General features: G+C 40.6%; 107 protein-coding genes, 5 tRNA genes and 1 pseudogene (2 of these 113 running past the window's edge). 66 read left to right on the top strand and 47 right to left on the bottom strand.

Annotation, left to right across the window (positions count from 1 at the left end):
* Positions 1 to 1,493, bottom strand: partial view of a Lon protease family protein gene (locus tag AC0VYT_RS04815; protein WP_034429925.1) — the 5' portion only. It extends 1,141 nt beyond the left edge of the window; the window shows 1,493 of its 2,634 coding nt (coding positions 1-1,493); its start codon is at positions 1,491 to 1,493; the stop codon falls past the left edge of the window.
* A gap of 181 nt (positions 1,494 to 1,674) precedes the next feature.
* On the opposite strand from AC0VYT_RS04815, the gene AC0VYT_RS04820 reads away from it, so the two are divergent.
* From AC0VYT_RS04820 to rpmE, 4 genes are all read left to right on the top strand, one after another.
* Complete coding sequence (locus tag AC0VYT_RS04820) at positions 1,675 to 3,828, top strand: AmpG family muropeptide MFS transporter (protein ID WP_005404838.1); 2,154 nt, start codon at positions 1,675 to 1,677, stop codon at positions 3,826 to 3,828.
* Between the two features lie 2 nt (positions 3,829 to 3,830).
* Complete coding sequence (gene gloA, locus AC0VYT_RS04825; protein ID WP_005015008.1) at positions 3,831 to 4,232, top strand: lactoylglutathione lyase; 402 nt, start codon at positions 3,831 to 3,833, stop codon at positions 4,230 to 4,232.
* A gap of 159 nt (positions 4,233 to 4,391) precedes the next feature.
* Positions 4,392 to 5,393 (top strand): bile acid:sodium symporter family protein, encoded by a 1,002-nt coding sequence (locus AC0VYT_RS04830; protein WP_005015007.1) that lies wholly within the window; start codon positions 4,392 to 4,394, stop codon positions 5,391 to 5,393.
* Positions 5,394 to 5,597: 204 nt separating this feature from the next.
* Positions 5,598 to 5,822 carry a 50S ribosomal protein L31 gene (rpmE, locus tag AC0VYT_RS04835; RefSeq protein ID WP_005015004.1) on the top strand — a complete coding sequence of 75 codons (225 nt, stop codon included), beginning with the start codon at positions 5,598 to 5,600 and terminating at the stop codon, positions 5,820 to 5,822.
* 59 nt (positions 5,823 to 5,881) lie between these two features.
* Here the strand turns inward: rpmE and AC0VYT_RS04840 are convergent, their stop codons facing one another.
* Genes AC0VYT_RS04840 through epmB form a run of 3 tightly spaced genes read right to left on the bottom strand, consistent with a single transcriptional unit; the run spans position 5,882 to position 10,785 of the window.
* Entirely contained in the window at positions 5,882 to 8,017 is a 2,136-nt protein-coding gene (locus AC0VYT_RS04840; protein WP_005404230.1) for an EAL domain-containing protein, read from the bottom strand.
* Positions 7,999 to 9,753 (bottom strand): hypothetical protein, encoded by a 1,755-nt coding sequence (locus AC0VYT_RS04845; RefSeq protein ID WP_005015002.1) that lies wholly within the window; start codon positions 9,751 to 9,753, stop codon positions 7,999 to 8,001. Before AC0VYT_RS04845 ends, AC0VYT_RS04840 begins: the two co-directional genes overlap by 19 nt.
* A 15-nt stretch (positions 9,754 to 9,768) precedes the next feature.
* The gene (gene epmB, locus AC0VYT_RS04850) at positions 9,769 to 10,785 is read right to left on the bottom strand and encodes an EF-P beta-lysylation protein EpmB (RefSeq protein WP_005015001.1); all 1,017 of its coding nucleotides are present in this window, start codon (positions 10,783 to 10,785) and stop codon (positions 9,769 to 9,771) included.
* A gap of 70 nt (positions 10,786 to 10,855) precedes the next feature.
* Between epmB and efp the strand changes: the two genes are divergently transcribed.
* From efp to AC0VYT_RS04885, 7 genes are all read left to right on the top strand, one after another.
* Positions 10,856 to 11,425, top strand: a complete 570-nt coding sequence (gene efp / locus AC0VYT_RS04855; RefSeq protein WP_005015000.1) for an elongation factor P — start codon at positions 10,856 to 10,858, stop codon at positions 11,423 to 11,425.
* 180 nt (positions 11,426 to 11,605) lie between these two features.
* The gene (locus tag AC0VYT_RS04860) at positions 11,606 to 13,711 is read left to right on the top strand and encodes a carbon starvation CstA family protein (RefSeq protein WP_005014998.1); all 2,106 of its coding nucleotides are present in this window, start codon (positions 11,606 to 11,608) and stop codon (positions 13,709 to 13,711) included.
* Positions 13,711 to 14,013, top strand: coding sequence for a YbdD/YjiX family protein (locus tag AC0VYT_RS04865; RefSeq protein ID WP_005014997.1), 303 nt, complete (start codon positions 13,711 to 13,713; stop codon positions 14,011 to 14,013). The genes AC0VYT_RS04860 and AC0VYT_RS04865 overlap by 1 nt, the downstream gene beginning before the upstream one ends.
* Positions 14,014 to 14,092: 79 nt before the next feature.
* Positions 14,093 to 15,052 carry an AAA family ATPase gene (locus AC0VYT_RS04870; protein ID WP_005025356.1) on the top strand — a complete coding sequence of 320 codons (960 nt, stop codon included), beginning with the start codon at positions 14,093 to 14,095 and terminating at the stop codon, positions 15,050 to 15,052.
* Positions 15,053 to 15,063: 11 nt separating this feature from the next.
* Positions 15,064 to 15,972: a DUF58 domain-containing protein gene (locus tag AC0VYT_RS04875; protein ID WP_005025358.1), complete on the top strand. Its 909-nt coding sequence runs from the start codon at positions 15,064 to 15,066 to the stop codon at positions 15,970 to 15,972.
* Positions 15,973 to 15,974: 2 nt separating this feature from the next.
* On the top strand, positions 15,975 to 17,981 hold the full coding sequence (locus AC0VYT_RS04880) for a transglutaminase TgpA family protein (RefSeq protein WP_248130422.1): 2,007 nt from the start codon (positions 15,975 to 15,977) through the stop codon (positions 17,979 to 17,981).
* 25 nt (positions 17,982 to 18,006) lie between these two features.
* Positions 18,007 to 18,083 (top strand) — tRNA-Val (locus AC0VYT_RS04885).
* A 155-nt stretch (positions 18,084 to 18,238) separates the two neighbouring features.
* Here AC0VYT_RS04885 and AC0VYT_RS04890 read toward each other — a convergent pair.
* A complete protein-coding gene (locus AC0VYT_RS04890; protein WP_005014993.1) occupies positions 18,239 to 18,676 on the bottom strand; it encodes an META domain-containing protein in 438 nt (145 codons plus the stop codon).
* 551 nt (positions 18,677 to 19,227) lie between these two features.
* Here AC0VYT_RS04890 and AC0VYT_RS04895 point away from each other — a divergent pair.
* Both AC0VYT_RS04895 and AC0VYT_RS04900 read left to right on the top strand, forming a co-directional pair.
* Entirely contained in the window at positions 19,228 to 19,440 is a 213-nt protein-coding gene (locus AC0VYT_RS04895; RefSeq protein ID WP_005405128.1) for a hypothetical protein, read from the top strand.
* 938 nt (positions 19,441 to 20,378) lie between these two features.
* A pseudogene (locus AC0VYT_RS04900) lies at positions 20,379 to 20,516 on the top strand (KGG domain-containing protein); the annotation flags it as partial.
* 137 nt (positions 20,517 to 20,653) lie between these two features.
* Here the strand turns inward: AC0VYT_RS04900 and AC0VYT_RS04905 are convergent.
* The gene (locus tag AC0VYT_RS04905; RefSeq protein ID WP_005014988.1) at positions 20,654 to 22,108 is read right to left on the bottom strand and encodes a SulP family inorganic anion transporter; all 1,455 of its coding nucleotides are present in this window, start codon (positions 22,106 to 22,108) and stop codon (positions 20,654 to 20,656) included.
* Between the two features lie 328 nt (positions 22,109 to 22,436).
* Between AC0VYT_RS04905 and AC0VYT_RS04910 the strand changes: the two genes are divergently transcribed.
* From AC0VYT_RS04910 to rnhB, 7 genes are all read left to right on the top strand, one after another.
* The gene (locus tag AC0VYT_RS04910) at positions 22,437 to 22,658 is read left to right on the top strand and encodes a hypothetical protein (RefSeq protein WP_005014986.1); all 222 of its coding nucleotides are present in this window, start codon (positions 22,437 to 22,439) and stop codon (positions 22,656 to 22,658) included.
* Between the two features lie 481 nt (positions 22,659 to 23,139).
* Positions 23,140 to 24,459 (top strand): NCS2 family permease, encoded by a 1,320-nt coding sequence (locus tag AC0VYT_RS04915; RefSeq protein WP_005014984.1) that lies wholly within the window; start codon positions 23,140 to 23,142, stop codon positions 24,457 to 24,459.
* A 73-nt stretch (positions 24,460 to 24,532) separates the two neighbouring features.
* Entirely contained in the window at positions 24,533 to 25,531 is a 999-nt protein-coding gene (locus AC0VYT_RS04920) for an adenosine deaminase (RefSeq protein ID WP_005014983.1), read from the top strand.
* A gap of 142 nt (positions 25,532 to 25,673) precedes the next feature.
* The gene (locus tag AC0VYT_RS04925; RefSeq protein WP_005014981.1) at positions 25,674 to 26,429 is read left to right on the top strand and encodes an HAD-IIB family hydrolase; all 756 of its coding nucleotides are present in this window, start codon (positions 25,674 to 25,676) and stop codon (positions 26,427 to 26,429) included.
* Between the two features lie 14 nt (positions 26,430 to 26,443).
* Positions 26,444 to 27,655 carry a glycosyltransferase family protein gene (locus tag AC0VYT_RS04930; RefSeq protein WP_005014978.1) on the top strand — a complete coding sequence of 404 codons (1,212 nt, stop codon included), beginning with the start codon at positions 26,444 to 26,446 and terminating at the stop codon, positions 27,653 to 27,655.
* 103 nt (positions 27,656 to 27,758) lie between these two features.
* Entirely contained in the window at positions 27,759 to 28,139 is a 381-nt protein-coding gene (locus tag AC0VYT_RS04935) for a hypothetical protein (protein ID WP_005014977.1), read from the top strand.
* 61 nt (positions 28,140 to 28,200) lie between these two features.
* Positions 28,201 to 28,776, top strand: a complete 576-nt coding sequence (rnhB, locus tag AC0VYT_RS04940) for a ribonuclease HII (RefSeq protein ID WP_005014975.1) — start codon at positions 28,201 to 28,203, stop codon at positions 28,774 to 28,776.
* A gap of 81 nt (positions 28,777 to 28,857) precedes the next feature.
* Here the strand turns inward: rnhB and csrA are convergent, their stop codons facing one another.
* From csrA to alaS, 3 genes are all read right to left on the bottom strand, one after another.
* Positions 28,858 to 29,112: a carbon storage regulator CsrA gene (csrA, locus tag AC0VYT_RS04945; protein WP_005014972.1), complete on the bottom strand. Its 255-nt coding sequence runs from the start codon at positions 29,110 to 29,112 to the stop codon at positions 28,858 to 28,860.
* 254 nt (positions 29,113 to 29,366) lie between these two features.
* Positions 29,367 to 30,647, bottom strand: a complete 1,281-nt coding sequence (locus tag AC0VYT_RS04950) for an aspartate kinase (RefSeq protein ID WP_005014971.1) — start codon at positions 30,645 to 30,647, stop codon at positions 29,367 to 29,369.
* A 65-nt stretch (positions 30,648 to 30,712) separates the two neighbouring features.
* The gene (gene alaS / locus AC0VYT_RS04955; RefSeq protein WP_005404225.1) at positions 30,713 to 33,406 is read right to left on the bottom strand and encodes an alanine--tRNA ligase; all 2,694 of its coding nucleotides are present in this window, start codon (positions 33,404 to 33,406) and stop codon (positions 30,713 to 30,715) included.
* A 254-nt stretch (positions 33,407 to 33,660) separates the two neighbouring features.
* Between alaS and AC0VYT_RS04960 the strand changes: the two genes are divergently transcribed.
* From AC0VYT_RS04960 to AC0VYT_RS04985, 6 genes are all read left to right on the top strand, one after another.
* A complete protein-coding gene (locus tag AC0VYT_RS04960; protein ID WP_005014969.1) occupies positions 33,661 to 34,683 on the top strand; it encodes a type I glyceraldehyde-3-phosphate dehydrogenase in 1,023 nt (340 codons plus the stop codon).
* A gap of 81 nt (positions 34,684 to 34,764) precedes the next feature.
* Positions 34,765 to 35,085 (top strand): hypothetical protein, encoded by a 321-nt coding sequence (locus tag AC0VYT_RS04965; protein WP_005404224.1) that lies wholly within the window; start codon positions 34,765 to 34,767, stop codon positions 35,083 to 35,085.
* Positions 35,086 to 35,411: 326 nt separating this feature from the next.
* On the top strand, positions 35,412 to 36,578 hold the full coding sequence (locus AC0VYT_RS04970; RefSeq protein ID WP_005404223.1) for an ATP phosphoribosyltransferase regulatory subunit: 1,167 nt from the start codon (positions 35,412 to 35,414) through the stop codon (positions 36,576 to 36,578).
* Between the two features lie 70 nt (positions 36,579 to 36,648).
* Positions 36,649 to 37,968, top strand: coding sequence for an adenylosuccinate synthase (locus AC0VYT_RS04975; protein WP_005014964.1), 1,320 nt, complete (start codon positions 36,649 to 36,651; stop codon positions 37,966 to 37,968).
* A gap of 144 nt (positions 37,969 to 38,112) precedes the next feature.
* Positions 38,113 to 38,421, top strand: coding sequence for a phosphoethanolamine transferase domain-containing protein (locus AC0VYT_RS04980; protein WP_005014961.1), 309 nt, complete (start codon positions 38,113 to 38,115; stop codon positions 38,419 to 38,421).
* Positions 38,422 to 38,738: 317 nt separating this feature from the next.
* Positions 38,739 to 39,518 (top strand): M48 family metallopeptidase, encoded by a 780-nt coding sequence (locus AC0VYT_RS04985; RefSeq protein ID WP_005014959.1) that lies wholly within the window; start codon positions 38,739 to 38,741, stop codon positions 39,516 to 39,518.
* 51 nt (positions 39,519 to 39,569) lie between these two features.
* Here AC0VYT_RS04985 and AC0VYT_RS04990 read toward each other — a convergent pair whose 3' ends face one another.
* Positions 39,570 to 40,619, bottom strand: coding sequence for an NADP(H)-dependent aldo-keto reductase (locus tag AC0VYT_RS04990; RefSeq protein ID WP_005014958.1), 1,050 nt, complete (start codon positions 40,617 to 40,619; stop codon positions 39,570 to 39,572).
* A 239-nt stretch (positions 40,620 to 40,858) separates the two neighbouring features.
* Positions 40,859 to 41,575, bottom strand: a complete 717-nt coding sequence (crp, locus tag AC0VYT_RS04995; protein WP_005014956.1) for a cAMP-activated global transcriptional regulator CRP — start codon at positions 41,573 to 41,575, stop codon at positions 40,859 to 40,861.
* 146 nt (positions 41,576 to 41,721) lie between these two features.
* Between crp and AC0VYT_RS05000 the strand changes: the two genes are divergently transcribed.
* Positions 41,722 to 42,144, top strand: coding sequence for an OsmC family protein (locus AC0VYT_RS05000; protein ID WP_005014955.1), 423 nt, complete (start codon positions 41,722 to 41,724; stop codon positions 42,142 to 42,144).
* A 236-nt stretch (positions 42,145 to 42,380) separates the two neighbouring features.
* Positions 42,381 to 44,960 (top strand): ATP-dependent chaperone ClpB, encoded by a 2,580-nt coding sequence (gene clpB / locus AC0VYT_RS05005; protein ID WP_005014950.1) that lies wholly within the window; start codon positions 42,381 to 42,383, stop codon positions 44,958 to 44,960.
* A 69-nt stretch (positions 44,961 to 45,029) separates the two neighbouring features.
* Here clpB and rlmKL read toward each other — a convergent pair whose 3' ends face one another.
* Positions 45,030 to 47,234, bottom strand: coding sequence for a bifunctional 23S rRNA (guanine(2069)-N(7))-methyltransferase RlmK/23S rRNA (guanine(2445)-N(2))-methyltransferase RlmL (gene rlmKL, locus AC0VYT_RS05010; protein ID WP_005014949.1), 2,205 nt, complete (start codon positions 47,232 to 47,234; stop codon positions 45,030 to 45,032).
* 301 nt (positions 47,235 to 47,535) lie between these two features.
* Here rlmKL and AC0VYT_RS05015 point away from each other — a divergent pair, with 301 nt between their 5' ends.
* The 7 genes from AC0VYT_RS05015 (at position 47,536) to AC0VYT_RS05045 (ending at position 54,928) form a co-directional block, all read left to right on the top strand.
* On the top strand, positions 47,536 to 47,871 hold the full coding sequence (locus AC0VYT_RS05015; protein ID WP_005014948.1) for a hypothetical protein: 336 nt from the start codon (positions 47,536 to 47,538) through the stop codon (positions 47,869 to 47,871).
* A gap of 221 nt (positions 47,872 to 48,092) precedes the next feature.
* Complete coding sequence (locus AC0VYT_RS05020; RefSeq protein ID WP_005014947.1) at positions 48,093 to 49,109, top strand: aspartate carbamoyltransferase catalytic subunit; 1,017 nt, start codon at positions 48,093 to 48,095, stop codon at positions 49,107 to 49,109.
* Between the two features lie 10 nt (positions 49,110 to 49,119).
* The gene (locus AC0VYT_RS05025) at positions 49,120 to 50,355 is read left to right on the top strand and encodes a dihydroorotase (protein WP_005014946.1); all 1,236 of its coding nucleotides are present in this window, start codon (positions 49,120 to 49,122) and stop codon (positions 50,353 to 50,355) included.
* Between the two features lie 202 nt (positions 50,356 to 50,557).
* Positions 50,558 to 52,018 carry an OmpA family protein gene (locus AC0VYT_RS05030; RefSeq protein ID WP_005014945.1) on the top strand — a complete coding sequence of 487 codons (1,461 nt, stop codon included), beginning with the start codon at positions 50,558 to 50,560 and terminating at the stop codon, positions 52,016 to 52,018.
* Between the two features lie 293 nt (positions 52,019 to 52,311).
* Positions 52,312 to 53,334, top strand: coding sequence for a lysozyme inhibitor LprI family protein (locus AC0VYT_RS05035; protein WP_005014944.1), 1,023 nt, complete (start codon positions 52,312 to 52,314; stop codon positions 53,332 to 53,334).
* Between the two features lie 87 nt (positions 53,335 to 53,421).
* Positions 53,422 to 54,204, top strand: coding sequence for a Rossmann-like and DUF2520 domain-containing protein (locus AC0VYT_RS05040; protein WP_005404221.1), 783 nt, complete (start codon positions 53,422 to 53,424; stop codon positions 54,202 to 54,204).
* 49 nt (positions 54,205 to 54,253) lie between these two features.
* Complete coding sequence (locus AC0VYT_RS05045; protein WP_005014940.1) at positions 54,254 to 54,928, top strand: class I SAM-dependent methyltransferase; 675 nt, start codon at positions 54,254 to 54,256, stop codon at positions 54,926 to 54,928.
* A 37-nt stretch (positions 54,929 to 54,965) separates the two neighbouring features.
* Here the strand turns inward: AC0VYT_RS05045 and trmB are convergent, their stop codons facing one another.
* Positions 54,966 to 55,682 (bottom strand): tRNA (guanosine(46)-N7)-methyltransferase TrmB, encoded by a 717-nt coding sequence (gene trmB, locus AC0VYT_RS05050; protein ID WP_005014937.1) that lies wholly within the window; start codon positions 55,680 to 55,682, stop codon positions 54,966 to 54,968.
* Positions 55,683 to 55,944: 262 nt separating this feature from the next.
* Here trmB and AC0VYT_RS05055 point away from each other — a divergent pair, with 262 nt between their 5' ends.
* On the top strand, positions 55,945 to 56,556 hold the full coding sequence (locus tag AC0VYT_RS05055; protein WP_005014936.1) for a glutathione binding-like protein: 612 nt from the start codon (positions 55,945 to 55,947) through the stop codon (positions 56,554 to 56,556).
* A gap of 48 nt (positions 56,557 to 56,604) precedes the next feature.
* Here the strand turns inward: AC0VYT_RS05055 and AC0VYT_RS05060 are convergent, their stop codons facing one another.
* The 5 genes from AC0VYT_RS05060 to AC0VYT_RS05080 all read right to left on the bottom strand — a co-directional run bounded on the left by AC0VYT_RS05060 (position 56,605) and on the right by AC0VYT_RS05080 (position 59,361).
* Entirely contained in the window at positions 56,605 to 57,390 is a 786-nt protein-coding gene (locus AC0VYT_RS05060; RefSeq protein WP_005014934.1) for a thiazole synthase, read from the bottom strand.
* A 14-nt stretch (positions 57,391 to 57,404) separates the two neighbouring features.
* Complete coding sequence (gene thiS / locus AC0VYT_RS05065; RefSeq protein WP_005014927.1) at positions 57,405 to 57,602, bottom strand: sulfur carrier protein ThiS; 198 nt, start codon at positions 57,600 to 57,602, stop codon at positions 57,405 to 57,407.
* Between the two features lie 16 nt (positions 57,603 to 57,618).
* On the bottom strand, positions 57,619 to 57,984 hold the full coding sequence (locus AC0VYT_RS05070) for a DUF423 domain-containing protein (RefSeq protein ID WP_005014926.1): 366 nt from the start codon (positions 57,982 to 57,984) through the stop codon (positions 57,619 to 57,621).
* 133 nt (positions 57,985 to 58,117) lie between these two features.
* Positions 58,118 to 58,987 (bottom strand): RNA polymerase sigma factor RpoH, encoded by an 870-nt coding sequence (gene rpoH, locus AC0VYT_RS05075; RefSeq protein WP_005404220.1) that lies wholly within the window; start codon positions 58,985 to 58,987, stop codon positions 58,118 to 58,120.
* Between the two features lie 134 nt (positions 58,988 to 59,121).
* Entirely contained in the window at positions 59,122 to 59,361 is a 240-nt protein-coding gene (locus AC0VYT_RS05080; protein WP_005404219.1) for a sulfurtransferase TusA family protein, read from the bottom strand.
* Positions 59,362 to 59,748: 387 nt separating this feature from the next.
* On the opposite strand from AC0VYT_RS05080, the gene AC0VYT_RS05085 reads away from it, so the two are divergent.
* Positions 59,749 to 59,961, top strand: coding sequence for a cold-shock protein (locus tag AC0VYT_RS05085; RefSeq protein ID WP_005014923.1), 213 nt, complete (start codon positions 59,749 to 59,751; stop codon positions 59,959 to 59,961).
* Positions 59,962 to 60,062: 101 nt separating this feature from the next.
* Complete coding sequence (gene rhlB / locus AC0VYT_RS05090) at positions 60,063 to 61,214, top strand: ATP-dependent RNA helicase RhlB (protein WP_005014921.1); 1,152 nt, start codon at positions 60,063 to 60,065, stop codon at positions 61,212 to 61,214.
* Between the two features lie 58 nt (positions 61,215 to 61,272).
* On the opposite strand, the gene AC0VYT_RS05095 is transcribed toward rhlB, so the two are convergent.
* Positions 61,273 to 61,656 carry a hypothetical protein gene (locus AC0VYT_RS05095; RefSeq protein WP_005014919.1) on the bottom strand — a complete coding sequence of 128 codons (384 nt, stop codon included), beginning with the start codon at positions 61,654 to 61,656 and terminating at the stop codon, positions 61,273 to 61,275.
* A gap of 208 nt (positions 61,657 to 61,864) precedes the next feature.
* On the opposite strand from AC0VYT_RS05095, the gene AC0VYT_RS05100 reads away from it, so the two are divergent.
* From AC0VYT_RS05100 to AC0VYT_RS05155, 12 genes are all read left to right on the top strand, one after another.
* Positions 61,865 to 62,440 carry a nitroreductase family protein gene (locus AC0VYT_RS05100; RefSeq protein WP_005404218.1) on the top strand — a complete coding sequence of 192 codons (576 nt, stop codon included), beginning with the start codon at positions 61,865 to 61,867 and terminating at the stop codon, positions 62,438 to 62,440.
* 38 nt (positions 62,441 to 62,478) lie between these two features.
* Complete coding sequence (locus AC0VYT_RS05105) at positions 62,479 to 63,552, top strand: NAD(P)H-dependent glycerol-3-phosphate dehydrogenase (protein WP_005404217.1); 1,074 nt, start codon at positions 62,479 to 62,481, stop codon at positions 63,550 to 63,552.
* A gap of 67 nt (positions 63,553 to 63,619) precedes the next feature.
* Positions 63,620 to 64,075, top strand: coding sequence for a SixA phosphatase family protein (locus AC0VYT_RS05110; protein ID WP_005404216.1), 456 nt, complete (start codon positions 63,620 to 63,622; stop codon positions 64,073 to 64,075).
* Positions 64,076 to 64,106: 31 nt separating this feature from the next.
* Positions 64,107 to 65,249 (top strand): type II secretion system protein GspL, encoded by a 1,143-nt coding sequence (gene gspL / locus AC0VYT_RS05115; RefSeq protein ID WP_005405096.1) that lies wholly within the window; start codon positions 64,107 to 64,109, stop codon positions 65,247 to 65,249.
* On the top strand, positions 65,249 to 65,728 hold the full coding sequence (gene gspM, locus AC0VYT_RS05120) for a type II secretion system protein GspM (RefSeq protein ID WP_005404214.1): 480 nt from the start codon (positions 65,249 to 65,251) through the stop codon (positions 65,726 to 65,728). Before gspL ends, gspM begins: the two co-directional genes overlap by 1 nt.
* A 90-nt stretch (positions 65,729 to 65,818) precedes the next feature.
* A complete protein-coding gene (locus AC0VYT_RS05125; RefSeq protein ID WP_005404213.1) occupies positions 65,819 to 66,823 on the top strand; it encodes a quinone-dependent dihydroorotate dehydrogenase in 1,005 nt (334 codons plus the stop codon).
* A 3-nt stretch (positions 66,824 to 66,826) separates the two neighbouring features.
* Positions 66,827 to 67,414: a CvpA family protein gene (locus AC0VYT_RS05130; protein WP_005014905.1), complete on the top strand. Its 588-nt coding sequence runs from the start codon at positions 66,827 to 66,829 to the stop codon at positions 67,412 to 67,414.
* Between the two features lie 24 nt (positions 67,415 to 67,438).
* Positions 67,439 to 68,977, top strand: a complete 1,539-nt coding sequence (gene purF / locus AC0VYT_RS05135; RefSeq protein ID WP_005014903.1) for an amidophosphoribosyltransferase — start codon at positions 67,439 to 67,441, stop codon at positions 68,975 to 68,977.
* 80 nt (positions 68,978 to 69,057) lie between these two features.
* Entirely contained in the window at positions 69,058 to 70,947 is a 1,890-nt protein-coding gene (locus AC0VYT_RS05140) for a M48 family metalloprotease (protein WP_005404212.1), read from the top strand.
* Between the two features lie 131 nt (positions 70,948 to 71,078).
* Positions 71,079 to 71,753 (top strand): hypothetical protein, encoded by a 675-nt coding sequence (locus AC0VYT_RS05145; RefSeq protein ID WP_005404211.1) that lies wholly within the window; start codon positions 71,079 to 71,081, stop codon positions 71,751 to 71,753.
* A gap of 21 nt (positions 71,754 to 71,774) precedes the next feature.
* Positions 71,775 to 72,746 carry a 2-hydroxyacid dehydrogenase gene (locus AC0VYT_RS05150; protein WP_005404210.1) on the top strand — a complete coding sequence of 324 codons (972 nt, stop codon included), beginning with the start codon at positions 71,775 to 71,777 and terminating at the stop codon, positions 72,744 to 72,746.
* 69 nt (positions 72,747 to 72,815) lie between these two features.
* Positions 72,816 to 74,270, top strand: a complete 1,455-nt coding sequence (locus AC0VYT_RS05155; RefSeq protein ID WP_005405097.1) for a M48 family metalloprotease — start codon at positions 72,816 to 72,818, stop codon at positions 74,268 to 74,270.
* Between the two features lie 18 nt (positions 74,271 to 74,288).
* Here the strand turns inward: AC0VYT_RS05155 and AC0VYT_RS05160 are convergent, their stop codons facing one another.
* Positions 74,289 to 74,735: a GatB/YqeY domain-containing protein gene (locus tag AC0VYT_RS05160; protein ID WP_005014888.1), complete on the bottom strand. Its 447-nt coding sequence runs from the start codon at positions 74,733 to 74,735 to the stop codon at positions 74,289 to 74,291.
* A 34-nt stretch (positions 74,736 to 74,769) separates the two neighbouring features.
* Positions 74,770 to 74,985: a 30S ribosomal protein S21 gene (rpsU, locus tag AC0VYT_RS05165; RefSeq protein WP_001136722.1), complete on the bottom strand. Its 216-nt coding sequence runs from the start codon at positions 74,983 to 74,985 to the stop codon at positions 74,770 to 74,772.
* A 147-nt stretch (positions 74,986 to 75,132) separates the two neighbouring features.
* Between rpsU and tsaD the strand changes: the two genes are divergently transcribed.
* Positions 75,133 to 76,149, top strand: a complete 1,017-nt coding sequence (gene tsaD, locus AC0VYT_RS05170) for a tRNA (adenosine(37)-N6)-threonylcarbamoyltransferase complex transferase subunit TsaD (protein WP_005404207.1) — start codon at positions 75,133 to 75,135, stop codon at positions 76,147 to 76,149.
* A 64-nt stretch (positions 76,150 to 76,213) separates the two neighbouring features.
* Complete coding sequence (locus tag AC0VYT_RS05175; protein ID WP_005404206.1) at positions 76,214 to 77,035, top strand: OXA-23 family carbapenem-hydrolyzing class D beta-lactamase OXA-813; 822 nt, start codon at positions 76,214 to 76,216, stop codon at positions 77,033 to 77,035.
* Between the two features lie 104 nt (positions 77,036 to 77,139).
* On the opposite strand, the gene AC0VYT_RS05180 is transcribed toward AC0VYT_RS05175, so the two are convergent.
* Positions 77,140 to 78,012: an ATP-binding protein gene (locus AC0VYT_RS05180; RefSeq protein ID WP_005025424.1), complete on the bottom strand. Its 873-nt coding sequence runs from the start codon at positions 78,010 to 78,012 to the stop codon at positions 77,140 to 77,142.
* A gap of 172 nt (positions 78,013 to 78,184) precedes the next feature.
* Here AC0VYT_RS05180 and AC0VYT_RS05185 point away from each other — a divergent pair, with 172 nt between their 5' ends.
* The 6 genes from AC0VYT_RS05185 to AC0VYT_RS05210 all read left to right on the top strand — a co-directional run bounded on the left by AC0VYT_RS05185 (position 78,185) and on the right by AC0VYT_RS05210 (position 81,032).
* Positions 78,185 to 79,693, top strand: coding sequence for a DUF3336 domain-containing protein (locus AC0VYT_RS05185; protein ID WP_005014881.1), 1,509 nt, complete (start codon positions 78,185 to 78,187; stop codon positions 79,691 to 79,693).
* Positions 79,686 to 80,480 (top strand): protein kinase domain-containing protein, encoded by a 795-nt coding sequence (locus tag AC0VYT_RS05190; protein WP_171053869.1) that lies wholly within the window; start codon positions 79,686 to 79,688, stop codon positions 80,478 to 80,480. Before AC0VYT_RS05185 ends, AC0VYT_RS05190 begins: the two co-directional genes overlap by 8 nt.
* Before the next feature lie 117 nt (positions 80,481 to 80,597).
* Positions 80,598 to 80,682: transfer RNA gene (locus AC0VYT_RS05195), tRNA-Leu, on the top strand.
* Between the two features lie 62 nt (positions 80,683 to 80,744).
* A tRNA-Trp gene (locus AC0VYT_RS05200) sits at positions 80,745 to 80,818 on the top strand.
* Between the two features lie 29 nt (positions 80,819 to 80,847).
* Positions 80,848 to 80,932, top strand: a tRNA-Leu gene (locus tag AC0VYT_RS05205).
* Between the two features lie 15 nt (positions 80,933 to 80,947).
* Positions 80,948 to 81,032: transfer RNA gene (locus AC0VYT_RS05210), tRNA-Leu, on the top strand.
* A 144-nt stretch (positions 81,033 to 81,176) separates the two neighbouring features.
* Here AC0VYT_RS05210 and AC0VYT_RS05215 read toward each other — a convergent pair.
* The 9 genes from AC0VYT_RS05215 to AC0VYT_RS05255 form a co-directional block, all read right to left on the bottom strand.
* Positions 81,177 to 81,380, bottom strand: coding sequence for a hypothetical protein (locus tag AC0VYT_RS05215; RefSeq protein WP_005014876.1), 204 nt, complete (start codon positions 81,378 to 81,380; stop codon positions 81,177 to 81,179).
* Between the two features lie 347 nt (positions 81,381 to 81,727).
* Positions 81,728 to 82,459: a hydroxyacylglutathione hydrolase gene (gloB, locus tag AC0VYT_RS05220; protein WP_005014874.1), complete on the bottom strand. Its 732-nt coding sequence runs from the start codon at positions 82,457 to 82,459 to the stop codon at positions 81,728 to 81,730.
* A gap of 125 nt (positions 82,460 to 82,584) precedes the next feature.
* On the bottom strand, positions 82,585 to 83,868 hold the full coding sequence (gene purD, locus AC0VYT_RS05225; RefSeq protein ID WP_005014871.1) for a phosphoribosylamine--glycine ligase: 1,284 nt from the start codon (positions 83,866 to 83,868) through the stop codon (positions 82,585 to 82,587).
* Between the two features lie 145 nt (positions 83,869 to 84,013).
* The gene (gene purH / locus AC0VYT_RS05230; protein WP_005404205.1) at positions 84,014 to 85,588 is read right to left on the bottom strand and encodes a bifunctional phosphoribosylaminoimidazolecarboxamide formyltransferase/IMP cyclohydrolase; all 1,575 of its coding nucleotides are present in this window, start codon (positions 85,586 to 85,588) and stop codon (positions 84,014 to 84,016) included.
* Positions 85,589 to 85,657: 69 nt separating this feature from the next.
* Positions 85,658 to 85,927 (bottom strand): DNA-binding transcriptional regulator Fis, encoded by a 270-nt coding sequence (gene fis / locus AC0VYT_RS05235; RefSeq protein ID WP_005014868.1) that lies wholly within the window; start codon positions 85,925 to 85,927, stop codon positions 85,658 to 85,660.
* Positions 85,928 to 86,287: 360 nt separating this feature from the next.
* Positions 86,288 to 87,157, bottom strand: a complete 870-nt coding sequence (locus AC0VYT_RS05240; RefSeq protein ID WP_050762825.1) for a DUF3426 domain-containing protein — start codon at positions 87,155 to 87,157, stop codon at positions 86,288 to 86,290.
* 16 nt (positions 87,158 to 87,173) lie between these two features.
* Entirely contained in the window at positions 87,174 to 88,076 is a 903-nt protein-coding gene (gene prmA / locus AC0VYT_RS05245) for a 50S ribosomal protein L11 methyltransferase (protein WP_005404202.1), read from the bottom strand.
* Positions 88,077 to 88,197: 121 nt separating this feature from the next.
* On the bottom strand, positions 88,198 to 89,079 hold the full coding sequence (locus AC0VYT_RS05250; protein ID WP_005405103.1) for a bile acid:sodium symporter family protein: 882 nt from the start codon (positions 89,077 to 89,079) through the stop codon (positions 88,198 to 88,200).
* Between the two features lie 166 nt (positions 89,080 to 89,245).
* Positions 89,246 to 89,593 carry a hypothetical protein gene (locus AC0VYT_RS05255; protein ID WP_005014853.1) on the bottom strand — a complete coding sequence of 116 codons (348 nt, stop codon included), beginning with the start codon at positions 89,591 to 89,593 and terminating at the stop codon, positions 89,246 to 89,248.
* 252 nt (positions 89,594 to 89,845) lie between these two features.
* On the opposite strand from AC0VYT_RS05255, the gene mnmG reads away from it, so the two are divergent.
* Entirely contained in the window at positions 89,846 to 91,726 is a 1,881-nt protein-coding gene (mnmG, locus tag AC0VYT_RS05260; protein WP_005404200.1) for a tRNA uridine-5-carboxymethylaminomethyl(34) synthesis enzyme MnmG, read from the top strand.
* 379 nt (positions 91,727 to 92,105) lie between these two features.
* Here mnmG and AC0VYT_RS05265 read toward each other — a convergent pair whose 3' ends face one another.
* Complete coding sequence (locus AC0VYT_RS05265; RefSeq protein WP_005405104.1) at positions 92,106 to 93,104, bottom strand: helix-turn-helix transcriptional regulator; 999 nt, start codon at positions 93,102 to 93,104, stop codon at positions 92,106 to 92,108.
* Between the two features lie 250 nt (positions 93,105 to 93,354).
* Here AC0VYT_RS05265 and AC0VYT_RS05270 point away from each other — a divergent pair, with 250 nt between their 5' ends.
* The 4 genes from AC0VYT_RS05270 (at position 93,355) to AC0VYT_RS05285 (ending at position 97,087) form a co-directional block, all read left to right on the top strand.
* The gene (locus tag AC0VYT_RS05270) at positions 93,355 to 94,941 is read left to right on the top strand and encodes a circularly permuted type 2 ATP-grasp protein (protein ID WP_005014847.1); all 1,587 of its coding nucleotides are present in this window, start codon (positions 93,355 to 93,357) and stop codon (positions 94,939 to 94,941) included.
* A gap of 28 nt (positions 94,942 to 94,969) precedes the next feature.
* Positions 94,970 to 95,569 carry an alpha-E domain-containing protein gene (locus tag AC0VYT_RS05275; RefSeq protein WP_005014846.1) on the top strand — a complete coding sequence of 200 codons (600 nt, stop codon included), beginning with the start codon at positions 94,970 to 94,972 and terminating at the stop codon, positions 95,567 to 95,569.
* Positions 95,570 to 95,875: 306 nt separating this feature from the next.
* Positions 95,876 to 96,610, top strand: a complete 735-nt coding sequence (locus tag AC0VYT_RS05280) for a proteasome-type protease (RefSeq protein ID WP_005014845.1) — start codon at positions 95,876 to 95,878, stop codon at positions 96,608 to 96,610.
* Positions 96,611 to 96,664: 54 nt separating this feature from the next.
* Complete coding sequence (locus tag AC0VYT_RS05285) at positions 96,665 to 97,087, top strand: BLUF domain-containing protein (protein ID WP_005404197.1); 423 nt, start codon at positions 96,665 to 96,667, stop codon at positions 97,085 to 97,087.
* 15 nt (positions 97,088 to 97,102) lie between these two features.
* Here AC0VYT_RS05285 and alr read toward each other — a convergent pair whose 3' ends face one another.
* The 12 genes from alr to AC0VYT_RS05345 all read right to left on the bottom strand — a co-directional run bounded on the left by alr (position 97,103) and on the right by AC0VYT_RS05345 (position 108,860).
* Positions 97,103 to 98,173 (bottom strand): alanine racemase, encoded by a 1,071-nt coding sequence (gene alr / locus AC0VYT_RS05290; protein WP_005404196.1) that lies wholly within the window; start codon positions 98,171 to 98,173, stop codon positions 97,103 to 97,105.
* A 687-nt stretch (positions 98,174 to 98,860) separates the two neighbouring features.
* Complete coding sequence (gene dnaB / locus AC0VYT_RS05295; protein WP_005014838.1) at positions 98,861 to 100,306, bottom strand: replicative DNA helicase; 1,446 nt, start codon at positions 100,304 to 100,306, stop codon at positions 98,861 to 98,863.
* 190 nt (positions 100,307 to 100,496) lie between these two features.
* Positions 100,497 to 100,943, bottom strand: coding sequence for a 50S ribosomal protein L9 (gene rplI / locus AC0VYT_RS05300; RefSeq protein WP_005014836.1), 447 nt, complete (start codon positions 100,941 to 100,943; stop codon positions 100,497 to 100,499).
* An 8-nt stretch (positions 100,944 to 100,951) separates the two neighbouring features.
* Positions 100,952 to 101,179, bottom strand: coding sequence for a 30S ribosomal protein S18 (gene rpsR / locus AC0VYT_RS05305; RefSeq protein WP_004928375.1), 228 nt, complete (start codon positions 101,177 to 101,179; stop codon positions 100,952 to 100,954).
* Positions 101,180 to 101,190: 11 nt separating this feature from the next.
* Positions 101,191 to 101,577: a 30S ribosomal protein S6 gene (gene rpsF / locus AC0VYT_RS05310; RefSeq protein WP_005014834.1), complete on the bottom strand. Its 387-nt coding sequence runs from the start codon at positions 101,575 to 101,577 to the stop codon at positions 101,191 to 101,193.
* A gap of 210 nt (positions 101,578 to 101,787) precedes the next feature.
* Positions 101,788 to 102,666: a heme o synthase gene (gene cyoE, locus AC0VYT_RS05315; protein WP_005014832.1), complete on the bottom strand. Its 879-nt coding sequence runs from the start codon at positions 102,664 to 102,666 to the stop codon at positions 101,788 to 101,790.
* A gap of 10 nt (positions 102,667 to 102,676) precedes the next feature.
* Entirely contained in the window at positions 102,677 to 103,003 is a 327-nt protein-coding gene (gene cyoD / locus AC0VYT_RS05320; RefSeq protein ID WP_005014830.1) for a cytochrome o ubiquinol oxidase subunit IV, read from the bottom strand.
* Positions 103,003 to 103,623, bottom strand: a complete 621-nt coding sequence (gene cyoC / locus AC0VYT_RS05325; RefSeq protein WP_005014829.1) for a cytochrome o ubiquinol oxidase subunit III — start codon at positions 103,621 to 103,623, stop codon at positions 103,003 to 103,005. Before cyoC ends, cyoD begins: the two co-directional genes overlap by 1 nt.
* Positions 103,624 to 103,627: 4 nt before the next feature.
* On the bottom strand, positions 103,628 to 105,610 hold the full coding sequence (cyoB, locus tag AC0VYT_RS05330; RefSeq protein ID WP_005014828.1) for a cytochrome o ubiquinol oxidase subunit I: 1,983 nt from the start codon (positions 105,608 to 105,610) through the stop codon (positions 103,628 to 103,630).
* A gap of 3 nt (positions 105,611 to 105,613) precedes the next feature.
* Positions 105,614 to 106,681, bottom strand: coding sequence for a ubiquinol oxidase subunit II (gene cyoA / locus AC0VYT_RS05335; protein WP_005014817.1), 1,068 nt, complete (start codon positions 106,679 to 106,681; stop codon positions 105,614 to 105,616).
* A 292-nt stretch (positions 106,682 to 106,973) separates the two neighbouring features.
* Positions 106,974 to 107,741, bottom strand: a complete 768-nt coding sequence (locus AC0VYT_RS05340; RefSeq protein ID WP_005014816.1) for an RDD family protein — start codon at positions 107,739 to 107,741, stop codon at positions 106,974 to 106,976.
* A gap of 630 nt (positions 107,742 to 108,371) precedes the next feature.
* Positions 108,372 to 108,860 (bottom strand): hypothetical protein, encoded by a 489-nt coding sequence (locus AC0VYT_RS05345; protein WP_005014815.1) that lies wholly within the window; start codon positions 108,858 to 108,860, stop codon positions 108,372 to 108,374.
* A 462-nt stretch (positions 108,861 to 109,322) separates the two neighbouring features.
* On the opposite strand from AC0VYT_RS05345, the gene AC0VYT_RS05350 reads away from it, so the two are divergent.
* A complete protein-coding gene (locus tag AC0VYT_RS05350) occupies positions 109,323 to 109,580 on the top strand; it encodes a hypothetical protein (RefSeq protein ID WP_005014813.1) in 258 nt (85 codons plus the stop codon).
* A 216-nt stretch (positions 109,581 to 109,796) separates the two neighbouring features.
* Here AC0VYT_RS05350 and ppsA read toward each other — a convergent pair whose 3' ends face one another.
* Complete coding sequence (gene ppsA, locus AC0VYT_RS05355; protein ID WP_005014811.1) at positions 109,797 to 112,175, bottom strand: phosphoenolpyruvate synthase; 2,379 nt, start codon at positions 112,173 to 112,175, stop codon at positions 109,797 to 109,799.
* Positions 112,176 to 112,329: 154 nt separating this feature from the next.
* On the opposite strand from ppsA, the gene ppsR reads away from it, so the two are divergent.
* Positions 112,330 to 113,166 (top strand): posphoenolpyruvate synthetase regulatory kinase/phosphorylase PpsR, encoded by an 837-nt coding sequence (ppsR, locus tag AC0VYT_RS05360; protein WP_005014809.1) that lies wholly within the window; start codon positions 112,330 to 112,332, stop codon positions 113,164 to 113,166.
* Positions 113,167 to 113,258: 92 nt separating this feature from the next.
* Positions 113,259 to 114,020 (top strand): hypothetical protein, encoded by a 762-nt coding sequence (locus tag AC0VYT_RS05365; RefSeq protein WP_005014807.1) that lies wholly within the window; start codon positions 113,259 to 113,261, stop codon positions 114,018 to 114,020.
* Between the two features lie 57 nt (positions 114,021 to 114,077).
* On the opposite strand, the gene AC0VYT_RS05370 is transcribed toward AC0VYT_RS05365, so the two are convergent.
* A complete protein-coding gene (locus AC0VYT_RS05370; protein WP_005014805.1) occupies positions 114,078 to 114,638 on the bottom strand; it encodes an NAD(P)/FAD-dependent oxidoreductase in 561 nt (186 codons plus the stop codon).
* A 21-nt stretch (positions 114,639 to 114,659) separates the two neighbouring features.
* Positions 114,660 to 115,343: the 3' portion of a hypothetical protein gene (locus AC0VYT_RS05375; RefSeq protein WP_005014804.1), read on the bottom strand. The gene runs 246 nt beyond the window's last position; only the last 684 of its 930 coding nucleotides appear in the window; the start codon falls outside the window, past its right edge; the stop codon is at positions 114,660 to 114,662.

The raw sequence follows: 115,343 nt of genomic DNA on the forward strand, positions 1-115,343 counted from the left end.
TGTTCGTTAGTGTCATTACGTTGTAATGTATCAGTAAAATCTGCACGGATTTTAAAAATACTGTCGAGTTCTGGTTCAACCTCCAGAATCTCATAATAAATTTCAGGTTCAGCTAGTAGAACCACCTTTAAGTTTAAAGGTACAGGTGCAGGTTCGATTGAAATACTGCCAGTCAAAGTTAGCATATGTTCAAGCGATGATAATTTAAGCTGCCCAGACTTTAAGGCACGTTTTAAACCCTGCCATGCATAAGGCTGTTCTAAAAGCTGTTCTGCTTCTAAAATTAAGAATCCGCCGTTGGCTTTATGCAGTGCACCAGGGCGGATCAGACTAAAATCTGTACTGATCGTACCATTTTGAGTTAGCTGCTCAACATGGCCTAAAAGATTGTAGTGGGTCGGGAAGTCTTCAAAAATAACAGGGGCGCCACTGTTTGGCTTATTACTGACTATAGTATTGACCTGATAGCGGGAAGGGACACGACTGAATAAAGCCGGTGAGAATTCGTCTTCTTCCTGATCCAGAATCATCTCGACATTTTCAATAATGTTTTCTGCATATTGCTTCAGGTATTTCTCTAAGCCGGCAACTTCAGCATATTTATTGAGAATACTCTCAATTCGTGGCATTACCACCTGTTTAGCAATTTCGCGGTTCAGGTCTGACACCTGATCTCTGGCTTCATCTTCAAGATCACCCAAATGTAAGCCCAATCGCTCCAGTTTTTTATCCATATAACGCATATTGGATGCGATTTCAGCACGTTCTTTGCTGCTCAGTGCATTAATTTCAGTCTGGCTCAGTTCTTCAAGTTTGCCATCTTTAATCTGTACAGGAACAAAGCAATGCTGTTCTTGATGGGAGACCAGTTTAAGGTCAAGGCCTTCGCCCTCTCTGGTTAATTCTACCAGTGCCTGCTGCTGTTCATTGCCGGTTTGCTGACGAATTAACTCGATCTGGTTATGATAGGTCTCGGCACTAAAGCGCCGTTCTAACTGTTTGAGTGCAACCTGCCAGGTTTGATGCAGGGCTTTTTGAAACTTGGGTCCATGTCCGGCCGGAAAACGTAGTAGTATGGGCTGGCGGGCATTTTCAAAATTATTGACATACACCCAGTCGTCTGGCGTAGGCATGGCTTTGGCATGCTGCTGTAACAGGCGCCGGATCATAGTACGTTTACCCAGACCTGCTGTACCTACAGCAAAGATATTATAGCCTGAATAAGGTAGCGTAATTCCGGCCTCGACAGAGGCTTTGGCCCGGTCTTGACCTAAAAAATTATTAAGGGGCTTGATCCGTTTTGTTGAGGAAGGAATTTTCTCCAGATCAGGAATATGAGTAAGCTGTTCTGGCTTGAGCGTAGTTAAGTTTAAAGTATTTTGAATTTCAGTCCGGTCCAATGCTGATGGATAGGCATGATCAAGTTGTTTCTCAAGATTAATTGTAGTAGTGGTAGATAAAGAAGATGTCATTTGATCGAGTCTTTGGGTCACTGTAAAATCCAAAACTTAGTATTCGCTAGAGTTTTAAAGGTATACAGGTTTAAGGGAAAATATCAAGCAGGCGAATCAGCTTTCATTATAAAAGACAGCGGATTTCATAAAAAGCATTGAAACCTGATCAATTAAACGTTTGAATAGCAAAATTTAAGATTCACTGGAAAATAATTATTCAATGTCCACACAAAGTTCAGGATGGAAAGCCGCTTTCTTAGCCTTTCTTGACCGCCGAGCCCTTATTATGCTGTTTTTGGGTTTTTCTGCCGGTATCCCTATTTTATTGATTTTTTCAAGCCTGTCACTGTGGCTGGGCGAGGCAGGTATAGATAAAAGTGCAGTGACTTTTTTTAGCTGGGCAGCATTGGGCTATTCTTTTAAATTTGTATGGGCTCCTTTAATTGATGAGCTGCCTGTCCCGTATCTGACCAGAACTCTAGGGCGTCGCCGAGCGTGGTTGCTCATTGCACAGTGTTTGATCATTACTGCAATTTGTATTATGGCTTTTTCTGATCCGGCGCTCGGGCAGAGTCATCTGATCCAGATGGCAGCAGGTGCGGTATTACTAGGTTTCTCGGCAGCAACACAAGATATTGTAATTGATGCCTACCGAATCGAGCTTGCTGAAACAGAAATGCAGACAGTCCTTGCATCTACTTATAATGCCGGTTACCGGATTGGTATGATTGTTGCCGGTGCAGGTGCTTTATTCCTGGCAGCATATTTAGGAACTGCTAAAGGTAATTATATCTATACTGCATGGCAGACTACTTATCTGGTTATGGCAGCCGTCATGTTAGTTGGTGTATTGACTACACTTATTATTCGCGAGCCACAAGTAAACCGTATCTATAAAGAATATAAACGTAGTGATTACTACCGGCTGGTGGCAGTATTTTTTGTTGCGGTCATCAGCTTCGTTACTGCCTATATTTACTCAGGTACTGCTGTTGAAGCACTTGTTTATAATATGGGTATTGAAGATAGTTTTCTTTTGTTCCTGTTTGAAGCTTTGCGCTTTTTAGGCTCAGGCGCAGTATCAATACTGGTGGGTGCTACGCTGGTAAAACTGGGCGCTGTAAACCGGCAGATGGCTTTTGAAACCTGGGTAAATCCAATATTAGATTTTTTTAAACGCTATGGACTAAAACTGGCGCTGGTATTATTGCTGTTAATTGGTTTTTACCGGATTTCCGATATTATTGCTGGTGTCATATCTAATGTGTTTTATCAGGATCTCAATTTTAGTAAAGAACAGATTGCCGAAGCGGTTAAAGTGTATGGCGTAATTTTTAGCCTGATCGGTGGTTTCTTGGGCGGTTTGCTGGCGCAGCGCATTAATATTATGAAATTAATGTTTGTAGGGGCAGTATTGGCCAGTTCTACCAACTTAATCTTTATTGGCTTGGTTAAATCTGGTCAGCCATTAGGTGATATTGAAATTTCAGTGGGTCATCAAACTTATCAGACTACTACAGATGAAGTAGGAACTTGGAGTGTAGCAATACCCAACAGCCAGCTTGCACAGCAAAGCCAGATTTCAGTAAAAACTCAGTATGCAGATAGTCCTGAGCAGGTTAATGCCTATATACCTTATTTAACTCAGGATCATAACCGTTCTCAACTGCTGTTGTTACCCATTACCAGTGATAACCAGCTGGATCAGCAGGAGCAGAAAAATAGTCTGGTGGTAAGAGGGCAGTATGCTGGTCCTGCTTTTAATCCAGAGCAAAAAATAGTTTTACATCTGGATGGTCATAATTTCGATGCCAAACTTGATGACAACGGTATATTTAGCGCAGCAATAGATGCTCATCTGCTAGTCAATTCTCCAAGTAAAACAGTGATTGCGGAGTTGATAGAAAACAAGCAGGTAAAATTACAAACCACACACTCTTATAAAGTGAATAATTTAAAAACAGCCAAACAGCTTGATATCGATATTCAGCCACTTTCTGTTGTTGACCCCCAAAAAGACACAACAGTTGTAAGTGGTAAAGTCATTAAACCTTATAGCTCGCTCTGGTTATATTTTGCCATTATTGTTGATAATCTGGCGTCCGGTCTGGCAGGTGCGGCATTTATTGCCTTTTTATCTAGCTTGACCAGCGTTTCTTTTACCGCTGTTCAATATGCTATTTTTAGTTCACTTATGACATTAACTCCTAAGATTTTAGGAGGGTATTCAGGTACTATTGTTTCCAATATCGGTTATCCAAAGTTTTTCCTTATGACTACACTAATCGGTATCCCGATTTTGGTATTAGTCGTATGGGTAGCAAAATTACTGCGAGAACATCAATCTCTAGAATCTGAACATAAAGGTGATTAATCATGCGCATGCTGCATACCATGTTACGAGTAGGCAATTTAGAACAGTCTCTCAAGTTCTATACTGAAGTGCTCGGTATGACTTTACTTCGTAAACGTGATTATGAAGAGGGCCGCTTTACTCTGGCATTTGTAGGATATGGTGATGAAGCAAACCATACAGTACTTGAGTTAACCCACAATTGGGATACAGAAAGTTATGAATTGGGCAATGCTTACGGTCATATCGCCATTGCAGTAGAAGATGCCTACAAGGCATGTGAGGAAATTAAAGCACGTGGTGGTAATGTGGTTCGTGAAGCTGGACCGATGAAAGGCGGAGTTACCGTAATTGCCTTTGTTGAAGACCCAGATGGTTATAAGATTGAGCTAATTCAACAGGACGACAATGCCAGAAACAATTAAGTAAAAGACTAAGTGTTCAAAGAAAATACCGAACATTTTAGCTAAACACTAGCTTAAATAATTACGCTCAGTAAGATGAAACTTTACCTAAGGGTAAAATCATCTGACTGGGCTTTTCTATTATTAATTTTCAGCCTATAAAAAAACAGGATGTTGATTATGAATATATTAAAATTACTGGCATTGGACCGCTTTACTATATTGCTGATTGTAATGGTTATACTGGCAACTTTTTTACCAGTAAGTGGTGAGCCAGCTAAAGTCTTCGGGGTTATTACCAATATAGCGATTGCCATTTTATTTTTTCTGCATGGAGCAAAATTATCACGCCAGGCAATTGTTGAAGGTATATTGCACTGGAAATTGCATGTAGTGGTTTTTGCTTTTACGTTTGCTCTATTTCCTATCATTGGCCTATTAGCCAAACCTGTGCTACTTCCGATGCTTGGTGAGCAACTATACTTGGGTTTTCTGTTTATGTGCTTTTTGCCATCTACAGTTCAATCTTCAATCGCTTTTACTTCAGTTGCCAAAGGCAATGTTGCGGCGGCAGTATGTAGTGCTTCATTTTCAAATCTAGTGGGTATGTTTATTACTCCGGTTCTTGTCAGTCTTTTTATTTTTGGACAATCCAAACATGATTATGATCCGACTTCATCCATTATAGAAATTACTTTATTACTCCTTGTTCCATTTATTGCGGGACAGTTATTAAGGCCTTATGTTTTTCCCCTTATGCAGAAAGCGCCAAGCATTGTAAAAACTTTTGATCAGGGCACTATTTTAATGGTGGTCTATGGCGCATTTAGTGGTGCTGTTGTAACAGGTCTCTGGCAACAGGTAAGCTGGCTGACTCTATTTAACCTGACTTTAATATGTTCAGTGTTTCTGACAGTGATTATGTTGTTGGCTTGGTATATTCCTAAATGGCTGGGATTCAACAGACCAGACCAGATTGCAGTATTTTTTTGCGGTTCAAAGAAGACCTTGGCTAGTGGTGTACCCATGGCACAGATTCTGTTTGCAGGGCAGCCACTTGGCATGATTGTTCTACCGATTATGATTTTTCATCAGATTCAACTTATGGTCTGCGGCGTAATTGCTAATTATTGGTCTAAACAGGACACTGAGGAATATATGGGTGAAGAGGCGGCAGAATAATTCGCTATAAATTAATTTTTAATTTATAATACTGGCCACTTGTTGTGCTTAGCCCTGACGGAAACCGTCTCGGTGGGCCAAGAGAATGGTCTGTTGTGGTGTTGATCTGCTGTGGTTTTTATTAAGCCCGGCCTTCCTCAAATGATTTGAGAGTGGTCAATTGCGATGACAGCAAAACCTTTCTTTACTTAGGAGTAATCGACGATGCGCGCCGATATTCACCCAAAATATGAAAAACTTGTTGCTACCTGTTCTTGTGGTAACGTAATCGAAACTCGTTCTGCTTTAGGTAAAGAAACTCTTTATCTGGACGTTTGCTCAGCTTGTCATCCATTTTATACTGGTAAGCAGAAGAATGTTGACACTGGCGGTCGTATTGACAAGTTCAAACAACGTTTCGCTGGTATGTCACGTTCTATCAAACGTTAATACTAGAAAAAAAACGGGCATTAAGCCCGTTTTTTTACGCTTGAAAACAACAGCCTGAATTACTGATCCTGTACATCAGTTAAGAATTCCAGTTTTTTCTGGAAATAATTACCTTCCAAATAACGTGCTTCAATATTCCATGCATTGGCAAACAGGTTCATGTCATCAAGTTCACGCAAAATAATTTCAATGGGCTTAATTGCCAGGAAATTGATAATTTTTTCTTGCAGGTTGCCTAGTTCTTTATCATTAGAAATCAATTGTGTTAACTGTTGAGCTAAGGTGACATACTGTAGCTCTATCTGATTTAGTAATGATTCACTATAAATAGAATTTCCAAAATTCCGGATTGAGATCTCTGCACCATATTGATGTAATAGCGCAATCTGCTTTTGTGCTGCCGGTAAATTGTAAAGAATTTCTTCCTCAGCAAATTGCAAAATAAGTGGATGGGACTGTTTACTACCAATAATGGTAATAAGTTTAGCCACCAATTCAGGAAGCTGTGAGTCATTAAATAAAATATGCTGATTCAAGTTAACAATCAGTCTGGCGTCAGGGTATTGGCGAATAAAATTATGTAATTGTTTACAGGCTTCTACCAGTACCCAGCGATCAAGTTTGATTGAAAGCTCATTGTTTCCTTGTAGGTCAGCTAAACCGGAAAATTCTTGCCAGCGATTTTCATAAATAATACCGCTGGTAACTTCATAAGTATAAAGATTGATATCTTGCTTATCATAAAGCTGTTGATATCTTAAATGAATATCTGCCTGCTGGAGTTTCTGGGCCAATACTTGTACCAGTGAAGGGGTAGAAATGGCTGCGCTCAGAGCGGTTTCTGGAACTTCAGGTACCGGAGCCGGCTCAACTTCAAGCGGAGCAGTTAATTCTAGTTCAGGCTCATGTTCCAGCTCAGGCAGGTGATGATTAAATGCATACTCCAGAAGCTCTTCGAAATGATCATTGTCCCGAATTTCATCTGGAATGAGTGTATAACCAATTTGTAGTTGCAAAGAGAAATTCACATCATTAACTGTCAGAAGCTGGGCTTTTTCGAGGGCGCGCAGACTCATTAACTGAGATTCTAATATTTCTTCAGATTCTGCTTGGAACAGGGCACCATATAATATGGTATGAACTTTAAAGACCAGCGTATGAGTTTGCTCTCTAATAAAGTCTTCAATATTCAAAAAGTAAGTTTTTAAAGTATTCCAGTCACTCTTGAAAATCTGATCAGAACAGGTGGCCAGACTAAATACCACCAGAGCATTAAATTTTGCAGGTTGGCTAATTAAATAACGGTTGACCAGCTGGAAAGGGTTAACTGAACTTGAGTTTTTCTCTGATATCTGGGGTGAGCTATTATTAGAGAGCACGGTATTAGAATTACTTGAGTCACAATTAATTCTAATTTGTAGAGCGTCTTCCTCTGCAGCAGATACAAATTCAAGTTCAAGTGCGGATGAACAGGCAACCTGACTGTTTAGAGTGCGTATTTCGAAATGCCCCTGATCAAACTGCCCCTGACTGATTTTTTTAAAACGCTGTTTAAAATCATTCAGATCTTCAGGCTGTAATATATCTAAAAGAGGTAATCCAATAACTTCATCTTCTTTTTCCAAGCCGAATAAATTCAGGTATTCATTATTTGCCTGAATATGAATTCCTTCCTGAATAATGGCAACAGCTTTATGACTTTCCTGAACCAGGGTCTGGGCCTGATTCTGGGCCATCTCAAGTTCAATACTTAAACGCTGTTGAGCCTGTACCAGTCGGTAATATGAAAGTGCCCGTACCAGCCCTATATAAAAACGTTCTGGAAAATCTAAGTTAATGACATCATAGATACCTTTATATATATAGTGATTATATTGTGCCGGTTCATATTGATCAGGCTTTATAAGGAGCACCGGTAAACTTGGCTGGGTTGATGCCTGTACGATTGAAAGAGCCTGTTCAACTTTAAGATCATAGGCCCGGCCGAAAATAATCAGATCCCAATCCAGATGAAGCTGCTTTTCAAAACTTTTTAAGTCATCCAACAGCACCGCCTGTACAAGATGATCTTGCTGAGCAAAAATCTCTATAATCTGGTTATAACGGATCTGATTATCATCAATAATGAGTAGACGCGTTTCAGTACGTTTAAATTTTTTGGAGAGTAGCGGGTTTCTCACTTCAATGCTTCCCATAAATCTTGTTTATTTAATTCTTGCGCCTGTTTATCCATAAACTGATCGAGTAACCCCTGTTGCTGCTCGTTAATCAACTCAAAATTGAACTGGATAAAGCTTTGGGTAATCAACAATGCCTTGGTAAGACAAATTTTGATTTCTTCCTGGCCCAAGCGCAAGTAAATAGTTTGGTGTTCTTTAAAGGTTTGTGAACCTGGTAAAATAAGGGTGACCTGCTGCTGAAAGACGGCCTTTTGAATAAGTAAAGCAGGATGATAATTAATTGTATGAAGATCAATCTGCATTCGAACTGCGCACGGATACATCTCTTGTGCCAAAATTTCCAGTCCAAGTTCCAGGCTTTTATTGGTAGACTGCTTAATCCAGCGAATGACTCCACCTCGCCATTTCTCTTGGGTTTCTTCCTTAACCAGTATAAATTCGCCTGTGCGTAAATTTTTTGGGGTTTCACCTTTCCATTTAATTCGGTAACCATTTAAGCTGACATCAAGCACGCTGGTCTGATAAAGCTGTTTGGCTTCTCGATCCAATAGCCGGCTAGAATTGACCTGGGGAAGAGTATCAGGCGTATCTTTATCCCAGTTTAATAATAATTTTGATTCACTTTGAAAGCCATAATTATTTTCCAGCATTAATGTTTCATTAAAAGTCTTGGCTTTTGAAAGATAGAAATGTGCGGACAATAAACTAAAACAGATATCTAGCTGTGCAGAATATTGATAGCGGTCATGACGGCGTTCTGTCGTGCTGCCTAAAATGGTTTGTACATGGAATTTGAGTGCCAAACTTAAATTTTTCTGTTCATGTTTTGATAAAAATTCTGGCGTTCTTCCAAAAGTCGCATTGATGTGTTCCAGCAATTCCTGAGTAGTAATAAAAAAACTGGGTTCAAAATCCGGATTCTGTTTTTTCTGGTGAATTGGTGGGTAGTCTTTATTGCAATCTACAACATATTTGGTAAGAGTCGTTGCTCTAGGTAGAATTTGGATCAGCTTGGCCCAGTCAAAACTGCATTGATAAAGTGACTGAATTTCAGAGGGCCGAATTTGATGGGCATTAAAAATGTCCAGTAAGATCAGCTGGGCATAGGTCTGATTAATATTGGCTAAAATATTTTGAGTGCCCTGTATCTGGTTAATATTGTTCATATGAAAATCATTTTTTAAAGCAATATCATACAGTTGATGAGCAATGAGCCATTGACCGGTAAAATAGTGACTATAAAGTATTTGCTGTTGATACAGTAGGCTAACAAGTTGTTGCAGGGCATAATAAATTGCCAATGTTCGAGCTATAGATAAGTTTTTTTTCTGGTTAAAAGCAAAAAGAGAAAATTTTTGGTGAGCGAGCTGCTCGTGCGCAGAACGCGCAATATTAATATAAACTCCTGCAAAGTGACAGCGTAGTAGCATAGCCAGTTCAATAATATGCTCATTACGGTCAGTACTGATAGGGCCCTGATTAAAAAAATGTTTTTCTAAGCTGGTCAGTACTTTATCTATGGTAGGATGCAAACTATGAATCAGGTCAAATCTGAGTGTTTCACTACATTTTAAGTGAGAGATTTCGAGTACGGCATGAAATAGGGACTTAGAGGTGTCACCAAGCTGCATGAAAGACAGATTACCTGCCCACATTTCCAGATCTTTCACTGTAGCAGGTGCAAAGCTAAGTTTTTCCCTATCAAGAACATTGGGGGAATGAAATATTTCTGAAAATGTACTATTCATCATACTTATTATAGAAACTCAAATTGTTATAGTCCCAAACAGCGGTGTCTTATTCTTCTCACCTGCAATCTCCCTAACCAGTTTAGGTACTAAATAACCTGGCAGACTTGCTAGGACCTCTTTATAAACTTCATCAATCTTTGAAGAAGGCAAGTCAAAGTGATGGGCCCCCTTAACTTTATCCAGCACATGTAAATAATAAGGCATAACCCGTGCCTCGAACAGTCTATAACTTAAATTGATTAATACTTCCGCAGAATCATTAATACCCTTAAGTAAAACGGCCTGATTGAGCACAGTGACCTGACGACGTGCCAGTTCATGCAATTTTGAACAGGTGAAGTCATCGAGTTCTGAAGCATGGTTAGAGTGTACCACCAGTATAATACGTAGCCTACTGTTTTCCAAAAGAGAAATTAACTCATGATCAATACGGTCTGGAATCACAATCGGCACACGTGAATGTATTCTAAGCGTATCAATCTGGGGAATAGACTCAAGCCTTTCCAGCCATAAGCCGAGTTTACGGTTGGATAAAGTCAGTGGATCACCACCACTTAAAATAATTTCATGAACCTCAGGTTGACTTAAAATATAATTTTTAATTGCTGGCCAGTCTTCATTTTTAGGTAAATTTTCCTGATAGGGGAAGTGACGTCGAAAGCAGTAGCGGCAATGAACTGCACAGGCACCTGTTAAAGTAAGCAGGAAACGTGTTTTATATTTATGCAAAACACCAGGTAAGAGATTGGCTGCCTCTTCACCTAAAGGATCAGTAACAAATCCTGGAAAATCCTCTAGTTCAAGATGATGTGGCAAGACTTGCAGCAAAAGAGGATCAAGAGGGTCACCAATGCACATTTTTGCAACAAATGCGCGCGGTACGCGTAATTTAAACTTTTCAGAAGCCAGAACTGCCCCTGATAATAACTGTTCGGGTGAAAGCTGAAGCGCGTGTAACAATTCTAGCGGGTCAGTAATTAGGTCACTGAGTTGTGATTGCCAGTTTTGCTCTTGATATAAATAGTTTATCATGCCACACGTTAAAAATAATGCTAGTCTAGCATTAATAGATTTAAGTTAGTAAGTTTGGAGCGTGCCAGTCATGGCCAATTATTCTACAAATGATTTCAAATCAGGCCTCAAGGTTATGCTTGATGGCAACCCATGTTCAATCATGGAAAACGAATACGTAAAACCGGGTAAGGGGCAGGCGTTTAACCGCGTTAAACTGCGTAACCTGAAAACGGGCAAAGTATTAGAAAAAACATTCAAGTCAGGTGATTCACTCGAAGGCGCCGATATTGTAGAAGTAGAAATGAACTACTTGTACAACGATGGTGAAATGTGGCATTTCATGGACCCTGAATCTTTTGAACAGATTGCTGCTGATAAAAACGCTATGGGCGATGCAGCAAAATGGTTAAAAGATGATTCAAATGAAACCTGTACAATTATGCTGTTTAATGGTGTACCTTTAAACGTAAGTGCACCAAACTTCGTAACCTTAAAGATTATTGAAACTGATCCGGGTGTACGTGGTGATACCTCTGGTGGTGGCGGTAAGCCGGCAAAACTGGAAACTGGTGCAGTAGTACGTGTTCCATTATTTGTACAGCAAGAAGAAAGTGTTCGTGTAGATACCCGTACTGGTGAATACTTAGAACGTGCATAATGGTTTAAAAATAGACTATTATCAAAAGGGATGATCATGATCATCCCTTTTTTAATGCCAAAGTATTAGATGAAAACAAAAAGATGAGGAGTAGAGTCAAAAAAGGAAATTTGCAAAGGGAAAGTAGCACGATGAATAACAATAACTAACCTGCTTAAATAATTGAAATACGAGGTCAAGATGGAATCAATTCAAACTAAGTCATCCCCCTTTTCAAAATTGATCTGGGTGATTGTAGCAATTATCGGGGCAATATCTTTCGGGATACTTGCTGTCAGTCGTGGTGAACATGTTAATGCAGTCTGGTTAGTGCTTGCTGCTGCCTGTGTCTATAGTATAGCTTATCGTTTTTATAGCCTGTTTATAGCCAACAAGGTGTTTGAGCTTAATGCCAGACGGCTCACTCCAGCTTATCGGATGACCGATGGCCTGGATTATGTCCCAACCAATAAATATGTACTTTTTGGCCATCATTTTGCTGCAATTGCCGGTGCGGGACCTTTGGTAGGACCGATTCTGGCAGCCCAGATGGGGTACTTGCCCGGAACGATCTGGTTGCTGGCTGGTGTAGTACTGGCTGGTGCTGTACAGGATTTTCTGGTCCTGTTTATTTCTACCCGGCGTGATGGACGCTCACTGGGGGAAATGGCAAAACAGGAGCTTGGATCTTTTGCCGGTGTGATTGTAATGCTGGGCGCACTTGGGGTGATGATTATCATTTTGGCAGTACTGGCGCTGGTCGTAGTCAAGGCTTTAACGAATAGTCCTTGGGGGGTATTCAGTATTGCGGCTACTATTCCTATTGCAATTTTCATGGGCATTTACATGCGCTATATACGCCCGGGCAAGATTGCAGAAGTCTCAGTGATTGGTTTCATTCTGATGATGCTAGCCATTGTGTATGGAGGAAATATTGCTGCACATCCATACTGGGGGCCATTTTTTACACTTTCAGGTACTCAGTTGACCTGGTGTCTGATTATTTATGGTTTTGTGGCTTCAGTACTGCCAGTATGGCTGTTGCTTGCACCACGTGACTATCTATCGACCTTCTTGAAAATTGGGGTAATTGTCGGGCTGGCTGTTGGTATTATTTTTGCCTTGCCAGAACTAAAAATGCCTGCTGTAACTCACTTTATTGATGGTACTGGGCCTGTATTTGCCGGTTCGCTCTTTCCATTTCTGTTTATTACTATTGCCTGTGGTGCAATTTCAGGTTTTCACGCGCTCGTTTCTTCAGGTACCACACCAAAGCTGGTTGAAAATGAAGTTCATATCCGCATGATCGGTTATGGCGGTATGTTGATGGAATCTTTTGTTGCGATCATGGCCATGATCTGTGCAACGGTACTAGAACCAGGAGTATATTTTGCAATTAATGCTCCTGCTGCTGTTTTGGGTACAACAGTTGAAAGTGCAGCAGAAGCTGTACGTAATCTGGGCTTTGTTGTGACACCCGAAGCATTAGCACTGCTCGCAAAAGAGGTAGGAGAAACTACGATCTTGTCCCGTACAGGGGGAGCGCCAACATTCGCAATTGGTATGGCTCATATTATTTCCGAAATCTTTAACAGCCGTGCCATGATGTCATTCTGGTATCATTTTGCTATTCTGTTTGAGGCTTTATTCATCCTGACAGCAGTCGATGCCGGTACACGTGCCTGCCGTTTTATGGTACAGGATACAGTAGGTATTGTAATTCCGGCTGTAAAACAGTCTCATAATTTCTTTGGAAACCTGCTGGGGACTGCGGTAGCTGTAGCCGGTTGGGGCTTCTTTGTATATCAGGGCGTTGTCGATCCGCTAGGCGGTATTAACAGCTTGTGGCCATTATTTGGTATTGGTAACCAGATTCTGGCAGCAATGGCACTGATCTTAGGTACAGTCATCCTTTTCAAAATGAAGAAAGAAAAATATGTTTGGGTCACGATTTTGCCTACTATTTTTCTTTTCATTACTGCAATGACAGCAGGCTGGCAAAAAATCTTCCACGAAAATCCGAAAATTGGTTTCTTGGCGCAGGCTAATCGCTTCTCTGATGCAATTGCTCGTAATGAGATTCTGGCTCCGGCAAAAAGTATTGCTGAGATGCAGATGATTGTCATGTCGAATCAGATTAATGCGGTCCTCTGCGGTTTCTTTATGATTGTGGCAATCGTGATGGTCATTGCATCTATCCGTGTAGTACGTCGTGCTTTGGCTAGCCCAACACCGACAGTAAATGAAGCACCCGCGGTATATCGTGATGAGACAGCGCCTGTAACTTCGGTCAGAGGAGAGTCTTAATGAAATTGAAGCTTGCAAAAAATAGTACGACTGTTCTGGCAAAGATAATCAAGTTTACACTTTTGTCGCAAAAGCATCTGATTTTCTCTCCAAAGAACTGGTCACGTATCGCGACTTTATGGCAACGTTTGCAACAAAGTTTTCGCCTGATGGTAGGGGTGCCTGATTATCAGACTTATTTAGAACACATGAAACAGCACCATCCAGATCTTGAAGCAATGGACGCTAAAACATTTTATCGCCACTGTGTAGATTCACGTTATCCATCGGCAGGTGGAGATTTAAAAAAATGTCCATGTTAGTAATAATTTAGTAACTTAGAAAAACATAAAAACGGTGTATGTTAAATATACACCGTTTTTTTATTCAGGAAGGAAGGGGATGTGGGGAACCAACAGGCTTCAAAAGAATGAAAAAGATCAACAGAATAAAAAACTAGCCAGGCAGATAGGAGAGTATGCCTCACAAATAGACAGCTTTTTACAGCAGATCAATACCATTATTCTGGATAAACCGCAGCAAACCAAATTGGCCTTAAGTTGTTTGCTAGCAGGTGGGCATGTCCTGTTTGAAGACTTGCCCGGATTAGGTAAAACTACTTTATCGAGTGCATTAGCGCATATTGCCGGTTTAAGATTTCAGCGTATACAGTTTACCAATGACATGTTGGCCAGTGATGTAATTGGAATTAATATATTTAATCAGGCTGAACATATTTTTGAGTTTAAACCAGGCCCGGTTTTTACCCAGATTTTACTGGCTGATGAGATTAACCGTTGTAGTCCGAAAACACAGAGTGCCTTGCTGGAGGCTATGGAGGAAGGTTGTGTCACGGTAGACGGTGTCCGACATGCTTTACCTCAGCCATTTTGGGTGATTGCTACACAAAACCCTTTATTCCAGAGTGGAACTTATGCCTTGCCAGAGTCCCAGCTGGACCGTTTTTTAATGCGATTATCCTTGGGCTATCCATCGCGCCAGGCAGAAAGGATTCTGTTACAACAGGACTCGCGTCAGGCATTAATATCAACAATTGAGCATGTCTTTAGCCAGCAGGATATTCTGAATCTTCAACAACTGGCACGTAATATTTATTTAAGTGATGTAGTGCTGGATTATATTCTGGATTTGGCTGAAATGACCCGTAAAGGCCGACATGGGTTATCTACCCGCGGAATATTGGCCTTAAAAAAAGCTACGCAGGCCTATGCTCTATTAGAAAAGCGCAGTTATGCGACTACAGATGATGTACAGGCCGTATTTAATGCTGTGGTTTCTCATCGTCTCGGAACAACTGATGCAGAAAGCTATAAGCTTCTGCAAAGTGTGGCGGTTAGTTAGGAGCACACCATTTGCAGAAACATATCCAAGGCTGGCTTGCCAAGCGTTTCCGGATTGATGGGCAAAGAACCCTCAAGCAGCGGGATATACTGGTCTTTATGTATCAGCAGGGTTACCTGTATTTGGTTCTCATACTGATTACTTTTATTGCCGGCGTTAACTATGCCAATAACCTGATACTGGGTTTCTGCTTTTTAATCAGTGCTGTACTTTGTATCAGTTTTTATCTTGCTTTTAAACAGTTGCATCAACTCAAAATAGAAGTGATCGTGCCTGAAGTCGGCCGGGTAGGCCAAGCCATGCAAATAGAGATTATTTTTTATCAGGAGCGAGAGATTGTACGTTATTTAAACCTGTATTATGCAAAGCAAATCATTCCAGTTCTAGTACAGCATAAACAGCAGCGTTTTCATTTACTGGTGTGGCCAGAAGAACGCGGACCATTACATTTACAGCGCCTACAGATATATTCTACTTATCCTTTCGGATTGGTTCGTGCCTGGACCTATCTTTATCTGGAGCAAATGAGCTGGATTGCTCCCCAGGCTTTAGATTTTAAAGCTGAGAATGCTGCACAAAATGCATTAAAACAGGCACAGGATATGGATGAATTTCAAGAACTACGTGATTTTAAAACGGGTAACTCTTACCATGCGGTGTCATGGAAGCAGGCTGCTCGAGGTCAGGGCCTCTATATCAAGGTATTTGAAAGCTATCCCGAGCAGAATAAGATAGAAATTTGCTATGAGCATATGCCAAGTTCAGAGCATGAGGAAAAACTGAGTTTAATGATGGGGCTGGTAGATCAATGCGAACAGCAACAATGCCCTTATCGTTTGGTTTTACCACAGGACGAGCTGGCCACCGGATCAGGTGAGGCTCAATTTCAGAAAGCACAAAAATTACTGGCGCAGGCTTAACCATGTTAAATCGACCTGTTCATGGCGCCATGCTGCTGGCTCTCGGGCTGATCTGGCTGGCACAACTGGCTTTCACTCCTATAATGAACAGCCTTCTATTTGCTTGTGTAATAATAAGCTTGGCATGGCAATATCATAAAAATCTCCATAAAAAACAATCTAAAATTTTTCAGGTCATTTTTGTTCTATTCAGCTTTGCTGCGATTTACTGGCAGTATCGGAGTTTCATCGGTGTAGAAGCAGGGGTAACACTATTAGCAGTTGGCCTGTATGGTAAAGCTTTAGAGACTCGAACTCGGCGTGATTATCTAATTATTTTTAACTTTGCACTATTTGTAAGCGCCAGCCTGTTCCTTTACAGCCAAAACATCGGGATGGCTATCCTGATCTTATGTTCACTCATCAGCTGCTTGATCGGGCTGTACCGGATTCAGATAAGTGATTTTCAACAAGAGCAGGTTAAAGGCCGTTTAAGAAAGGACTTTCAGCATGTAACTAAGCTGATTCTGTATGCCATACCATTTTTTATAGTACTATTTATTTTTTTCCCACGGTTGCCTCCACTCTGGTCAGTACCATTACAGACCGATCGTGCCACCACCGGCATAAGTGACCGGATGTCACCAGGAGATATCGCCCAGATTTCTCAATCCAGTGCGCTGGCATTCCGGATTTTAGGCAATATACAGAAACTACCTGAGCGTGAGCAGCTGTACTGGCGCGCGATGGTGCTGGATGAATTTGATGGACAGACTTGGACTAGCCATTTTATTAATCAGCAACCTAAGACATTGCCATCTCTTCATATAACTGACGGGCTAGATTACCAGTATCTGCCTGCTGACTCACAACAGCAATGGGTAGTATCGCTTGAAAAGTCTATTCCTTTACAGGCGAACTTCCAGTTACATCAAGACTGGAGTATTACTCCAACCCGTCCAAATCAGGGTGCACAGCCCATTCGACTGCAATGGTTGGGACAGTCAGCCCAGACGGTAGCACCCCAGTATTCGGATACAGTTCAGGCTATAAACCTGAAAGTACCCAGTAGCACTGACCCCCGGACCCGGCAGTTAGCCAGCAATTTATTTAAACAGAGTGATCAGCAACCTGTTCGGTATGTAGAGAATGTATTGAACTGGTATCGTCGCAATGGCTTTGTCTATACTTTAAGTCCAGGCCGTCTTGGGCAAGACAGAGTGGATGAATTCCTGTTTAAGTCCCGGCAGGGTTTCTGTGAGCATTATGCAGGTAGTTTTACAATGTTGATGCGCTATGCCGGTATTCCTGCCCGGGTAGTAGTCGGGTATCAGGGAGGACAGCCGGCTCCAGATGGACAAAGCTGGGAGGTGCGGCAGATGGATGCTCATGCGTGGTCGGAAGTCTATTTAAATGGCCAGTGGCATCGAGTTGATGCAACAGCTGCGGTAGCACCAGAACGGGTAGGGTCGGGCATGCAAGACTATCTGGAACAGGAGCCTTCTACACTAGGCAATAATCACCGTTCTGGCTTGCAATATCAACAGTTTGCCTTGCTTAAAAATATTCGGGTATGGAGTGATTATGCTTCCTATCAATGGCAAAGCAAGGTCGTAGGATATGATACTGATAAACAAAAAAACTGGCTTGCACGTTTAGGTTTAAAATCTATTTATAGCTATATTCTGATTTTATTTATTAGTATTGTGATGCTGGTTCTAATCTACTTGTTGATACAGTATCGTCAAAATCTACAAAAAATGACCCCTTATGAACGTTCTATAAGAAAATTTACTAAAAATCTTCCCGTTGAACTGCATAAGTACTCTTATGAGACTTTTCAACAGTGGATGATAAGATTGGCTCAATACAGTAATGACACAAGTTCTTTTTATGAACTAGCTCAACTTGACCAGAAAATTCGGTTCATGCAACAGGACACGCCAGAGAATCTTAAAATGTTTAAGAAATTGCTTAAAGACTGTGCATTTGCTTTAAAGCTGAATAAAAAAAACTTGTCAGAAAAATAAAAAATGCATATGATGCAAAACACTTAGGCGTATAGCTCAGTTGGTTAGAGCGCTACGTTGACATCGTAGAGGTCTCCAGTTCGAGTCTGGATATGCCTACCAAATATGACACCTTATGGTGTAAAGGTTTCAAGGAAATACAAGTACTTGAAGCCTTTTTTAATATCTGGCCTTCATAAAATAAAATATTTTTAATTTTATATGCGCTGTCATAGATATAGAACGTAAAAAAGTCCTCATAGTGAGGACTTTTTATATTAACGCTGAGTTTTAAATTCAAGCACTGTATTCTTGTTGCTGTTCATCAGTTTTAGCTCAGTTTCACTCACCTTATATTCAGTAACCTGATTCAAAGCATTAGTAAATTTATCTGGTAAATTTGTAGGGCTTAAACACGCTCTTCGTGTTTTGGCTATTTCTGAGAAAGTAATTTGTGTACCTTTCACTGCATAGCCTCCCATAAGACGGTTACAGCCATCAGTTCCGCTAAGTTGAGTATTATCAAAAGTTAAACTTGGAACATCAGATTGCTGAGGATCAGCCTTATATTTTACATCATTGATCTGAGTTACTATCCAAGTCTTGTTTTGTAATAAAGCCAAGTTGCGGTCAGTAGATGGGTTGTTCATAGTAGCACAACCGGCAAAAGCTAAAGTGGATGCAATGCTAGAGGCTATAAAAAGTTGTTTTATCAATTTTTTCTCCTATAAAACTTTAAATTATATTCTTAGGTTAACTATTATAGCATAGAACAAATTTAACTAAGTACAGAGGTAAATTACTTTTTATCAATACTTTATTAATAAAAATAACATAGATAATATTTTTTATATAAGAAGTTAATAAAATTATATTATTAAATTTGAAAGATTTATAATTTTAAAAAATTAAAAGATAAATAATAAGGTTTTTTTAAAAAATATTAAAAATAAATTTTAATTAAAAAATGGAAAAATTATTTAACTATGAATATAAATTATATAGTTATTATATTCTTTATTACCAAATTAAAAAAATTTTTTGATCATAAAAACCTATAATTATTTTTAATAAGTTTGTTATTTCAGAAAGCTGTGCTAAGATATAAAACTTAATGAAGGCAAACCTCATACGATGCCACTCCCATTTTTCAAGATTTTCTTGAGATTTTGTAGTTATTAAAATTAAAACAATTTTATTTTAATCAAATAATTGTTCGAAAAATGCTCTAAAGAGTTTACTAAAGTTTATTGTATTGGTGTATATATTGAAATATCCAAATTTTCGTACCGCGAAATCTATCGACGGTGATATTATTCATGTTCAGATTATAGCTTCAGAGAGAAAACAAAATATTTCTGGTGGCTTTAAATGGGTAAAAGTAGGTGAAAAAGTTCTACTTGATTCCGGAAGAGAGATTAATTTTAATCTGGATGGCCAAAGCTTTTACGTTGCGCCTAATCAGATGTACCGGTTATAAATATCAAGCTCACTTTAGTGGGCTTTTTTATTTGCTAAGAATTGATAATTTCAATAAATTATAAATTTTTAGAAGAGGAATAATAAGAATTAATGTAAAGAATTTAAAATTAGAAAAATTCAGTTTCTAGAAAGCAGAAGCATAAAAGAGTAGATTAATTAAATTAGTAAGATAAATTTAAAATTAGACTTAGACTTTATTTGAAAAATTAACCAGTTAAGCAAATTCAGTTTTTTTAAATTTTTACTATTGGGCTAATTGCTTATTTTATATGCGAATATTAATTAAATTATACTAACTATAACATGTATTAACACTTATTCTTAAAGATGTAACTCTATTTGAGTTTAATTTTGGTTAAAATTATTTCCACTATATTAACAATTGTACAAAATAATAAAGCTACTCTAGAGGCCTGTTTTCAACCCCAGAAAACAGGCCTTTTTTTATAAAAAATATTCTGGATTTATAATTTCATATGATGTTTAAAATAAGGTAAAAAATTATTTAAATGTAAACTTATAATAATTAAAAGTAGGTAAAATTTACATTAAAATAAATGAAGCATTGATATTAAAGTAGTTATAAGTATGTCTAAATTTATATCCCAGAAGAATGATTATATAAGTATATTGAAGTCACACTTATGAATACCTAACTCAAATGCTTTAAATAAAACTCATCCTTAGTTATAACAAAACTTATTACTAGCTCCCTTATAGTGAAGATGTTCGTTTGATAACGACCAACCTGAAACCAACTCAATATTTGTTATGAGGTGTGAAATGGCTAATCAAGATAATAAACGCGACAATAACCAGCGCCAGCAACAGGGCAGCAATAATCAGCAACAGCAAAGTGGCAGTAATAATCAGAAACAGCAAGGTGGTGGCGGCCAAAATAGTCGTCAGCAAAGTCAACAAAGTGGCAATAACAGCTCAGGACGCGGCTTTGCTAGTATGGATGCAGATAAACAGCGCGAAATCGCTAGTAAAGGTGGTAAAGCAGCCCATGAAAGTGGTAATGCACATGAGTTTACCTCAGAGGAAGCTCGTGAAGCAGGCTCACAAAGCCACAAAAATGATAGATAATTATCAAGGACTTTAATTTTATTAAGAAGTCTTTAGATAATTTTCTAAAAGGAAAGGGTTGCTTGGAGCAACCCTTTCCTTGTACTTCTGATATATAATTTGATATGAATCGGATGAGGGTGTCAGATCTTGGCGTGAGTTCCATATTTATCGATCATGATTGAACTTGCTTCATTTAAGCCAATTACTTCACAGGAAGTACCGCGCTCGGTAAATTTTTTGATAACGGAATCCAGCATAGCTACAGAGGTTACATCCCAAATATGGGAATGGGTAAGATCAATAATTACTTTTTCCACCTGTTCATTAAAATTAAAACTCTGGTAAAAACGTTCGGATGAACTGAAAAAGATCTGTCCCACCAAGCTGTAAATTCGGACACCTTCCTTCAAAGCAGATTCAACTCGAATATCATTTTCCAGTTTGTTGGCTAAAAACAGTGCAGAGAGCAACACACCAGTCAGTACGCCCAAAGCCAAGTTATGAGTGGCAACTACGACCACCACAGTTGCGATCATTACACTGTTGCTACTCTTCGGGTTTTTATGAAACTGTATGACTGATTGCCAGTTAAATGTGCTAATTGAAACCATAATCATGACTGCCACTAAAGCTGCCATTGGTATCAACTTAAGCCAGTCACTGATAAATACCACCAGAATTAAAAGAAATATCCCTGCACAGAAAGTCGATAAACGTTGTCGACCGCCAGATTTCACATTAATCATTGACTGTCCAATCATGGCACAGCCAGCCATACCCCCCATAAAGCCGGTAACAATATTTGCAATACCTTGTCCTTTACATTCTTGATGCTTATCACTTGAAGTATCAGTCATTTCATCCACAATACTGGCGGTCATCATTGACTCTAAAAGGCCTACTGCAGCCAGAGCAATAGAATAAGGCAAAATAATTCTGAGCGTTTCAAAGTTAAGCGGAATGTCTGGTATAAGAAATACGGGCAGACTATCAGGTAAAGTACCCATATCGCCTACAGTACGTATATCACTATTCAACCAGATTGAAAGCAGGCTAATCACGACAATACACACCAACGGGGAAGGTAACCAGCTGCCAAGTCTTGGAACATAGGGAAATAGATAGATAATACTAAGGCCTACAGCAACAAATAGATAAACCTGCCAGCTGACATTGATGAGTTCAGGTAATTGAGCCATAAAAATTAAAATGGCGAGGGCATTTACAAATCCAATCACCACAGATTTAGATACAAAACGCATCAGCTTGGCCAGTTTGAGGTAACCAGCCAGTATCTGGATGATGCCAGTCAGTATGGTAGCCGCAAGTAGATACTGTAATCCATGCTCTTTAACCAGAGTAACCATAACTAAAGCCATAGCTCCAGTTGCAGCTGAAATCATGGCAGGTCTGCCCCCTACAATGGCAATTACTACTGCCATAGAAAATGAAGCATATAAACCGACTTGCGGATCGACTCCGGCAATAATTGAAAAGGCAATTGCCTCGGGAATAAGTGCCAGACCTACTACCAGTCCAGCCAGCACATCAGCACGAATGTTTGAAAACCACTGTTCACGGAAAGAAGACAACATAAAGAAAGCCCGTATTTTTATTGGAACAGGCGAGTGAGGTGACAATATTGTGAAAAAGACATAATTACGCCACACCACTAACCTTTAATATAGCAATGAGAAATTACTTCTAGGAAATGAGTAATCAGGGTGGCGTAAGAAACATAGAAAATAGTAAGAAGGTTTAGATTATAGGGCACCGAGAATAACACGTTTCAAGTTCTTAGAAAATTGGTGCTGATCTTATCGGCCATAGTGTTAAAAGAAATTCAGTTTTAAAATGCATGAAGCATTACGCTTTTGATAAAATTACATCAAGATTTTTTGATAACAACTAAAGATAAGAGATATGAAAACAGTTATAACGGTAATCGCAGCAGTTACAGTCGTCTCGGTAGGCTATATAACCTATCATAGTATCCAGCAAAAACGTCAGCAGGAGATCAAGCAGGTCATCCAGGAAGCACAGAGCTCTTTAGAGCAGGCTCAGCACAACCCGCATCATCTCGAACGGAGTACTTTCCCGGCGCTTGATACTGCAGGGAAATCCGTTCAGACTGAAAAAATGTAGAGATTTTTATACTTTTTTGGGGTTAACGGGAGAGAAAATAAAAAACTTGCAAGTTTATTTAAAATTAAGCGCCTGATTTTAAATATTTTAAAAATAGTAAGTGTTCCAAATTAATCTAAGAAGATTAAACCTGATAATCAAAAATAAAATCAGTGTGTTATAATCTGGCCGAAAAAATTTAGCGGGTGGATTTAAGTTCACACTTTTTTCTACAGGTTAGATGAAAAAGCTGCATAAGATGATGCAGCTTTTTTGTTTGCCTCGCCTATTAGTGGCACTCATCAAGTGTTTAGTAAGTTTGGGCTCAGGTGCAGCTTGAAGATGGGAAGTAATTAGGATGGCATAGGTCTTGCTGTTTTATCCAGAATTACTTGCACAATATCTGATTTTGATGCATTTAAATTTTATAGCAGTGTGGTGATTTGAGGCTTTTCAGGCCGAGGATTCAATCGCAAAGATCTTAATTCTCAGGGGCGATGTAATGACAACTCCCAATACCTCAGCCGGTATGCTTGAGCGCTTGTTCAAGCTCAGCGAAAATAAAACCAGTTTTAGAACAGAAGTTCTAGCAGGTGTAACCACATTCTTGACAATGTGTTACATCATTATTGTTAATCCAATGATTTTATCCGAAACCGGAATGGATCATGGAGCTGTCTTTGTCGCAACCTGTCTTGCAGCCGCAATTGGCTGTCTGGTTATGGGAATTGTGGCCAATTATCCAATTGCCCTTGCACCAGGTATGGGACTAAATGCCTATTTTACTTATTCAGTGTGTTTAGGGATGGGGGTGCCTTGGCAAACGGCACTAGCTGCGGTATTTGTTTCAGGTCTGGTATTTATTGCTATCAGTATGTTCAAAATCCGTGAGGCAATCGTTAATGCCATTCCCATGTCATTAAAACTGGCGATTGGCGGCGGTATTGGGCTGTTTTTAGCCTTGGTCGCGCTCAAGAATGCCGGCATTATTGTAGATAATCCGGCTACTTTGGTAGGGCTGGGCGATATCAAACAGCCAACAGTTTTACTGGCCCTGTTAGGTTTCTTTCTTATTGTCATCATGCATCATTTTAAGGTCCGTGGTGCAATCATTCTCAGTATTCTGGTCGTAACTGCAATTGCAACTGCTTTAGGCCTGAATGAATTTAAAGGCATAGTAGGTGCTGTGCCATCATTGGCTCCAACATTGTTACAAATGGACTTTGAGGGCCTCTTTACGGCCAGTCTGGTAGGGGTGATTTTTGTATTCTTCCTGGTTGACCTGTTTGACTCTACCGGTACTCTTGTAGGGGTTTCTCATCGTGCTGGCCTGCTTAAAGATGGCAAGTTACCACGCTTGAAGAAAGCATTATTTGCTGACTCTACTGCCATTGTAGCTGGGGCCGCACTAGGCACTTCATCTACTACGCCTTATATTGAATCTGCATCGGGTGTGGCTGCAGGCGGCCGTACTGGCTTAACTGCTGTTGTCGTCGGTTTCATGTTTCTGGCGTGTTTGTTCCTGGCACCGTTAGCCCAGTCTGTACCGGGTTTCGCGACAGCACCGGCTTTACTGTTTGTTGGGGTATTAATGATCCAGGGTATTACCCATATTGAATGGGATGATATTACTGAAGCGGTTCCTGCTTTCCTGACTATCGTTTTCATGCCTTTTACCTATTCAATTGCTGATGGTATTGCTATGGGCTTTATCAGCTATGCACTGGTGAAGCTTTTTACAGGCAAAGCAAGTACGGTTCCTTACATGGTATGGATCATTGCCGTGTTATGGGTAATCAAATTTGTTGCTTTTGGTGGCTAATTTTTATACATCATTCAGGGTGTAAACGGAAGTTTGCACCCTTTTTATTTATTGCGAATTCCAAGGAGAGACCATGAGTCATACTGAACTCATTCGTGCTTTACCTAAAGCTGAACTGCATGTACATATTGAAGGGACGTTTGAGCCTGAACTCATGTTTGAAATTGCACAGCGTAATCAGATTGATATTCCTTATAAGTCTGTAGAAGAGGTAAGACAGGCATATAATTTTCATAACCTGCAGTCATTTCTTGATATTTATTATGCAGGGGCAAATGTACTCATTCATGAAGAAGATTTCTATGACCTGGCTTGGGCATATTTTAAAAAATGTGCTGAAGATCATGTAGTACACACTGAAATATTCTTTGACCCGCAAACTCATACAGATCGTGGCATAGCATTTGAAACAGTTCTGAATGGTTTGCAACGTGCCTGTAATGATGCAAAAACAAAATTGGGTATCAGCTCATACCTTATTATGTGCTTTTTACGCCATTTAAGTGAAGAAGCAGCATTGAAAACTCTGGAGCAGGCACTTCCTTATAAGAATCAGATTATTGCAGTAGGCCTGGATTCAAGTGAAGTCGGCCATCCACCAGCCAAATTTACCCGGGTTTTTGCCAAAGCCCGCGAAGCAGGCTTTTTGGTGGTTGCACATGCGGGTGAAGAAGGTCCACCAGAATATGTTTGGGAGGCTTTAGACCTGTTAAAGGTTAACCGGATTGATCATGGTGTGCGTTCTGAGGAAGATCCGGTACTCATGCAGCGGCTGATTCAGGAAAAAATGCCTCTTACAGTTTGTCCGCTGAGTAATCTGAAACTTTGTGTAGTGGATGATATGCAGCAGCATAATATCCACCGACTGTTACAGCAGGGCGTTAAAGTAACAGTAAATTCAGATGATCCATCTTATTTTGGTGGTTATATGAATGATAATTTCTTTGCTATTCAAAAAGCGCTAAATTTGTCTGAAGCTGAACTTAAACAGTTAGCGATTAATTCTTTTGAGGCAGCTTTTATAGACAATACTGAAAAGCAATCATGGATTAAGAAAATTCAAGCTCTGTAATCAATTAAAATGAAATCAATAGGTTTACTCTATGTAGGCCTGTTGATTTATTGTTATAAAAAGTAAGCTGAAAAAAATAGTGATAAAAGCCTTATATGATCAGGAAACAAATGTGCAATTTAACTGATCAATATTATTTATTATGCCTGATTATCTTATTTTTACAGATTTAGATGGAACACTATTAGGCCACGATACTTATACTTATACGGAAAATCTGGAGCTAATCAGACAGCTTAAAAGACGTTACCCTATTATTTTATGCAGCAGTAAAACCGCATTAGAAATTAAAAATTTACAAAAAAAATTAGGTCTAGTAGATATGCCGTTTGTTGCAGAAAACGGGGCATATATATTTTTTAATTCTTTCTATCAGTTTCAGAGTCCGGTCAGGCAGGCAGCCATTACTGAAGCATTACAACAACTCCGTATACAGTACCATTTGAATTTTCAGCTTTTTAGTGAACATACATCCCAGCAGATTGCTGAGTTAACCGGATTAAGCTTAGCTAAATCATGTCAAGCCCTACAACGGTTTTATAGTGAAGTGATTATCTGGGGTAGCAATCCACAATATGAACAGCAAATTATTGCCCGGCACTTGGCCAAAAACTTGCATATAGTACATGGCGGGCGCTTCAGTCATGTATTGAGTACAGCATGTGATAAATCTATAGCAGTACGCTGGCTACAGCAATTTTATCCAGCTGAAGCTGTCCGGATTGGCTTGGGAGACAGTGAGAATGATATTGATATGCTAAAAGCCTGTGAGCATGCTGTGGTTGTAAAGCGTCCTTATAAACCGGTCCTTCAATTTGCGCATAATTCTGTCTACTACTCTCAGAAAATGGCTCCAGCAGGCTGGAAAGAAGGTCTTGAATACTTTTTAGAACAATAAATGGAGAGAAAATAATGGTCGATTTTGCACAAGAAGGTATGATTACGACGATTCATGATCTAAAGCAGCGCCAGCTGGAAGATTATGAAAATGAATTGCGTGAATTTACTAAATATAGACCGGTTACCTTAGTTTTACCTTCACTTTATTCTGAGCTGGAAAGGCCTGCACTTACTAAAATTGTGCAGGAATTGAAAGAAGCTGATTATATCCAGCAGATTATCATTGGACTGGATCAAGCTAATCCTGAACAATTTAAGCATGCCAAGGAGTTTTTTTCCGAGCTACCTCAGCCGCATACTATTTTATGGAACGACGGACCGCGTTTACAGAAAATCCATCAGCATCTTGAAGAATTAAAAGTTGCACCTTCGCAACGTGGAAAAGGCCGTAACGTCTGGTACTGTGCTGGCTATGCACTAGCTGAAAGTAACAGTAAGGTCGTGGCACTCCATGACTGTGATATCAGTACATATCAGCGTGATATGCTGGTGCGGTTAATTTATCCTATGGTTCATCCACAGTTTAATTTCCAGTTCTCTAAAGGATATTATGCCCGCGTAGCTGAGCATAAAATGAATGGCAGGGTATCCCGCCTGCTGGTTTCTCCACTCTTACTTGCACTCAAGAAAGTCTTTGGCCCACTGGATTATCTGCTTTATCTTTCAGCCTTCCGTTATCCACTTTCAGGCGAAATGGCAATTCATCTGGATGCATTACGTGATTTAAAAGTTTCAGGTGACTGGGGGCTGGAAATTGGAGTTCTTTCTGAAATCTATCGTAATTATTCTACCAAACGGATCTGTCAGGTAGATATTGCTGACCGCTATGAACATAAGCATCAAAATGTAGTGAATTCAAATGGAGAGGGTGGCTTGAAGCGTATGAGCCGTGATATTGCTCTAGCACTTTTTCGTAAACTTGCCACGCTGGGCGTTCCAGTTAGCCTAGATAATATCCGGATTCTTCGTGCAACTTATTATCGAAATGCTTTAGATATGATTGATCACTATTATTATGATGCAATAACCAATGGTTTACATTATGACCGGCATAGTGAAGAAAATACGGTTGAACTTTTTGCCCAGAGTATTGTTGAGGCGGGAGAGCAGTTTATGAATTTTCCGAATCAGCAGTCGTTTATTCCAAGCTGGAACCGTGTACATTCAGCTTGTCCAAGTATTTATAAGGATATTAAACAGGCAGTAGCGCTCGATAATATGTGATTTGAAGATTCTTTAGGCAGTTATTTACATTTAACAGTGTTGAGATACTTCATAATCTTTAAAATTGGTCCAAAATTTATATATACACTGATAAAGGATAAACATGAAGAAATCTATATATGTACTGGCACCTTTAGCCTTAATTTTATCGGCGTGTACAACTTCAGGAATAGAGCAATCGGCCAATACCATCACAACTACACAGCAATTAGGAGCAGCTGCCATTAAAGTGGCAGTAAATGCAAAATGTAATACTGAACTAAACAACCAGCCCGCTTGGCAAAATATAACTAAGGTAATGACAGCTGAGCAGAAACAGGCAGTTCAGGCCGATATTTGTGGTTGTGTGAGTGATAAAGCTCCACAAAATATAACAACTGTGGATCTGGCTACAGCAGCGATTGATCCGGCTGCACGTACCACCATCATAACCAATGCAGTCACTAAAACAATTAATGCATGTGTAGCAGAAGTTTTAAATTAAGTTTTTTCAGTATTGAGCAGGATGATACAATCAGCCTGCTTTTTTATGAGTAAATAGTTTGATGAAAATCGCAGGTGTAGATGAAGCAGGGCGTGGACCATTGGTAGGTGCTGTCGTGGCAGCTGCAGTCATTCTCGATCCAGCTCGTCCAATCGAAGGTTTGAATGATTCCAAAAAACTGACAGAAAAAAAACGTGAAAAGCTTTTTGTCGAAATTCAGGAAAAAGCTTTGGCTTGGTACATTGCAGAAGCAAGTGCTACTGAAATTGATGAAATAAATATCTTGCAGGCTTCATTACTGGCAATGCGCCGTGCTGTGGAAGGCTTATCAATTCAACCGGATAAAGTGCTGGTCGATGGTAATAAGGAACCTGCTGGCCTACAGATGAGCTGTGAAGCTGTAGTAGGAGGGGATGCTTTATACCAGGAAATTTCGGCCGCAAGTATTCTGGCTAAAGTAGCACGTGACCGGCAAATGGTCTTACTAGATCAACGTTACCCACATTACGGTTTTGCCAAACATAAAGGTTATCCGACCAAAGCTCATTTTGAGGCAATTGGTATACATGGTGTAATTGATGAGCATCGGCGTAGCTATGCGCCGGTTAAGAAGGTCTTGGCTTTGTTAAATGAGTAATAATTTTATCTAATTTCTTAATCACCTTAAAATATTAAAGCGGCCAATAAAGCCGCTTTACTAATCAAGAATGGCCATCTGCTATCGATTAAAATCATTTTGTGAATAATTCTCATCTTCGAAAGAAGGCTGATAGTCTTGGTCGAGGTGTTGAAGATGTTCATGCATCGCACGTTCATGCTGAATACGTTGGTAAATCTCTTCCCGGTGAACAGATACTTCTTTTGGAGCATTGACACCAATACGGACCTGGTTGCCCTTTACTCCAAGTACAGTAACACTGACTTGGTCCCCAATCATTAATGTTTCTCCGACGCGACGGGTCAGAATCAGCATGTTTATCTCCTTGCTAAACGCTAAACCTGCAAAAGCTCTAATCAAAAAAGCGAAAAGTCACAACCTTGGTATCAGAGAAAATTTTAACAGGATTATATGACAAATTAGGTAGCTGAATAAATTCTACTAAAATTTTCCAATAACCTTAATCGGTAATATAACAGAGCCACTATAGAAAAAACTATAGTGGCTTTGATTTTTTATTCTTATTCTCTGAAAGAACAGTATAACTATTGTTCTTTCAGAAAAGGCACTTAAGCGCGAACGCTGGATTCACCATGCTCGCGGTCTAGACCAAACGTAGTGTGTAAAGAGCGTACAGCCAGCTCCAGATAATTCTCTTCAATGATGACAGAGATCTTAATTTCAGATGTAGAAATCATCAGAATATTGATGCCTTCTTCAGCCAGACCAGTAAACATTTTGCTTGCTACGCCTGCGTGGGAACGCATGCCAACACCGACAATAGAAACTTTGACGATATCATCACGAGTTGCAACTTCACGCGCACCAATCGCTTTAGCTGTTTCTTCAAGAATAGCTTTTGCTTTAGCCAGCTCACCACGGTTAACAGTGAAGGTGAAATCCGTAGTTCCATCTTCTTCAACATTCTGGATAATCATGTCGACTTCGATATTGGCTGCACCAATCGGAGACAGAATTTTAGATGCAATACCCGGCTCGTCAGGAACTCCTAAAATAGTCAGTTTTGCTTCGTCACGGTTAAACGCGATACCTGAGATGATTGGCTGTTCCATGTTATCTTCCGCTTCTGTAGTGATGAGTGTGCCCACGTTCTTTTTGAATTCTTCGTCAAATGCGCCGTCTTCGTCATTGTCAAAACTTGATAATACGCGCAAAGGAACCTGATATTTACCTGCAAATTCTACAGAGCGGATTTGCAGTACTTTTGAACCAAGAGAGGCCATTTCCAGCATTTCTTCAAAAGAAATACGATCAATTTTTTTAGCTTTTGGAGCAACACGGGGATCAGTGGTATAGACACCATCAACATCGGTGTAAATCTGGCATTCATCTGCTTTTAGTGCTGCAGCAAGTGCTACACCAGTTGTATCTGAGCCGCCACGACCAAGCGTTGTGGTATTGCCCAGTTCGTCTACACCCTGAAAGCCGGCAACTACGATCACACGACCTGCATCGAGGTGTTGGGTCATAACGTCAGTGTCAATTGATTCGATACGTGCCTTGGTGAATGCGCTATCGGTTTTAATGCCAACCTGGCGTCCGGTCAATGATTTAGCGTCAACGCCAATAGAGTTCAGCGCCATTGCTAACATGGAAATCGTTACCTGTTCACCCGTAGAAACCATCTGGTCAAGTTCGCGTGGGTCAGGATTTTCGGTAATGGCTTTCGCGAGAGCAAGTAAGCGGTTGGTTTCACCACTCATTGCTGACACTACTACCACTACCTTGTGGCCGTGCTCATGCCAGCGCTTCACACGACGAGCAACATTTAAAATGCGCTCGGGGGTACCCATAGAAGTACCGCCATATTTTTGAACGATTAATGCCATAGTTGTTCCATATAAGCCATGACCCCGATTTCACCGATCAGGGTCAGTTACACAAAAAGTGAAGTTTATTTTGCTTCAAGCCAAGCAGTTAAATCTGCCATGACCTGTTCAAACTTCTCGTTAAGTGGCGCGCCACCTTGTGCCAAGTCAGGTTTACCTCCACCTTTGCCACCGAGTTCAGTTGCAAGATGTTTAATGATGTCACCTGCCTTGATAGATGAAGTGAAGTCTTTTGCTACAGATGCAATCAGGCTGACTTTGTCGCCGTCTACACCTGCAAGTACAATCACTGCATGGTCTAGTTTAGACTTGGTACTGTCGTGCAGGTTACGAAGAGATTTCGCATCCATACCCTGAACAGTGGTGATCAGTGTAGAACGACCCGCCACAGTCTGAACTTGGCTTAAAAGTTCAGCTGCCTGGAAGTTTGCCAACTTTTGGTTGAGCTGTTCAATCTGCTTCTGTAATGCGGATACATTTTCAACCGCAGTTTGAACACGCTCTACAGTTTGATCTTTTTGTGCTTTTAACAAGCTGTTAATCTGATTAATATCAGAATCTGCCTTTTGAACCAGCTCAAGCGCTTTCGTACCTGTCACTGCTTCAATACGTCGAATACCTGCGGCCACACCACTTTCAGAAGTGATTTTAAATAGACCAATATCACCTGTACGTTTAACATGAATACCACCACAGAGCTCAACTGAGAAGTTTTTCTCTTCAATAATCGAACCCATAGATAACACACGTACTTCACTGCCATATTTCTCGCCAAACAGCATCATTGCACCTTTGGTTTTGGCAGTTTCAATATCCAGCAGTTCGGTAGTCACAGCAGTATTTGCAATAACCTCAGCATTAACAAGACGTTCGATTTGTTGAAGCTGCTCGAAAGTGACAGGCTGGTCATTGGCAAAGTCAAAACGCAAAATGTCGGAAGCAACCAGAGAGCCTTTTTGCTGTACATGCGAACCCAGAATCTGGCGAAGCGCAGCATGCAACAAATGTGTTGCTGAGTGATTACGCGCAGTTGCTGCACGAAGTTCTGCTTTCACGGTTGCTTCTACATTTTGAGTAACTTTTAGGTTACCCATCGTCACGATGCCCTGGTGAACAAAAGCATTGCCAGATTTTTTAGTGTCCTGAACTTCAAAAATACCTGTTTCATTTTTGAAGATACCTGTATCACCAATCTGGCCGCCACTTTCTGCATAAAATGGCGTCTGGTTTAATACGATTAAAGCTTCGTCACCTTCAGTGACTTCATCGACTAGAGTCCCATCTTTATAGATGGCAATAATCTGACCCTGACCTTCAATAGCATCATAGCCACTGAACTCGGTTTCATCTTCAACTTTAACAATGCTGTTATAGTCCACTGCAAACTTGCCTGCTTCACGCGCACGTTGACGCTGGGCAGCCATTTCTTTTTCAAAACCTGCCTCATCAATACTCAAGTCACGTTCACGTGCGATATCCGCTGTCAAGTCAACCGGGAAGCCATAAGTATCGTAAAGTTTAAATACAATTTCACCTGGAATTATTGAGCCTTTTAGCTGAGTCAATTCACCTTCAAGAAGTTTTAAACCTTGCTCGAGTGTTTTTGCAAATTGCTCTTCTTCTTTGATCAGTGCAGCTTCGATACGTGCTTTATTGGCTTCAAGTTCCGGATAAGCTGTACCCATTACTTCAATTAGCGGCTGTAGCATTTTATAGAAGAATGTACCTGTTGCGCCGAGTTTGTTTCCATGACGTACAGCACGACGGATAATACGGCGAAGAACATAACCACGGCCTTCATTAGACGGGTTAACACCGTCAGCAATCAGGAAACAGCAAGAGCGGGCATGATCTGCAACTACTTTTAAAGAAGCCGGGTAATGAACAGGCGTATTTTTTTCTTTAGCTTCGGCTTCAAGTGAAGCGGTATCTACACCAATAATTTCGGCAGCAGCTTTAAGTAAGTGCTGAAACAGGTCAATTTCATAGTTTGAATTAACATGCTGTAAAACTGCGGAAATACGTTCGAGTCCCATACCGGTATCCACAGAAGGTGCCGGAAGTGCATGTAAAACTCCGTCAGCAGTACGGTTAAACTGCATGAAAACGTTGTTCCATATTTCAATAAAGCGATCACCATCTTCTTCAGGAGTGCCTGGCAGTCCGCCCCAAATATGGTCACCGTGGTCATAGAAAATTTCAGAACATGGACCACATGGACCTGTATCACCCATTGCCCAGAAATTATCCGAAGCGTATTTTTCACCTTTGTTATCACCAATACGGATAATGCGCTCGGCATCCAGACCAATTTCCTTGTTCCAGATATCAAAAGCTTCATCATCAGTATGATAAACCGTTGCATATAAACGGTCTTTAGGAAGTGCCAGCCATTGCTCGCTGGTTAAGAATTCCCAGGCAAACTTGATGGCATCACGCTTAAAATAATCACCAAAAGAAAAGTTACCCAGCATTTCAAAGAAAGTATGGTGGCGGGCTGTGTAGCCTACATTGTCGAGGTCATTATGTTTGCCGCCAGCACGTACACATTTCTGGCTAGAGACTGCTCGTACATAATCGCGTTTTTCCGCACCTAAAAAGCAGTCTTTAAACTGGTTCATGCCTGCGTTGGTGAAAAGCAGGGTAGGATCATTGGCGGGTACTAGTGAACTTGACGCGACACGTGTATGCCCTTGCGATTCAAAGTAACGCAAAAATGCTTCACGAATTTCAGCTGATGTCATAAAACGAGTACTCACAACCAAGTCACTCCTTAGTCTTAATTTGGTTAGGTACATCTAATTCTAAGGTCAAAAGGTGACAGCTTAGCGATTGATGTAAAGGTAAAACTTTAAAAAAACGCCAAATTATACCGGAAAATATAAGGGGCACCAACGCTTTTACCATCAAAATAGCGATAAAACCAGGATTATTCAAAAATGCTGTGTCCAAGTACAAGCTGGATGTTTTAACATAGGCATCGTTCTTTTACTGGGTAAAACAAGGATCTGTCATGCAGCGAGTGGCCATCAATGGTTTTGGACGTATCGGTCGAAATGTACTGCGTGCCTGGTTTGAAAACCCGAAAGCCTTTAATTTTGATATTGTAGCCATTAACGATATTGCTGATGTAGAAACTCTGGTTCATCTGTTCAGGTATGATACTACTCACGGCCGTTTTGCTGGGAATGTAGAAATATCACAGAAAAATGAACAGATTGTGCTAAATATTTCTGCCGGTACAAAAACACTTAATGTGCGTGTATTAAATATCGCGGAACCGGCAGCGCTTCCATGGCAGCAGCTTAATGTTGATGTTGTACTGGAATGTACCGGACTATTCCGTTCACGTGAGGCGGCTACCCGACATATTAAGGCTGGTGCGAAACGCGTTATTATAGGTGCTGCACCTTTTGACACGGTGGATGCTGCAATTGTATATGGGGTGAATCATCATGAAATCAAAGCCAGTGACCAGATTATCTCTAGCGTGTCTTGTACCACGCAGGCTTTAGTACCACTCGTCAAGATTATTGATGACGCATTTGGCATAGATACGGCCATGATGACCGAGATTCATGCCGTCACTGCAGACCAGACCGTACTGGATAAAGCTCATCGCGATCTGCGTCGTGCCCGGGCATCAGGTCAGAATATTATTCCTACTACATCTAGTGCATTGGGGGCCTTAAAACGGGTTATGCCCAAAATGGAAAACCGGATTGAAGGTTATTCGATTCGTGTACCTACAATTAATGTCGCGGCTATTGATCTGACCTTTATTTCGCATACGCCTATTACAGTACATAAAATTAATGAAGTATTAATCAAATCCGCGCAATATGATTATGCCCAGATTATGGCGGTGACCGATGAGCCTCTGGTGTCAAGTGATTTTAACCATTCACCTTATTCATTAATTGTCGATCTATCACAAACTCTGGTGGTCGGGCACCAGGCTAAAGTGTTTGCTTGGTATGATAACGAGTGGGGATATGCCAACCGTTTGCTGGATTTATGCCAGTCTTTTGAATAACAGATATATAGAATGAATTGAGAAGGACAACCCGCAAAATATTTACAACACGGTCTTTAACTTTTTCTTGGGGATAATACGATGTTTTTACTGATGTGGGCTTTTATTGCTGTATTAATAATTGCGGTCATTTTTCTGTTCTGGCTAAACTTTCGTAAAGAACAGAATATGGAAACGGACTTGGATCAACAACACCATCTGGAAGAAAAAATTGTTCTTCTGGAAGGGAATCTGAAACGTACGCTAGAAATCATGCAGGAACTGGTTAAAAGTGTACATACTGATCGTGAAATTCTTAGCCAGACCGTAACTAAACTAAATGCGCTCGAACAACAAAATGCAGAGTTGGTGATTTTGCTTAAAAAATACCAAGCTTTGCTTGGAAAGACTGAACTAAAATAAAAGAGTAAAATTGATAATTTATATTTAAAACTGGCTTTATAATTTTGAATTTTCAAAAATTCATTTTATGCTTTGAAGTCTGATACAAAATATAAAGTGTAGCTGCTCTCTGTATGAAAAGTTTAGACAGTAGAGTAAAAGCTCGGTAAAAGTCTCTGTTTTATTTCATTAAACATAAAAATTAGGTCAAGCTTAGAAAGCTTTTATAAAACTGAAAAACTCTGGTGCATGACTGAAATGATCGTGCTAAGATAGGAGAAATCGGGTGTGTTCCCGATTTTTTTATGCGGATCATTTCCGCGCTGACAAGAATTTAGGTTTACCGCATGCCCATTTCAGAGACATGGTTATTACCTGATGGTGTAGCTGATGTATTGCCAGAACAAGCGCAAATAATTGAAAAACTGCGCCGTAAAGCTTTAGATTTCCTCGTCTCACGAGGTTATCAGTTAGTCTATACACCTTTTATAGAATATATCGAATCTCTATCTTCTCTTTCAGAAGCAAATCAAGACCTGGACCTTGCCACTTTCAAGGTAATTGACCAGTTAACAGGCCGGTTACTGGGTATACGTGCAGACATGACTCCGCAAGTAGCCCGTATTGATGCACATGTGCGTCCGGTAGAAGGTGTAGCTCGCTATTGCTACGCAGGTACTGTCTTGCATACTAAACCTCAGGGTTTTAGTGCCACCCGTGCACCGCTGCAACTGGGTGCTGAGCTTTTTGGTTCAGAAAGTATAGATGCTGATGTTGAAATGGTTGACCTGATGATCAGCCTGATTCAGAAAGCTGGCCTGACTGATGGTATTCACCTGGATCTGGGCCATGTAGGACTGTTCCGTAGTCTGGTAAAACAAGCGGCCTTAAATAAAGCTACTGAACACCAACTTTCGGATTTATACCAGCGTAAAGCTCTACCGGAGCTGGCAGAATTTACCCAAACACTTCATTTCGGTTCAGATTTCTATGTACTTGGACGCTATGCCAGTGATCTGGGTGCTTTAGAAGCAAATTTAAGTGCTGAAATTTTAAAGAATGCAGCTTTTAAACAGGCATTTGATGCAGTGAAAACGACGCAGTCTGAAATTCAGGCACGCTGGCCGAACCTGCATATCGGTATCGACGTAGTCGAACTGCGTTCTTACCATTATCATACTGGTCTGATGTATGCCGTGTATGCGCCAAACCGTGCAGCACCACTGGCACAGGGTGGCCGTTATGATGGTATTGGTGAGCATTTCGGACGGGCGCGCCCTGCAACTGGTTTTAGCTGTGACTTATATGCTTTAAGTGCAGGCCAGTTTAATGAGTTAAGTATTGTTGTTGCCCCTAAAGGTACCGATACCGACTTGTTAAAGATGATTGAGCGGTTACGTACAGAAGGGCTGAGTGTAGTTCAGCTGCTTGGACAAGATGACTTGAGTTCTGTGCCAAATGCAACACACCAGTTAGTGCAAGTTGCAGGTCACTGGAATCTCGAAAAAATTTAATCGCCTGTTTGAATGTTCATGTCATTCGAACTGGTTTTCAATTTTAACAGCATGATGTAATGAGGCTATTATGGGCAAGAATGTTGTGGTACTTGGTACCCAATGGGGCGACGAAGGTAAAGGTAAAATCGTCGATCTGCTCACTGATCAGGCGGCTGCAGTTGTTCGCTATCAGGGTGGACACAATGCGGGCCATACACTAGTGGTCGGTGGTAAAAAGACTGTTTTACACCTCATTCCATCAGGAATCTTGCGTGAAAATGTTCTGTGCCTGATTGGCAATGGTGTTGTGCTTTCTCCAGCAGCACTAATTGAAGAAATGAGTATTCTGGAAAAAGAAGGTGTACCGGTAAAAGAGCGCCTGCGTATTTCTCCTAACTGCCCACTTATTTTGCCTAACCATATTGCACTTGACCAGGCACGTGAGAAAAAACGTGGTAATGCTAAAATTGGCACGACTGGTCGCGGTATTGGACCTGCGTATGAAGACAAGGTTGCACGTCGTGCCATCCGCGTTGCTGACCTAGTACGTAGTGGTGAACATCTTACAGCTCAGCTGACTGAACTTCTGGACTACCATAACTTCCAGTTGACTCAATACTACGGTGTTGAAGCAGTTAAACTGGAAGATGTGCTGGCACTGTGTGATGAATGGCGTAAGGTTGTTGCTCCACTGGTTGTGGACGTAACTACTGAATTGCATAACTACCGTAAAAACGGTGACAACATCATGTTCGAAGGCGCGCAAGGTTCACTTCTTGACGTTGATCACGGTACATACCCGTATGTAACTTCTTCGAATACAACTGCTGGTGGTGTAAGCTCTGGTTCAGGTCTAGGTCCATTGCATCTTGATTATGTACTGGGTATTACCAAAGCGTACACAACGCGTGTAGGTGCAGGCCCATTCCCAACTGAGCTGGTGTATGACGCTGCAAATGACACAGGTGATGTAATTGGTAAACACCTAGGTACGATTGGTAATGAATTTGGTGCCTCTACTGGTCGTCAACGTCGTTGTGGCTGGTTCGATGCTGAAATTCTGCGCCGTTCAGTTGATGTAAACTCACTTTCTGGTATTTGCCTGACTAAACTTGACGTTCTTGACGGTTTGGAAGAAGTGAAAATCTGTGTAGGCTATGAAGCTACAGATTCTGGTTGTGTTGGTTCTTCTGATGCGCTTGCATTCGAAACTTTAAAACCGATTTACGAAACTATGCCAGGCTGGTCTGAGTCAACTTTTGGTGCGAAATCACTGGATCAGTTGCCACAAGCTGCATTGAACTATATAAAACGTCTTGAGCAATTGATTGAATGTCCAATCGACATCATTTCAACTGGTCCGGACCGTGCAGAAACTATTGTATTGCGCCATCCGTTTGATGCCTAAATAATAAACGGTTAAAAGCCTCGCTTCAGCGGGGCTTTTTTATGCACACCAAGCTACTCACCGACTAAAGTCGTGCTGTAAAAAATGTAAAGGCTAATTAATCTGCCTTTTAAAATTTTTAGTTGAATATGTTCAGGAAAGAAAATGCAAAGTAACACGTCTAAAACCATGTTTTACTCATTGCTTTTTGCCATTGGAGGCGCACCCACATTAGCGATGTGGATGATTTACATACAGACTAATGGTGCTCTTGAACAACACTGGACAACTTTACTGGCTTTATCTTTTGTACTGGCTGCGATCATTGCGCCTCTCATCCTGATTCAGAATTTTTATATATTATGGAAACGAAAAAAAGTTGATATTGAGGACAAGATTGAGCCAATTGCCCACTTTTATTTTGTACTGGATCTGGTGTGTTTAGTATCATGGATTCTTATCAGTTTTCTCTAATAATTCTATCCGGTTAAGATGAACTGGTTTATTTGAGATAGATCTTGAGAATAATAGGGAATAATGGAAAAAAAGCAATAAGCTCATTTTGTAAACCAAGACATGAGTGATATTAACGAAAACATCATGCCTTAAGCAGTTTAAACACTGATGCGCTTAGCCATTGGCTCTAAAGAATACCTTTATAATCAAAAAATACTAATTACATAAATCCTATGATTATGAAGCGTTTATATATTTTAAGGTGATGACGCTTTCAATATAATGCATCTGTTTATATTGAGGATGACCGTGTCATCCATGTGGAGAGCATTATAATGAACAACAAAATTCTACTCAGCTTTTTTGCTGCTGGTGCAGTGACATTATCAGGATGTAGCACACTTGCTGATTTTGCCGGCGCAGATACCGCGACCCTAAATGCAACAGCCGCACAAAGCTATAACCAAATGGTGCAGGAAGCACGTGCTAAGAATCAGCTAGATACGTCTTCAAGTACTTACCGTCGTGTAAATACTGTATTTAACCGTTTGCGTCCGTATGCTGACCAGATGAACCAGACTGGTGTGAAATTTGATTGGCAGCTAACTGTTTTGAAATCTGACCAGATTAATGCCTATGTTGCACCAGGCGGTAAGGTGGTGGTCTATACCGGTATTGTCAACAAGCTTAACCTGACTGATGCAGAAATTGCTGCAGTTATGGGGCATGAAATGGTCCATGCCCTTGAAGAGCATGCTAAAAGCAAGATTGGTGCACAGGCTTTAACTGGTTTGGCATTAAATGTAGGCAAGGCTTATGCTGGTGATGCTATTGGAAGCCTAGGTTCTGCAGCGCTTGACTTGGGTGCTCAGGTAGGCGTGGGTTTACCCTATTCACGTAGTCTGGAAAGCCGTGCCGATCAGGGTGGTTTAATATTAATGGCACGTGCTGGTTATAATCCGCAAGCTGCAATTACCTTATGGGAAAAAATGAACAAGCTGGAAGGGGCAGGTGGCTCTTCATGGTTATCGACGCACCCATCAAATGGTGAGCGTATTGCTGCAATGCGTAAGAATCTGCCAGCAGCACAGGCAATTTATAATCAGCGTAAATAAAATTGATTTTATAAAAAGGATGCCACGGCATCCTTTTTTTATTGGGCTGCGTTAAGGTGCCGGATTAGGTTGCTGCTTATGAATTTCTTCTATACCTTTCAGAATTTCTGGACTCAAATCTATTTTAAAGGCATCTATATTTTCTTTAAGCTGGTCTAGATTGGTTGCGCCAATAATTGTTGAGGTGACAAAGAACTGCTGCTTAATAAATGCCAGCGCTAGCTGGGTTAATGTTAACCCATGCTTTTCTGCAAGCAAAGCATACTGTTCGGTGGCCCATTCGGATTGCGGGTTAGAGTAGCGTGAAAAACGCGAGTAGAGTGTTACCCGTGCATTTGCAGGTCGTGCGCCATTGCGGAATTTGCCAGTCAGATAACCGAATGCCAGTGGGGAGTAAGCCAGTAAGCCGACACCTTCATATTGGGCAATCTCTGCCATGCCAATTTCATAAGTGCGATTTAATAAATTATAGGGATTCTGAACACTTAAAAATTTTTCTAGTCCCATTTTTTCCGCTAATTGTAAAAATTTCATGGTCCCCCATGGGGTTTCATTGGAAAGGCCAATATAGCGGATACGACCTTTCTTAATTTCATCATTTAAGGCAGTAAGTGTCTCTTCTAGTGGAGTAACCTGGTTAGATAGTTCTATATGCTGGTTACCATAACCAAGTTGACCAAAAAAATTGGTCGGACGCTGTGGCCAATGTAATTGGTACAGATCAATATAATCAGTTTGTAATCTTTGTAGGGATTGGTCTAGTGCAGTAGAAATGTCTGAAGCAATAAAACGGGTATTACCATCACGAATATGGCTACCGCCTTGAGAGGGGCCTGCAATTTTAGAAGCCAAGAATAATTTATCACGGCCACCATGCTGGGAAATCCAGTTACCAATAATACGTTCAGTGGCGCCTTGGGTTTCTGGTTTAGGCGGGACCGGATACATTTCTGCAGTATCCCAGAAGTACAGACCTTGTTCTAAAGCATATGCCAACTGTTGGAAAGCTTCGGACTGGGTATTCTGCTCACCAAAAGTCATGGTACCTAGGCAGATTTCTGGTAATTTAATCCCTGTCTGGGCAAGTGGATGAAATTTCATAATGGTCCCTTTAAAAGTCTGTTATTAGCATAATACAGGGTATAGAGATAGCCAACTTGGTCTTAAGGTGAGTTAAACGTTGCCTGATCTATAAATTCTGGATGAAAAAATAGTACTCGACACAATAATGAGAAATAGATAACTAACTGGTCGATAGTATGAGAATACCTCATGCAATATTACCAAGAAAAAGGCAAATCCGAAGATTTGCCTTTAATTCAATAGATAAAAACTAGAGTTTATTCTTCATCTTCAGTATCAAAATCTGAGGCAGATGATTCATTATTCTGTTCAAGTGAACTATCAAAGATCAGTATCGCTTTACCTTCTGTTTCAATCATACCTTGCTCCTCAAGAGTTTTGAGGACACGGCCAACCATTTCACGTGAGCAGCCTACAATACGGCCGATTTCCTGACGGGTAATACGGATCTGGCGGCCATTAGGTAAAATCATGGCCTCAGGCTGAGATGCCAGATCAATCAGGCAGCGCGCAATTCGTCCAGACACATCAATAAAAGCCAGATCAGTTACTTTACGTGTAGTGTTTTTCAGGCGGCGTACGAGCTGGGCAAATACTGCATAGCTTAAATCGGGAAATTGTTTACTCAGTTCATGAAAATTCTCATAACTAATTTCTGCAATTTCACACATCTCCCGGGTACGAACTTCAGCTGTACGTTGTGGATTGGCTTCAAAAAGCCCCATTTCTCCGAAAAAGTCACCTGGATTTAAATAGGCTACCACAATTTCACGGTCATCATCTTCGCGCAGTACAATAGAGACAGAACCTTTAAGGATGAGATATAAAGATTTGGATTCTGTACCGGCATCAATAATGGTAGTACGTTTTGGAAATCTGTTAATTTTTGCTCGTTTTAGTAGTGCTTTCACCGATTCAGGTAGTTGACCTGGAGAAAGGGCGTCAGTACTGAGTTGTGAAAAATTAGAATTCATGCCTAGAGTTCCGAAGGGGATAATAAGAAGATCGCACAAGACCTAAGATGAACTTGTCACACAGCAGAGATGAAATTCCTTATCAACTCGTTTTATGTTAGTGTACAGGTACTTGGTAAATTTATAGCTTTTTTTAGGTAGTTGCAATGCAAACAAGTGTTCATTGGCTAGAGAATGTTGCTTTCGAAGCTAAATCTGAAAGTGGTCATAGTGTCATCATGGATGGGTCAGCGGAATATGGTGGAGAGAACCGTGGACCGCGCCCGATGGAACTTATCCTGATGGGATTGGGTGGATGTGCTTCATTTGATATTGTGACGATTCTGAAAAAATCTCGCCAAGATATTCAGGACGTGGTGTGTCAGCTTAAAGCTGAACGTGCTGATACCATTCCTGCTGTATTTACCAAAATTCATCTGCACTTTGTTGTAACGGGTAAAGATATAAAAGAAAAACAGGTTGCCAAGGCAGTTGAGCTTTCTGCTGAAAAATACTGTTCTGCCAGTAAAATGCTTTCCGATGGCGGCGTAGAAATTACTCACGATTATGAAATTATTGAAACGGTTTAAGCAGTCTAGACTGCCTGAATCAGCATGCCGGTTTTTACCGGCATTTTTTATTGTTTATTTTTATAAAAAAGAACTCCCTATACTTGAAACCTTCATGATGTGAGCTCATATTATAACTGAAATCTAATGTTTTTGTTTTAATAAGATTTTGAAAAATATATATAATTCTGTTTGAATTTTACAAAAGTGTTCCCATCTATTACTCAAGTACAGAATTGTTGTGAGGAATAACAAGAATGCGATTCGAAAAATTTACTAACCGGTTACAACAGGCTCTATCTGATGCCCAGTCTCTAGCAATGGGTAAAGATCATACTGCAATTGACAGTATCCATATTTTGGCAACTTTAATTGAGGAACCTTCCAACTTAAGTTTGCTACAACAGGCAGGTGCCAATCTTCGTGAACTACAGCAACGGCTTGAAAAAGCCTTCAATGATGCGCCAGTGTTATCTAACCCTACTGGAGATATTAATTTAAATCCTGATGCTGTAAAAATATTAAATCTGGCTGACCGTTATGCACAAAAGGCAGGAGATGAATTTATATCTACCGATTGGGTCATGCTGGCACTAGCAGAGTCAGGAAATAGTAAAACTATTTTAAACGGCGTGGGCGTAACTGCAGAGACGCTACGCCCTGTAATTGAAAAAATTCGAGGTAGTGAGAAAGTCATGAGTAATAATCATGAAGAACAACGCGACTCATTAAATAAATATACCATTAACCTCACTGAACGTGCACTGGCCGGAAAACTTGATCCGGTTATTGGCCGTGATGATGAGATTCGTCGTACGATTCAGGTCTTGTCACGACGTACCAAAAATAACCCGGTACTGATCGGTGAACCCGGAGTAGGTAAGACAGCCATTGTAGAGGGCTTGGCTCAGCGTATTGTAAACGGTGAAGTCCCAGAAAGCTTGAAAGATAAACAGGTACTGTCTTTAGACTTGGGTTCACTTCTGGCTGGTGCAAAATATCGTGGTGAATTTGAAGAGCGTCTAAAAGCGGTTTTAAATGACCTGGCTAAACAAGAAGGCAGGGTGATCCTGTTTATTGACGAGTTACATACACTGGTAGGTGCAGGTAAAACCGATGGCGCCATGGATGCAGGTAATATGCTCAAACCTGCTCTAGCCCGTGGTGAACTGCGTTGTGTGGGTGCTACTACACTCGATGAATACCGTCAGTATATTGAGAAAGATGCCGCACTTGAACGTCGCTTTCAGAAAGTTCTTGTAGATGAACCAAGTGTAGAAGATACCATCGCAATTTTGCGTGGTTTAAAAGAACGTTATGAAGTGCATCACGGTGTCAAAATTTTAGACTCGGCAATTATTGCTGCAGCGAAAATGTCGCATCGTTATATTACTGATCGGCAGCTGCCGGATAAAGCCATTGACCTGATTGATGAGGCAGCTTCACGAATTAAAATGGAGCTGGACTCTAAGCCTGAAGCTTTGGATAAACTGGACCGTCGTCTGATTCAACTGAAAATGCAGCTTGAAGCCGTTAAGAAAGATGAAGATGCCGGAAGCAAGTCTGAAGTCAACTATCTGGAAAAACAGATTGAGGAAGTTCAGAAAGAATATAATGATCTTGAAGAAGTATGGAAGGCTGAAAAAACGCTGGTAGAGGGAACCAAAAAAGCACAGGTGGAGCTGGATCAGGCTCGGGTTGCTTTAGAAAAAGCCCAACGTGAAGGAGACTGGGCTGAAGCCAGCCGTTTGCAATATGGTGTTATTCCGGAATTGCAAAAACAGCTTGAGCAGGACGAAGTGATTGAAGACCACGAAGAGCCTAAATTGCTGCGTAATAAAGTGACTGATAATGAGATTGCAGAAGTCGTCAGTGCTGCCACAGGTATTCCTGTCGCGAAAATGCTGCAAGGTGAGCGTGAAAAACTGCTGCATATGGAAGAGTTTCTGCATAATCGCGTAGTTGGGCAGGATGAAGCTGTAATTGCGGTATCCAATGCTGTTCGTCGTTCACGTGCCGGATTGTCAGATCCAAACCGCCCAAGTGGATCATTCCTGTTCCTTGGCCCAACGGGTGTAGGTAAAACAGAATTAACTAAAGCTTTAGCGAATTTCCTGTTTGATAGTGACGATGCCATGATCCGGATTGATATGTCTGAGTTTATGGAAAAACATTCAGTCAGCCGCTTGGTAGGCGCACCTCCAGGTTACGTAGGTTATGAAGAAGGGGGGGTATTGACTGAAGCAGTACGCCGTAAACCTTATAGTGTTATTCTGTTTGATGAAGTCGAGAAGGCTCATCCAGATGTCTTTAATATTTTATTACAGGTACTGGACGATGGCCGACTGACTGACTCGCAAGGACGAGTGATTGACTTTAAAAATACTGTCATTGTAATGACTTCGAATCTGGGTTCACAAGATGTTCGTGAACTGGGTGAAGGGGCCAGTGATGAAGAAATGCGTTCTGTGGTTATGAGTGCAGTAAGCCATCATTTCCGTCCGGAGTTTATTAACCGGATCGATGAGCTGGTGATTTTCCATTCACTGAAAAAATCACAGATTCGTGGTATTGCTGACATTCAACTGGAACGTTTACGTTCACGTCTGGCTGAACGCGATATGAGCTTGACAATAGATGATACAGCCTTTGATCTGTTAATTGATGCAGGTTTCGACCCGGTGTATGGCGCGCGTCCATTGAAACGTGCTATCCAGTCACAGGTAGAAAATACTTTGGCACAAAAAATTCTTTCTGGTGAATTCCAGGCTGGAGATAATATTTTGATCAAAGGGGAACATGGTCATCTTGAGTTTGATAAGCTCAAACTTAACTAAATTTGTATAAAAAAGCCCACATTCAATGTGGGCTTTTTTATTTTATACATAACTTTATCTAGATAAAATTTAATTTACTGGATAATGCTGGATTTTCCAGGCACGGTGGATTTTCTGATTGCGTTTGAAATCCGGCCCGATAGTCTCCTGAGTGATTTCTTCAATATCAAACATGGCTTCAATTTCTTCATCCATCTCGAAACCGCGGTAATTATTTGAAAAATAAAGCGTACCTTCGGTTGTGAGACGGTTCATGGCACGTTTAAGTAATGAAACATGGTCACGTTGTACATCAAAGGTTCCGTAGAACTTTTTCGAGTTTGAGAAAGTGGGCGGATCAATAAAAATCATATCATACTGTTCATGGCCTTCTTTAAGCCACTCAAAACAGTCACTGGCAAAGAACTGGTGCTGCTGGTCAGGATGGTCAACAGTTAAGCCGTTTAAAACAAAATTTTCTTTAGACCAGTTTAAGTAGGTATTTGACAGGTCTACACTGGTTGTACTGGCTGCCCCGCCGAGTGCAGCATGCAGGCTGGCTGTAGAAGTATAACTGTACAGATTCAGGAAGTGTTTACCTTTAGCCTCACGTGCAATACGTAGGCGCATTTGACGGTGGTCGAGAAACAGTCCGGTATCTAGATAATCTGTCAGGTTCACTAAAATTCTGGCTTGTCCTTCCTGAACAATAAACCGTTTGGACGCCGTACTCTGCTTTTCATACTGTGCTTTACCTGCTTGACGGGCACGGGTTTTAATAAATATCGCATCACGCCCCAGGCCCGTCACTGTCCGGATAGCGGCAAGTGCCAAATTAAAACGTTTCTTGGCTTTTTCCGGATCAATCGTTTTTGGTGGAGCATATTCCTGCACATGCAAACGGTCACCGTACAAGTCAACTGCAACGTTAAAATCAGGCAGATCTGCATCATAAAGACGCAGGCAGAACACACGATCCTTGGTTGCCCATTTTTTCAAGGTTTGCATATTTTTTTGCAATCGATTAGCAAAATCTTGAGCCCCTTCAATTTCTACATTTTGAGGCTGCCATTTTTCTAGGAAAGGTATGTTATCGGATGCAGGTTTGATAGTTCCAAAACGAATATAAATTGGCAGCTTACCATTCATTAGGCGTAGAGTTTCAGGATGCTCAAATGCCAGAACATCTGCCTGTTCTACTTGTGCCGCAATTATTGCTGCATATTGGTTAGGAAAGTGTTTCTGTAACTGGCCAGATAAACCGAGATAAAGTGCCCGGTTAGAAGCTTTCTCGCCTAAACGTTCGCCATATGGGGGATTGGTGACAATAAATGCAGTTTTTTCAGTAGCATCGAATTCAGGCCAGTCAGCAAGTGTACGTTCTTCTACCTGAATCTGTTCCAGCTGTTTCTCGAATCCGGCGGCGGCAATATTCTGGCGGGTAGCTTTAACCGCTTCCCAGTCCGCATCAAAAGCATAAAATTTAGGTAAAGGCTGTTCAAGTGCCTGCTCGTGGCGTTCTACTGCTTCGGCTTTAAGTGACATCCATAATTCACGGTCATGACCATGCCAGCCATTAAAGCCAAAACGGCGTACCAGGCCCGGAGCCCGGTCAGTCAGAATCATGAGAGACTCAATAATAAATGTACCTGAACCGCACATTGGATCTAAAATAATATCCGGCTTTCTTTTTTCAATACCAGCCTTATGTAATATTGCTGCTGCTAGATTCTCTTTAATCGGTGCATCGGTCATATAGCGACGATAGCCGCGTTTATGCAGGGAATCTCCGGATAAATCCAGACAATAAGTATGTTCAGTTTTACCAGCCAATACGTATAAGGTAATTTCTGGTTGCTTTGTATCAATACTAGGACGGCGGCCCACTGCTTCCATAAAGGCATCGACTACACCATCCTTAACACGTAAGGTGGCAAACTGGGTATTGACCTTAATATCACGCTCTACGTGCAGACGGATAGCAAAAGTACTTTGAGGTGCAAAAATAAGTGACCAGTCAAAGCTAAGCGCACCATCATACAGTTCTTCAGCCACATCGCGGGCGTCATGACTAAACTCGATTTCCTGGGTATGAATGGGTAACAATACGCGTGAGGCCAGACGTGACCACATACAGATACGGTAAGCAGTCTCCAGAGAACCTTGAAAAACTAACCGGCCTGGTTTGCGTTCTACATTTGACGCACCGAGTTGTGCGATTTCCTCTTCAAGCAAGAGCTCCAAACCATCAGCACAGGTGACCCAATAAGTAGATAAACGTTGCGATGCATTCATGCAAATTTCCAAACCAGACAAGCAAACGACAATTTTAACGTATTTTCGTTGTTTTAGGCGGATGATCTTAAGAAGTTATTTCAGAAATTGTTTATCTTCATTATCCCGTGCATTATTAAAGAGAATGATTTCTCTTGATGAAACTAAACAGGTTTAAACGTAATTCCTTTCATATTTTAAATTTCTGGTATGTATCTTGCTAAATTCTTGAACATATTAGTGTTTATTTGCCATACAAGCAGATGTACTAACCATGTACAAAACTGACTTAATATTTTTTAAAATAAAACAAGGGGATTTTATGAATATTTTATCTTCAAATCACAGTGATATTTTTTCTATCGCAACTTTAATTTATACACGCTTACGCCGTGTATCTGGACGCGTAATTGATGTGATGTATATGGTGGAAAGTGAAAGCTACACTCAGTATGTCATGGAGTTGGCCAAAAAAACGCAGGATGCAGAACTCATCCGTTTGGTAACACGTCTCTCTGCTCTAGTTTGTCCACCAATCATGGCAGAGGTGGAAGCACAAAATAATGAAGAGAGCACTGAGTTGTTTGATAGAGAGGTGACGAAAGAGCCAGATTATCAGGCGCAGGTAGCTCATCATTATATTGGTGCACTCAGATAATAATGCTCTAAACAGGGAAGTTTTAAGACTTAATCTGGATTTAAATTTAAATAAAGAAAAATAATTTCTTAATATGAAGAACTGATTTAATTTATCTTTTTGAAATAGATGGTTAATAGTTCATAAAATAAATAATTCTACTAAAAATTTTGAAAAATCTGGCTGCCCAAACTGAGGGAGAATCTATATAATGCATTAACTTAACGTCTAAGGAATCTCTCATGCATTTGGCTGCACTGCATACGCCGAGTCAGATTCAGCTCAATCAATACGGTCATCTTAAACATTTTCTGACCATTGAAGGCCTTTCCCAGCAAACCCTCATAAAAATTCTCGATACTGCTTCTTCCTTTTTTAATGATCAAAACCAACTCATAACCTCACCTTTACTCGAAGGCCGTACGGTCATGAACCTGTTTTTCGAGAACTCGACCCGCACCCGCACAACTTTTGAAGCTGCTGCTAAACGTTTATCAGCCAATGTACTGAATATTGATATCGCCCGTTCCAGTACATCTAAAGGTGAAACCCTGCGTGATACGCTGTGGAATCTTGAAGCAATGGCGGCCGATCTTTTTGTTGTACGCCATTCATCTTCAGGTGCTGCACATTTTATTGCAAAAGATGTGTGCCCGAATATCGGGATCATTAACGCGGGAGATGGACGTCACGCCCATCCCACCCAGGCTATGCTGGATATGCTTACGATCCGTCGTGAAACTGCCCGGCCATTTGAAGAGTTAAGTGTTGCCATTATTGGTGATATCAAACATTCACGGGTAGCACGTTCGGATGTAGCCGCGCTACAGACCTTAGGCTGTAAAGATATCCGCGTCATTGCGCCGAATACCTTATTACCTTTTGGCTTTAAGGAATTTGGTCCGGAAGTCCGACTTTTTAATAACATGGATGAAGGCGTAAAAGATTGCGATGTCATTATTGCACTTCGCATCCAAAATGAACGTATTGATTCACCTGCACTTTCTTCACAGTCTGAATTTTATAAAATGTATGGACTGAATGAAGACCGGCTGGCATTAGCAAAACCGGATTGTATTGTCATGCATCCAGGCCCAATGAACCGTGGCGTAGAAATCGACTCCAGCATCGCTGATGGTCCGCAGTCAGTAATCTTGCGTCAGGTGACCAACGGTATAGCAGTACGTATGGCTGTGCTGGCACTAACAATGCAAGGGCAGTTAGAAGAGAAAGGTTTGATTGAAGCGCTGGCGATATAAGGGTAAAGAAATGAGTATTGTCAAAATTGAAAATGTACGCGTTCTTGACCCGATCGCCAAAACTGACAGGATTGAAACAATCTTTTTGCAAAATGGTACGCGTGTCGATGCCAGTGATGATGTCGAAAGAACTATTAATGGACAAGGTAAATGGCTTATGCCAACTATGGTTGACCTGTGTGCACGGTTGCGCGAACCGGGTCAGCAGCAGCATGGGACATTAAAATCTGAAGGCCGGGCTGCACGTCATAATGGTATTTTGCATGTGATTACACCGCCAGACTCCAAGCCGATTGTTCAGGATAATGGCTCGCTGATTCATGGCTTACAAGAGAAAGCTATGTTGGATGGTGGTATTTATCTGCATATTATCGGTGCACAGACTCAAGGTCTAAATGGTAAGCAGCCTGCCAATATGGCTGGTCTGAGAAAAGGTGGATGTACTGCAGTTTCTAATGCTCATGCACCTTTTGAGAATGATGATGTAGTTATCCGTACCTTGGAATATGCAGCGGGTCTGGATATGACCGTTGTGTTTTATGCTGAAGAGCCGCAAATTGCCAAAGATGGCTGTGCCCATGAAGGTTTTGTCGCTTCACGCCAAGGCTTGCCTATGATTCCGGTTATGGCAGAGACCGTCGCTATTGCTAAATATCTGCTTATGATAGAGGCAACCGGAGTACGTGCCCATTTTGGTCTGCTATCTTGTGGCGCATCTGTTGAACTGATCCAGATTGCTAAGGCCAAAGGCTTACCTGTAACTGCTGATGTTGCCATGCACCAGTTGCACTTAACTGACCAGTTGACAGATGGATTCAATTCACTGGCGCATGTACGTCCTCCTCTACGCTCAGCACAGGACAAAGAACTATTACGCCAAGGCTTGAAAACGGGAATAATTGATGCCATTTGTACGCATCATGAACCCTTATCCGGTTCTGCTAAAATGGCGCCGTTTGCAGAAACCTTGCCGGGAATCAGTGCATTTGATACTTATATTCCGTTTGGTATCCAGCTGGTTAAAGAAGGCCTGTTCAGCCCGTTAGAATGGGTAGAAAAAGTAACATTGGAGCCGGCACGAGTAGCCAATATGGTAAAACGCTGGCAGTCAGAATCAGGCTGGGTACTGGTTGATCCTGAGCTGGAATGGACAGTCAGTAAGGAAAATATGCTGTCTAAAGGTAAAAATACACCACTGATTCAGCAAAAGGTGCAAGGTAAGGTCGTAGAAATATTCCTGCCTTGAACAGAATGATATGGAAGAAATAGAAAAGCCAGCATAAGCTGGCTTTCTTATTGAGTTTTTCAGTGATTTATTAAAATTTCTATAACATTTTGTTATTTCTAAAGAGTTTCGCTAGTAACCATATTAATATTCAGCATAGTATAAAAAACAGCTTATTTTAAATGCATTAATTCCAATAATAATGCCAATAAAAGAGAGAATGATGATGAGTATAAATTTTATTGAATTATTGAGGCAAAAGGTTTCAGCTATTGTTCTAGAAGGTGAGACCACTTATCTGGTAGAAAAGTCTGATGCACTGGCACAATTTTATCCAGTTTTACTGGCCATTTTAAAAGCTCGGCCTGAGCTGATACCTTCTTTAGAAAACCAGTTAAATCCGACTCTAAATGAATTATTCGGACATCATGTCGCTCTTAAAGAACAATTTTTAAATCAGGTAAGTGGTAGTATTCCTCATCTCGAAACCGAGCGCATATTAAACCAGTCTATTACACCGACAATGGCTGTTTTAATCGAAGAGGCGGGTAGTCCAGACCCGGAAGCGATCAGACATCTGCTTTATACTCATCAGGATATTATTCTGGCTGTATTACCACACTGGGCGATGGCACTATTAGCCGGCTTAGGTATTAATCCTGCAGCAGGGGAAACTCTTTATCAGGCCCCACGAGAACCAGATCCGGTCATTATAGAGGATCGAAGAACCAATCTTTTATGGCCATTGATTGGTATTGTTGTTTTAGCAATTCTGGCAGCACTGATGCTCAGGGCGTGTGATGATGATCAAGAGACTGATCAGCAGGCTGTAGTCAATGGAACCCAGCCAGCATACTTTCAGTTAACCACTGGAGATGAAGGTGAGTTGATTACCTGCCAGATAAGAATCAGTGATTTAAAATATGTAGATATTTTACAAGGCGAGGTTAAGTATACTTTTAGTCATCCTTCTGGTTGTGGTGTAGATACCCAGTCTATCTATCATGCAAGTTTTATGAATCAGGATGCTTTACCAAGTGTATTGAAAATCGTACAGGGTGTACCAAATTCTTCAATTACCTGGACAGGTAAAGAAATTAATATCCAGTCTTCCCGTAATAGTGATGCACAGAGTCTGGTTAGTCAGATTCGCTTGCTAGTACCAGATATGACTATCACCACCCAGCAACCCGTTGCCAACAATCCTCCGCCAACCCATGCTGGAATTACAGATGCTGAACGTACCTTATCACAAATTAATCCTGATAATATTAAACCACTAGATATAGCTACCGCACTGAATCTTGAAGTAATTCATTTTGCCAGCGGTTCTGCACAAGTACCGGATGTTAATAAACCGATTCTTGATCAGGCGGCTGCCCTGTTGCAACGCGTGCCAAATGTAGTCGTCACTGTAAAAGGTCACACCGATGCTGAAGGCAGTGAAGCTGTCAATAACAATCTGTCTGTACAGCGTGCTCAGGCTGTGGTGAATTATCTGGTAAGCCGAGGAGTGAGCCCAAGTAAGCTGCAAGCTTTAGGATATGGTCAGGACCAGCCGGTTACTGATAATGCAACCAGTCAAGGCAAATTTCAGAATCGCCGGATTGAGTTTGAAATTTTGAATACAGATACGGGTGTAGTTCGTGAAGTAAATGAACAAGGCGTTAAACCTGCTTCATGATTTTAATATTAGATAAAATAAATATTTTTAAAAAGGTCAGTTAAACTGGCCTTTTTATATCATTTGAATTTTCATATTTTAATGAAGATAAAAATTTAAAATAACGATTGATAGATTAAAGCAGATTTATGCTTGGTGTTTTATAAAGCGCTTTAATAATAAAATATAAAAAAGGTTTATATTATTTTATTAGTTTGAACTGTAGATAAAAATAAGCATGAGAAATCTGGTCAGTTACCTCAAAACCTGATTAAAATACGCCCCATAAAATTACAATACACTCTGGATTAAAGATGAAAAAATTATTAGCCCTATCAATGCTTTCATGTATTGCTGTATTAGGGGGATGTGATGGCTTTAAAAATAAAGATAAACAGGATCAGGCGGCTGTTCAGGATATGGCAGACTGGAGCTGTACCAATCAGGATAATCTGAACCAGATTCAAAAATACCTTAAAAGTGAATATTTAAAAGAAGTTGAAAAGAACCTCAGGCAGTCTGACTATTATGAAGCAGACCGGGAGCTTCTGGCTAAAATCAACCAGAGCTTAAGGTTTGAGGTTAAAAATGTGCGTACCGTGACCGAAGATCCTAAGAATGCGAATCAGTTAAACTGTGAAAGTCAGCTGGTTGTACATTTTCCAAAAGGCTTATTGCAACGTGCAGAAAATGCCTATCAGAAATACTTGGAAAACTGTGAAGAATGTGAGGGCGGAACGACTATAGCTGACTATCTGGAAGAAGGTGAATCAGGTTTATCCCTAAATAATAACCAGTTGCGCGGTACATTTTCTTATGACATTAGCAAGACTGACAAAGAAGGCTTGAGTCTGGATATTCCTAATCAGAACGCAGTCATCGATGGTGTGGTTTTTGTTACGGTAAAAGCAGTGCAATATGCAGCTTACGTCAAAGAAAATCAGGAAATTCAAAATTCTATCAAAGAATCTGTTCATGAGAATACTGTCCAGACTGAACTTGCACAAAAAGCAATGGATATCCGCAAAAAAGAACTGGATGCTGAAAAACAGAAGCAAGTAGAACGTTTGAACCAGATTTGGGACAGTCTGACAGAAGAGCAGCGTACTCAGTTAAAGCAAGACCAGTCTGACTGGTTTGAAAAACGTGATGTAGATTGTAAGGTAATCTCGCAGAGAAGTGTTTATCAGATTCCTGAAGCAGAACGCGAGGTTTATCAAAAGCAGTCAAATTACTGGGATAAAGCCATGGAGCAGCAAAATCAGGATATGCAGTACACCAAATGCTTTAATCAGAAAACTGCTGAACGTAGTGTCTATCTCAATAACCTGTTTTAATGGATGACTGTTGAAAAGAAAAAGGGCGGATTGATTCGCTCTTTTTTTATTGGCATGCTAGAGCATTATTTTCACTATCAGTCTTTTATGCGTATTAGTTTTATCGGTTCAGGCAAGGTAGCGACTCATCTGGCACGGGGACTTGCAAAACAGCATCAAATTGTTCAGGTGTTCAGCCGTAATCTGGTTCATGCCAGACAACTTGCAGAGCAATTCAATGCTGAACCAATTGACCACTATCATGATATCAATTCACAGATTGACCTGATAATTATTGCAGTAAGTGATCAGGCAATTACAGAAACAATTGTTCAGTTAGCTCCGTATTTATCAAGCAGTCTCGTCGTACATACATCCGGAAGTACTGCTTTAAATATCCTATCGCAACATTATTCTCATGCGGGTGTTCTATATCCGTTGCAGACTTTCAGTTTTGAACGTGAGATTGACTGGCAGGCTACTCCAATATTTATTGAGGCAACTGAAGCTAAAAATCTGGAAATTCTTAAATATTTGGCAAATAGCCTAAGTCAAAGGATATATAACTATTCTTCAGCCCAGCGTTTAAGCCTGCATCTCGCTGCCGTATTTGCCTGTAATTTTACTAACTATTGTTATGATCTGGCCAAACAGATAGTAGACCAGCAACAGGTAGATTTTTCGCTGCTTTATCCCTTGATCAGTGAAACTGCCCAGAAGGCACTGCAACATGATCCACATTTAATGCAAACTGGTCCTGCAGTGCGTGGAGACCAGAATATCCTTAATATGCATATGCAGCTACTTAATCACGCTGAGCGTGAAGATTTAAGGGAAATATACCAATTGATGAGTCAAAGTATTTTAAAATCACATCAATGTATTAAATAAAAATATTGGACTCGCTCAAACTTGAAGCAGTAAAAAACAGGACCGAAGTATGGCAAAGGATTTTAATAGCTCCAAGGTTGTGAACACTTATAATGAGCACATCCGTAAACTGATTCCAGGTTATGAGTTGGTACATCAGCAAATTCAGGCTTTATTGAAAGCCTATATTGCCGGTAACCAAGTACACCTATTAATTATAGGTTGCGGTACTGGCTATGAGCTGGGTTATCTGCTTCAGCAATTTCCAGAGTGGAAATTTACTGCAATTGATATATCTGCCACCATGCTTGATAAGGCCAAACAATATGTTCAACAATTTGATGGCAATAATCGAGTAAATTTTATTCTGGGTGATATGAGTCAGCTAGATACTGATCAGAATTTTGATGCAGCCTTATCTATATTAGTCACACATTTTATTAGTTATGCTGAGAAATCTAAATTTTTAAAACAGATCTATGAGACCTTAAAACCAGGCGGAATGTTTATAACTTTTGATCTGGTAAAAATGGTATCACTGCAGGAAAAACTCAGCTTAAAGTATATATGTGAAAATAATGGTCTCAGTGAAAAGCAGACTGGAGCCATGCTTCAACGTTTAGAAGATGACTTTTTCGCTTTGTCTCAACAGGAGACTTTCCAATTTTTAAAACAGGCTGGCTTTAGCCAAGTCAAAAGATTTACCCAGCTTTTATGTTATGAGGGGTTTATTGCACAGCGTTAAGCTGGCGAATATCTTAATTCACCAGCTTGTTTTTTAATCACTGAATCTTTTTAAAAATAAAGTCATTAATTTTGTGGCCCGCTTCAATACCACGGCGCTCAAATTTGGTTTGTGGACGCCAGTCCGGACGTGGATAACTATGACCTTTTCCTGCAAGGTTTTCCAGTCTAGGACGATTGTCTAGAACCTCAAGCATCCATTCTGCATAAGGTTCCCAGTCAGTAGCCGAGTGGAAGGTACCACCGAGTTCAAGCTTTTGTTCAACCAGTTCCATACGTTCATGAGCTACAAAACGGCGTTTGAAGTGGCGTTTTTTCTGCCAGGGATCTGGGAAATACAGCTGAATGCAGTTGATACTGTTATCTGGCATTTCACGCAGTACCTGAATAGCATCGGCATCCAGTAAACGCAGATTTTTTAGTCCTGCCATACCTGCCTCATAGACACATTGTGCTATACCGGGCACATGTACTTCAATCCCTATAAAATTACGCTCAGGATTGGCTTTGGCCATAAGCACTAGCGAACGGCCCATACCAAAACCAATTTCTACAGTCAGCGGGCGTTCAGGGTATTCAAAGTGTTGACGTAAGTCACCTACCGGATACTCTAAAATCAAATTACGATACTGTTCCAGAGCTGTGCGCTGTGAAGTATTTAGCGGTGAGGAGCGACGCATAAATGTCACAATTTCACGATGTTCAGGCAAATTGTCCAGTTCGGTAATTTGCGTTTCTAACTGATCGGTTGACATAATCTTGGCAGTACTAAAATCTGAAAACGCTATTTTAAAGACTGAAAAGGGCAAGTCAAATTTTTTGCACTCACTTAAGCTTAAAACATGCAGGTACTAAAAATAGCACTTTAAAACTTGAAAAATTATTGAATCTTCTCAATATTGTATAAAGTAAATTTTATTTCAATATTTACGCTTTTTTGCAATTTATAACTTTGTTGACTTGAAAGTCTTTATGAAGCGTTTTAAAACATTATGAGTTAAATAACAAGGATCATATATGAAGCTTTATTATTCTCCAGGTGCATGTTCACTCGCAGCGCATATTATTTTAAATGAAATTAATGTGGATTTTGATTTAGAGCGAGTGAATTTAAAAACTCATAAAACAGAAAAAGGTACTGATTATTACGAAATCAATCCAAAGGGTTATGTGCCTGCGCTTGAGATCAATCCGGGTCTAATTTTAACTGAAAATGTAGCCATTCTTCCTTTTCTTGCCCAGCATGACCCAAAACAGGATCTAATTCCGCCATCAGGCATGGGACGTGCCAAAGTGCTTGAATGGCTGGGATATCTGAATTCTGAACTGCATGACGCTTACGCTGTATTTTTTACAGGTAAACTGGGGGATGATGAAAAAGAAAAGGCCTATGCTGAGGTTGACCGACTACTAACGTATATTGACAATTATCTAGAAAACTGGGAATGCGATTATCTGGTTGATGATAATTTTGGTCCGGCTGATGCTTATCTATTTGTGCTCACCAACTGGTCAAATCATATTGAACATGACCTGAGCCCATATAAGAATATTGTGGCTTTACGCAACAAAATTGCAGAACGTCAATCTGTTCAGATTGCAATGCGTGATGAAGGCTTGATTCCTTAAGCTGGTTGCTTTAAAAAGGACTCATATTGAGTCCTTTTTTTATTAATACTATTTAAAGAAGTAGCCCGTCTCTGGGGAGCTAGCATTTGCCATACGTTTACGTGGCATACGACCAGCCAGATATGCTTCACGGCCAGCTTCAACTGCTTTTTTCATAGCAGAGGCCATTACTACCGGTTGCTGTGCAGCAGCAATTGCAGTGTTCATGAGTACACCATCACAACCAAGCTCCATAGCAATTGCAGCGTCACTTGCTGTACCTACTCCTGCATCAACCAGTACCGGGACTTTGGCATTTTCTTTAATAATCGAAATAGTATGAGGATTCAGAATTCCCAAACCTGAGCCAATCAGGCTACCAAGTGGCATAATCGCTACACAGCCCATACTTTCGAGTTCTTGGGCTACGATTGGGTCATCCGAGGTATAAACCATAATCTCGAAACCATCGTCAATCAGGGTACGTGCAGCTTTTAGTGTAGCTGTAACATTCGGATATAATGTTTTTTCATCACCTAGTACTTCAAGCTTGACCAGATTATGGCCATCAAGTAATTCACGTGCCAGCATACAGGTACGAATGGCACTATCAGCATCAAAGCAGCCTGCTGTATTCGGTAAGATCGTATATTTTTCTGGAGGAATAACAGAGAGCAGGTTAGGCTGATCTGGATGCTGTCCAATATTCACGCGCCGGATGGCAACAGTTACTATTTCAGCACCACTTGCCTGAATAGCCAAATCAGTTTCATTTAAGTCTTTATATTTTCCGGTGCCAACCAGCAAACGTGAACTGAATTGACGGGAACCAATAATTAAACGGGTATCTTGCATGGAAGAGCTCCAGATTAGCCGCCACCGACAGCGTGAATAATTTCAATACGATCTTGATCCGAAATAGGGGTATGTTCCAGTTTGCTTTTAGGAATGATCATTTCATTCATTTCTACTGCAAAACGCTTACCCTCTAGTGCAAGTGACTGGACCAATTCTAAAAGGTTCTGGCAGGGCGTATGCATAAGTTCGCCATTTAAATAGATCTGCATACCATTATTTCCATTCTTATCTTAAATATTTAAATGCATTCCAGGCCAGCAATAACCATCCACCAATCATCAGCGCCCCCCCAATAGGTGTAATCGCGCCAAGACCACGCGGAAGCCCTAAAGCCATAATATACAGTGAGCCACAAAACAGAAAAATACCAAACTGGATGAGCAGGAAACTGCCTTTAATTGGGAGCTGAGGCAAAGTCTTACTTATCACACCTAAAATCAATAAGCCTAAAGCATGATAGAAAAAGTATTCTGTTGCTGTGTGCCACCAAGCCAGTTGAGCTTCACTGGCGCGAGTCTTTAAACCGTGTGCACCAAAAGCACCTACCATGACCGCCAAGGCAAGGTTGAGTGCGGAGATTGCAATCCACATAAGCCATAACCACCTGAAAAACTAGATGAACATTAACATAGATTTACATAGAGAATAAGGTTAATAAATAACAAAAATGAGAAACTAAAAAATAAGAAAGGGCAATAAATGCCCTTGGATTTCGAGAAAATAATCAGGTTGTAGACATGGCAACCTTGATTTTTTCCATTGCATTTTTTTCTAACTGACGAATACGTTCTGCTGAAACATTATATTCTGCTGCCAGTTCATGTAGGGTTGACTTGTCATCATCGAGCCAGCGGCGTTGCAGGATATTCCGTGATCGGTCATCTAACTGATCCATAGCATTATGTAATGCCGAGTTGCTCTGTTCTTCCCAGTCCTCGTCTTCTACCAGACGGGCAGGATCATAGCGGCTGTCTTCCAGATAAAGTACCGGCGCCACATGACTAGATGAATCATCATCGTCATCACCTTGTGCCTCAAAAGCAGCATCATAGGCAGTAAGACGGCCTTCCATTTCCAGAACCTGCTCTGGTGTTACATTTAAATCATTTGCAATTGAGCGCGCTTCTTCGAGCGTTAACTTTTTACTGGACTTTTTTAAGCTACGCAGATTAAAAAATAATTTACGCTGTGCTTTCGTAGTGGCAATTTTTACAATACGCCAGTTACGAATAACGTATTCATGTATTTCGGCTTTAATCCAGTGAACTGCAAAAGACACCAAGCGCACACCCATGCTTGGATCAAAGCGTTTGACTGCTTTCATTAGTCCCAGATTACCTTCTTGAATCAGGTCACCCTGAGGCAAGCCGTAACCTGCATAACTGCGTGCAATGTGAACAACGAAACGCAGGTGCGACATGACCAGCATTTTCGCTGCATCTAGATCCTGATCATAATAATAACGTTCAGCAAGTTCTTTTTCCTGCTCGGCTGTTAAAATGGGGATCTGGTTAACGGTGCTAATATATGCACCGAGATTGACCCCTGGCGCAGATAATGACAGGGGCATCAATTGATTGCTGCTGTCACTCATGAGTTCTCCTTATAGGACGATAATCGTACCAATGCATTTATCTTAATCGGAAAGATTTCCATAATTAAGGAATATTGGGTAGAAAAATGTAAAGTTTTATACCTTTAACACTGTTTTATCTTAAAGGAAAATAATTAAGATTCAATTAAATAGTGGTATTCTTGAGCACGATTCTGAGTCAGGGTACATTTAATCTGATGGAGCCGGCAGTAACGTACAATATCTATCTCGCTATTTGGATCGGAAGCTTTTAAAATAAAGATAAATGGCGCCTTGGTTTGCTTTAAGGCCCGTTTTAACATTAGTAGTGGCATTGGGCAGGGCTGACCCAATGCATCGATTTCTACAGGGGTTGCCCCAAGAGTTTCGTTCATAATGTGAACTCAGGAAAAATTAGCTTTCATGAAAGGTATTTTAGCAAATAAAATCAGCTGACTGAATTTGTATTAGGAATCAATAGTAAAATATTTAAAAATAGAATTCAGTTCAATTATCATACAAAAACATAAACGAACGTAAAGAAGAATTCATTAAAAAAACTATTAATTGTCATAAACCCATGCTAAGCTCGTTGCGTACTTAGGGATTACCACTACCTAAATTGTGGTGAAACTTAAATATTTATGGATGTAACCGGGAATTTGTTAATAGTTTTACAGAATGATTACAAGCTTAGAAATAATAACTATTTTTAAATCTTGTTTGCTCTGCTGTTTGCAACACCGGAAGGTCCTTTAATTGAAGCAACTGAGGATTGACTTATGACAGCTCGTGAACAAGGCGTAGTAAAGTGGTTTAACGACACTAAAGGTTTTGGTTTTATTCAGCGTAACGGTGGTGATGACGTATTTGTTCATTTCCGTGCGATTATGGGTGAAGGCCATCGCTCACTACGTGACGGTCAACGCGTTGAATTCAGCGTAGTAAAAGGTCAAAAAGGTTTTCAGGCTGAAGAAGTGCAGCCTTTAGACTAATTCATCAATTTTGATTGATGAGAGGCGCTCCAATTTTCGTATTGGGGCGTTTTTGTTTATAATGAACGCCAATTTGGGTGATTAATAGTTAGAGCACGTATATGGCATCTGGTTTTGAAACCTTGAATTTACATCCGAAACTGAAAAAAGCGATTGATGCTTTAGGGTTCAAGGAAATGACTCCTATCCAGCAGAAGGTGTTAAATTACACCTTGGCTGGACACGATGCAATTGGTCGTGCGCAAACTGGTACGGGTAAAACCGCAGCCTTCCTGATCAGTGTAATCAATGATCTGCTTAATAATCCGATTAAAGAACAGCGTTATCGTGGTGAGGCAAGAGCCCTAATCCTGGCTCCTACACGTGAACTGGCTCTACAAATTGAAAGTGATGCTAAAGAGTTAACCAAATTCACAGATCTGCATCTGGTTACATTACTGGGTGGTGTAGATTTTGATAAGCAGAAAAAGCAGCTTGATCAGAATTTTGTCGACATTATTGTGGCAACTCCAGGACGTTTGATAGATTTTGTAGAACAAAAAGAGGTTTGGCTGGACCAGATCGAATTTTTAGTGATTGATGAAGCTGACCGTCTGTTGGATATGGGATTCATTCCTTCAGTGAAAAGGATTGTACGGTTTTCACCTCGTAAAGAACAACGTCAGACTCTAATGTTCTCAGCTACGTTCAGTTATGATGTACTGAACTTGGCTCAGCAATGGTTATTCGAGCCTGTTACAGTAGAAATTGAACCTGAAAAGAAAACCAATGCCGACGTTGAACAACGTGTGTATATGGTAGCGAACCGGGACAAATATAAGCTGCTACAAGAAATTTTACGTGATGAACCAATTGAAAAGGTTATGATCTTTGCAAATCGTCGTGATCAGGTGCGCCGTCTCTATGACCACTTGAAAAAGGATGGTTACAAAGTCGTTATGCTTTCAGGTGAAATTGCTCAGGATAAACGGCTGAAAATGCTGGATCAGTTCAAAAATGGCAAGCATAACATCATGATTGCTACTGATGTGGCCGGACGCGGTATTCATGTTGATAATGTTTCACATGTTATTAATTTTACTTTACCTGAACAGTCAGATGATTATGTTCATCGTATTGGTCGTACTGGTCGTGCTGGTGCACAGGGTGTCAGTATCAGCTTTTTATCAGAAGACGATGCGTTTTATCTGCCAGCCATTGAAAAAGCAATTGGACAGAAACTGCCACTTACTCGTTTAGATGGTTATTGTTAATTAAAGTGTTTAGATGAATTATCCCGGTCAATATGCCGGGATTTTTTATGAAGCTTATTTATGAATTAGTGCGACAGTAAAACGTTAATACAGTCTGATAATCGTCGTCGCGGGAGATATCTGTACGGTTACCGGTAATCGCACCAAGAACACCAGCAGCAGCTTGTACCATTTGGCCAGTCTGCTCATCCACCACACCTTTGAGTACACCGTTATAACTGGTTTTTTCATCTACAACTACAGCAGTTGCTTTACTGCCACAAGTGCTGTTAGCTGCACTAATAGCATTATTTTTAGAAATAATATTGGTTTTACCAATTCCAGTCACTTCATACTGATTATTTTCCTTCTGAATTGCTAGACTGTTTTTTGGGGTGGTAGCACAGGCGGTCAGCATGAGCGAAGCAGCGAATAGGGAACCCAAACTTAGAATTTTTTTCATCATACACCCTAAAACTATTATTAAAAGATTGGAACTATTTGAGCATATTTACTCTGAATCATATTGAACGGGTTGTATGGAAATTGAGGTTTTATAGATATTATTTGTGAAAGCTGTTAAAAGCGCTACTGGCAAATTGTCTGTAACTCAATAAAATGAAAAGATTGTGCTAATCTAGTTTAATCTTGAATTTTATATTTAAAAATTAATGGAAGACAATACTGTAGAGCTGATTCATCACAATATTCATCAGCGGCAATCAATTGGACATTTGATTGAACCTGCTCCAAATGCAGAGCAGCTGGAACTCGCCTTTCAGGCAGCATTAACAGCACCAGACCATCACCGCTTAAAACCGACTCATTTTGTGGTTATTGCACCTGAGCAGCGCGAAACATTTGGGGAACTATTATCACAGGCAGTGGCTGATATGGGTACAATGGAAGCAGCACAGATTGAACGGGTAAAGAATCATCCTTTGCGTGCTCCGTTACTGGTCTTGGCGTTAACCCGTTTTCAAGATCACCCAAAAGTTCCTTATTTTGAACAAACATTAAGTTCAGGTGCGGCTATCCAGAACTTTTTGCTTTCCCTGCAAGCGCAAGGGTTTTCAACAATGTGGCGTTCAGGTGCTGTGGTAGAGTCCAGCTTGCTAAAAAAAGCTTTGAATTTGCGTGAACATGATTTAATTTCAGGCATTATCTATATTGGTACAGCAGCTAAAGCAATTGCACCGCGTACAGAGATAGATACACAGAATTTTGTAAGTTACTGGTCTGAATGATTTTGTTTCCATAGTATGGAACATGAAGGATAAAAATAATGTCAGAGTTGAAGTTTAGCGATCTGGTTGAACCTGTTGAAATTGACCGTAAAACTGCATTAAGAATCACTGTACTGGGTGGTGGAAGTTTTGGTACAGCTATGGCCAATATTTCTGTACGCAATGGTTGTGATACCAAGATCTGGATTCGCGATGAAGAAATTGCCCGGGAAATTAACCGGACACATATCAACCAACGCTACTTGCCAGATTATCCTTTAGAGAAAGAATTGCAGGCAGTATCTGATCTTGAAGAGGCAGTACGCGACCGTGATATTATTCTGGTAGCCATTCCAAGCCATTCTTTTCGGGATGTTATACAAAAAATTAAACCTTTTATCAGTGCGCAGGCAGTGGTTTCGCTTACGAAAGGAATTGAAGCTAAAACCTTTAGCTTTATGAGTGACATTATTCGTGATGAGTTGCCAGAAGTTCCTTATGGAGTGCTTTCGGGCCCGAACCTGGCAAAAGAAATTATGGCAGGTATGCCGGCGGGTACAGTAATCGCCAGCCATTCGGAATTGGTGCGTTATGCGGTGCAACAGGCTTTGCATAGCGCTTTATTTCGTGTATTTGGTAGTGATGACGTACATGGAGTAGAACTTGGTGGTGCTTTAAAAAATATTTATGCAGTCGCGATGGGAATGGCGGCGGCCTATAATGTAGGTGAAAACACCAAAAGTATGATTATTACACGTGCCTTGGCTGAGATGAGCCGTTTTGCTGTCAAACTGGGTGCTAATCCTTTAACATTTTTAGGTTTGTCTGGCGTTGGTGACCTGTTTGCTACCTGTAACAGTCCACTCAGCCGTAACTATCAAGTGGGTTTTGCTCTGGGTAAAGGTAAAACTTTAGAACAGGCTACGCAGGAATTAGGACAAACTGCGGAGGGGATCAATACTATCGTTCAGGTACGTACACGAGCACAAGAGCTTGAGGTATATATGCCAATCACTAATGCTTTATATGAAGTTATTTTTGAAAATGCACCGCCACTAACAATAGCCTTATCTTTGATGAAAAATGGTCATCGCAGTGATGTAGAATTTGTGTTGCCACATAATCAGGTCTAATCATCCAGACGTATCATAAATGTCATGAAAAAACGTTATGATAGGTCTGAAGTAATGGGGATAATATATGCAATTAGTTCTGATTCGACATGGTGAGGCAGCCCATCCGCCGGAAGTAACTGACAGTAAGCGACCTTTAACTGAGCGGGGTCATACACAGGCTGAGGAAACTGGAAAATATTTGAAAGATTTAATAAAGCCAGAGGTTCTTGTTGTGAGTCCGTTATTACGGGCACAAGAAACCTTGGTCCATATTCAAAAGAATTTCCCTGATGTTCCGGTACTGGTCTGTGATAAAATTAAACCAGATGATCAGGCAAAAGATGCGATTGACTGGCTAGCACAACTGCCTTACCAGTCGATTACTGTCGTGTGTCATATGAATGTTATTGCACATATTGCCGAGCAGCTTGTTCATGAGTCATTCCATCCTTTTGCACTGGCTGAAGCGCGAATTTATGAACTTCCCGTAATTGCAAATGGTCTGGCAGTCCAGCAGCAGAACTTTATTCCAGTACATTAAAATAAATTAGAAAAATGGTAGATCAGACTTAATGTTGTATTTATGGATGCCAGAAGCCAATGGAGTTTGGCAATGGTCAAATGGGGATGCCTGGAGTGAAAGCTCGAGTCTTGAACAGCTGATTCAGGAAATTAAAATATATCAAGGTGAAGAAACAGTTGTTTTTTTTCCAAGTCGCGGGCTACAACTGCTTCAGCAGCAGATGAGTAAATCTCAATATAAGCAGCTTGGTACAGAAGGGGTACGCTATCTGCTGGAAGAGTACGTAATACAGCCGATTGATCAGCTAAAAGTACTGCACTATTTTCAGGCTGCTGAAGAACGATTAACAGTCATGGGAATCGCACAGAATTCAGTAGAAACATTACTGCATTCACTGAATTTACTTCCTTTAAAAGTTGCTGCACTTTTGCCAGATTTCCTGGTTTTACCCCAGCCTGATCCCGGTGAAACTATACTTGCAAATATTCATCAGCGGTTACTTGCACGTGAAAATGAGTTTAGTGGCAATTCAATAGATGAGCTTGGAGTTTATCTGGAATTTATTCATCCGGAGACCCGTTTCCGTTGTAGCGGGCTGAGACCAGATCAGCAAATAGTACTAGATGCAGTAACTACTCAAGAGCAGAGACAGTACTTTAGTTATCAGTTCGAGCCTATTAAAAAGCCTAAACAGCATCCCTTCAATATTTTGCCTAAAGCACAAAAAAGTGAACAGTTTTCTGGTTATTGGAAAGCTTGTGCAGCAGTATTTTGTGCCATTCTTATAGTACAGTTGAGTTATGATGTATTACGCTGGTCAAAATTAAAAAAACTGGCTGATCAGACTGCGATACAGGCAATTGACCAGTATCAAGACTGGTTTGGACCTAATAGCCGTATTACTGAAGAAAATATACAAAGTCAGTTTGAAAGCCAATTGCGTATGAGCCGTAGTGCAAATACTGAGGCACTGCAAATTTTGAGCCGGGTTGGCCCAATCTTGGCCCAGCAGCAGATTCTGGCAGAGCGGGTAGGATATGAGTCATCAATATTAAGTCTTGATTTGAAAGCCAGTTCATCTGAACAGTTGCAGGCACTTACCCAGCAGTTAAACCAGCAAGGTTTTAAAGCTGAACTTGGTAATGTACAAACCCAGGGGGCGGGAGTAATCGGTTTGGTGAAAGTACAATAATGAAAATATTTGAGAAAATAGACCATTCATGGAAAAACCTGGCTGAGCGTATAGAAGACTATCTGGACGGACTTTCTCTGCGCGAAAGAATCATGGTAATTTTTACCACAGTCTTTGTGCTGGTCACAGCCGTTGGATGGTCACTCTGGACCATACATCAAGCTGCGGATGACCAGCAAAAACGTTTAAATGACCTCAAAGATCTTATGGTCTGGATGCAGACCAATGCAGTAACCATGAAACCAGCGGGAGAATCGCAGCTAACGCCGGCAGAGAAAGTGCAGCGTATTTCTCAACAGCAGGGGTTATCAGCCAGTATCCAGGCCACCGGAAAGCAGCTTCAGATTTCAGTGCAGCATGATAATTATGCTGTATTAGCCAACTTCCTAACCCAAATGGCACAGATGGGTTTAAGTATTGAAAAAATGGAGCTTATAAATCAAAACCAGCAAATCAGGCTCATTGTGACCGTGCAATAAGCTGTAAAAATAAACATAGTTCAGGCATAGCCTTTTATGTAACCTGTGCCTATAATATGGCAACTTGTAAAGCGGTAGATTTTTGCTGATATGTTCTATTCTCTGGCCCGCCCCTTGTTGTTTTCGCTAGCACCAGAGCGTGCACATGAACTGACCTTATCATTGCTAAAATCAGCCCATAAGTTTGGAATTGGACATCAGACAGTTGCCCATAAGCCTGTGACCTGTATGGGAATCGAATTCCCCAACCCGGTCGGTCTAGCAGCAGGTTTGGATAAAAATGGCGCTTATATTGATGCTTTAGCTGCATTGGGTTTCGGTTTTATTGAAATCGGAACAGTTACTCCACGTCCCCAAAGTGGTAATCCTCAGCCACGTTTATTTAGGATTCCTGAGGCAAAGGCCATCATTAACCGTATGGGTTTTAATAATGATGGTGTTGATCGGCTGGTTGAGAATGTAAAAGCAGCGAAATATAAAGGCATTCTGGGAATTAACATCGGTAAAAACGCTGATACCCCTGTAGAAAATGCAGTTTCGGACTATCTGACCTGTCTTGAAAAAGTATATAATTATGCTTCTTATGTGACAGTAAATATTTCTTCCCCAAATACCAAAAATTTACGCGATCTGCAAAGTGGTCATGCTTTGACCGAGTTGCTTAAAACATTGAAAAACCGACAGCTTGAGCTCGCAGAGCAATATCAGCATTATGTGCCTCTAGTTTTAAAGGTTGCGCCGGATCTGAGCCAGCAGGATATCGAATTTATTGCTTCCCAGCTGGTTATCTTCAAAATTGATGGGCTGATTGTGACCAACACTACTTTATCCCGTGAAGGAGTAGAGGGTTTGGCCTGTGCAGATGAGAGCGGTGGATTGTCTGGTGCACCAGTATTTGAGAAAAGTAACCAGTGTTTGCAGGAATTTGCGAAAAGGCTAAAAGGTCAGGTCGCTCTGGTGGGTGTGGGTGGGATTGTGTCTGGAAACCAGGCTGCTGTAAAACAACAGTATGGTGCCCAGCTTGTACAGATTTACAGTGGTCTTATCTATACTGGACCAAATTTGATCAAAGACTGTGTTGATGCCATGAATTAATTTATGAATACCATCGATATAGTTATCCTGATTATCCTGCTCATTGGAGGGCTTAACGGTTTGCGACAAGGATTTGTAAAGGCCTTTGCGAACTTGGTAGGATGGGTATTTGCACTGATTATTGGTGCAAAATATGCCAATATTCTCGCGCCTTCTATGGTGGTACTCAGTCATGATCCGGTGGTCCAGAAAATTGCCGCCTTTGCATTTATTGCCCTGATCATTGTTGTGCTGACTTGGATTGTCACCGCATTTCTGAATGGTATTCTGAAAACTTTTAAATTAGGTCCATTAAACCGTTTGGCTGGTGGAGCTTTTGGTTCGCTTAAAGGCCTGCTGGTAGTCTTGATTACTATGCAAGGCTTGGGCCCTTGGGTGGAAAGTTCTCCTCACTGGAAGCAGTCCAGACTGATACAAGCCTTATTACCTTATGCGCCTATGGCAACTGAAATCTCTAAAAATGTGGCGAATCATGCATTAGATGAAATGAAGTCTGAACAACAGCCTGCATCTTCTCCTTCTCGGCGTGAGTCCAATGATACAGCTGCCAGTGAGCGTTCAAACCATTCAACAAATAATCCTTTTTATTAATCCTAGCCTGTCTGCGAGGTTGTTATGTGTGGAGTAGTTGGTATAGCCGGTAAAGCGCCAGTTAACCAAATGTTGTTTGATGCTTTGACGATGTTGCAACATCGTGGACAAGATGCAGCTGGGATTGTAACCTGCCATGAAGGACGTCTTTTCTTGAGAAAAGATAATGGTATGGTACGCGATGTATTCCATACGCGTCATATGCGCGCCTTGCTGGGTAATTACGGCATCGGACATGTACGTTATCCTACTGCGGGTTCATCAAGTAGTGCCGAAGCCCAGCCATTTTATGTAAACTCACCTTATGGGATTACCTTGGCACATAACGGTAATCTGGTAAATGCAAAAGACATTCATGAAGACCTGTTCAAAACTGACTTGCGTCATATGAACACTGATTCGGATTCAGAAGTGCTGCTTAATGTATTTGCCCATGAGTTACAGAAGAGTGGCAAGTTAGAGCCATGTGCAGAAGATATTTTCCATGCTGTAAGCCGTGTGCATGATCGCTGTAAGGGAGCTTACGGTGTAGTAGCCATGATTACGGGACATGGTGTAGTCGGGTTTCGCGATCCTAACGGGATTCGCCCTTTAATTTATGGATCACGTGAAACAGAAGAAGGTACTGAATATATTATTGCTTCAGAATCTGTGGCAATTACTGCGCTGGGTTTTAAAATCGAGCGTGATGTAGCACCAGGCGAGGCCATCTTTATTGATTCACAAGGTCAGCTATTTACCCAGCAATGTGCCAAGAACCCTTCTTATCGTCCATGTATCTTTGAATATGTTTATTTCGCACGTCCTGATGCCATTATTGATGGTATTTCGGTGTATAAATCCCGTTTACGCATGGGAGAAACACTTGCAGCAAAAATTTTGCGTGAATGGGGCGAAAATCATGATATTGACGTGGTGATTCCTATTCCAGATACCAGCCGTACATCTGCATTGGAGTTGGCTAATATTCTCGGGGTGAAATTCCGCGAAGGTTTTATGAAGAACCGCTATATCGGACGAACCTTCATCATGCCGGGGCAGCAGCAGCGTAAGAAATCTGTACGCCAAAAATTAAACCCGGTTGAGTTGGAATTCAAAGGCAAAAATGTCTTGCTGGTAGATGACTCAATTGTTCGCGGTACTACCTGTAACGAAATCATTCAGATGGCACGTGATTCTGGAGCCAAACAGGTCTTTTTTGCTTCGGCTGCACCAGAAGTCATGTATCCGAATGTTTACGGGATTGACATGCCGGCCAAATTTGAACTGATTGCGTCAGGCCGTAGTGTTGAGGAAGTGCGTGAAATTATTGGTGCTGACCGTTTGATTTTCCAGGATCTGGAAGACTTGAAAGATGCGGTTCGTACCAAGAAAGTTCCTCATCTGACCGAGTTTGATTGTTCTGTATTTGATGGTATATATGTGACAGGCAATATTGATGAAATTTATCTAGAAGATCTGGAAAAATTGAGAAACGATATGGCCAAAAAGGGTAAAGACCCATATATCGATGTCAATATTGATGCCGCTTCTGTTGATTTGACCGGAATCAGGGAAGAGTAAGCGCAAACACGTTAAAAAGCGGGTTTTGCCCGCTTTTTTACTTTAAGATAGGCAAAACAATGTAATCAGGAAATTTTACATTGAAAGACGTCAGCCATTATTTAATTACTAATAAAAATATGATGTGGTCCATGAGCATTTGCCTGCTTGCGATCATTTTAAGTATATTTATTCTCAATAGCCTGTTGGGTCTAATAGTTCATTTTTTTGATCCTGAACAAGCTGTCATGTGGCATGTATTCAGCCCTTATCTGATCTTATTGTTATTACTGGTAATGGGTGGTTCGGTTGCCTATGAACGCTATGTATTTCGTTCTGGGGGGCATACGCTTGCTAAACAGCTAAAAGCTCGGCGTCTTAATCTGATTGAAAGCACACCTGAGGAAAGTGTAGCTATTCATTTAAATGAACATTTGGCACAAAAGTTCATGATCAATCCTCCAACTTTATATGTGCTGCCGGATGAGATCGGTGTAAATGCTTTAACCGCTGGCTTCCATCCCCAGGATATTGTAATTGTGTTGACATGGGGGGCATTGCAAAACCTCGATGAGTTAGAACTTTACGGGTTACTCAGTCATGAGTTTAACCAGATACTTTCTGGCGAAACAGCTGAAAATACTCGGCTTAAGATCGTTTATAGTAGCCTGACTACTTTTAGCCAATGGGGCAGTAAAATTGCCAAATTAGGGTTTCGAAAAACTACTATCAATAAACGTCACCAATTTGAAACAACGTTTGTCGCAATAGGAGGTATTATCTGGCTGGTTGGCAGTTTGGGCGTGTTGGTGACTCGTCTGATCAAATATCTGACTTTAGGTGGACGTACCTTCCGGAATGATTTTAAAACCAAGCGTCTTATTCAAAACGATGCCAATATTCAGACCTTACTCCGAATTTATGTGCATCATGCAGGTTCACAGATTCATAGTGAATATTCAGAATCAATTGCCCATATGTGTTTTGCCAACTCATTGAGTCCGCAAAGCTGGATGAATATTCATCCCAATATTGAAGAAAGAATTTACGAACTAAATCCTGCCTTACTACAAGACTTACAGCTTGAAAACCTGAAAAAGCTGCGTAGCCAACCATTTTTTAGCCTGTTTCGTTCTCTGGAAGAAATTAATGGCGAAGTCTACAATCCCTGGACTTCTCCACAACCGCTACCTTTATTACGTTTGTCTCCTATCAGCTTTGCTATTAATGATGCAATCAAACCTCTCAAGCCTGAAATACGTCGTGGCATGAAGCGCCCCGAGCTGATCCAGCGTGCTATGTTGACTGCTACTGGGTCAAGAGAAGTTATGGTTGCGATCTTGATGATTCGTCAATATCGGGAATTTATTCCTAAAGAAGCTGAAGTTAGCCGTGCAATTGTGGATGCATTGCTGAATCTGGACGGTCGTGTACATATCCAGATTTTTTTAGAGGCCTGTAAAAATATTGGTCATATACCCGCATCTATTGCCCGTCAATTTCTAACCCGACTGGCAAAAATTATTCAAGAAGATGGTGAAATTGGACTGCTCGATGCTTTATTGCTCGAAAAAGTTAAATATGAGCTAAATCTGATGCCTTTGCACATGCCTGTATCTTTAGAAGACGCTAAACCGCAGATTGTACGGCTGGTCGACGCACTATTGCATGTACAGCAGATTAACAGTCCAAACCAGCTAGATGTACGATATAAAATTTTACAACAGGTTCTTACTCTGGATGAGCTGTCTTTATATGAAGAAATTTCTGATGAGCCGCTCGATTTGGCAGAGATTTTAAATGATATTGCGGGGCTATTACTGCGTGACCGGTTAAGCATGCTGGGAATTGCCGAGCTTTGCCTGTGGCATGACCGGATTATTACCCAAGATGAGCTCGATGTACTAGAGTTGCTCTACTGGCGATTGGGTTTTGAAACCAGAGAAATTATTGACCAGATGCAAAAGAAGAATAGTGTCATGATTATTTGAAACTGGTGACGATTTTATTGAATCAGAATATGCACCATGATGAATGAATAAAATATCTGAACCGGCCAGAAACTACAGCAAAGCATATAAAAGCCCGTTAGAATAGCTTTCAGGAAAATTAGGGTAGTAACATGATTGGGCATGAGCGGAAAATACTGGCAACTTTAGGAATTGATGTCTGGATTCCTCGAGGTACTGTATCAGCACGCCTTGGCAATACACCAATCTGGCGTGACCAGACAGCAAAGGTTGAGCCGTTACATTTTCATGATCATGTAAAAAATGTTAAGCCTGATTCTGCTACAGAAAACCTGCAAAAAAAAATCACGGATATTGTTGAGCAGGTAGTAGCTATTGATACACTACCACCTCAAGCTGAAAAAGAGCACCTGCCAGCAGCTTCCAAGGATGCAAATGCTGCAGAGGCTGTCAATCCTATAGTAGAAGTTGAAGCTTTTAGTGTGCAGGCTTATAGTTTGGTGCACTGTACAATTTTAATAAATGCTACCCGTCTAACTGAGCCGCAGCAACAGCTATGGTTAAATATTCAGCGTAGCTTGTCAGGGCAGTATAGTTTGTTGGAATGGCCTTTCCCATTGCCCAATTTTCAGGATAATCGTGGTGTAGGTTGCTATGTACAAGGTTTTATTGATGCTATTGCCTATGAAAAATCAATATTAAGCTTAGGTGATATTCCATATCTGAATCATTCAAAAATTATCCGTTTAGCCAGTTTGCAGGAAATGCTAGATAAACCGTTACTGAAGAAACGCCTGTGGCAATTTATGTATAAAAAGATGGAATAGCAGATAAATAGGAATACAAAAATGGATAAAAAGCGCGTAGTTGTATTTAGCCAGATTGATCAGACCATTCTTGAGCGTTTGCAACAGCAATATGAAGTTCAGGTATTAAATCCTAAATCAGGTGATATTAATGAGCAAATCCGTCAGGCAGTAACAAATGCTGATGGCATGATTGGTTCGGGACGAGTGCTGAATGAATCTAACCTAGCGAGTGCACAGCAGCTTAAGATTATTTCAACTGTAAGTGTTGGTTATGATAATTATGATGTGGATTATCTAAACCAGAAAAAAATCTGGCTTTCAAATACTCCGCATGTCTTAACAGAGACTACTGCTGATTTGGCTTTTAGTTTATTGATGAGTGCAGCACGCAGAGTGCCTTATCTGGACCAATGGACCAAGCAGGGTCAGTGGAAACGTACGGCGGGTACTGAACAGTTTGGTCAAGATATTTTTGGCAAAACTTTAGGTATTATTGGTTTGGGGAATATTGGTGCGGCAGTCGCACGTCGTGGATATTATGGTTTTAATATGGATATTCTATATCATAACCGCCGTGAGAAACCTGAACTTGCCCAGCCTCTTGCAGCAAAATATTGCTCAATGAGTGAACTGCTTCAGCACTCTGATTTTATAGTCATGGCAGTCGACTTAAATCATGAATCTAAAGCTCTCATCGGCCAGGCAGAATTTGATCAGATGCAATCCCATGCTGTATTCGTCAATATTGCACGTGGTTCAGTTATAGATGAAGCAGCACTGATCAATACTCTAAAACAGAACAAGATTTTTGCTGCCGGACTTGATGTTTATACCAAAGAACCTTTACAGGAATCTGAACTGTTTAACCTGTCAAATGTTGTTACTCTGCCTCATGTGGGTTCTGCAACAGAAGAAACCCGTAAAAAAATGGCCGAGCTGGCTTATCAGAACTTAGTACAGGCTCTGGAAGGCCAAATTCCACGCTATCTGGTTAACCCTGACTTTAACTAAAGCTTCATAACACTTCACTGCATTTTTCTTCAATGTTGAGTGTTATATTAGCTAAAGATGAATTCAGCTATGGAATCAAGATTGAAAAAGTTTTTGCTTGCAGCGGGACTGAGCAGTCTGACCACTTTCAGTCCAGCACTTACTTTTGACGCTCCTTCTTCATTTGGTCAGGTAGAAGTACCTGATATTGGTGGAGGAGTAGGGTTAATTGATCAGCAGCAAGAGCGCTTTATTGGTGAAAAAGTTTATCGTGAAGTTCATAAACAAATGCCGGTCATGCAAAACCCTTGGCTTGAAGACCAGTTATATTCTATTTTTACCCGTATCTTAAGCCAGACTCAAGCAGGGCAGCCAATTGGACTAGTAGTAATTAAAGATTCTCAAATTAATGCTTTCGCTGTGCCGGGCGGGCTGTTTGCAATTAATACGGGGATGGTAACTTCTGCCCGTAATATTGATGAGGTGGCAGGGGTGATGGCACATGAGATTGCGCATGTTACCCAGCGACATTACAGCCGTTCTAAAGAGGCATTTAAAGGTCAGGGTCTGCTTGCACTGGCTGGTGTTTTGGTGGGAGCAACCATTGCTTCACAGGCTGATGGAGAAGCAGGTACAGCAGTTATGCTCGGTACTCAGGCTGCCTTAATGGATAAACAGCTAACCTACAGCCGCAACCAGGAACGTGAAGCAGACCGTATAGGCATGCAATATATGTACTCGGCTGGCTACAATCCACAAGGCATGGCAGATTTTTTTGAGCTGATGAACCGTTCTACTAGCCGTGTCAGTTTTATGCCAGATTTTTGGCTCACTCATCCCTTAACCTCACAGCGCATGAGCGAAGCAAGACTACGTGCTAACCAGTTGCCTAAAGTAAAAAGTAGTTTATCTGACCCTGATTTTGAAATTGTTAAGCTTTATACTGCGGTGGTCGCTAATCAGGCAACTGAAAATCAGCTGTCTATTTTGGCAAAACAGGGCAGCTTTGCAGGCCAGTTGGCGTTAGCTACATTTTATGAACAGCAGGGCGATTATGGTCAGGCACAAACAGCATTAAATCAGGCAAAAATGGCAAACCGTCCACATCCGCTGATTTCTCTTATACAGACTGATATTTATCTTGGACAAAACAAGATAGATCTGGCTTTAAATACAATTAGCCCGTTACAGCGCATTATGCCAGAAAATCGGTCATTAGCTTATAAACTGGCTGAAGTACTAATCCAGCAACAGCAGCCAATACAAGTAATTAAACTGGTACAGCGCTTTACTAATAATAATCCAAGAGATGTATATGGATGGCATTTAATGCAACAGGCAGCTACACTTGAGCCGGCTTCAGCCTTAAAAGCTGTGAATGTATTACGTTATCGTGCTGAGGTGGAATACTGGAGTGGAGAAGAAGAAGCGGCAATTAAGTCGATGTTGCATGCACAGCGACTGGCAAAAAATAATAATGCGATGTCTGCCAGAATTGATGCACGATTAAATCAGATGCAACAGGAGCGCCAATTAAAAATCTAAATGATAGAGACCAGAACGTTAAGAAAGCTTGGCCTTGATTTTACCTGAAACAGCAGAAGGGTCGGCACGTCCGGCTATGATCGGACGTAGAGAATTCATCACCTTACCCATATCTTTCATGCTAGTCGCTCCTTGAGCAGCAATTGTTTGCTCAATGAGAGAATCAAGTTCTTCCTCAGTCATAGCTGCTGGTAGAAATTGGGAAATAATCTCAATCTCGGCTTGTTCTTTACTAGCTAAATCTTCGCGGCCAGCGCCCTGATAGGCTTTTACTGACTCTTTACGTTGCTTGATCTGTTTCTCAATGACCGCAAGAACCTGAGAATCATCAAGCTCTTTGCGTTCATCAATTTCGATTTGCTTGATGGCTGCCTGCAGACCACGAAAAACAGTCACTGTTGCCATAGCTTTGGCACGCATTGCAGTTTTCAATGCATCAGTAATCTGTTCTTTTAAAGTAGTCATAATATTTTCCAGGCAGTAATCAGTCACAAATTAATTAGTAAAGGCGAGTAGTACGTACAGATTCACGAGCCAGTTTTTTCTGGTAACGCTTAACTGCAGCAGCTTTTTTACGCTTACGTTCTTGAGTTGGTTTTTCGTAGAATTCACGCTTACGAACGTCAGCAAGAACACCTGCTTTTTCGCATGAACGTTTGAAACGACGGATAGCTACGTCTACTGGTTCGCCTTCTTTCAACTTAACTTGTGGCATGAAGAATCCTCTAAGTTTATGGATAAGTACACAGGCAGGATTGCCCGCATACACAAGTGAAGGCCATTATTTTACTCATTTACTTCTCATACCACAAGTCTATAATAGTTTCTGCATTATTTTTTCGCATTGGATAAAGGCAGTTTAATGATTGTTTTAGGCTTGGAAACTTCTTGTGATGAAACCGGATTGGCTCTTTATGACAGCGAGCAGGGTTTACGTGGGCAAGTACTTTATAGCCAGATCAAGCTGCATGCAGAGTATGGTGGAGTAGTGCCGGAGCTGGCTTCACGGGATCATGTACGCAAGCTGATTCCGCTTTTAGATGAGCTGCTGATACAAAGTGGTGTTAAAAAGACTGAAATTGATGCAGTTGCCTATACCCGTGGGCCAGGTTTAATGGGCGCGCTAATGACCGGAGCACTTTTCGGACGTACTCTGGCATTTGCCTTGAACAAACCGGCAATTGGGGTTCACCATATGGAAGGCCATATGCTGGCGCCCTTACTTTCAGATACTCCACCTGAATTCCCATTTGTCGCGCTTTTGGTTTCAGGTGGGCATTCCCAGTTAATGGCAGCTTATGGTATCGGACAATATGAATTACTGGGTGAGTCTATTGATGATGCCGCCGGTGAGGCTTTTGATAAAGTCGCGAAAATGATGAATCTGCCGTATCCGGGAGGACCAAATATTGCCAGACTTGCCCAGCAGGGTAATCCGACTGCATTTGATTTTCCACGTCCGATGTTACACCAGGGTCTGACCTTTTCATTTAGTGGTTTAAAAACTGCTGTTTCGGTCCAGCTTAAAAAAGTTGAAGGCCAAAATCGTGAAGCCGATATTGCTGCCAGTTTTCAAGAAGCTATTGTCGATACTTTAGTAAAAAAATCAGTCAAGGCATTAAAACAGACCGGGTTAAACCGCTTGGTAATAGCAGGTGGTGTAAGTGCAAACCAGCGTTTACGTGAACAGCTGGAAAGTAGCTTAAACAGAATTAAAGCTTCAGTTTATTATGCTGAGCCTGCACTCTGTACAGATAATGGTGCCATGATTGCATTTGCTGGTTACCAGCGTCTGAAAGCAGGACAACAGGATGGCTTATCTGTAACCACTACACCGCGCTGGCCAATGACAGAGCTTACTTGTCCGGCAGAAATATAATTTTGGTTTAATTAAGGAAGAGGCTTTTGCCTCTTTTTTATTTTCTATTGATCTGGTGTTTAAAATGAATAAATATTTTACTTGCTATGTGTTTGCTTCTCTTTTTCTTTCTGGTTGTACGGTTCAGCATAATTTAATAAATGAAACCCCGAGTCAGATTGCTCAAGGACATAATCAGGTGATTCATCAATACTTTGATGAAAAAAACACCTCAGGTGTGCTGGTTATTCAAACAGATAAAAAAATTAATCTGTATGGTAATGCTCTAAGCCGCGCAAATACAGAATATGTGCCAGCCTCTACATTTAAAATGTTGAATGCCCTGATCGGATTGGAGAACCAGAAAACGGATATTAATGAAATATTTAAATGGAAGGGCGAGAAAAGGTCATTTACCGCTTGGGAAAAAGACATGACACTAGGAGAAGCCATGAAGCTTTCCGCAGTCCCAGTCTATCAGGAACTTGCGCGACGTATCGGTCTTGATCTCATGCAAAAAGAAGTAAAACGTATTGGTTTCGGTAATGCTGAAATTGGACAGCAGGTTGATAATTTCTGGTTGGTAGGGCCATTAAAGGTTACGCCTATTCAAGAGGTAGAGTTTGTTTCTCAATTGGCGCATACACAGCTTCCATTTAGTGAAAAAGTGCAGGCTAATGTAAAAAATATGCTTCTTTTAGAAGAGAGTAATGGCTACAAAATTTTTGGAAAGACTGGTTGGGCAATGGATATAAAACCACAAGTGGGCTGGTTGACCGGCTGGGTTGAGCAGCCAGATGGAAAAATTGTCGCTTTTGCATTAAATATGGAAATGCGGTCAGAAATGCCGGCATCTATACGTAATGAATTATTGATGAAATCATTAAAACAGCTGAATATTATTTAAGAGCTTGACAGAAACTCTAATTTTATAAAAAGCCCACTTGAGATAAATGGGCCTTTTATAATCTGTCTAAAAATGAAACCTGTTAATTTTTCTGGCTTAAAATTTTACAGTGCTTTTAGTTGTTGTGATCCAATCCAGTGTTTAGAGAACTGATAGGCGGCACGTCCTGACCGTTGGCCACGTGCCTGACACCAGCGTAGGGCTTCAGCACGGGCTTCGTCATTCATTGGCATATCTGCTTTAGCAAGATAGTGTTCTACAATGGTTAAATACAGGTTTTGATCCATTGGATAGAATGAAAGCCACATTCCAAAACGATCCGAGAGTGAAATTTTTTCCTCAATGGCTTCTTGTGGATGCAACTCGGTATATTGCGGTACATCTACACGAGTCACTGGCGTATTCTCATGCATAAACTCTGGTAACAGATGTCGACGGTTGCTGGTTGCATAAATAATAAAATTACTTGAACCTGACTGTAATGAGCCATCAAGTACACTTTTTAAGCTGCGATAGTTTTCATCTTCAGCATTAAAGGCCAGATCATCGCAGTAGACAATGAACTTTTCCGGACGCTTCTGGATGAGCTTCTGGATTTCAGGAAGATCAGACAGATCATCACGTTCAATTTCAATTAAACGTAATCCTTGATCTTTATACTCGGTTAAAAGGGCACGGACAATTGAAGATTTTCCTGTGCCGCGTGAACCGGTAAGGAGAACATCATTGGCGGGCAGATTCTGCAAAAATTGTCGTGTATTTTGAATAATTTTTTCTTTTTGTCTTTCGATTCCTTTCAGGTCATCTAAATAGATTTGTTTCGGTTCGAAAATGGGTTTAAGTTGTTTATCCTGCCATTTATAAGCCGGAGCAGAGAAGTCTGTCTGCTGTTTAAGCTCAGGTAAAAATTGCTGGACCTGCTGTAATACGGTAGAGAGAGTTTGAAGTATATTCTCTGGTAGAGTGAGGTTTGTCATAATTTTTCAGGTGTTATCGAAATAGCTAAATAGTAGCACTAGCAATACCGTAAATAGTACTACAATATCAAAAAGGCCAATGATTATAGTTTTTTGCAATTGATTAGTGGCGAAAAAGATCAGATATTCTCAATAAAAACTTTGAGCACAAATATCAAAGGATAGGCACATAATGTTAAAAGAATTAACTCAAACTATTAATCCGCATCAGGCATATCGGGTTAAAAAATTAAAACATCAGCTGGAAGGGGCCGAATCCTATGAAGAGTGGAAATCTGTTGCATTAAAACTTGATGAAGAAACCGGTGCTCAAGAATGGAAACTCGACAATAGCTCTCCTTATTTTGATACAGAGATTATTTCACATCGTTTGAACCTGCTTAAAAAATATCGCCTGCAGCAGCGCACTTTAGACCTGGTCGCTATTTTACGTGAAGGCTTAAGTTATGATATTGCCAACATTGGCCATCCAATGTTATTTACCGCAACGTATATTGGCACTAAAAAAATAATTGAAGATTACATTGAGGAAATGAGTGCAAGCTTGGCTTATATTGCCTCTAATGAATGTCATAGCTTTAACCTGAAAGAAAAAATAGACTTTTTTGAAAACTGCCAGATTGCTTATGGACAGCCCGTACTCATGTTTTCAGGCGGCGCTACTTTAGGGTTATTTCATACAGGGGTTTGTAAAACCCTGATTGAACAAGATCTGATGCCCAAAGTGCTATCAGGTTCGAGTGCAGGCGCCATTATGACTGCCATGCTAGGGGTTTCTTCGCCTAATGAACTGGAAAGTATTATGAGTGGAGAGAGTTTTTTTACCGAAGCTTTCCATTTTCGTAAACTGACTGATGTACTCAAAGGTAATGGCGGTCTGGCTGATGTGCGCTATCTCAAGCAGTTTCTGATGGAAAATCTTGGAGACCTGACTTTTGCTGAAGCCTACGAAAAATCCGGACTACACATTAACGTTGCTGTGGCGCCATATGATGCAACACAAAATGCCCGGATTATGAATGCCTATACTGCACCTAACTTGCTGGTCTGGAGCGCTGTATTGGCTTCCTGTGCGGTTCCAGTTCTGTTCCCACCGGTACGCCTGACCAGCAAACGCTATGATGGTCAATATACCCAATATATGGGCAATACTAAATGGGTAGATGGCAGTGTACGCAGTGATTTCCCACAAGAAAAAATGGCCCGTCTGTATAACCTGAATTATAGTATCGCCAGTCAGGTGAATCCGCATGTTGTGCCATTTATGCAAAGTGATGAAAACCGCTATCGTAAAGATGTTCTGAGCTGGCCCGAACGGATTGTACGGCGTCAAGGTAAAGTGATCGCTATGGGAATGATGGATTTTACTCGTGAACGCTTAGGTGCAATCCAGCCTGTACGCCGTTTGCTTGATCACGGCTATGGCATTATTGGACAACGTTATTACGGCGATGTAAATATTATCGCCAAATATAATTTATGTCATTATAGCTATATGCTGAAAAATCCGCGACCACATCTGTTTAAGCTATTACAGCGCGAAGGAGAGCAGGCAACCTGGCCTAAAATCTCCATGATTGAAATTCATGCCCGTATCGGAAAAACAATTCAGCATTGTCTGGAGCTTCTACATTATCAAGAAACTCAGCAAGAGAAAAGTCAAGATCATGCAGATGCCTGATCTTGAAAATTCATTTGAAAACCTGATTCTGCGAAATGGCCTGTCAAGCCAGAGGTTTGGCCGCCGTCTGTATCATTTGAGCCAAAATGGAACACCGTATTGGCTTAAGTTTCAACTATCCGAAGTGCAACCTGAATATGAAAAAGGATTTTTACATGAACTGCAAATTTATCGAAAGCTGGGAAAATTAGAGCCAAGTATTCTTCTGCCTGCACGTATCATTGAGTTAAATCAGATTGCAGAATTTAGCCACTTAAAAGGAGAGGGATTAATTCTGCCTCACAGTGATTACTGGTTGGGTGAGCCTGCACAGCAACTATCTTTTGAACAAGCACAGCAGAAAATTTTTGCAATGTTAGGCTGTTTGCAAATTTTGCATCAAACTGGCTGGATTCATGGTGACTTAAAGCCACAGCATTTTTTATATTGCCATAATCAGCTCACTTTAATTGACTTTGAGCAGAGTCAGCCAGTTACACAAGTTCATAAGGCCACCACATTGAATGCCACACCACGCTATATGGCGCCAGAACTGTTTCATGGAGAAATAAAAACGGTTAGAACTGATTTATATGCACTTGGAGTTATTTTATATGAGTGGTTAAGTGGAAAACGTCTAATTGCCAGAAATTATCAGGATTGGGCAGTGCTACACTGTCAGACGTTAAAAATAAGATTACCAGACGTATTTATACCATTTTTTCCGCTTTTAAATGGCTTGTTAAGCAAATATAAAGATCAGCGTTTTCAACAGGTAAATGAAGCGCTCTATCATTTGAAATATTAGAAATGTTTCAAAAATAAACATAAGTTTTTGATTTGTTTTTTATTTAAGCAAACGTTAGGTTTTTTCATAAAAAAGGCTTGTCATGATTCTGTCTTCTCTATAATATACACAGCCATCGGGGGCGTGGCGAAATTGGTAGACGCACTGGATTTAGGTTCCAGCGCCGCGAGGTGTAAGAGTTCGAGTCTCTTCGCCCCCACCATTTTAAAGAGAATTATTTTCTTTAAAATTTATTTAGGTGAAAATCCTGAATACGCTTCAAATAGAGGATTGGTGTAATGGTAGCATGACGGTCTCCAAAACCGTTCGTCAAGGTTCGAATCCTTGATCCTCTGCCAATTATCTTTTGAGATAATTTTATATCATCGGGGGCGTGGCGAAATTGGTAGACGCACTGGATTTAGGTTCCAGCGCCGCGAGGTGTAAGAGTTCGAGTCTCTTCGCCCCCACCAATGATGATAGATAACGGGGATGTGGCGAAATTGGTAGACGCACTAGCTTCAGGTGCTAGCGCCGCGAGGTGTAGGAGTTCGAGTCTCCTCATCCCCACCAGATTCAAAAAGACCAGTATATTTAATACTGGTCTTTTTTTTTATGGGAGAAATTATTGAAAACTTGAAAAAATACCAGCTATTTAAAATTATATAAGCTGGCCTTTTAAATATTAATGCAAAAAATATAAATAAAATGATTCACTTAAGCTTTTAGATGATCTTCGAATTCTTCCCCAAGTTGCACAGCCAAAGAATTACCTGAAAGTTCACAAGTGACTAAACCATATTGTTTTTTAAAACTGAATGTAAACCCACGGCCATCGGCCAGACTTTTAACTGAGTACCCCAATTTTTCTAACCAGATTTTGAAAGCTATTAAATTTTTTGCTTTGACAACTCTTTTCATCAGAGATCTCCTGCTTGACATATAAGTAAATTAATAAGGCTATTGCTTTATAATTTAAAGGGCAGATATATATCTTTTGGTGAGATAATATTATTTTAATTAATATAGAGTTGTAAAAATAATCAAATTTCACAGAAAATATTTTATTTAACTTATTGAATAAATTACTTTTAAACTAAATAGGCCTGTAGAAAAAACTTTAATCAGGTAATTGTAAAAAATAATGTCTAATTTAAGAAAAAATAATTATCTAGGCTGTTAAAAGCTATGTATAAATCAACCTCAAGACAGCTTGTTGAAAGGCTTATCCTTAGCAAGGATAAACCCAGTTCAGAATTATGTACCACTTAGAAATTATCTTTTAGTATGCGAATACGCGAAAACTCTTCTTCGCTCTCGGCCCTTAAAAAAGGATTGGTTTCAAGTTCCAGTGCAATCGTAGTTGGAAGTGTGCATTGATGGGAGTCACGCATTTTTCTCACCTGCTCCACACGGCTATGTAGTGCCAGATTATCTGGTTCAACTGTCAGCGCAAATTCAGCATTGGAGAGTGTATATTCATGGGTACAATATACTTGTGTCCTTGGAGGTAAAGCGGCTAACCGATTAAGTGAGTGATACATCTGTGCATATGTCCCTTCAAATACTCGCCCACACCCCATGGCAAATAAAGTATCACCACAAAATAAAATGTCTAGCTCATCAATAAAATAAACAATATGGCCCAAGGTGTGTCCCGGTACAGCTAAAATATCTACTTTTAAATGGTTAAATTTAAAGTGATTCTCATGCTGTAAGGGATGAGAAATAAAGGGAATATGGCTAAGTTCTTCTCGTGGCCCATAGACTGGAATATTCCGCTCAGTAATCAGTTCAGGCACACCACCAATGTGATCCTTGTGCCAATGAGTGAGCCAAATCTGTGATAATATGAGGTTACGGGTTTGACAGAAGTCTTGTACGAGTTGAGCCTCAGTAGGATCAACTACAACTGCTTCCTTGGTTGAACTATCTTCAAGTATCCAGATATAATTCTGAAGCTGGTTTTTAACATCAATGCAATGCACTTTATATGTCATGTTTTTCCTAAACACTCAGATCTTTTTATTAGTATAACCAATCTCCAGAAAGAATTATGTGCTTATATTTTTCGACTAGAAAGAAAAAAGCCCACCGCTAGCGAGCTTAATTTATTGATAAAAAATTAGCCCTGTTCGCGTGCAATTGCACGATACCCAATATCTTTACGGTATTGAACGCCATTGAAGGTTACTTTTTGGCAAAGTTCTAATGCTTTTGCTTGTGCCTCACCAATAGTATTGCCAAGGGCAGTCACACAGAGTACACGGCCACCCGCCGTCACAATTTCGCCATTTTCATTGGCTTTGGTTCCTGCATGGAATACTTTGGCATCCGTCATTTCAGTGTTTAGACCAGAAATCACATCACCACTGCTTGAGGTTTCTGGGTAGCCTTTAGACGCTAAAACGATACCAACCGTTTTACGCTCATCCCATTCAGCTTCTGAAGGCAAATTACCTTCAATACCTGCTTGAACCAAATCAACCAAAGATGATTTTAAACGCATCATAATTGGTTGCGTTTCAGGGTCGCCAAAACGACAGTTAAACTCGATTACTTTCGGTTGACCTTGTTCATCAATCATTAAGCCTGCATATAAGAAACCTGTATAAACATGACCGTCTTTTTTCATACCTTCAACGGTAGGACGCATCACTTCATTCATAGTTTTTTCAAATACGTCAACAGTCACCACAGGCGCAGGAGAGTAAGCACCCATACCCCCAGTGTTAGGACCTTGGTCCCCTTCAAAAATACGCTTATGGTCTTGAGATGTTGCCATTGGCAAGATGTTGTCACCATCAATCATACAAATGAAAGATGCTTCTTCACCTGCAAGGAATTCTTCGATCACAACACGAGAGCCCGCATCACCAAATTTGTTACCAGCAAGCATGTCGTCAATCGCAGCAAATGCTTCTTCATTGGTCATCGCAACGATTACGCCTTTACCTGCAGCAAGACCGTCAGCCTTGATCACGATCGGTGCACCATTTTTTTCAACGAATGCTTTTGCAGCATCTACTTCAGTAAATACATCGTAGAAAGCTGTTGGAATGTTATGGCGTTTTAAGAAATGTTTAGCGAACGCTTTAGAGCCTTCCAGCTGTGCAGCGAATTGAGTTGGACCCCAAATTTTAACGCCCGCTTCGCGGCAAGCATCCACAACACCATTCACAAGCGGTGCTTCAGGGCCGACAATAATCAGGTCAATTGCATTATTTTTTACAAAATCAATAATGGCGGGGTTATCGAGAATGTCTAAAGCGACATTTTCACATTTATTTTCAGTTGCGGTGCCTGCATTGCCCGGTGCAACAAATACCTGTGCTACTTGATCGTCTTGTGCGATTTTCCATGCAAGCGCATGTTCACGGCCGCCACTACCTAAAACTAAAATGTTCATCTTTAGAAAATTCCCTCGAAAATGAAATTCCACAAACCCAATGAGATTCAAAATTGTTTAATATCTTATAGCAAGATATTAAATAATCTACTGATGTAGCAAACCCTCCTTGTGAAAAGGAGGGTCTGGAATTTATACTTAAAAATTAGTGGCGGAAATGACGCATACCCGTGAACACCATGGCAATACCATGTTCATCCGCAGCAGCAATTATTTCTTCATCACGCATTGAACCACCTGGCTGAATAATGCATTTGATACCTGCTTTGGCAGCATTGTCGATACCATCGCGGAACGGGAAAAATGCATCCGATGCCATGACTGCACCTTCAACTACAAGTCCTGCATGTTCCGCTTTGATTACAGCAATACGTGCAGAGTTGACACGGCTCATTTGACCTGCGCCCACACCAATCGTTTGGCGGTTTTTAGCATACACAATCGCGTTAGATTTTACGTATTTCGCCACTTTCCAGGCAAAAATCAGATCATCGATTTCCTGTTCAGTTGGTGCACGTTTCGTCACAACTTTAAGATCATCTTTAGTGATCATGCCCAAGTCTTGATCTTGAACCAGCAAACCGCCATTTACACGTTTATAGTCAAGCTGTGGAGCACGTTCATCAATCGCAGGAAGCTCGCCACAAACCAGTACACGTACATTTTTCTTCGCACCAGTGACTTCAAGCACGCCTTCAGCAATACTTGGTGCAATGATCACTTCAACGAATTGACGGTCAACAATCGCCTGTGCAGTTTCGACGTCTAATTGACGGTTGAATGCAATGATGCCACCGAATGCAGATTCTGGATCCGTTGCGTATGCAAGGTCATACGCTGCTTTGATACCGTCTAGAGAAACTGCAACGCCACATGGATTCGCGTGTTTTACAATCACGCAAGCAGGTTTGGCAAATGATTTCACACATTCAAGTGCTGCATCAGTATCAGCAATATTATTATAAGATAATTCTTTGCCCTGTAACTGTTTTGCAGTGGCAACAGAAGCTTCGGTTGCTGCTGGATCTATATAGAATGCAGCAGATTGATGCGGGTTTTCACCGTAACGTAAATCTTGAGCTTTATTTAACTGAGTATTGAACGTACGTGGGAATTTATCTGCTTGGCCTTCTTCTTTACCGACACGAGCGCCTAAGTAAGATGCAATCATACCGTCGTATTGTGCAGTATGTTCAAATGCTTTCACTGCCAGGTCAAAACGGGTTGCATAAGATAAAGCACCCTCAGCTTTAAGCTCAGCAATCACAGTTGCATAATCAGAAGCATTTACTACAATACCTACAGAGGCATGATTTTTTGCCGCAGCACGAACCATGGTAGGGCCACCGATGTCGATGTTCTCAATTGCATCTGCCAGTGAACAGTCAGGTTTTGCAACAGTAGCAGCAAATGGGTACAGGTTAACAACGACCAGATCAATCGGAGCAATATTGTGTTCTTGCATAACAGCTTCGTCTAGACCACGACGTGCAAGAATACCCCCATGAATTTTTGGATGCAGGGTTTTAACACGGCCATCCATCATTTCTGGAAAACCGGTATGCTCTGATACTTCAACCACAGCAATATTATTGTCTTTAAGTAGTTTGTAAGTACCACCAGTTGAAAGGATCTCCACTCCTAATGCAACAAGGTTTTGAGCAAAATCTACGATGCCCGTCTTATCAGAAACAGAGATTAAAGCGCGTTTAATAGTCATGATTTTTAAGTCTACAGATTAAAACAAATAGGCATAAAAAATGCCCACGAAGCGTGAGCATTTTATCATTTATTCACTCATCAAACCGTGAGCTTTCAACTTTTTACGTAAAGTACCACGGTTCAGTCCAAGAATCTCGGCGGCCCGTGTCTGGTTACCGCGAGTATATTCTAGAACTACAGATAAAAGAGGTTTCTCCATTTCTGCCAGCACCATGTCATATACCTGAGATGGTTGCTCACCTTGCAAAGACGCAAAGTAATGGCGAACCGCGCGATCTACATGGATGCGAAGTGCAACATCAGATTGTGCAGTAAAAATAGGAGATTTGCTATTCATGCGAGTTAATCCGAAAATCAAATATCACTTGGGTAAAGCGATAAATATGGTCTAGAAAAATGAAGCTCCGTCTTAGATCCTAAAAACGGAGCTCTAAAACTGGAAACAACTAGCTTGCCACAACTTCTCAAAATTGAGCAAAAAATAAGCGCAACAATAGTTGAAGTTTTGTTACAGTTACTTTTCAAAACAAAAAATCGGCTACATGCGCTAAATTTATATAAAGCACATATTGCTTAACTGTATTTGTTGTGAATAAAAGCGAGAAGTATGTAAGGCTAAGCTTTCGTGGCGCGTATGATACCATTGTCTAAGAAAAAGTGAGCAAATTAACTGCAATTTTTTTTAATTTTTTTACAATTATGGACGGATTATTCCTAAATGGTAGTCATCAAAGTCTTTGCTGTCCACTGGAACTGTAAATTTGAACTTAAATGGACTATGCGTTGGTATACGGCGAACTTTATATAAATCATTCGTGAGATACTGTTCAGGGAGTATTACTGTATTAAAAATCTCTGCATTATGCTTATTAAGGCTAAGCTTGATACTTGGTATTTGAAGACTATTTTCATATTCATTCATTATTACACCAGAAAAAACTGTTTGTCCTTTACCGGCACGATTAACTTTAACTTTATCAATTTTAACCTGAGAGTAATAATCTTCCAGTTTTTCACAAGTCAGTAAGGTACACACCTGTTTAAATAACAGGTTAAAGAAGGGACTATCATTGATTATTTTAGGGTTAAACCAGAGTACCTGTAATATAAGCACCATAGCCAACAATACATTGATACTGCCCCAGAGCAGATAATAAAATCTTGTACTTCTAGGGTGGGGAGCTTCTTTAAGTGCATTGCCCCCTGAAAGATGCAGGGCTGGAAGTGATAACGTGCTTTCATTATGAAAATAATTCAGATTATTCAGATAAGTCAGCAGGTCAATATTTGAGTTCTCAATTTTGCGTTCAAAAATATCAAGAATATTGGCACTGGGCTCTGAACCAATTTTTTTACGTTCTCCAATATGGGTAGGTAAAGTACTTTTCTTTATTGCATAGCCCCGGGTTTCAGAGGAAACAGCAGGCTGAACCAGATGAGTTAGCGCATTAAAATTGATAGAACATTTAGGACAACAGACCATACCCTGAGCAATTGTAAGCTGGGTTAATGTTACCTTATAGATAGTAGTACATTTGGGGCAGCGGGTCTGTTTGTCACTCATCATTAAGTGCTCTCTATTATTAGTACTGGTGACGTTTTCCTGAAATACGGCACCAGTTTTCTTCACGTTTCTCTACGTCCAGAATATCGAAGTATTCTGAATAAACGCCAGATACATCATTTACCTGTTCTTCAATCACGCCTGCCAGTGCAAACTCACCTTCGGACTTGATCAATGTTGAGAACTCAGAAGCTAATGCCATAAGAGGGCCAGCAAGAATGTTTGCAACGAGTACATCGGCTTGCTGACCTTTAAAAACAGTATTAAATTCCTCGGGTAATCCCACATATAATCGTTCTAGTACGCTATTTAGCTCGGCATTCTGTTGGGTAGCCAGTACAGCTTGTGGATCAATATCAGTAGCGTAAACCTGTTTCGCCCCTAACAGTAAGGCAGCGACACCTAAAATTCCGGAGCCACAGCCATAGTCGATCACAACTTTATCTTTAAGATCTGTCTTACCGAGCCATTGCAGACACAAGAAAGTACTTGCATGATTCCCTGTACCAAAAGCCAAGCCTGGATCAAGCTTAATATTGACTGCACCGGCTTCTGGCGGCTCTAACCATTCAGGCACGATCCAGAATTTTTCACCAATCTGAATGGGTTCATAATAATCCATCCATGAGCGTTCCCAGACTTGGTCTTCAAGCTCTTCACTACGAATAGGTGCTTCAGGTAACTGGCCATGAATAAAGGCTTCAAGCTTTTCTGTATCAATCGGATCATTTTCATCATCCTGATAGATACCTGTGACAATAACTTTATTCCATAGCGGGGTTTCGCCTGGAAGCGGCTCAAGCAGGTCCTGGTTTTCTGCATCATCTAAGGTCACGCTGACTGCCCCTAATGACATCAGCAATGTTTCAGTCAAATCAACCTGGTCCTGATTAACAGTAATATGAATTTGTAACCACTTCACAAGAAATAACCCAATCTATGTTTATTAAAAGACTATTGTAGCCGATTCATGACTAAAGCCTAGTTAAACTCTGGTAAAAGTTAAAAAAGCTGAGCTGCGTCTGGGATGTATAGTGCCCTGATCAGGCTAACTCCTCTTGTAATTGAGGTTGAGGTGAATAACGATTAAGTAAGGTGCCAAAGATCGCAGCAAAAATATACATAATTAGTGAATAAACCACTGCTGGCATGGCAATGGTTGTACTTGACATAATCGTTAAGGCAATGGTCATGGCAAGCGTGCTGTTATGAATGCCAATTTCAAAAGCACAGGCTCGAGCTTGCGCACTGTTAATCCCAAAGAGGCGCGGTATAAAATAACCAATTAACAGACTTGCAAAACAGAACAGGGCAGTTGCTGCACCAATTTGCATGAGATAGTCAAGAATGTTATTACGCTCTTTAAACACCGCCACAATAATAATCAGAACAAGAAATATAACTGCAAATATGCGTACCGGACGATTAAGTTTCTCGGCAATGCGAGGGGAAAAATGTCTCAATAACATGCCTAAACAGACCGGAACAATAATAATTAAAAAAACTTGAGCCACTTTGGAAAACTGTAAACCCACCTGTTGGCCATCAGTCATAAAATGCTGAATAGCCAGATTTACAATAAAGGGTAAGCTAAACGCTGCAACGACTGAGTTAATCGCAGTCAAGGTAATATTTAGGGCAATATCTCCCTTATAAAGGTAGCTGAACAAGTTTGCTGTTGGCCCGCCAGGGGAAGCCGCAAGTAACATCAAGCCTACCGCTAATGCAGGCGATAATGCCAATATTTTGCAAATAAAAAATGCAATACCTACTAGAATAAAAAGTTGACAGAATAATGCTAAAACTACAGCTTTTGGGTGTTTTTTAATACGGGTAAAATCTTTAGGGGTGAGTTCGAGACCAAGCCCGGCCATGATAATTGCCAGAGCAATAGGTAAAAATATGGTAATCAATCCTGAATCCATTGTTATTCCTTTTTTATTGTTAATGTTATAAATCTAATTTTTATTCAGTTTAGCGAAGTTTACGAGAAATACAAATGAAAAACGGTCAATGAGCAAAAGCTTTTAACCGTTTAACTAAAAACAGCCTTTACATTTAATATGCTAAAGGCTGAATTTATAGACCAAATTAACGTGGGTGTGGCGGAGTAAAGCCTAAAGCACATTTACCACTCATTTGTTTACCATTAATTGTTGCTGTAGCTGTACCACTTGCAGTTGTACAAGCATTATAAAGTTCTGGTTCGTCACCTATGAGGGAACTAGGATTGCCTGTAGGGAAGAACCGTGGTTCACAAGTACCATTCCAGATAATGCCACGATAAGCAAAACTTACCCAAGTGCCTTGGCTTTTGCCCTTACAGACTTGCTGATATTTTTGAGGATTATAGACTCGGTCAACTTTATCATTTGCGTTTGCAAAAGAGCTGACACATAAACCGCACAGGATACTAGATAACAATATTTTGGTTTTCATGGCATGTTTCCTTCTTAGTATAATCAAACTTAAGGATAAAAAATAATCAGAATAAAACAATTTTGATCTGGTAAGTTTTCATAAATTCTTGTGTACTTTTGAGGTAAATATGCAAATCTTAATTACATTTTTTAAAAATAAACGAGGTAGAATGAAAATAGAGGAACTAAGGAAAAATCTTCTACTCACTACGTCAAAATAAAATTTCTGCTATAATATTCTGTCCCCTTTTTTAGACTTATATTTACCACTATGCATTATCCTAAAGTATACGATGTCATTGTTATCGGTGGCGGTCACGCGGGTACGGAAGCGGCGCTCGCTGCTGCACGTATGGGTCGACAGACCTTGCTCTTGACTCATAACATTGAGACTTTGGGGCAAATGAGCTGTAATCCGGCCATTGGTGGTATTGGTAAGTCACATCTGGTGCGTGAAATTGATGCCTTGGGCGGTGCAATGGCACTGGCAGCGGATAAAGGTGGTATACAGTTCCGTATTCTGAATTCGCGTAAAGGTGCTGCAGTACGAGCAACCCGTGCACAGGCAGACCGGATTCTTTATAAAGCAGCTATCCGTAATGTTCTGGAGAATCAGACAAATCTGGATATCTTCCAACAGGCTGCTGATGACCTGATTGTAGAAGGCGATACTGTTAAAGGTGTCGTAACGCAAATGGGTATCCGCTTTGATACCAAGACAGTCGTGTTAACAACAGGTACTTTTTTGGGTGGCGTCATTCATGTTGGTCTGGAAAAATCAAGTGGTGGTCGGGCAGGTGATCCACCGTCAATTTCTCTAGCACATCGTTTACGTGAATTGAAATTGCCAGTAGGTCGTCTGAAAACAGGTACACCGCCACGTATTGATGCAAGATCAGTTGATTTTTCAGTGATGACACCACAGCCGGGTGATTTTCCTTCTCCAACCATGTCTTTCATGGGTGATGCATCTATGCATCCTGAACAGGTAAACTGTTATATTACCCATACTAACGAGAAGACTCATGAGATCATTCGTGGCGGACTTGACCGTTCACCAATGTATACTGGTGTGATTGAAGGGGTAGGACCGCGTTATTGTCCGTCTATTGAAGACAAGATACACCGTTTTGCCGATAAAGATTCGCATCAGGTGTTCCTGGAGCCAGAGGGCTTGGATACTCATGAGCTGTATCCTAATGGAATTTCAACCTCTTTACCATTTGATGTGCAATTTGAGCTGGTTCGTTCAATTCGCGGTATGGAAAATGCCCACATTCTGCGTCCAGGCTACGCCATTGAATATGATTATTTTAATCCGCAAGCCTTAAAATTTACTTTAGAAACCAAAGCTATTAATAACCTGTATTTTGCCGGACAGATTAATGGTACGACTGGCTATGAAGAAGCAGGTGCACAAGGTTTGCTTGCAGGTCTGAATGCTGCACGTCGTGCCTGGGAGCAGGAAGAGTGGACACCTAAACGTGATCAGGCGTATATAGGAGTCTTGGTGGATGATCTCATTACGTTAGGAACTAAAGAGCCTTACCGTATGTTTACCTCACGGGCGGAATATCGTCTGATGTTGCGTGAAGATAATGCTGACCAGCGTCTGACTCCAGTAGGTCGTGAAATGGGTCTCGTCGATGACGTGCGTTGGGCGGCATACTGTGAAAAAATGGAAGCTGTTGAGCGTGAAACGTCTCGTTTGCAGCACCTGTGGGCGGCGCCTAATAATCCGATGGGTAAAAAATTCGTTGAGATGACAGGGCAGGATTTAAGTAAGGAATCTAGTGCAATTGACCTGTTAAAACGTCCGAATGTAACTTTTGAGCAAATTGCTGAACTTACAGACTCTGAAGTCACTCAGCAGGTGGGTGACCAGATTGAGATTGCTGTAAAATACGCGGGCTATATCAATCGCCAGCATGAAGATGTTGCACAGATGAAACGTCTAGAAGAAACCCGGATTCCGGCTGATTTTAATTATGATGTAGTGTCTGGTCTTTCCCGTGAAATTACCCAGAAACTAAAAACTGTACTGCCTGAAACCTTGGCACAAGCTAGCCGTATTCCGGGTGTAACACCGGCAGCAGTACAACTGATTATGATTACGATCCGTAAAAATGCCCAGATAAAAAAGACAGCTTAACTTAAAAAAAGCCTGCTTAACGCAGGCTTTTTTATATATGTATTTCCGTAAATATTTTCAAAATAAATATTAAGATAAAAATTTAGAAAACTTAGCTGATCTACTTATTTCACAGCTCATATATTCAATTGTTAAAGTACTCTTACACCCAAATAGAGGAGAGTTATTTTATGACAATATGCCGTATACGCTTTAATACTGACATGCTGGCTTGCCGATGTTAATAGCTGATTTAGATAGTATAAAAAACGGGTTTTTAGGATTATATGGCTATAGCATATGTAAAACTGGCCTGAATCTGGTTTAAAAAAATAATATTTTTTCTGTTATTTAAAATGATAATAAAAAGTCTCAGAGAGCTACAAACAGCTCTCTTTTTTTATTCTTCGGTTTCATACACCGCAGCAGCGACCTGTGCAGGTTCTATACGTAATAGCTTTTTACCAAAACTTCTTAACCACCAAACCAATTGTGATGTAAAGGGCACATGAGCACTAATTTCAACCACATGCTCCTCAAGTATACTAATGGTCTGATCTTTACTGAGCTGACTTTCGTAAAAACTTTGAGCGGTACTTTCTGACATTACCAGTTTCAGCTCAACTGTTTCAGTGGGCTTGTTATAATCTACACGGAAGCCTAAAGCGCCTGACTCGATATAGACATCAATATCGAAATCTACGGGATGTAATGATCTTGAGTTGAGTACTATGGCAGATTTAAAACGATGAAGAGCAAAGGTCTGTACTTCATTTTTATCATGACGGGTACAGATCAGATAAATGATGGCACCTTTTTGTACCAGCCCTAATGGATTTAAAATATAGGTTTTTTCTTCCGAATGATGCCCACGTGCGCGATAAACACATTCTATCTGTTTATCTTGCAATAACCCTTCATAAATAGCCTGTTGTGCCTGCCGGTCTACTACAGGTGGAATAAGCGGCTGGGTTGCAGGAACAATCCGGACCCGGTTAATCCATTGCCGGACATTGTTTTGGGCAGAAAGGCTGCGCCGGGCCAGATCAAACCATGGGTTCATTTCTTCAATTAAACTTGGCGGCAACAGGTGTTTAAGATGTTCTTCTACCATCATAAAAGTTACAGCCTGAGAGCTGGTCATATGCGGTAAGCTCTGAATAGGCGCATCTGAGCGCCAACGCCAGCCCTGAGGCACGGTTTTATTACTTTCAATCGGGAATCGTTGCGAAATCTGATTCAAGTCCCGTTGGATCGTTCTCAAGCTGATATCAATACCTTCACGCTCAAGAATCTCTTGAAGTTCTCGCGTGCCCATCCATTTGCCCGTAGACAGGCGGGAAAGGATTTGCCACTGACGATACAGACTATTAGAGGTTTCTTTTTCTTGTGAGGTCATAATCACTATAAAGCTGGAAAAGTTGAATGAGTTAAAAGAATTAAAGAATACTTGGCAGTATCACAATAAAAAAAGTTGCAAGTATTAGCAATAGCTTAACAGAAAAAATACGTACACATATCTCGAAACAAGTTGCTGCATTAATACCATTGAGAAATAACAAGGTTTCAGCAATAAATAAGCTCCAAGATGACAAAAACTGGCATCCAATTTGCTAAAAGTAGAAGATATAACTTAAAGGGATCATCCAATGTTAAAAGATGAATGTGAAACGAGTTTAATGATCGAAAGTTATAACGACACATGTATCGAACATTTTAATAAAAATAAAAAGATTGTAGTAGCTAATAGCGAAGACAAATTCAAACAACAATGTAGTCATAACATGCCTCCAACAGCTTATTTATTTGACCAGCTCAAATCAAAATTTTTTAATGAAATGCTGGATGACCAAAATATTAGCGGTGAAGCATCTAAAAAAATTGAAGAATGGTTATGCATGCGCAGTCTGCCTGAACTTCTAAGTCTACAACAACAGGCAAAAGAATATTTTCTCTATGAGGGAATTACCTTTACCGTTTATGGAGATGCAGAAGGGACAGAACGGACAATTCCTTTTGATTTGATTCCTCGTGTTATTGCCAGACAGCAATGGGATAAGATTGCTCAAGGCTGTGTACAGCGTGCAAAGGCTCTTAATTTATTTTTAGATGATATTTACCATCATCAGCATATTTTAAAAGAGGGTTTGATACCTGCAGAGCAGATCTTGCAGCATGAAGCTTTCTTACCACAGATGATGAATTGCTCCTTAAAAGGCCAAGTCTATTCGCAGGTTAGCGGTATTGATATCGTACGTGATAGCAGTGGAAGCTTTTTTGTGCTTGAAGATAATCTGCGTACACCTTCGGGCGTATCCTATATGCTGGAAAGCCGAAAAATCAGCAAAAAACTGATGCCTGATCTATGTCGCAGTAAACAGCTTTATGAGATCAGTCACTATCCACTTTTACTTAAAAGCATTTTAGAAGAAAGCGCTGATGTAGATAACCCGCAGATTGTGATTATGACACCGGGCCGTTTCAATAGCGCCTACTATGAACATGCATTTTTAGCGCGAGAGATGGGTGTGCCGCTGGTTACAAACAGGGATCTATATGTTGAAAATAATAAAGTCTATATGAAAACTATTCGGGGCCGTAAGAGAATTGATGTGATCTACCGGCGGCTCGATGATGCCTTTCTGGATCCGACGACGTTCCGTCCCGACAGCGCTTTGGGGGTGCCGGGCCTGATGTCTGCATATTTAAGCCAAAACGTTGTACTGGCTAATGCTCCAGGTACAGGAGTAGCAGATGATAAATCTGTCTACCCATACGTTACTCAAATGATTGAATACTATTTGGGTGAAAAAGCTATATTAAATAATGTGCCTACCTATCAGTGCCGTTATTTGCAGGATTTTGAATATGTCATGGATAACATGTCAAAACTGGTTATTAAGGAAGCTCAAGGTTCAGGCGGGTATGGAATGCTGATAGGCCCTCAAGCTTCAGCCAAGGAACTCAGGGAGTTTCGAGAAAAAGTCCGTATACAGCCTCATTTATATATTGCCCAGCCTACTTTAGATCTTTCTGTCTCACCGACTTTGGTGGAAGAAGGGCTTGCGGAACGTCATATTGATCTTCGGCCATTTATTCTTAGTTCACCACAACGTACTGAAATTGTACCGGGTGGGCTAACTCGAGTAGCAATGCAAAAAGGGTCTTTAGTAGTAAATTCCTCACAGGGTGGAGGTATTAAAGACACTTGGGTGGTAGATACATTGCACTCCTGAACAATCGAATCGATAGAGGAAAAGTTAAATGATACTGTTAAGTTCGAATGCTTATAATATTTACTGGTTAGGTCGCTATCTGGCACGAACTCAATACCTATGTGGTCGTGTACCATTTAAAAATGATCAAGAAGCCGTTGAGTTTGCTCATGCTTTCTGTTTACCTGCCTATGATGCCTGTTCACTTAATGAATTGGTTTTTGACCCTGAACAACCCTATTCATTTAGCCAGCAATTTAAAACTGCTAAAGATAATATTCAGGAATTAAGAGGCTTGTTGAGTGCCAAGGCATATGCTGAATTAAATCAGCTGATTCGTCAGGCAAGTTCAAATGCCAGTTATTTATGTGATGTTGTAACAGACTGTACCGAAATTTTTGAATCTGAAGAACAGGATGTATTCCTGTTCTTCATGTTAGGACAAAAAATTGAAATCCTTGATACACAACTGCGTTTCAAGCAGAGTATTCAAGGTACTCTTAATGATCTTGATACCATCGTAATGATGCTACATAGTTTGGGCTGGGAAGCGGTAGAGCTGGCTTGGCAAGAATTAAAAGAACATCCGACACTGATTGCTTTTTATGCATTCAATGACCAATTGCAATATATGTTTGAATTGAGTTAATAAATTAAAGAGGTCAATTAATTAGTCTGAGAAAATCTATCTGAAAAAAATAAGAATGTCCGATTTGGTTACTTTATTTAATGTATTGAATGTTTCACTATACAATTCAAATAGAGAGCTATACATGACAATAGGTTTTTTTAATCAATAAATGCTATCGTTTTGGAAGAAGCTTTTATACAGTAAAGGTGTCGTGTATTAAATGATACAGGCAAAAATATATCAGCTTAACTGTAATGGATAACGATCAAATCATTGTTTTCATAATCAGCTATTTCATGTTGAAAGCAGAAAGGATTTTTTGAAATGACCTATTGTTGTGGACTTCGATTAAAAGATGGGCTGGTGTTTATAAGTGACACGCGAACCAATGCAGGAGTAGATCATATTTCTGTATTCAAAAAATTATTCAGCTTCGGTGTAGAAGGTGAACGTTTCATTGTGATACAGACTTCTGGAAATCTAGCTACTACTCAAGCAGTGATTGGTCACTTAAAAAATCATTTGGCTCTGGACCAGAAACCCCATCTTTATAGTGTCAATACTATGTTCGAAGTGGCAGAGCTAATAGGACACACCTTAAAACGGGTAATTGCAGATGTGACTACTGACCCTGATGAAGAGAGCAACTACTATTGTAATCTACTGGTCGGTGGACAGATTAAAGGTTCGGCAATGCAGCTTTACCATATTTATCCTCAGGGAAATTTCATTTGCGCTACAAGCGATACCCCTTACTTTCAGATAGGGGAAAGTAAATATGGTAAACCAATTCTGGACCGGGCATTATCTTATGATATGCCGCTGGATGAAGCATTTCGTTGTAGTCTGATTTCTTTTGATTCTACCTTACGTTCAAATGTCTCTGTGGGAATGCCACTAGACTCACTCGTTTACCGTAAAGACAGTTTACATATACCGTTAGGCAAACGTATTTATAGTGAAGATCCGTATTTCGAACACATCAGCAAGCAATGGTCAGATGCTTTACGCCGAGGTTTACAAAACTTACCTAAACCGACAGATGACTACTGGTTATAAAATTTAAAAATAGTGGCATAATATATTTCAATTCATAAATATAAAGACTACAAAGTGATACAGTTATGTTATGCCAGCAAGACCACTTCGCCTTCTGATTATTTACTTATGGATTTAAGAGAAATTCTTTCAGAAGCCCAATCATTTAATGCTCTTAATAGTATTAACGGTGTGCTTTTCTATGCAGATCAGTACTTTTTCCAGTGCTTGGAAGGCGAGCGTGAGCAGGTGCTTGATCTGTTTGAAAGAATTAAAGAAGATCAGCGCCATCAGGAAATTATAGAGTTTGGTGTACATCCAATCAGCGAGCAGAATTTTGATGGATGGGCAATGAAATTTGTACGTCGTAATAGTGAAGTAAGCGAGTTTTTTCAAAAACTCGGCCATTTACATTTTAGTCCGACTAAACTTAACCAGCAGAATTTAAATGATTTTCTGCATATATTGACTAAAGCAAGACAAGAAACCCAAGCCTGAGCTTGGGTTTTTAGTTTACTTAAGTATGCGCTTTGGTCTGTTACTTAGCCGGCAAAGCAGTTCATAGCCAATAGTCCCATTAGCTTCGGCTACTTCATCGACCAGACGCTGTTTGCCCCAGAGCTCTACCTGTGTGCCTAAAGTCACAGTCAAACCGCTTACATCCACCGCAATCATGTCCATAGAAACTCTTCCGATGACTGGCGCTGGCTTATTGTTAATCATGACATAATTTGGTTTTATAAAAGCACGTGGATAACCGTCACCATAACCAATAGATACGATAGCAATTTGCATATCTTGAGAGGCCACAAAAGTAGAGCCATAACCTACCGCCTCACCTGTTTGGATCTGATTTAATGCAATGATTGCTGCATCAAATGTCATCACCGGCTTCAAGTCAAGCTCATGAGCAGACTTATCAGCAAAAGGTGAAGCACCATAAAGCATAATACCGGGACGCACATAATCAAAATTTAGCTCTGGCCATTTGAAAATCGCAGCAGAATTACAACAGGAGGCAAGTACAGGATCACAAGCCTCTTTAACCTGCAAGAATTGAGTTTTTTGTTGTTCATTCAGGGGATGATCAGCATCAGCATTTGCAAAATGCATGGCTAGCACACAGCTAAAGCCTTCAGCCTTTAAGGAGTTAATAATCTCGATAATCTCAGGAACTTTAAAACCTAAGCGGTTCATACCACTATTCAGTTTTACCCAGACTTTCAGATTTTTTGTAATATACTCTTCTTTACGGGCTTTTAACCAATCTAGTTGTGCTGATTGATGTATAACGCATTCAAGACCGTACTGAATAACGCTATCCATTTCCTCTTCAGAAAATATCCCTTCAATTAAGGTAATTGGTTGCTGATAACCTAATTTACGTATTTCCAGCGCCTCTTCTAGACAAGCAACACCAAAGTTATCCGTTGAATTTAAGGCTGCAAGACAGTCTTTGATTCCATGTCCGTAAGCATTGGCTTTAACCATACTAACGATTTTAGCAGTTGGGGCAAGTTGTTTAACACGGTTTAAATTATATTGCAGAGCCTGACTGTCAATATAAACTGTTGCTTGACGCACCCTAGTTACTCCTTGAGGGATTACAAATGCTGAGCTAATACAGTGAGTGCTGTATTAGTGAGTTGAATAGATATACTTAAAGACATCTGTTTAAAGATAATCAATAGCTGATCATATTGGTTATTATTGTATTCCTCTCATTTAAAAATAGACATAAATACTAATTAATTTATTAAAGGCTAATCACAGAAGTGTTACTTATTTAGTGCTAATTTACAATAATATTGAAAGATTACTTGGGTAACAGTCTACTCACATCAGCTTATAGCCATAATATATCGTGTAATAAAGATATTAGTTTATAGTGAGTATAGATTTATTTTATAAAATAACAGGTTAATCTATTATGTGCACAGTAGGGGAAAAGATTAAACGCTGATTTAAAGTACAAGCTGATTGTGGTAAGCCTGATAAAGATTTTAAGTCAGAAAGATTGGCTAGGTGAGTATAAGTAAATAGTAGCCCATAGAGCAGCGTCTAAAAAATTTTGCAGTTAATTATAATAAGCTCAGCAAATATTTGAGTAGGTTGTGAATTTATAAGAAGAATTAAATAGGTTTATCAAACAGAAAATGCCTAGACTCATTAAGGTTACGCAAAAATTGAAAGCTGCACTAGGACTAGGGTTTAGCATAACAAGTGAAGCTGAATCCTTAACTTATACAGAAATTAAGGATTTTTAAGTATCTATTCCTCATCATCAAACTGATTATAATATTCAGGAGAAAGATTACTAAAACGGGTATATTGGCCTTCAAAAGCTAGACGTACACTGCCAATTGGACCGTTACGTTGCTTTCCAATAATAATTTCAGCCGTGCCCGCTTCTTTAGATTCTTTGTTATATACTTCATCGCGATAAATAAACATAATCAAATCGGCATCTTGTTCAATTGCACCGGATTCGCGTAAGTCTGACATTACCGGACGTTTATTAGGTCTGTTTTCCAAAGAACGGTTAAGCTGTGACAGGGCAATAACCGGGCACTGCATCTCTTTAGCTAAAGCTTTTAAGCTTCGCGAAATTTCGGAAATCTCGCCGACACGGTTATCTCCCATGCCTGGAACTTTCATCAGTTGTAAATAATCGACCATGATACAGCCAAGTTTACCACCATGCTGTTTAGCAATTCGGCGTGCTCGTGCCCGTAATTCCGTTGGAGGCAGGGCAGAGGAGTCATCTATATACAAATGCTTTTCTTGTAACTGTAAAATAGTACCGGTGACTTTAGACCATTCATCCCCATCGAGCTTACCCGAACGTAAATGACCCTGATGCACCTTGCCGTATGATGAAATCAGACGCATAGCAATTGAGTCTGCGGGCATTTCCATAGAAAAAACCAGTGCAGGCAAATTACAGTTAAACAAGACACTTTCGACCAGATTCATGGCAAAAGTAGTTTTACCCATTGAAGGACGAGCTGCAACAATAATCAAGTCACCAGACTGCATGCCGTAAGTCTTATTATCAAGCTCAATGAACCCGGTAGATAAACCTGTCAGGCTTCCTTCAAGTTTAGAAAGTTCATCAAGCTTGGTAATTACTTCAGCCGTAACCGTACTAATTGACTTGGGTCCAGAGTCTTTTTTATTGTTGTTATGCTGCTCGGCAATAGAAAATATATTGGTTTCTGCTAGATCCAGAATCTCACTGACACTGCGACCTTTAGTATCATAGGCATTTTGCAGAATTTCAGTGCTGATTTTAATCATGTTGCGTAGAGTCGCAAATTCTTTAATTTTAGCAGCGTAAGTTTCTAGGTTATAAAAACTAGATGGCGAATCTGCCATTAATTGCATTAAATATTCTTCACCGCCTACAGCATCAATCAGATTTTGTTTTAGCAGCCAGTCATTGACCAGTACTGCATCATAAGGCGAATTTTCCTGAGCAAGCTTTTCAATAGCCCTAAAAATATATTTATGGCGAGTAGCATAAAAATCATTTTCTTTTAAAACATCACCAACCTGTTCAAAAGATTCAGCAACAGTCATCAGCGCCGCAAGTACAGCCTGTTCAATCGCTAAATTATGCGGAGGCGTACGAAATTCTTTAAGCTGAGCTGTTTCAGTGGCTTTATTTTCCAGTAGTGTGGGATTAAGGATGGCCTTGGCACTTGCCTGTGACATATAAAGTCCTGATTTTTATAAAACAAAAAATGAAGAGATGACTTTCAATTCAGGTTACTTATCTTAATGCAAAACAGCAGAAAAAAACGCTCAAATCGAAAATTCAATTAAAAAAATAAAACTGTAGAATCAATAAAAAATTTAAGAATAAAAAAAGCATGCCAAAGCATGCTCTTTTCACTGCAGAGAATTACTCGGATACGATAGTAACCAGAACTTCAGCAGTTACGTCATGGTGCAACTGAATAGCGATGTTGAATTCACCAGTGTTGCGAAGTGCGCCGTTTGGAAGGCGAACTTCAGCACGGTCAACTTCAAGACCAGCATTAGTCAGTGCATCAGCGATATCACGAGTACCAATAGAACCGAACAGTTTACCTTCATCACCAGCTTTCGCAGTAATTACAATATTAACTTCATTCAGTTGGTCAGCGCGTGCTTGAGCAGCAGCTAAAATATCAGCTTCTTGTTTCTCAAGTTCAGCACGACGAGCTTCAAAAGCAGAAGTGTTAGCTTCAGTTGCAGCAACAGCTTTACCCTGAGGGATAAGGAAGTTACGGCCATAACCTGCTTTTACAGAAACTTTATCGCCTAACTTACCTAGGTTTTTAATGCGTTGTAATAAGATAACGTCCACAGATCACCTCACTTATGGTTGTCAGTGTAAGGGATCAAAGCCAAATAACGAGCTTGTTTAATAGCAAGCGCTAATTGACGTTGATAACGAGCCTTAGTACCAGTGATACGGCTAGGAACAATCTTGCCGTTTTCAGTGATGTACTGTTTTAAAGTATCGATATCTTTGTAGTCGATGTACGCAACATTCTCAGCTGTAAAGCGGCAGAACTTGCGACGACGGTAAAAACGTGCCATTGATGTTCTCCTTAAGCTTCAACAGAATCTTGATTGTGTTGTGCTTCTTCACGTTGAGCTTTACGCGCACGTTTTTCTTCAGCACTTTTAGCCAATAAAGACTCTTCAGTGATTGCGTTTTCACGACGGATGATAACATTACGAATGATTGCGTCGTTATAACGGAATAATTCTTCTAATTCATCAAGAGTCGTTTGACCACATTCAACATTCATTAAAATGTAGTGCGCTTTGTGAATCTTGTTAATCGGGTAAGCCAGTTGGCGGCGGCCCCAATCTTCTAAACGGTGAATTTGACCATCAGCTTCTTTGATGTGAGTCAGGTAACGTTCTACCATACCCACAACTTGATCGCTTTGGTCTGGGTGTACCAGAAGTACGATTTCGTAGTGACGCATTGTCAGCTCCTTACGGTTTAAACAGCCCCTGAATTATGGTATCAGAAGCAAGGAGTCTCGATTTCTAGTCGAGCCGCATAAATTGCGAAGCGGCAATTATAGGGAAAAACCAAACCAAAGACAAATGCTTTTCAAGAATAGCGCTAGAAAGTGGGAAATCAAGTACATATCATCTACGAGAGTGGCTTACAGACAACCACTCTGTATTGACTAAAAGATAGGGAAATGAGGAGCAGGGGACACTGAAGTAAAACTGAAGCTCAGGCTGACAATCGTAATCAGAGTAACTGAAAATAAGAAGAAACGCTTTGCCCAGAGCTGGTCATTTTCAGCCTTCAGGCCAATCAGACCAATGTAAAACCAGTAAATGCACAGAAGGTTCAAGATAACCAAATACAGCCAGTTGGTATAGCCATAGATGAATAGGGCATTCATGGCAATACTGAATAGGACGATATAAATCAGGGATTCAATCTTGGTGCGTAGAATAGAACGTGCTACAGGTAAAATAGGGATACCTGCATTTTTATAGTCATCAAAACGGTAGATTGCAATTCCCCAGGAATGAGGCATTTGCCAGAATGCATAACCTGCGAAGATGAGTAGGGCGGCCAAGTCAAATTCATTGGTTACTGCTGTATAACCAATCACCGGAGGACTTGCTCCAGAAATACTGCCAATCAGTGTCTGATGGATACTGGTACGTTTGGTCCAGAGACTATAGAAGCCTACATACACCACGAAACCAACCACAGCAAATGCAAAGGCATAAGTGTTCACCCAAAACCATAGTATGCTAAAACCGATCACTCCCAAAACCAGCGCATATAGCATGGCAACAGGTACAGAAACAGTTTTTTTTACAAGAGCACGATTTTGAGTGCGTTGCATTTTCTGGTCGATGTCTTGGTCAATTATATTATTGACGACACAACCTGAGGCAACAACAAGCGTTGTACCGATAAGGGTTAAAAAAAGCAAAAGGAAATCTACAGAGCCTTGGGCGGCTAATAAAAAGCCGCCCAAGGTGGTAATGAAATTACCGAAGAGAATTCCTGGTTTGGTCAGGAATAGATACTTTTTCAGCATGACGACCAGTTTAGATCATCATGTTGAAGTGAAGGTAATTCATAATCCATACCGAGCCTACAAGTAAAATTGCAATACATAGGACAGTATAGATAAAAGCAATTACGTTCCAGCGCTGTTCTGAAGAGGCATTCATATGTAAGAAGAATACCAGCTGAACAAGCACCTGTGCAGCAGCAGTAATGGCAATTACAGTAACCAGTAAGCCACGCTCAAATCCACCACTCATCACCATCCCGAATGGGATGATGGTCAGAATTACGGATAGGATAAAGCCGATCGTGTATTGCTTGAAATTACCGTGCGCTGCACCAGCAGAGTTATGATCGTGACTCATTAGAGAACTCCCATTAAGTAAACTACGCTGAATACACAGATCCAAACGATGTCAAGGAAGTGCCAGAACAAGCTTAGGCAAGCCAGACGACGCATATTTGGAAGAGTCAAACCATTTTTCTTGATTTGAATCATCAAAATGATCATCCATACCAGACCTGAAGTTACGTGGATACCGTGCGTACCGACCAGCGTAAAGAACGAGGAAAGGAAAGCACTGGTAGTTGGGCCGTAACCTTCATGAACTAGATGATTGAACTCATATAGTTCCATGCCGATGAACGACGCACCAAAAAGCCATGTAACTGCAAGCCAGGCAATAACCTGACCCACATTTTTCTTGTATGAAGCAAGTACAGCAAAACCAAAGGTTACTGAAGAGATCAGAAGGGCGAAGGTTTCAGTTAAAACAAAACCAAGAGAGTCGCCAAACAGATCTCCTGCACTTGGAGTACCCGGTGGAACATGACTGCTTAATACAGCGAACGCGATGAAGAGTGTACCGAATAAAATCAAGTCACTCATCAAGTAGGTCCAGAAACCAAAGACAGTGATATCAGTATCATCGTGATGATGATGTTCATCATGTCCATGGTTGTCGTGATGAAGTACTTCAGCCATATCCTTAGTCCTTCTTCAAGTGTTTTTCAAGTAAAGCATAACGTTCATCTTCGATACGCTTAACTTCAGCTGCAGGTACATAGTAGTCCACTTTCTTAGTAAATGAACTCACGATGAAGCTAATAATAGCAGCAGCGAAGGTAATGAATACTAACCACCAGATATGCCAGATCAATGCAAAGCCCATAACTGTAATAAACATTGCAATTACAAAGCCGGCAGCACGGTTAGTTGGCATATGGACATCTTCATAACTCGTTGGACGAGCATATGCCACACCATTCTCTTTGTCTGTCCAGAAACGGTCAATACCGTTACCTTCTGGCAGGTGAGCAAAGTTATAAAATGGGGCAGGAGAAGATGTAGACCATTCAAGTGTACGGGCATCCCAAGGGTCGCCAGTCAGGTCCAGATTGTCATTACGCTGTAAGAAACCAACGATAATTTGCATCAGGAAGCAAGCGATACCGATAGCAATCATGACAGCACCGAACATTGCAATAGTTACATACGGATCCCAGTCTGGATTGTCATATGTGTTCAGACGACGAGTCATACCCATGAAACCTAGGATATAAAGTGGCATGAACGCAAAGTAGAAACCAAAGAACCAGAACCAGAATGCAGCTTTACCCCAAGTTTCATTAAGTTTCCAGCCAAACATTTTTGGCCAGTAATAAATGATACCTGCGAACATTGCAAATACAACACCACCAATAATTACGTTATGGAAGTGAGCGATCAAAAACAGTGAGTTGTGAACCAGGAAGTCTGCTGGTGGAACTGCCATCAGTACACCTGTCATACCACCAATACCAAAGGTAACCAGGAAGCCTAGAGTCCATAGCATTGGCGTTGTATAGGTAATGCGGCCCTTGTACATGGTGAACAACCAAGAGAAGATTTTCACACCAGTCGGGATCGCAATAATCATGGTCATGATACCGAAGAACGCGTTAACGTTGGCACCTGCACCCATGGTAAAGAAGTGGTGAACCCATACAACAAAAGACAGTACGGTAATTGCTACAGTTGCATACACCATCGATTTATAGCCGAATAGTGCTTTGCGGCAGAATGTTGCAACAACTTCCGAGTAAATACCAAATGCTGGCAGTACCAAGATGTATACTTCTGGGTGACCCCAAGTCCAGATCAGGTTCACATATAACATTGGGCTACCACCCATGTCATTAGTGAAGAAATGGAAACCGAAGTAACGGTCCAGAGACAGCATTGCAATGGTTGCAGTCAGTACAGGGAAAGCAGCAATAATCAGTACAGAAGTACATAGTGCAGTCCAGGTAAAGATCGGCATATCCATCAGTTTCATGCCAGGTGCACGCATCTTAATAATGGTAACAAAGAAGTTAACACCAGTAAGAAGCGTACCTAGACCAGAAATCTGGAGTGCCCAGATATAGTAATCTACACCTACGCCAGGCGAGTATTCGATACCTGACAGCGGAGGATAAGCCATCCAGCCTGTAGCGGCGAATTCACCAATTGCCAGAGAAGCCATCATCAAGCCAGCTGCGCCCGCGAAGAGCCAGAAGCTTAAAGAGTTAAGCAGTGGGAAAGCAACGTCTCGTGCACCAATTTGTAGAGGTACAGAGATATTCATCAAGCCTACAACTAGACCCATCGCTACGAAGAAAATCATGATCACGCCATGCGCGGTGAAAATCTGGTCGTAGTGCTCCGGATGCAAATAACCTTCACCACCACCTCTAGCGAGGAACTGCTGAAGACGCATCATGATCGCATCGGCAAAGCCACGCAGCAGCATGACGACAGACACGATGATATACATGATACCAATTTTTTTATGGTCTACTGATGTGAACCATTCGTTCCACAGGTAGCCCCATTTTTTGAAATAGGTTAGTCCTACGACAAGCGCCAGACCACCTAGTACCATCAATGCAACTGTAACCAACACGATTGGATCGTGCGGAATTGCATCAAAACCAAGCTTACCAAACATGTCTTATTCCTCTACAGAAGCAGTCGCATGTTCAACATTTGCATGAGATGCACCAGCATGCTCGGCACCCGCTTGCGCTGAGTGGTCTGCACCGTGGTAGTTGCTCATGTATTTGTTAATCACTGATTCGAACAATTTAGGCTCAACTGAAGAATAGTAAGTCACAGGATGTGGCTTAGTCGGGTAAGTACCCTCAGCTTCAAGTTTTGCCGCTTCCGCTTTCTCTTCTGGAGTTACAGCACGTGCAACAATCGATTCAATTTGATGTTTTGCCCGATTACCATCACGTAAGGTTGCAAATTCAGCTTGGTCTAGAATACCTTTTTGAATTGCTTCTGGATTTACAGAAGTACCATTACCTGCTTTAACCGCAGCAACCCACTGATCAAACTCTGGTCGAGTGACACTGTATGCCAAGAAACGCATTTGCGAGAAACCGTAACCTGAGTAGTTGGCAGAGAAACCGCGGTATACACCAGTTTCTTCAGCTAATACATTCAGATGAGTCTGCATTCCCGCCATTGCATAGATCTGACCTGCTAACTGCGGAATGAAGAATGAGTTCATTGTAAAGTTAGACGTCAGGCGGAAGCTTACTGGTGTATCTACTGGAAAGCGTAATTCATTTACTGTTGCAATATTCTGCTCTGGATAAATGAACACCCATTTGAACTGTTCTGCAATCACTTGCACGTTCAATGGCGCTTGCTCAGATTCTATAGGACGGTATGGGTCATACTTGTGTGAACCCACCCAAGTCAACCAAGCTAGAATACCAATAATAATAACAGGGATACCCCAAACTACAACTTCAATCGTAGTAGAGTGCGCCCATGTAGGTTTATAGTCTGCATCTTTATTTGACGCGTGATATTTCCAACCAAACCATAAAGCCATGATGATTGATGGAATCACCACAAGCAACATCAGATAGATTGCTGTCATCATCAGGTTACTTTGACCTGCAGCAACTGGACCTTTAGAGTTTAGAAGTACTAGATCACCACCACACCCGGTTAGGAGTACGGCAAGCGTTGATAAAGACAATACAGCTAAAATTGTTTGTCTCATTTTACAACCTCGGTGAAGAGTCCCATTACTAAATAAATATGGGATAGCGATTAAAGTGCCGCATCAGTTAAACAACAGCTTCTGGATTGAAGAAATCATTTTTTACCGGGCACCGCTACGTTGTAGGGCATTATGCCTTATATCAACAAACTAAGCTACACATAAAGTGGCTTTAAATTACTGTAAAGAAAACTGATTTTTTTGGTCGGGATTGGTTTTTTCGTATTAAAAAATCAATATTTTCAAAGTGGTGAAAAATTAAAAGGGTAAATCCATTTACCCCTGTGAATGACTACTTAGTACGTTTAATAACCTTGGTTTTGGCGATCATATCATGTAAGGTTTGTCTTTTTTGTCCTAAAGCAAATAAAGCATCAATAATTGCAATAAAGGGCACTACTGTCAGTGTAAGCAAGATTACCAGGACACTTCTCAATAAAAAAACACGGGTTAAATTTACTTTACCAGAAGTGTTAGCGTCTACAATCTGGATATTAGCCAACTTTTTACCAATACTTTGGCCTGTCCGGGCGAGTAACACAGCCTGGATCACAAGCATAATAAGCATATACACCAGCATTGCCTGCCATGCTTCAGCTGGAATAAGTGCAAGAAACTGGTTTTGAAGGTCTATAGCCTTCGTTGTGCTATCTGCAGACTGCATTTGTGCCTGAATGCGTGTGAGCTCAGTCATCTGGGTAGGGGTAAGGAAAAAAGAAGGTAGGGCTGCTATAGGTAGCCACAACATGAGATCAATTACTTTTGCCAGTATTCTTGAGCCGATTGAAGCCTGCTGCTCTGCGACCTTAGGTTTATTTTGTACATGAGTTTTCTGGATCACAGGATTATTAAATACAGGCTGGGCTGAAGAAGACTGGTAGCCTGCCGGCTCATAACTCAGTTTTCCCTGTGTAAGTTCACCTAATGCTTTCCATTCGGTCATACCTTCATGCCAAGCTAAGTCAGTCAACAAAACCTGCTGACTGGCAAGCATCTGATTGACTTGTTCTAGAGTATACGGGCCTGCCTGTTGATTATTTCTAGCCAAATAAATCTGCATAAATTTTGAATCTCGAATACCTGAAATAAATGAAACAAAAAAGAAAAATATACACTCAAACTTTTCTGCATATATTTAAAGACATCATTAAATATCTTTAATTCATCTGCTTTATAACATATTGCTCTAAATAACTAGTCAAATTTGTCTGTAAACAGGGGAATACGCAGATTTTAAAAGTGAAGTAGCTGTAATCTTTTTATATTAAACCACATTGGAGGAACTTGGAAATCTTAAATATGAGATAGCTGAAAGCTTAAATTTGACTAAGCGAAAGCAGCTTAAAGTAGAGTGAGGCAAAACGGATTATAACTAAAAAAATTAAGCCTGATGGATCAGGAATAATGAGTTTTAAGAATATATTAGTATTTTATATAAGTGCAGCTAAACATCTTGGAGCTTATACAAAATATTTTAAAAAGTCATATTTTATCAAATGGATAAGTTAAAGAGAATAGAATCTATAACAAGGCAGGCCAGTGTTTCTGGCAGTAAACGATAAAGATATTTTAATTTCCGGATTTGGACACCAACGGCAGCTTAGAAGCCAAAAAGTCTAATTGCAAAATAAACAGGGATTATAATTACTTAATAATCCCGATTTAATTTAGTTGTTATTAATTAGGCAGCTTAGTTTGCTAGTCTGAAATAGGAATAGCTGACATTTTTATCTTTATAGACATCATAACTTTTTTGTTTAAAGTCAGAAACCCAACTGTTACCGCTATAGCCAGCTATATGACCATATTGATGTTTCTGGGTACGATGAATTATATAAATATCGCCTTCTTTAGGATGGTCAAAAGAGGGTTTAATTTCACGATAACCCAGAGAAAGCAAAGTATTTCCCCAGTCTGAAGCTGCAACAGGATGAGACTGTATTTTGGCACCAGCAGATTGCAATGCAACTCGAATACTTTTAGCGCATTTACTGGTACTGGATTGACGAGTAATACTCTTTAATTTATTGGTGAAAGTATTAAGGTCAAAATAATCTGAAACCATACCTCGGACACCACCGAATGGACCTGAGTGGGGAGTAGAAGACTCTACAATAACCTGTGGCTGAGGCGTAGAATGTAAATAAGACGTATCAGAAAGAGAATAATCGTAAAGCATTTAGAACATAAGATAACTTAAGACGGCAGTATAAATAACACAATTATCTTATAAATAACACGAATGTAATATTTTGAAATATTATTACATTACAGTTAATCAAAGTTTTCTATTTTTAAAGGGAAGAAGCCAAACTAGAAATCTTGATGTAAATTAGATTGAAAATTAACTTTCTAGTATCCTATTGAATTTTGTAAGAATGACTATTTTCCGGATATAAATAAAATTTTTGGTTAAAATGTGAGCTTTTGTGATAAGTTGTTATATAAATTACTTGTTGTTTTAGAGGTGTAAATGTAAACTTCGTCACAGTTAAAGAACTTTTAAGTTTATTGCCCATACTCAATGTATGGGTATTTTTTTTGAAAGTTGAATGAGTGGGTTTAAATTTTAATTTTTAAAGAAAGAACATGATTAAGTAGTCACTTTTATTTGATCTAAACTTTTAATATAGTGAAAATTATGGAAAGAATTCATACAGAACAGCCACTAAGCCTTCACCTGACAGAGTCTTATAAGGGCGTAACTAAGACTAATTTGAACATCCTGCCGGGTAGCCAAGAAAGTTTTTCGCTCAATGAACTGTATGAAAAATCTAAAAAATTCGAGGACGAACTTAAAGCTGAAGAGAATGAAGTAGTAAAGTTCCAAAAGAAAATGATCATTTTAATCTGGGCTTTTTTCATCATCATCGGGCTTCTTGTGACGTTAAGCTATTAGATTAAAAATTATAAATAACCGTAGAAATTCATAACTTTCATTAAAGTAATTTTAAAATATCATCACAGTTTGATTGTCTGTCCCTATAAAGTTGCGTCCAGTGAAAGTAACCAATTTCTACCTATCTAAATTATTTATTTACTTTTAATAAGACTGCTTAAACTGGTGCTAATTGTAATAAAAAAGGCCCTGTTGGGCCTTTTTTATTACATATATTTAAGACTGTTTAATTTTTTCTTCAGCAAGGAAGAACCAGGTATCCAAAACAGAGTCCGGATTAAGTGAAACCGACTCGATACCCTGTTCCATTAACCATTTCGCCAGATCTGGATGGTCGGAAGGGCCCTGTCCACAAATCCCTACATATTTGCCTGCTTTACGACAAGCATGAATAGCCATAGACAATAGGGCTTTAACTGCTGGGTCACGTTCATCAAACAGGTGGGAAACAATACCAGAGTCACGGTCCAGACCAAGAGTAAGCTGCGTTAAATCATTAGAACCGATAGAGAAGCCATCAAAATGTTCAAGGAACTGCTCAGCCAAAAGTGCATTGGTTGGTAATTCACACATCATGATTACTTTAAGGCCATTCTCACCACGTTTAAGTCCATTCTGAGCTAGTAGTTCAATAACACGTTTTGCTTCAGTAACAGTGCGTACAAATGGAATCATGATCTGGATGTTAGTCAGACCCATTTCATCACGTGCTTTCTTAAGTGCACGGCATTCCAGCTCAAAACAGTCACGGAAGTTGTCAGAAACATAGCGGCTTGCACCACGGAAGCCCAGCATCGGGTTTTCTTCTTCCGGTTCATATAATTTGCCACCAATCAGGTTGGCATATTCATTTGACTTGAAGTCGGACATACGGACAATAACAGGCTTGTCTGCAAATGCAGCTGCAAGTGTTGCAATTCCTTCGACCAGTTTTTCTATATAGAATTCAACTGGAGAAGAATAGCCTGCTGTGCGTGCCATAACTGCTGCGCGGGTTTCACGTGGCAGGCTGTCGATATTAAGCAGGGCTTTAGGGTGCACACCAATCATGCGGTTAATGATAAACTCTAGGCGAGCAAGACCAATTCCTTCATTTGGCATTTGTGCAAAATCAAAGGCACGGTCTGGGTTACCCACATTCATCATAATCTTGAATGGAAGCTTCGGCATAGATTCGATTGAGTTGCGCTGAACTTCAAAGTCGAGTGCACCTTCATAAATGAAGCCAGTATCACCTTCAGCACATGAGACGGTAACTTCCTGACCATCTGCCAGTACTTCAGTCGCATTGCCGCAACCTACAATGGCAGGAACACCAAGTTCACGTGCAATAATTGCTGCGTGACAGGTACGCCCACCACGGTTGGTAATAATGGCAGCAGCACGTTTCATGACTGGTTCCCAGTCAGGATCAGTCATATCTGATACCAGAACATCGCCTTCTTGTACTTTGTCCATTTCTTTTATGGAAGTTACAATACGAACTTTACCTGAACCGATACGCTGGCCAATAGAGCGGCCTTCACAGATCACGCTACCACGCTGTTTTAGCAGATAACGTTCCATTGTGCCCACATCTTGACGGCTTTTCACGGTTTCAGGACGTGCCTGAACAATATAAAGCTGGCCATCATCGCCATCTTTTGCCCATTCAATATCCATTGGTGAGCCATAATGCTCTTCAATGATAAGGGCCTGTTTAGCCAGTTCATGTAATTCATGATCATTCAGTGCAAACTGCTGGCGTTCCTGTTTTTCAACATCGACCACAACTACTGAGTTACCGGCAGAACCTTCATCACCATAAATCATTTTCTGGTGCTTGGAGCCAAGGTTGCGACGTAAGACCGCATGCTTGCCGCCTGTTAATAAAGGTTTAGACAGATAAAATTCATCAGGGTTTACTGCACCCTGAACAACCATTTCGCCTAATCCATAAGAAGCAGTGATAAATACAACATCACGGAAACCAGATTCGGTATCAAGTGTAAACATTACACCTGCAGCACCTGTCTCTGAGCGAACCATACGTTGAATACCAGCAGAGAGCGCAACTAAGCTGTGTTCAAAACCTTGGTGCACACGATAAGCAATGGCGCGATCATTAAAGAGAGAAGCAAAAACTTCCTTGATAGCAATCAGCACATTGTCAATACCACGAATATTCAGGAAGGTTTCCTGCTGGCCTGCAAATGATGCATCTGGTAAATCTTCGGCAGTCGCAGAAGAACGAACGGCAACCGCGATATCAGGGTTGCCGTTTGAGAGAGCTGCAAAAGCTTCACGAACTTCTTTTTCTAATTCTGCAGTAAGTGGAGTGTCAACAATCCATTGACGAATTTTAGCTCCGGTTTCGGCCAGCGCATTAACATCATCAACATTTAATTGAGCAAGTTCAGCTTGAATCTTGGCGTTCAGGCCGCTCTGTTCGAGAAATTCACGATAGGCAGCAGCAGTTGTAGCAAAACCACCAGGTACCGATACACCAGCATTGGATAAATGGCTGATCATTTCACCCAAAGATGAGTTTTTCCCACCCACGAGTTCAACGTCGTGTTTCCCTAGTTTTTCCAGACCGATTACGCGCGCTTCCAAAGTTGTTACTCCACTTTTGCTGTATTAATCACTATCTTGGCATGAAATTATCTTAAAGCGCTTAGGTTTTTGATTTTACTAAGCGACAGTCATGTAAGATCGGTTTACTATAAAGATTATATAGTACTAAGACAAATGTTTGAGGAGAATTTTAATGACAGAAGGTAAACAAATTAAGCGGAGTGTGTTTTTTATTTCTGATGGCACTGCGATCACCGCTGAAACCTTAGGTCACTCCTTATTAGCCCAGTTTCCGCATGTTGATTTTGATATACACATCATCCCTTATATCACTACTGAAGAAGCTGCAACTAAAGTCGTCGAAGAAATTAATACCCGTGCAGATCGGGAAGGCGAGCAGCCTTTGGTATTTGATACGCTAGTTGACCCTAACGTACGTGATATTATTAATACGGCTAATGCAGTAAATCTGGACGTATTTGAGGGCCTTATCAGTAAGCTTTCCGATGTACTTGGCACACCTCCAACGACTTTGGTCGGGCAAACGCACGCTGTAACAGATTCTGAATCTTATAAAGCGCGTATTGATGCAGTACATTTTGCCTTAGATAATGATGATGGAGCACGTACCCGTCATTATGATAAAGCTGATCTTATTTTAATTGGAGTTTCCCGTTCAGGGAAAACACCTACTTCAATTTACCTGTCGCTCCAGTTTGGTATCAGGGTAGCAAACTATCCATTGACTGAAGAAGATCTGGACGATAACCGCTTACCAGCAGTACTTAAAGCACATAAGCATAAATTATTTGGATTGATGATTGATGCAGAGCGGCTAGTTGCCATTCGTACTGAACGTAAGGCTAATAGCCGCTATGCAAGTTTTAGCCAGTGCCAGATGGAATTACGTGCGGTAGAGGGAATTTATATTTCTGAAGGAATTAAATACCTGAATGTCTCAGAAATGTCGATTGAAGAAATTTCTACCCGTATTTTACAGATGACTGGACTTAAACGCCGTATTGGATAAATGTGTTACACAGCAGTATGACAGAACTCATACTGCTATTTTGTATAAAGACTTTTAGCTTGTTAAAATGTAAATCATTAAAGTGAGCAGCAATGTTAAAGAAAATTTTACTCGCAAGTTTACTGAGCCTTTCTTTTTCAAGTTACGCACAAACTCTGAGTCAATTTGAAAGTGGATTGCTCAAGCAGTATCAGCAAACTGAGATAAATAGCCGTATAGATGCAGATCAGTATAATCAGCAAATAGCCGAAGCTATACAGAAACAGTTGCTCAGCAATCCTGCAAGCTTTAATTATTCGTTTAAACAGCTGGTTGATGCAGGTAAATTGTCTATTAATTATAGTCCTGACAAAAAATTAAAATTTTATAGTTTTGATATTTCATCGGGTGGCACCATGCGTGAATTTGAGACTTGGGTACAGATCAATTCAGGAAAGCGTATTATGACCCAGCAAGTACCAACTGCCAGCCTGGTTCAGAATGTCTATCAAACAAACTTTAAAAATATGACTGTCTATTTAGTGCATGATATCGTCATTGGAAGCAGTCGTGAAGGTGCTTATAGTATTCAGGCGTTGCAACTTTCTCGGCAAAAACTTCGCCCTGTACAGATCTTCGAGACAAAAACTAAAAAGTTAAGTGAAATTACCGTCGAATATGATCGTGCGAATTTCCCTGAAAATCAGCCAGCATTTGAAGATTACCAACAGCTACCGCAGCAATTTATTCGGGTATCAAAAGACCTGAAGTATATTGATATCCGTGTCATTCAGGCATCCGGGAAATTGACTTCACAATATTTGCGCTATGTTAAGGCTGCAACGGCTTACCATTATCAGGGTACAGTGCAGTAAAAATCTTTTGGGTAAAAAAAGAGGCTTTGATTGCCTCTTTTTTTATTTATTTTGATTTTAAACATAAGTGGTAATAATTACGTCTATTAGATGTTCGACACCTTCCATACTCTGTATGGAATCGGCATTAATTCTGACCACAGGCCAGGTGATCAGTTTACAGTTATCGCGTTGCAGGGCTATGTAGTAATTATCCGATTTAAAAAACTTTTTATTTTCTGCACCTGTATTTGGTGTCAATTGGCGTCTTAACCACGTTTCTTTAACTTGGGCCTCAAGATGGCGGATAGCCAGCAGACTTTTAATACGATTATTAAATAAGCGGCGATTTTTGATAATTAACGGATGAGAAATCAGTTTGTGAATATGACTCTGGGTCTTAGGCAAGATAAAATGGGGAGTAATCTGGAAAACTTTAACAAACTGTGCTTTTTGACAGATATTTTCCAGCTTGCTAACAGTAGCCTGATCGGCACCAATAATTGCAACTTTCAAATCGCTTAAATCATACTGGTCAATATGCTCTGATGGAATAAGCTGGCCACGGAAATTCTCAAAGTCCCTGGCAGTATTCTGAAAAATAACCGGTTTATGCGGGTCCTTGGATTTAGTATTCATTTTATGCCTCAATTTTTATTGTTAGGATGCAGCTTTTGGTTCTGAAGTTAATTCATATATCCAAGAAGGAATCCGAGGTAAAGCCTTTTCTGGAAGCTTGTCAGTCATACTCACCATTGCATCAACGGGAATATGAAAAAATTTCCTGTCTCGGTTAATGACATTTTTAGCATGCCAGTTAATAATTTGGAACCATGGATTACGTCGTCCTTGTTGTGTACGTCCGCCGATTCGAGTGAATTTATTCATTGCCTGATACAGGTTATCTTCAGGTAAGCCCAGTTTAACAATATTGTCGCGCATTTTATTGATCAGGGGTAAGTAGGCTAAAATGCCCAGTACTAAACGTGGATCAACGATGCGAGCTGCCATCTGGCCTAGCTGAATCAGATTTTTATGCATTCCCTGCTGCTCCATGACACTGAAACCTACACCTAGATGCCGTGCTTCATCCGCATTAATCAGCTCAAATGCCTGATGACAGACCGGATCATCTACCGTATCAAGTAAAAATTTACACAATGCACCATCCAGAGCGACTTCAAGCATTGGGATAACTGCACCAAGAATATAAAAGGGCATATCATCGGCATAGGTATCGAGCCATTCAATAATCAGGCGCAAATTCTTGTTGGGTTTGGGGATATCGTTCTCAAGCATTCCCCAGCGTTTCATCAGTGCCATTTCTGCATTCGCATGGCGCTG

The organism is Acinetobacter sp. QJM3NY_42 (assembly GCF_056173745.1).

Coding starts and splice junctions, on each gene's coding strand:
- AC0VYT_RS04820 (WP_005404838.1), top strand. CDS start 1,675: ATGTCCACACAAAGTTCAGGATGGAAAGCCGCTTTCTTAGCCTTTCTT.
- gloA (WP_005015008.1), top strand. CDS start 3,831: ATGCGCATGCTGCATACCATGTTACGAGTAGGCAATTTAGAACAGTCT.
- AC0VYT_RS04830 (WP_005015007.1), top strand. CDS start 4,392: ATGAATATATTAAAATTACTGGCATTGGACCGCTTTACTATATTGCTG.
- rpmE (WP_005015004.1), top strand. CDS start 5,598: ATGCGCGCCGATATTCACCCAAAATATGAAAAACTTGTTGCTACCTGT.
- AC0VYT_RS04840 (WP_005404230.1), bottom strand. CDS start 8,017: ATGGGAAGCATTGAAGTGAGAAACCCGCTACTCTCCAAAAAATTTAAA.
- AC0VYT_RS04845 (WP_005015002.1), bottom strand. CDS start 9,753: ATGATGAATAGTACATTTTCAGAAATATTTCATTCCCCCAATGTTCTT.
- epmB (WP_005015001.1), bottom strand. CDS start 10,785: ATGATAAACTATTTATATCAAGAGCAAAACTGGCAATCACAACTCAGT.
- efp (WP_005015000.1), top strand. CDS start 10,856: ATGGCCAATTATTCTACAAATGATTTCAAATCAGGCCTCAAGGTTATG.
- AC0VYT_RS04860 (WP_005014998.1), top strand. CDS start 11,606: ATGGAATCAATTCAAACTAAGTCATCCCCCTTTTCAAAATTGATCTGG.
- AC0VYT_RS04865 (WP_005014997.1), top strand. CDS start 13,711: ATGAAATTGAAGCTTGCAAAAAATAGTACGACTGTTCTGGCAAAGATA.
- AC0VYT_RS04870 (WP_005025356.1), top strand. CDS start 14,093: ATGTGGGGAACCAACAGGCTTCAAAAGAATGAAAAAGATCAACAGAAT.
- AC0VYT_RS04880 (WP_248130422.1), top strand. CDS start 15,975: ATGTTAAATCGACCTGTTCATGGCGCCATGCTGCTGGCTCTCGGGCTG.
- AC0VYT_RS04905 (WP_005014988.1), bottom strand. CDS start 22,108: ATGTTGTCTTCTTTCCGTGAACAGTGGTTTTCAAACATTCGTGCTGAT.
- AC0VYT_RS04910 (WP_005014986.1), top strand. CDS start 22,437: ATGAAAACAGTTATAACGGTAATCGCAGCAGTTACAGTCGTCTCGGTA.
- AC0VYT_RS04915 (WP_005014984.1), top strand. CDS start 23,140: ATGACAACTCCCAATACCTCAGCCGGTATGCTTGAGCGCTTGTTCAAG.
- AC0VYT_RS04920 (WP_005014983.1), top strand. CDS start 24,533: ATGAGTCATACTGAACTCATTCGTGCTTTACCTAAAGCTGAACTGCAT.
- AC0VYT_RS04925 (WP_005014981.1), top strand. CDS start 25,674: ATGCCTGATTATCTTATTTTTACAGATTTAGATGGAACACTATTAGGC.
- AC0VYT_RS04930 (WP_005014978.1), top strand. CDS start 26,444: ATGGTCGATTTTGCACAAGAAGGTATGATTACGACGATTCATGATCTA.
- AC0VYT_RS04935 (WP_005014977.1), top strand. CDS start 27,759: ATGAAGAAATCTATATATGTACTGGCACCTTTAGCCTTAATTTTATCG.
- rnhB (WP_005014975.1), top strand. CDS start 28,201: ATGAAAATCGCAGGTGTAGATGAAGCAGGGCGTGGACCATTGGTAGGT.
- csrA (WP_005014972.1), bottom strand. CDS start 29,112: ATGCTGATTCTGACCCGTCGCGTCGGAGAAACATTAATGATTGGGGAC.
- AC0VYT_RS04950 (WP_005014971.1), bottom strand. CDS start 30,647: ATGGCATTAATCGTTCAAAAATATGGCGGTACTTCTATGGGTACCCCC.
- AC0VYT_RS04960 (WP_005014969.1), top strand. CDS start 33,661: ATGCAGCGAGTGGCCATCAATGGTTTTGGACGTATCGGTCGAAATGTA.
- AC0VYT_RS04965 (WP_005404224.1), top strand. CDS start 34,765: ATGTTTTTACTGATGTGGGCTTTTATTGCTGTATTAATAATTGCGGTC.
- AC0VYT_RS04970 (WP_005404223.1), top strand. CDS start 35,412: ATGCCCATTTCAGAGACATGGTTATTACCTGATGGTGTAGCTGATGTA.
- AC0VYT_RS04975 (WP_005014964.1), top strand. CDS start 36,649: ATGGGCAAGAATGTTGTGGTACTTGGTACCCAATGGGGCGACGAAGGT.
- AC0VYT_RS04980 (WP_005014961.1), top strand. CDS start 38,113: ATGCAAAGTAACACGTCTAAAACCATGTTTTACTCATTGCTTTTTGCC.
- AC0VYT_RS04985 (WP_005014959.1), top strand. CDS start 38,739: ATGAACAACAAAATTCTACTCAGCTTTTTTGCTGCTGGTGCAGTGACA.
- AC0VYT_RS04990 (WP_005014958.1), bottom strand. CDS start 40,619: ATGAAATTTCATCCACTTGCCCAGACAGGGATTAAATTACCAGAAATC.
- crp (WP_005014956.1), bottom strand. CDS start 41,575: ATGAATTCTAATTTTTCACAACTCAGTACTGACGCCCTTTCTCCAGGT.
- AC0VYT_RS05000 (WP_005014955.1), top strand. CDS start 41,722: ATGCAAACAAGTGTTCATTGGCTAGAGAATGTTGCTTTCGAAGCTAAA.
- clpB (WP_005014950.1), top strand. CDS start 42,381: ATGCGATTCGAAAAATTTACTAACCGGTTACAACAGGCTCTATCTGAT.
- rlmKL (WP_005014949.1), bottom strand. CDS start 47,234: ATGAATGCATCGCAACGTTTATCTACTTATTGGGTCACCTGTGCTGAT.
- AC0VYT_RS05015 (WP_005014948.1), top strand. CDS start 47,536: ATGAATATTTTATCTTCAAATCACAGTGATATTTTTTCTATCGCAACT.
- AC0VYT_RS05020 (WP_005014947.1), top strand. CDS start 48,093: ATGCATTTGGCTGCACTGCATACGCCGAGTCAGATTCAGCTCAATCAA.
- AC0VYT_RS05025 (WP_005014946.1), top strand. CDS start 49,120: ATGAGTATTGTCAAAATTGAAAATGTACGCGTTCTTGACCCGATCGCC.
- AC0VYT_RS05030 (WP_005014945.1), top strand. CDS start 50,558: ATGATGAGTATAAATTTTATTGAATTATTGAGGCAAAAGGTTTCAGCT.
- AC0VYT_RS05035 (WP_005014944.1), top strand. CDS start 52,312: ATGAAAAAATTATTAGCCCTATCAATGCTTTCATGTATTGCTGTATTA.
- AC0VYT_RS05040 (WP_005404221.1), top strand. CDS start 53,422: ATGCGTATTAGTTTTATCGGTTCAGGCAAGGTAGCGACTCATCTGGCA.
- AC0VYT_RS05045 (WP_005014940.1), top strand. CDS start 54,254: ATGGCAAAGGATTTTAATAGCTCCAAGGTTGTGAACACTTATAATGAG.
- trmB (WP_005014937.1), bottom strand. CDS start 55,682: ATGTCAACCGATCAGTTAGAAACGCAAATTACCGAACTGGACAATTTG.
- AC0VYT_RS05055 (WP_005014936.1), top strand. CDS start 55,945: ATGAAGCTTTATTATTCTCCAGGTGCATGTTCACTCGCAGCGCATATT.
- AC0VYT_RS05060 (WP_005014934.1), bottom strand. CDS start 57,390: ATGCAAGATACCCGTTTAATTATTGGTTCCCGTCAATTCAGTTCACGT.
- thiS (WP_005014927.1), bottom strand. CDS start 57,602: ATGCAGATCTATTTAAATGGCGAACTTATGCATACGCCCTGCCAGAAC.
- AC0VYT_RS05070 (WP_005014926.1), bottom strand. CDS start 57,984: ATGTGGATTGCAATCTCCGCACTCAACCTTGCCTTGGCGGTCATGGTA.
- rpoH (WP_005404220.1), bottom strand. CDS start 58,987: ATGAGTGACAGCAGCAATCAATTGATGCCCCTGTCATTATCTGCGCCA.
- AC0VYT_RS05080 (WP_005404219.1), bottom strand. CDS start 59,361: ATGAACGAAACTCTTGGGGCAACCCCTGTAGAAATCGATGCATTGGGT.
- AC0VYT_RS05085 (WP_005014923.1), top strand. CDS start 59,749: ATGACAGCTCGTGAACAAGGCGTAGTAAAGTGGTTTAACGACACTAAA.
- rhlB (WP_005014921.1), top strand. CDS start 60,063: ATGGCATCTGGTTTTGAAACCTTGAATTTACATCCGAAACTGAAAAAA.
- AC0VYT_RS05095 (WP_005014919.1), bottom strand. CDS start 61,656: ATGAAAAAAATTCTAAGTTTGGGTTCCCTATTCGCTGCTTCGCTCATG.
- AC0VYT_RS05100 (WP_005404218.1), top strand. CDS start 61,865: ATGGAAGACAATACTGTAGAGCTGATTCATCACAATATTCATCAGCGG.
- AC0VYT_RS05105 (WP_005404217.1), top strand. CDS start 62,479: ATGTCAGAGTTGAAGTTTAGCGATCTGGTTGAACCTGTTGAAATTGAC.
- AC0VYT_RS05110 (WP_005404216.1), top strand. CDS start 63,620: ATGCAATTAGTTCTGATTCGACATGGTGAGGCAGCCCATCCGCCGGAA.
- gspL (WP_005405096.1), top strand. CDS start 64,107: ATGTTGTATTTATGGATGCCAGAAGCCAATGGAGTTTGGCAATGGTCA.
- gspM (WP_005404214.1), top strand. CDS start 65,249: ATGAAAATATTTGAGAAAATAGACCATTCATGGAAAAACCTGGCTGAG.
- AC0VYT_RS05125 (WP_005404213.1), top strand. CDS start 65,819: ATGTTCTATTCTCTGGCCCGCCCCTTGTTGTTTTCGCTAGCACCAGAG.
- AC0VYT_RS05130 (WP_005014905.1), top strand. CDS start 66,827: ATGAATACCATCGATATAGTTATCCTGATTATCCTGCTCATTGGAGGG.
- purF (WP_005014903.1), top strand. CDS start 67,439: ATGTGTGGAGTAGTTGGTATAGCCGGTAAAGCGCCAGTTAACCAAATG.
- AC0VYT_RS05145 (WP_005404211.1), top strand. CDS start 71,079: ATGATTGGGCATGAGCGGAAAATACTGGCAACTTTAGGAATTGATGTC.
- AC0VYT_RS05150 (WP_005404210.1), top strand. CDS start 71,775: ATGGATAAAAAGCGCGTAGTTGTATTTAGCCAGATTGATCAGACCATT.
- AC0VYT_RS05155 (WP_005405097.1), top strand. CDS start 72,816: ATGGAATCAAGATTGAAAAAGTTTTTGCTTGCAGCGGGACTGAGCAGT.
- AC0VYT_RS05160 (WP_005014888.1), bottom strand. CDS start 74,735: ATGACTACTTTAAAAGAACAGATTACTGATGCATTGAAAACTGCAATG.
- rpsU (WP_001136722.1), bottom strand. CDS start 74,985: ATGCCACAAGTTAAGTTGAAAGAAGGCGAACCAGTAGACGTAGCTATC.
- tsaD (WP_005404207.1), top strand. CDS start 75,133: ATGATTGTTTTAGGCTTGGAAACTTCTTGTGATGAAACCGGATTGGCT.
- AC0VYT_RS05175 (WP_005404206.1), top strand. CDS start 76,214: ATGAATAAATATTTTACTTGCTATGTGTTTGCTTCTCTTTTTCTTTCT.
- AC0VYT_RS05180 (WP_005025424.1), bottom strand. CDS start 78,012: ATGACAAACCTCACTCTACCAGAGAATATACTTCAAACTCTCTCTACC.
- AC0VYT_RS05185 (WP_005014881.1), top strand. CDS start 78,185: ATGTTAAAAGAATTAACTCAAACTATTAATCCGCATCAGGCATATCGG.
- AC0VYT_RS05190 (WP_171053869.1), top strand. CDS start 79,686: ATGCCTGATCTTGAAAATTCATTTGAAAACCTGATTCTGCGAAATGGC.
- AC0VYT_RS05215 (WP_005014876.1), bottom strand. CDS start 81,380: ATGAAAAGAGTTGTCAAAGCAAAAAATTTAATAGCTTTCAAAATCTGG.
- gloB (WP_005014874.1), bottom strand. CDS start 82,459: ATGACATATAAAGTGCATTGCATTGATGTTAAAAACCAGCTTCAGAAT.
- purD (WP_005014871.1), bottom strand. CDS start 83,868: ATGAACATTTTAGTTTTAGGTAGTGGCGGCCGTGAACATGCGCTTGCA.
- purH (WP_005404205.1), bottom strand. CDS start 85,588: ATGACTATTAAACGCGCTTTAATCTCTGTTTCTGATAAGACGGGCATC.
- fis (WP_005014868.1), bottom strand. CDS start 85,927: ATGAATAGCAAATCTCCTATTTTTACTGCACAATCTGATGTTGCACTT.
- AC0VYT_RS05240 (WP_050762825.1), bottom strand. CDS start 87,157: ATGATGAGTGACAAACAGACCCGCTGCCCCAAATGTACTACTATCTAT.
- AC0VYT_RS05250 (WP_005405103.1), bottom strand. CDS start 89,079: ATGGATTCAGGATTGATTACCATATTTTTACCTATTGCTCTGGCAATT.
- AC0VYT_RS05255 (WP_005014853.1), bottom strand. CDS start 89,593: ATGAAAACCAAAATATTGTTATCTAGTATCCTGTGCGGTTTATGTGTC.
- mnmG (WP_005404200.1), top strand. CDS start 89,846: ATGCATTATCCTAAAGTATACGATGTCATTGTTATCGGTGGCGGTCAC.
- AC0VYT_RS05265 (WP_005405104.1), bottom strand. CDS start 93,104: ATGACCTCACAAGAAAAAGAAACCTCTAATAGTCTGTATCGTCAGTGG.
- AC0VYT_RS05270 (WP_005014847.1), top strand. CDS start 93,355: ATGTTAAAAGATGAATGTGAAACGAGTTTAATGATCGAAAGTTATAAC.
- AC0VYT_RS05275 (WP_005014846.1), top strand. CDS start 94,970: ATGATACTGTTAAGTTCGAATGCTTATAATATTTACTGGTTAGGTCGC.
- AC0VYT_RS05280 (WP_005014845.1), top strand. CDS start 95,876: ATGACCTATTGTTGTGGACTTCGATTAAAAGATGGGCTGGTGTTTATA.
- dnaB (WP_005014838.1), bottom strand. CDS start 100,306: ATGTCACAGGCAAGTGCCAAGGCCATCCTTAATCCCACACTACTGGAA.
- rpsR (WP_004928375.1), bottom strand. CDS start 101,179: ATGGCACGTTTTTACCGTCGTCGCAAGTTCTGCCGCTTTACAGCTGAG.
- rpsF (WP_005014834.1), bottom strand. CDS start 101,577: ATGCGTCACTACGAAATCGTACTTCTGGTACACCCAGACCAAAGCGAT.
- cyoE (WP_005014832.1), bottom strand. CDS start 102,666: ATGCTGAAAAAGTATCTATTCCTGACCAAACCAGGAATTCTCTTCGGT.
- cyoD (WP_005014830.1), bottom strand. CDS start 103,003: ATGAGTCACGATCATAACTCTGCTGGTGCAGCGCACGGTAATTTCAAG.
- cyoC (WP_005014829.1), bottom strand. CDS start 103,623: ATGGCTGAAGTACTTCATCACGACAACCATGGACATGATGAACATCAT.
- cyoB (WP_005014828.1), bottom strand. CDS start 105,610: ATGTTTGGTAAGCTTGGTTTTGATGCAATTCCGCACGATCCAATCGTG.
- cyoA (WP_005014817.1), bottom strand. CDS start 106,681: ATGAGACAAACAATTTTAGCTGTATTGTCTTTATCAACGCTTGCCGTA.
- AC0VYT_RS05340 (WP_005014816.1), bottom strand. CDS start 107,741: ATGCAGATTTATTTGGCTAGAAATAATCAACAGGCAGGCCCGTATACT.
- AC0VYT_RS05345 (WP_005014815.1), bottom strand. CDS start 108,860: ATGCTTTACGATTATTCTCTTTCTGATACGTCTTATTTACATTCTACG.
- AC0VYT_RS05350 (WP_005014813.1), top strand. CDS start 109,323: ATGGAAAGAATTCATACAGAACAGCCACTAAGCCTTCACCTGACAGAG.
- ppsR (WP_005014809.1), top strand. CDS start 112,330: ATGACAGAAGGTAAACAAATTAAGCGGAGTGTGTTTTTTATTTCTGAT.
- AC0VYT_RS05365 (WP_005014807.1), top strand. CDS start 113,259: ATGTTAAAGAAAATTTTACTCGCAAGTTTACTGAGCCTTTCTTTTTCA.
- AC0VYT_RS05370 (WP_005014805.1), bottom strand. CDS start 114,638: ATGAATACTAAATCCAAGGACCCGCATAAACCGGTTATTTTTCAGAAT.